110 protein-coding genes, 7 tRNA genes, 1 pseudogene and 1 riboswitch (2 of these 119 running past the window's edge) are annotated in these 110,332 nt (G+C 67.5%); of the genes and pseudogenes, 54 read left to right on the top strand and 64 right to left on the bottom strand.

The annotated features are described in order from the left end of the window. The 4 genes from FHT36_RS01380 to FHT36_RS01365 form a co-directional block, all read right to left on the bottom strand. Positions 1-832, bottom strand: the 5' portion of a protein-coding gene (locus FHT36_RS01380) for a hydantoinase/oxoprolinase N-terminal domain-containing protein (protein WP_169120451.1). The gene continues 719 nt to the left of window position 1, outside the view; 832 of the gene's 1,551 nt are visible here — the first part of the coding sequence; its start codon is at positions 830-832; the stop codon falls past the left edge of the window. Further along, positions 829-1,917 carry a DUF917 domain-containing protein gene (locus tag FHT36_RS01375; RefSeq protein ID WP_169120449.1) on the bottom strand — a complete coding sequence of 363 codons (1,089 nt, stop codon included), beginning with the start codon at positions 1,915-1,917 and terminating at the stop codon, positions 829-831. Before FHT36_RS01375 ends, FHT36_RS01380 begins: the two co-directional genes overlap by 4 nt. Before the next feature lie 84 nt (positions 1,918-2,001). Next, the gene (locus FHT36_RS01370) at positions 2,002-2,484 is read right to left on the bottom strand and encodes a cupin domain-containing protein (RefSeq protein ID WP_169120447.1); all 483 of its coding nucleotides are present in this window, start codon (positions 2,482-2,484) and stop codon (positions 2,002-2,004) included. Between the two features lie 46 nt (positions 2,485-2,530). Further along, positions 2,531-2,713 carry a hypothetical protein gene (locus FHT36_RS01365; protein WP_169120445.1) on the bottom strand — a complete coding sequence of 61 codons (183 nt, stop codon included), beginning with the start codon at positions 2,711-2,713 and terminating at the stop codon, positions 2,531-2,533. A 303-nt stretch (positions 2,714-3,016) separates the two neighbouring features. Between FHT36_RS01365 and FHT36_RS24640 the strand changes: the two genes are divergently transcribed. The 4 genes from FHT36_RS24640 (at position 3,017) to FHT36_RS01350 (ending at position 5,314) form a co-directional block, all read left to right on the top strand. After that, the gene (locus FHT36_RS24640; protein ID WP_281408730.1) at positions 3,017-3,151 is read left to right on the top strand and encodes a hypothetical protein; all 135 of its coding nucleotides are present in this window, start codon (positions 3,017-3,019) and stop codon (positions 3,149-3,151) included. Positions 3,152-3,166: 15 nt separating this feature from the next. Further along, positions 3,167-3,616 (top strand): hypothetical protein, encoded by a 450-nt coding sequence (locus FHT36_RS01360; RefSeq protein ID WP_169120443.1) that lies wholly within the window; start codon positions 3,167-3,169, stop codon positions 3,614-3,616. A gap of 152 nt (positions 3,617-3,768) precedes the next feature. Beyond that, on the top strand, positions 3,769-4,260 hold the full coding sequence (locus tag FHT36_RS01355) for a copper chaperone PCu(A)C (RefSeq protein WP_169120441.1): 492 nt from the start codon (positions 3,769-3,771) through the stop codon (positions 4,258-4,260). Between the two features lie 91 nt (positions 4,261-4,351). Next, positions 4,352-4,594, top strand: a riboswitch (cobalamin riboswitch). Between the two features lie 36 nt (positions 4,595-4,630). Then, entirely contained in the window at positions 4,631-5,314 is a 684-nt protein-coding gene (locus tag FHT36_RS01350; protein WP_169120439.1) for an energy-coupling factor ABC transporter permease, read from the top strand. Between the two features lie 60 nt (positions 5,315-5,374). On the opposite strand, the gene FHT36_RS01345 is transcribed toward FHT36_RS01350, so the two are convergent. Together FHT36_RS01345 and FHT36_RS01340 are read right to left on the bottom strand one after the other, a co-directional pair. After that, on the bottom strand, positions 5,375-5,944 hold the full coding sequence (locus tag FHT36_RS01345; RefSeq protein WP_169120437.1) for a DUF983 domain-containing protein: 570 nt from the start codon (positions 5,942-5,944) through the stop codon (positions 5,375-5,377). Positions 5,945-6,021: 77 nt separating this feature from the next. Continuing rightward, positions 6,022-6,399 (bottom strand): hypothetical protein, encoded by a 378-nt coding sequence (locus FHT36_RS01340; protein WP_169120435.1) that lies wholly within the window; start codon positions 6,397-6,399, stop codon positions 6,022-6,024. 147 nt (positions 6,400-6,546) lie between these two features. Between FHT36_RS01340 and FHT36_RS01335 the strand changes: the two genes are divergently transcribed. Further along, positions 6,547-7,383, top strand: coding sequence for an aldo/keto reductase (locus tag FHT36_RS01335; protein ID WP_169120433.1), 837 nt, complete (start codon positions 6,547-6,549; stop codon positions 7,381-7,383). On the opposite strand, the gene FHT36_RS01330 is transcribed toward FHT36_RS01335, so the two are convergent. From FHT36_RS01330 to FHT36_RS01310, 5 genes are all read right to left on the bottom strand, one after another. Further along, on the bottom strand, positions 7,380-8,291 hold the full coding sequence (locus tag FHT36_RS01330) for a cation diffusion facilitator family transporter (protein ID WP_169120431.1): 912 nt from the start codon (positions 8,289-8,291) through the stop codon (positions 7,380-7,382). The genes FHT36_RS01335 and FHT36_RS01330 overlap by 4 nt on opposite strands. A 70-nt stretch (positions 8,292-8,361) precedes the next feature. Next, entirely contained in the window at positions 8,362-9,078 is a 717-nt protein-coding gene (locus FHT36_RS01325; protein WP_169120429.1) for a TIGR02281 family clan AA aspartic protease, read from the bottom strand. A gap of 6 nt (positions 9,079-9,084) precedes the next feature. After that, the gene (locus FHT36_RS01320) at positions 9,085-9,321 is read right to left on the bottom strand and encodes a DUF1289 domain-containing protein (RefSeq protein ID WP_210257526.1); all 237 of its coding nucleotides are present in this window, start codon (positions 9,319-9,321) and stop codon (positions 9,085-9,087) included. A 58-nt stretch (positions 9,322-9,379) separates the two neighbouring features. Beyond that, positions 9,380-10,168 carry an adenosylcobinamide-GDP ribazoletransferase gene (gene cobS, locus FHT36_RS01315; RefSeq protein WP_169120427.1) on the bottom strand — a complete coding sequence of 263 codons (789 nt, stop codon included), beginning with the start codon at positions 10,166-10,168 and terminating at the stop codon, positions 9,380-9,382. 136 nt (positions 10,169-10,304) lie between these two features. Next, positions 10,305-10,724, bottom strand: a complete 420-nt coding sequence (locus FHT36_RS01310) for an outer membrane protein assembly factor BamE (protein WP_210257525.1) — start codon at positions 10,722-10,724, stop codon at positions 10,305-10,307. Between the two features lie 236 nt (positions 10,725-10,960). Between FHT36_RS01310 and FHT36_RS01305 the strand changes: the two genes are divergently transcribed. From FHT36_RS01305 to FHT36_RS24275, 6 genes and pseudogenes are all read left to right on the top strand, one after another. Beyond that, positions 10,961-11,524, top strand: a complete 564-nt coding sequence (locus FHT36_RS01305) for a ubiquinol-cytochrome C chaperone family protein (RefSeq protein ID WP_169120423.1) — start codon at positions 10,961-10,963, stop codon at positions 11,522-11,524. After that, positions 11,521-12,027 carry a DUF177 domain-containing protein gene (locus FHT36_RS01300; protein WP_169120421.1) on the top strand — a complete coding sequence of 169 codons (507 nt, stop codon included), beginning with the start codon at positions 11,521-11,523 and terminating at the stop codon, positions 12,025-12,027. The genes FHT36_RS01305 and FHT36_RS01300 overlap by 4 nt, the downstream gene beginning before the upstream one ends. 174 nt (positions 12,028-12,201) lie before the next feature. After that, positions 12,202-13,272, top strand: a complete 1,071-nt coding sequence (gene plsX, locus FHT36_RS01295; RefSeq protein WP_169120419.1) for a phosphate acyltransferase PlsX — start codon at positions 12,202-12,204, stop codon at positions 13,270-13,272. Then, entirely contained in the window at positions 13,269-14,243 is a 975-nt protein-coding gene (locus FHT36_RS01290) for a beta-ketoacyl-ACP synthase III (RefSeq protein ID WP_169120417.1), read from the top strand. The genes plsX and FHT36_RS01290 overlap by 4 nt, the downstream gene beginning before the upstream one ends. A 208-nt stretch (positions 14,244-14,451) precedes the next feature. Further along, the gene (locus FHT36_RS01285; protein ID WP_168457829.1) at positions 14,452-14,769 is read left to right on the top strand and encodes an integration host factor subunit alpha; all 318 of its coding nucleotides are present in this window, start codon (positions 14,452-14,454) and stop codon (positions 14,767-14,769) included. A gap of 160 nt (positions 14,770-14,929) precedes the next feature. Next, positions 14,930-15,208: pseudogene (locus tag FHT36_RS24275) on the top strand (MerR family transcriptional regulator); the annotation flags it as partial. Positions 15,209-17,581: 2,373 nt separating this feature from the next. On the opposite strand, the gene FHT36_RS01275 reads toward FHT36_RS24275, so the two are convergent. Continuing rightward, positions 17,582-17,941: a septal ring lytic transglycosylase RlpA family protein gene (locus FHT36_RS01275; protein WP_169120415.1), complete on the bottom strand. Its 360-nt coding sequence runs from the start codon at positions 17,939-17,941 to the stop codon at positions 17,582-17,584. A 262-nt stretch (positions 17,942-18,203) separates the two neighbouring features. Between FHT36_RS01275 and FHT36_RS01270 the strand changes: the two genes are divergently transcribed. Beyond that, positions 18,204-18,281: transfer RNA gene (locus FHT36_RS01270), tRNA-Pro, on the top strand. A 421-nt stretch (positions 18,282-18,702) separates the two neighbouring features. After that, the gene (locus tag FHT36_RS01265; protein WP_169120413.1) at positions 18,703-19,566 is read left to right on the top strand and encodes an MBL fold metallo-hydrolase; all 864 of its coding nucleotides are present in this window, start codon (positions 18,703-18,705) and stop codon (positions 19,564-19,566) included. A 185-nt stretch (positions 19,567-19,751) separates the two neighbouring features. Here the strand turns inward: FHT36_RS01265 and FHT36_RS01260 are convergent, their stop codons facing one another. Continuing rightward, a complete protein-coding gene (locus FHT36_RS01260; RefSeq protein WP_169120411.1) occupies positions 19,752-20,216 on the bottom strand; it encodes an SAM-dependent methyltransferase in 465 nt (154 codons plus the stop codon). 128 nt (positions 20,217-20,344) lie between these two features. Between FHT36_RS01260 and mazG the strand changes: the two genes are divergently transcribed. Further along, positions 20,345-21,193: a nucleoside triphosphate pyrophosphohydrolase gene (mazG, locus tag FHT36_RS01255; protein ID WP_169120409.1), complete on the top strand. Its 849-nt coding sequence runs from the start codon at positions 20,345-20,347 to the stop codon at positions 21,191-21,193. Positions 21,194-21,208: 15 nt separating this feature from the next. Here the strand turns inward: mazG and hflX are convergent, their stop codons facing one another. The 11 genes from hflX to dusB form a co-directional block, all read right to left on the bottom strand. Beyond that, entirely contained in the window at positions 21,209-22,561 is a 1,353-nt protein-coding gene (hflX, locus tag FHT36_RS01250; RefSeq protein WP_210257572.1) for a GTPase HflX, read from the bottom strand. Positions 22,562-22,743: 182 nt separating this feature from the next. Beyond that, on the bottom strand, positions 22,744-22,998 hold the full coding sequence (gene hfq / locus FHT36_RS01245) for an RNA chaperone Hfq (RefSeq protein WP_024279016.1): 255 nt from the start codon (positions 22,996-22,998) through the stop codon (positions 22,744-22,746). Positions 22,999-23,147: 149 nt separating this feature from the next. Beyond that, positions 23,148-24,005, bottom strand: a complete 858-nt coding sequence (locus tag FHT36_RS01240; RefSeq protein WP_169120407.1) for a D-amino-acid transaminase — start codon at positions 24,003-24,005, stop codon at positions 23,148-23,150. 14 nt (positions 24,006-24,019) lie between these two features. Beyond that, the gene (locus FHT36_RS01235) at positions 24,020-25,432 is read right to left on the bottom strand and encodes a hypothetical protein (RefSeq protein WP_169120405.1); all 1,413 of its coding nucleotides are present in this window, start codon (positions 25,430-25,432) and stop codon (positions 24,020-24,022) included. Positions 25,433-25,455: 23 nt separating this feature from the next. Then, complete coding sequence (gene trkA, locus FHT36_RS01230) at positions 25,456-26,832, bottom strand: Trk system potassium transporter TrkA (protein WP_169120403.1); 1,377 nt, start codon at positions 26,830-26,832, stop codon at positions 25,456-25,458. A 108-nt stretch (positions 26,833-26,940) separates the two neighbouring features. Continuing rightward, a complete protein-coding gene (locus FHT36_RS01225; protein ID WP_169120401.1) occupies positions 26,941-28,308 on the bottom strand; it encodes a sigma-54 dependent transcriptional regulator in 1,368 nt (455 codons plus the stop codon). Between the two features lie 3 nt (positions 28,309-28,311). Next, complete coding sequence (locus FHT36_RS01220) at positions 28,312-30,543, bottom strand: PAS domain-containing sensor histidine kinase (protein ID WP_169120399.1); 2,232 nt, start codon at positions 30,541-30,543, stop codon at positions 28,312-28,314. A 241-nt stretch (positions 30,544-30,784) separates the two neighbouring features. Beyond that, positions 30,785-31,600, bottom strand: a complete 816-nt coding sequence (locus FHT36_RS01215; protein WP_169120397.1) for a substrate-binding domain-containing protein — start codon at positions 31,598-31,600, stop codon at positions 30,785-30,787. 119 nt (positions 31,601-31,719) lie between these two features. Continuing rightward, a complete protein-coding gene (ntrC, locus tag FHT36_RS01210) occupies positions 31,720-33,162 on the bottom strand; it encodes a nitrogen regulation protein NR(I) (protein ID WP_169120395.1) in 1,443 nt (480 codons plus the stop codon). A gap of 7 nt (positions 33,163-33,169) precedes the next feature. Beyond that, positions 33,170-34,255: a nitrogen regulation protein NR(II) gene (locus tag FHT36_RS01205; RefSeq protein ID WP_169121451.1), complete on the bottom strand. Its 1,086-nt coding sequence runs from the start codon at positions 34,253-34,255 to the stop codon at positions 33,170-33,172. A gap of 167 nt (positions 34,256-34,422) precedes the next feature. After that, positions 34,423-35,442 (bottom strand): tRNA dihydrouridine synthase DusB, encoded by a 1,020-nt coding sequence (gene dusB, locus FHT36_RS01200; protein WP_281408729.1) that lies wholly within the window; start codon positions 35,440-35,442, stop codon positions 34,423-34,425. A 169-nt stretch (positions 35,443-35,611) separates the two neighbouring features. On the opposite strand from dusB, the gene FHT36_RS01195 reads away from it, so the two are divergent. Together FHT36_RS01195 and FHT36_RS01190 are read left to right on the top strand one after the other, a co-directional pair. Then, positions 35,612-36,811, top strand: coding sequence for a bifunctional 2-C-methyl-D-erythritol 4-phosphate cytidylyltransferase/2-C-methyl-D-erythritol 2,4-cyclodiphosphate synthase (locus FHT36_RS01195; RefSeq protein WP_348644362.1), 1,200 nt, complete (start codon positions 35,612-35,614; stop codon positions 36,809-36,811). Positions 36,812-36,813: 2 nt separating this feature from the next. Then, entirely contained in the window at positions 36,814-37,302 is a 489-nt protein-coding gene (locus tag FHT36_RS01190; RefSeq protein ID WP_169120393.1) for a CinA family protein, read from the top strand. Positions 37,303-37,357: 55 nt separating this feature from the next. Here the strand turns inward: FHT36_RS01190 and FHT36_RS01185 are convergent, their stop codons facing one another. From FHT36_RS01185 to FHT36_RS01175, 3 genes are all read right to left on the bottom strand, one after another. Further along, a complete protein-coding gene (locus FHT36_RS01185; RefSeq protein WP_169120384.1) occupies positions 37,358-39,088 on the bottom strand; it encodes an SPOR domain-containing protein in 1,731 nt (576 codons plus the stop codon). 258 nt (positions 39,089-39,346) lie between these two features. Then, the gene (argS, locus tag FHT36_RS01180; protein ID WP_169120376.1) at positions 39,347-41,107 is read right to left on the bottom strand and encodes an arginine--tRNA ligase; all 1,761 of its coding nucleotides are present in this window, start codon (positions 41,105-41,107) and stop codon (positions 39,347-39,349) included. 36 nt (positions 41,108-41,143) lie between these two features. After that, positions 41,144-42,349 carry a deoxyguanosinetriphosphate triphosphohydrolase gene (locus FHT36_RS01175; RefSeq protein ID WP_169120374.1) on the bottom strand — a complete coding sequence of 402 codons (1,206 nt, stop codon included), beginning with the start codon at positions 42,347-42,349 and terminating at the stop codon, positions 41,144-41,146. A 145-nt stretch (positions 42,350-42,494) separates the two neighbouring features. Here FHT36_RS01175 and erpA point away from each other — a divergent pair, with 145 nt between their 5' ends. Then, positions 42,495-42,872: an iron-sulfur cluster insertion protein ErpA gene (erpA, locus tag FHT36_RS01170; RefSeq protein WP_081837719.1), complete on the top strand. Its 378-nt coding sequence runs from the start codon at positions 42,495-42,497 to the stop codon at positions 42,870-42,872. An 80-nt stretch (positions 42,873-42,952) separates the two neighbouring features. Here erpA and FHT36_RS01165 read toward each other — a convergent pair whose 3' ends face one another. Continuing rightward, positions 42,953-44,119 carry an alginate O-acetyltransferase AlgX-related protein gene (locus FHT36_RS01165; RefSeq protein WP_169120372.1) on the bottom strand — a complete coding sequence of 389 codons (1,167 nt, stop codon included), beginning with the start codon at positions 44,117-44,119 and terminating at the stop codon, positions 42,953-42,955. Between the two features lie 10 nt (positions 44,120-44,129). Beyond that, positions 44,130-45,536, bottom strand: coding sequence for an MBOAT family protein (locus FHT36_RS01160; RefSeq protein ID WP_169120370.1), 1,407 nt, complete (start codon positions 45,534-45,536; stop codon positions 44,130-44,132). 164 nt (positions 45,537-45,700) lie between these two features. Here FHT36_RS01160 and xth point away from each other — a divergent pair, with 164 nt between their 5' ends. Next, complete coding sequence (xth, locus tag FHT36_RS01155) at positions 45,701-46,489, top strand: exodeoxyribonuclease III (protein ID WP_169120368.1); 789 nt, start codon at positions 45,701-45,703, stop codon at positions 46,487-46,489. A 5-nt stretch (positions 46,490-46,494) separates the two neighbouring features. Continuing rightward, a complete protein-coding gene (locus tag FHT36_RS01150) occupies positions 46,495-46,911 on the top strand; it encodes a GFA family protein (RefSeq protein ID WP_169120366.1) in 417 nt (138 codons plus the stop codon). A gap of 3 nt (positions 46,912-46,914) precedes the next feature. On the opposite strand, the gene FHT36_RS01145 is transcribed toward FHT36_RS01150, so the two are convergent. The 5 genes from FHT36_RS01145 to FHT36_RS01125 all read right to left on the bottom strand — a co-directional run bounded on the left by FHT36_RS01145 (position 46,915) and on the right by FHT36_RS01125 (position 54,490). After that, positions 46,915-47,796 carry a tetratricopeptide repeat protein gene (locus FHT36_RS01145; protein WP_169120364.1) on the bottom strand — a complete coding sequence of 294 codons (882 nt, stop codon included), beginning with the start codon at positions 47,794-47,796 and terminating at the stop codon, positions 46,915-46,917. Positions 47,797-48,311: 515 nt separating this feature from the next. After that, positions 48,312-51,101: a valine--tRNA ligase gene (locus tag FHT36_RS01140; protein WP_169120362.1), complete on the bottom strand. Its 2,790-nt coding sequence runs from the start codon at positions 51,099-51,101 to the stop codon at positions 48,312-48,314. Positions 51,102-51,271: 170 nt separating this feature from the next. Then, positions 51,272-51,616 (bottom strand): PopZ family protein, encoded by a 345-nt coding sequence (locus tag FHT36_RS24270; RefSeq protein WP_246701970.1) that lies wholly within the window; start codon positions 51,614-51,616, stop codon positions 51,272-51,274. A gap of 656 nt (positions 51,617-52,272) precedes the next feature. Further along, positions 52,273-53,670: a TolC family outer membrane protein gene (locus FHT36_RS01130; protein ID WP_169120351.1), complete on the bottom strand. Its 1,398-nt coding sequence runs from the start codon at positions 53,668-53,670 to the stop codon at positions 52,273-52,275. 157 nt (positions 53,671-53,827) lie between these two features. Beyond that, positions 53,828-54,490 carry a protein-L-isoaspartate O-methyltransferase gene (locus FHT36_RS01125; RefSeq protein ID WP_169120349.1) on the bottom strand — a complete coding sequence of 221 codons (663 nt, stop codon included), beginning with the start codon at positions 54,488-54,490 and terminating at the stop codon, positions 53,828-53,830. A 242-nt stretch (positions 54,491-54,732) separates the two neighbouring features. On the opposite strand from FHT36_RS01125, the gene FHT36_RS01120 reads away from it, so the two are divergent. Further along, entirely contained in the window at positions 54,733-55,176 is a 444-nt protein-coding gene (locus FHT36_RS01120) for a group III truncated hemoglobin (protein ID WP_169120347.1), read from the top strand. Between the two features lie 62 nt (positions 55,177-55,238). On the opposite strand, the gene FHT36_RS01115 is transcribed toward FHT36_RS01120, so the two are convergent. Beyond that, the gene (locus tag FHT36_RS01115; protein ID WP_169120345.1) at positions 55,239-56,924 is read right to left on the bottom strand and encodes a fibronectin type III domain-containing protein; all 1,686 of its coding nucleotides are present in this window, start codon (positions 56,922-56,924) and stop codon (positions 55,239-55,241) included. Between the two features lie 416 nt (positions 56,925-57,340). Between FHT36_RS01115 and FHT36_RS01110 the strand changes: the two genes are divergently transcribed. The 5 genes from FHT36_RS01110 (at position 57,341) to FHT36_RS01090 (ending at position 60,971) form a co-directional block, all read left to right on the top strand. After that, complete coding sequence (locus FHT36_RS01110; RefSeq protein WP_169120343.1) at positions 57,341-58,321, top strand: glycosyltransferase family A protein; 981 nt, start codon at positions 57,341-57,343, stop codon at positions 58,319-58,321. An 84-nt stretch (positions 58,322-58,405) separates the two neighbouring features. Continuing rightward, a tRNA-Cys gene (locus tag FHT36_RS01105) sits at positions 58,406-58,479 on the top strand. Between the two features lie 155 nt (positions 58,480-58,634). Then, positions 58,635-60,485: an ABC transporter ATP-binding protein gene (locus tag FHT36_RS01100; protein WP_169120341.1), complete on the top strand. Its 1,851-nt coding sequence runs from the start codon at positions 58,635-58,637 to the stop codon at positions 60,483-60,485. A 123-nt stretch (positions 60,486-60,608) separates the two neighbouring features. Then, a tRNA-Asn gene (locus FHT36_RS01095) sits at positions 60,609-60,684 on the top strand. A gap of 210 nt (positions 60,685-60,894) precedes the next feature. Further along, positions 60,895-60,971 (top strand) — tRNA-Pro (locus FHT36_RS01090). A gap of 29 nt (positions 60,972-61,000) precedes the next feature. Here the strand turns inward: FHT36_RS01090 and FHT36_RS01085 are convergent. After that, on the bottom strand, positions 61,001-61,147 hold the full coding sequence (locus FHT36_RS01085; RefSeq protein WP_169120339.1) for a hypothetical protein: 147 nt from the start codon (positions 61,145-61,147) through the stop codon (positions 61,001-61,003). Between the two features lie 212 nt (positions 61,148-61,359). On the opposite strand from FHT36_RS01085, the gene FHT36_RS01080 reads away from it, so the two are divergent. Then, positions 61,360-61,644: a hypothetical protein gene (locus FHT36_RS01080; protein WP_169120337.1), complete on the top strand. Its 285-nt coding sequence runs from the start codon at positions 61,360-61,362 to the stop codon at positions 61,642-61,644. Positions 61,645-61,833: 189 nt separating this feature from the next. Here the strand turns inward: FHT36_RS01080 and FHT36_RS01075 are convergent, their stop codons facing one another. Next, on the bottom strand, positions 61,834-62,688 hold the full coding sequence (locus FHT36_RS01075; RefSeq protein ID WP_169120335.1) for a transporter: 855 nt from the start codon (positions 62,686-62,688) through the stop codon (positions 61,834-61,836). Between the two features lie 557 nt (positions 62,689-63,245). Here FHT36_RS01075 and FHT36_RS01070 point away from each other — a divergent pair. The 3 genes from FHT36_RS01070 to FHT36_RS01060 are packed head-to-tail and all read left to right on the top strand — an operon-like array spanning position 63,246 to position 65,299. Beyond that, positions 63,246-64,082: a hypothetical protein gene (locus FHT36_RS01070; protein ID WP_169120333.1), complete on the top strand. Its 837-nt coding sequence runs from the start codon at positions 63,246-63,248 to the stop codon at positions 64,080-64,082. Positions 64,083-64,136: 54 nt separating this feature from the next. Next, entirely contained in the window at positions 64,137-64,754 is a 618-nt protein-coding gene (locus FHT36_RS01065) for a chromate transporter (protein ID WP_169120331.1), read from the top strand. Further along, positions 64,751-65,299: a chromate transporter gene (locus tag FHT36_RS01060; RefSeq protein WP_169120329.1), complete on the top strand. Its 549-nt coding sequence runs from the start codon at positions 64,751-64,753 to the stop codon at positions 65,297-65,299. Before FHT36_RS01065 ends, FHT36_RS01060 begins: the two co-directional genes overlap by 4 nt. A gap of 10 nt (positions 65,300-65,309) precedes the next feature. On the opposite strand, the gene FHT36_RS01055 is transcribed toward FHT36_RS01060, so the two are convergent. From FHT36_RS01055 to FHT36_RS01045, 3 genes are all read right to left on the bottom strand, one after another. Then, positions 65,310-65,825 carry a DUF192 domain-containing protein gene (locus tag FHT36_RS01055; protein ID WP_169120327.1) on the bottom strand — a complete coding sequence of 172 codons (516 nt, stop codon included), beginning with the start codon at positions 65,823-65,825 and terminating at the stop codon, positions 65,310-65,312. After that, positions 65,825-66,397, bottom strand: coding sequence for a cold-shock protein (locus tag FHT36_RS01050; protein ID WP_246701969.1), 573 nt, complete (start codon positions 66,395-66,397; stop codon positions 65,825-65,827). Before FHT36_RS01050 ends, FHT36_RS01055 begins: the two co-directional genes overlap by 1 nt. A 99-nt stretch (positions 66,398-66,496) precedes the next feature. After that, a complete protein-coding gene (locus tag FHT36_RS01045; RefSeq protein WP_169120325.1) occupies positions 66,497-67,267 on the bottom strand; it encodes a Sir2 family NAD-dependent protein deacetylase in 771 nt (256 codons plus the stop codon). A 66-nt stretch (positions 67,268-67,333) separates the two neighbouring features. On the opposite strand from FHT36_RS01045, the gene FHT36_RS01040 reads away from it, so the two are divergent. The 4 genes from FHT36_RS01040 (at position 67,334) to FHT36_RS01025 (ending at position 69,775) form a co-directional block, all read left to right on the top strand. After that, complete coding sequence (locus FHT36_RS01040) at positions 67,334-67,756, top strand: VOC family protein (RefSeq protein WP_024278979.1); 423 nt, start codon at positions 67,334-67,336, stop codon at positions 67,754-67,756. A gap of 185 nt (positions 67,757-67,941) precedes the next feature. Then, positions 67,942-68,016, top strand: a tRNA-Glu gene (locus FHT36_RS01035). A gap of 377 nt (positions 68,017-68,393) precedes the next feature. Then, complete coding sequence (locus FHT36_RS01030; protein ID WP_169120323.1) at positions 68,394-69,425, top strand: trypsin-like serine protease; 1,032 nt, start codon at positions 68,394-68,396, stop codon at positions 69,423-69,425. A gap of 23 nt (positions 69,426-69,448) precedes the next feature. Further along, positions 69,449-69,775, top strand: coding sequence for a hypothetical protein (locus FHT36_RS01025; protein WP_169120321.1), 327 nt, complete (start codon positions 69,449-69,451; stop codon positions 69,773-69,775). A 48-nt stretch (positions 69,776-69,823) separates the two neighbouring features. Here the strand turns inward: FHT36_RS01025 and FHT36_RS01020 are convergent, their stop codons facing one another. The 3 genes from FHT36_RS01020 to FHT36_RS01010 form a co-directional block, all read right to left on the bottom strand. Further along, entirely contained in the window at positions 69,824-70,597 is a 774-nt protein-coding gene (locus FHT36_RS01020) for a queuosine precursor transporter (RefSeq protein WP_169120319.1), read from the bottom strand. 86 nt (positions 70,598-70,683) lie between these two features. Then, the gene (locus FHT36_RS01015) at positions 70,684-71,904 is read right to left on the bottom strand and encodes an RNA methyltransferase (RefSeq protein WP_348644361.1); all 1,221 of its coding nucleotides are present in this window, start codon (positions 71,902-71,904) and stop codon (positions 70,684-70,686) included. Further along, complete coding sequence (locus tag FHT36_RS01010; protein ID WP_246701967.1) at positions 71,901-72,620, bottom strand: TlyA family RNA methyltransferase; 720 nt, start codon at positions 72,618-72,620, stop codon at positions 71,901-71,903. The genes FHT36_RS01015 and FHT36_RS01010 overlap by 4 nt, the downstream gene beginning before the upstream one ends. Positions 72,621-72,846: 226 nt before the next feature. Here FHT36_RS01010 and FHT36_RS01005 point away from each other — a divergent pair, with 226 nt between their 5' ends. Continuing rightward, complete coding sequence (locus FHT36_RS01005; RefSeq protein ID WP_169120315.1) at positions 72,847-73,416, top strand: hypothetical protein; 570 nt, start codon at positions 72,847-72,849, stop codon at positions 73,414-73,416. 73 nt (positions 73,417-73,489) lie between these two features. Then, positions 73,490-73,981, top strand: coding sequence for a hypothetical protein (locus FHT36_RS01000; protein ID WP_169120313.1), 492 nt, complete (start codon positions 73,490-73,492; stop codon positions 73,979-73,981). 37 nt (positions 73,982-74,018) lie between these two features. On the opposite strand, the gene ureG is transcribed toward FHT36_RS01000, so the two are convergent. The 12 genes from ureG to urtA form a co-directional block, all read right to left on the bottom strand. After that, complete coding sequence (gene ureG / locus FHT36_RS00995; protein WP_169120311.1) at positions 74,019-74,642, bottom strand: urease accessory protein UreG; 624 nt, start codon at positions 74,640-74,642, stop codon at positions 74,019-74,021. Beyond that, positions 74,639-75,361 (bottom strand): urease accessory protein UreF, encoded by a 723-nt coding sequence (locus tag FHT36_RS00990; protein WP_246701966.1) that lies wholly within the window; start codon positions 75,359-75,361, stop codon positions 74,639-74,641. The genes ureG and FHT36_RS00990 overlap by 4 nt, the downstream gene beginning before the upstream one ends. Next, a complete protein-coding gene (locus FHT36_RS00985; protein ID WP_169120307.1) occupies positions 75,354-76,067 on the bottom strand; it encodes an urease accessory protein UreE in 714 nt (237 codons plus the stop codon). Before FHT36_RS00985 ends, FHT36_RS00990 begins: the two co-directional genes overlap by 8 nt. Before the next feature lie 63 nt (positions 76,068-76,130). Beyond that, on the bottom strand, positions 76,131-76,670 hold the full coding sequence (locus tag FHT36_RS00980) for a Dps family protein (protein ID WP_210257524.1): 540 nt from the start codon (positions 76,668-76,670) through the stop codon (positions 76,131-76,133). Between the two features lie 88 nt (positions 76,671-76,758). After that, positions 76,759-78,471, bottom strand: coding sequence for an urease subunit alpha (ureC, locus tag FHT36_RS00975; RefSeq protein ID WP_169120305.1), 1,713 nt, complete (start codon positions 78,469-78,471; stop codon positions 76,759-76,761). Positions 78,472-78,532: 61 nt separating this feature from the next. Beyond that, positions 78,533-79,153 (bottom strand): urease subunit gamma, encoded by a 621-nt coding sequence (locus FHT36_RS00970; RefSeq protein WP_169120303.1) that lies wholly within the window; start codon positions 79,151-79,153, stop codon positions 78,533-78,535. A 22-nt stretch (positions 79,154-79,175) separates the two neighbouring features. Further along, entirely contained in the window at positions 79,176-80,033 is an 858-nt protein-coding gene (locus tag FHT36_RS00965) for an urease accessory protein UreD (protein WP_348644360.1), read from the bottom strand. Then, positions 79,999-80,694: an urea ABC transporter ATP-binding subunit UrtE gene (urtE, locus tag FHT36_RS00960; RefSeq protein ID WP_168457876.1), complete on the bottom strand. Its 696-nt coding sequence runs from the start codon at positions 80,692-80,694 to the stop codon at positions 79,999-80,001. Before urtE ends, FHT36_RS00965 begins: the two co-directional genes overlap by 35 nt. A gap of 4 nt (positions 80,695-80,698) precedes the next feature. Beyond that, positions 80,699-81,445 carry an urea ABC transporter ATP-binding protein UrtD gene (gene urtD / locus FHT36_RS00955; protein WP_169121444.1) on the bottom strand — a complete coding sequence of 249 codons (747 nt, stop codon included), beginning with the start codon at positions 81,443-81,445 and terminating at the stop codon, positions 80,699-80,701. A gap of 116 nt (positions 81,446-81,561) precedes the next feature. After that, entirely contained in the window at positions 81,562-82,695 is a 1,134-nt protein-coding gene (gene urtC, locus FHT36_RS00950; RefSeq protein WP_169120301.1) for an urea ABC transporter permease subunit UrtC, read from the bottom strand. Beyond that, positions 82,692-84,350, bottom strand: a complete 1,659-nt coding sequence (gene urtB, locus FHT36_RS00945; RefSeq protein ID WP_169120299.1) for an urea ABC transporter permease subunit UrtB — start codon at positions 84,348-84,350, stop codon at positions 82,692-82,694. The genes urtC and urtB overlap by 4 nt, the downstream gene beginning before the upstream one ends. A 201-nt stretch (positions 84,351-84,551) precedes the next feature. Further along, the gene (gene urtA / locus FHT36_RS00940; RefSeq protein ID WP_407077055.1) at positions 84,552-85,787 is read right to left on the bottom strand and encodes an urea ABC transporter substrate-binding protein; all 1,236 of its coding nucleotides are present in this window, start codon (positions 85,785-85,787) and stop codon (positions 84,552-84,554) included. A gap of 694 nt (positions 85,788-86,481) precedes the next feature. Between urtA and FHT36_RS00935 the strand changes: the two genes are divergently transcribed. Both FHT36_RS00935 and mgtE read left to right on the top strand, forming a co-directional pair. Next, positions 86,482-87,093, top strand: coding sequence for a carbonic anhydrase (locus FHT36_RS00935; RefSeq protein WP_169120295.1), 612 nt, complete (start codon positions 86,482-86,484; stop codon positions 87,091-87,093). 190 nt (positions 87,094-87,283) lie between these two features. Next, complete coding sequence (mgtE, locus tag FHT36_RS00930) at positions 87,284-88,624, top strand: magnesium transporter (RefSeq protein ID WP_169120293.1); 1,341 nt, start codon at positions 87,284-87,286, stop codon at positions 88,622-88,624. Positions 88,625-88,628: 4 nt separating this feature from the next. Here mgtE and FHT36_RS00925 read toward each other — a convergent pair whose 3' ends face one another. Further along, the gene (locus FHT36_RS00925) at positions 88,629-88,889 is read right to left on the bottom strand and encodes a hypothetical protein (protein WP_169120291.1); all 261 of its coding nucleotides are present in this window, start codon (positions 88,887-88,889) and stop codon (positions 88,629-88,631) included. Positions 88,890-89,044: 155 nt separating this feature from the next. Here FHT36_RS00925 and FHT36_RS00920 point away from each other — a divergent pair, with 155 nt between their 5' ends. Beyond that, entirely contained in the window at positions 89,045-90,424 is a 1,380-nt protein-coding gene (locus FHT36_RS00920; RefSeq protein WP_210257522.1) for an HdeD family acid-resistance protein, read from the top strand. Continuing rightward, complete coding sequence (locus FHT36_RS00915; protein WP_348644359.1) at positions 90,421-91,593, top strand: MFS transporter; 1,173 nt, start codon at positions 90,421-90,423, stop codon at positions 91,591-91,593. The genes FHT36_RS00920 and FHT36_RS00915 overlap by 4 nt, the downstream gene beginning before the upstream one ends. 13 nt (positions 91,594-91,606) lie before the next feature. Here the strand turns inward: FHT36_RS00915 and FHT36_RS00910 are convergent, their stop codons facing one another. Both FHT36_RS00910 and FHT36_RS00905 read right to left on the bottom strand, forming a co-directional pair. Beyond that, the gene (locus FHT36_RS00910) at positions 91,607-92,257 is read right to left on the bottom strand and encodes a DUF1796 family putative cysteine peptidase (protein ID WP_169120289.1); all 651 of its coding nucleotides are present in this window, start codon (positions 92,255-92,257) and stop codon (positions 91,607-91,609) included. Between the two features lie 210 nt (positions 92,258-92,467). Beyond that, positions 92,468-92,544: transfer RNA gene (locus FHT36_RS00905), tRNA-Pro, on the bottom strand. A 166-nt stretch (positions 92,545-92,710) separates the two neighbouring features. Here FHT36_RS00905 and fabI point away from each other — a divergent pair. The 4 genes from fabI (at position 92,711) to FHT36_RS00885 (ending at position 95,598) form a co-directional block, all read left to right on the top strand. Next, the gene (gene fabI / locus FHT36_RS00900) at positions 92,711-93,538 is read left to right on the top strand and encodes an enoyl-ACP reductase FabI (RefSeq protein ID WP_169120287.1); all 828 of its coding nucleotides are present in this window, start codon (positions 92,711-92,713) and stop codon (positions 93,536-93,538) included. A 31-nt stretch (positions 93,539-93,569) separates the two neighbouring features. Further along, positions 93,570-94,082, top strand: coding sequence for a hypothetical protein (locus FHT36_RS00895; RefSeq protein WP_169120285.1), 513 nt, complete (start codon positions 93,570-93,572; stop codon positions 94,080-94,082). Positions 94,083-94,117: 35 nt separating this feature from the next. Next, positions 94,118-94,705, top strand: coding sequence for a histidine phosphatase family protein (locus FHT36_RS00890; RefSeq protein ID WP_169120283.1), 588 nt, complete (start codon positions 94,118-94,120; stop codon positions 94,703-94,705). Positions 94,706-94,845: 140 nt separating this feature from the next. Further along, a complete protein-coding gene (locus tag FHT36_RS00885; protein WP_169120281.1) occupies positions 94,846-95,598 on the top strand; it encodes a hypothetical protein in 753 nt (250 codons plus the stop codon). Positions 95,599-95,634: 36 nt separating this feature from the next. Here the strand turns inward: FHT36_RS00885 and FHT36_RS00880 are convergent, their stop codons facing one another. Further along, a complete protein-coding gene (locus FHT36_RS00880) occupies positions 95,635-96,963 on the bottom strand; it encodes a hemolysin family protein (protein ID WP_169120279.1) in 1,329 nt (442 codons plus the stop codon). A gap of 153 nt (positions 96,964-97,116) precedes the next feature. On the opposite strand from FHT36_RS00880, the gene aroC reads away from it, so the two are divergent. The 3 genes from aroC (at position 97,117) to FHT36_RS00865 (ending at position 99,776) form a co-directional block, all read left to right on the top strand. Beyond that, the gene (gene aroC, locus FHT36_RS00875) at positions 97,117-98,232 is read left to right on the top strand and encodes a chorismate synthase (protein ID WP_169120277.1); all 1,116 of its coding nucleotides are present in this window, start codon (positions 97,117-97,119) and stop codon (positions 98,230-98,232) included. Between the two features lie 47 nt (positions 98,233-98,279). Continuing rightward, positions 98,280-99,020: a polysaccharide deacetylase family protein gene (locus FHT36_RS00870; protein ID WP_169120268.1), complete on the top strand. Its 741-nt coding sequence runs from the start codon at positions 98,280-98,282 to the stop codon at positions 99,018-99,020. A gap of 99 nt (positions 99,021-99,119) precedes the next feature. Next, positions 99,120-99,776 (top strand): LysE family transporter, encoded by a 657-nt coding sequence (locus FHT36_RS00865; RefSeq protein ID WP_169120266.1) that lies wholly within the window; start codon positions 99,120-99,122, stop codon positions 99,774-99,776. A gap of 75 nt (positions 99,777-99,851) precedes the next feature. Here FHT36_RS00865 and FHT36_RS00860 read toward each other — a convergent pair. After that, positions 99,852-99,936 (bottom strand) — tRNA-Leu (locus FHT36_RS00860). Positions 99,937-100,137: 201 nt separating this feature from the next. On the opposite strand from FHT36_RS00860, the gene lipB reads away from it, so the two are divergent. Next, positions 100,138-100,866 carry a lipoyl(octanoyl) transferase LipB gene (gene lipB / locus FHT36_RS00855; RefSeq protein ID WP_169120264.1) on the top strand — a complete coding sequence of 243 codons (729 nt, stop codon included), beginning with the start codon at positions 100,138-100,140 and terminating at the stop codon, positions 100,864-100,866. A 204-nt stretch (positions 100,867-101,070) separates the two neighbouring features. Here the strand turns inward: lipB and gatB are convergent, their stop codons facing one another. After that, the gene (gene gatB / locus FHT36_RS00850; RefSeq protein ID WP_169120262.1) at positions 101,071-102,561 is read right to left on the bottom strand and encodes an Asp-tRNA(Asn)/Glu-tRNA(Gln) amidotransferase subunit GatB; all 1,491 of its coding nucleotides are present in this window, start codon (positions 102,559-102,561) and stop codon (positions 101,071-101,073) included. Positions 102,562-102,821: 260 nt separating this feature from the next. Between gatB and FHT36_RS00845 the strand changes: the two genes are divergently transcribed. Continuing rightward, positions 102,822-103,883 (top strand): glycosyltransferase family 2 protein, encoded by a 1,062-nt coding sequence (locus FHT36_RS00845; protein ID WP_169120260.1) that lies wholly within the window; start codon positions 102,822-102,824, stop codon positions 103,881-103,883. A gap of 79 nt (positions 103,884-103,962) precedes the next feature. On the opposite strand, the gene gatA is transcribed toward FHT36_RS00845, so the two are convergent. Together gatA and gatC are read right to left on the bottom strand one after the other, a co-directional pair. Beyond that, positions 103,963-105,447, bottom strand: a complete 1,485-nt coding sequence (gatA, locus tag FHT36_RS00840) for an Asp-tRNA(Asn)/Glu-tRNA(Gln) amidotransferase subunit GatA (protein WP_169120258.1) — start codon at positions 105,445-105,447, stop codon at positions 103,963-103,965. Further along, positions 105,444-105,731, bottom strand: a complete 288-nt coding sequence (gene gatC, locus FHT36_RS00835) for an Asp-tRNA(Asn)/Glu-tRNA(Gln) amidotransferase subunit GatC (RefSeq protein WP_024278942.1) — start codon at positions 105,729-105,731, stop codon at positions 105,444-105,446. Before gatC ends, gatA begins: the two co-directional genes overlap by 4 nt. A 168-nt stretch (positions 105,732-105,899) precedes the next feature. Between gatC and FHT36_RS00830 the strand changes: the two genes are divergently transcribed. The 4 genes from FHT36_RS00830 (at position 105,900) to FHT36_RS00815 (ending at position 108,128) form a co-directional block, all read left to right on the top strand. Next, a complete protein-coding gene (locus FHT36_RS00830) occupies positions 105,900-106,094 on the top strand; it encodes a type II toxin-antitoxin system VapB family antitoxin (RefSeq protein ID WP_169120256.1) in 195 nt (64 codons plus the stop codon). Next, entirely contained in the window at positions 106,091-106,456 is a 366-nt protein-coding gene (locus tag FHT36_RS00825) for a type II toxin-antitoxin system VapC family toxin (RefSeq protein WP_169120254.1), read from the top strand. The genes FHT36_RS00830 and FHT36_RS00825 overlap by 4 nt, the downstream gene beginning before the upstream one ends. A gap of 40 nt (positions 106,457-106,496) precedes the next feature. Next, complete coding sequence (ruvX, locus tag FHT36_RS00820; protein WP_169120241.1) at positions 106,497-107,015, top strand: Holliday junction resolvase RuvX; 519 nt, start codon at positions 106,497-106,499, stop codon at positions 107,013-107,015. Between the two features lie 177 nt (positions 107,016-107,192). Then, on the top strand, positions 107,193-108,128 hold the full coding sequence (locus FHT36_RS00815; RefSeq protein WP_169120239.1) for an AEC family transporter: 936 nt from the start codon (positions 107,193-107,195) through the stop codon (positions 108,126-108,128). A 60-nt stretch (positions 108,129-108,188) separates the two neighbouring features. Here the strand turns inward: FHT36_RS00815 and FHT36_RS00810 are convergent, their stop codons facing one another. Next, positions 108,189-108,611, bottom strand: coding sequence for a hypothetical protein (locus tag FHT36_RS00810; RefSeq protein WP_169120237.1), 423 nt, complete (start codon positions 108,609-108,611; stop codon positions 108,189-108,191). Between the two features lie 244 nt (positions 108,612-108,855). On the opposite strand from FHT36_RS00810, the gene FHT36_RS00805 reads away from it, so the two are divergent. Then, the gene (locus tag FHT36_RS00805) at positions 108,856-109,803 is read left to right on the top strand and encodes an aspartate carbamoyltransferase catalytic subunit (protein WP_169120235.1); all 948 of its coding nucleotides are present in this window, start codon (positions 108,856-108,858) and stop codon (positions 109,801-109,803) included. Next, positions 109,796-110,332 carry the 5' end (the start) of a dihydroorotase gene (locus FHT36_RS00800; protein ID WP_169120233.1) on the top strand. Its footprint extends 795 nt past the window's final position, so the window shows 537 of its 1,332 coding nt (coding positions 1-537); it begins with the start codon at positions 109,796-109,798; its stop codon lies beyond the right edge, outside the window. The genes FHT36_RS00805 and FHT36_RS00800 overlap by 8 nt, the downstream gene beginning before the upstream one ends.

Below are 110,332 nucleotides of genomic sequence, written 5' to 3'. Positions count from 1 at the left end.
CGCCCACATCCACCACCAGTGCGTCGGTCAGGCCGGAAAGGAACGCCGCGCCGCGCATGCTGTTGGTGGGGCCGGAGGCGAAACAATAGACGGGATGGCGCTCCGCCACCGCCCCCTGCACGATGGTGCCGTCATTCTGCGTGAGATAGAGCGGTGCCGCGATGCCGCTGTCGCGCAGCGCCCGCACGAAAGCCGCCGTGGTGCGCTGCGCGAGGCCCTGCAGCGCGGCATTCAGCAGCGCCGCATTCTCCCGTTCGAGCAGGCCGATGCGGCCGATTTCGTGGGAGAGCGTGATGCGCGCCGCGGGCATCACCTCCCGCAAGATCTCCGCGGCCTCGCGCTCGCATTCATCCGTGAGCGGCGAGAACACGCTGGTTATGGCGACAGAACTGATGCCACTGTCGGCGATGCGCTGCGCCTCGCGCCGCACGGCCGCACGATCCAGCGGCACCAGGACCCGCCCGTCATATTCGTGACCGCCGCCCACCATGTGGATGCTTCCCCGCATGGCGGCCGCGAGGTCCTTGGGCCAGCCGATGAAGGGCGGCAGGCCGGCATTGGCGGGCAGGCCGATGCGCAGCGCCGCGACGCGGTCCAGATGGCGGCGTTCCACCACGGCATTGGTGAAATGCGTTGTGCCGATCATCACCGCTTCAATCCGCCCCAGCGCCGGATGGCCGGCGGCCGCGGCGACCAGATCAACCAGCGCCTGGCGGACGCCGTCCGCGACATCGACGGTGGTGGGCCGCTTCAGCGCGGCGAGCACTTTGCCGCCCTCCAGCAGAACGGCATCGGTATTGGTGCCGCCGACATCAATTCCAATGCGGCTCATGCCGGCTCCTCCCCGAAGACGCTGTGGAACTCCACGTCATGGCCGAAGGCGCGCGGGCCGACATGGCGCAGCCCCTCCGCGCTCCGATGGATCGGCTGCGACGGTAGGGCGATCACCGTGACCCTCTGGCCGTAACGCAGGCTCTCCGTGCCGATGGCCTCGCCCGAGATGCTGTCGAGCACGCAGATCAAGTCGGGCGTGGTGACAATCACCGCGCCGTCGCGCCGGCCGATGGTGAACTCGTTCTGAAAGGCGATGTCGAAAGACGCGCCGGCATCCGCGCCAAGGCCCGCCAGGTTGAGGGATCCGCGCAGGAAGCCCTCGGTCGTGCGCCGCTGGACATCCACCACCTTGCCCGTGAACAGCCGCTTGCCACCGCCGGCGGCCACGGTCGCCTCGACGGGGTCCTCATGGGCCATCTTCGCGCGGCGCACCTCGCGCCCCAGCGCGATGGCCTGCGAGAGGCTGCGCAGAACGGCGTGATGCTTCACCTCGTCCCCCGTGCGCGGCGCCTGGCAGGTGGTCGCGACCGATCCATATTCCGTGCAGACCTTGCGCCGCACGCGCTCCATCTCATGCCAGCCGGAAGCGGTGGGGATGATCACGTCATTGTCGCGGATGTCGGAGACGACATGTGGAACCATCTGCAGCCCGGCGATGGAAAAGGTCTGCATCTGGGCCTCCGGATAGGCCCGGCCCATGGCGTCCGCATCCACCACCGGGAGCCCCGATGCGGCGGCGACCAGCAGGGGCTGAAAGGCGTTGCAGCCGCCGATCTCCACCGTCATCACCGCCCGGAACGGCCGGCCCCTGAAGACCTCCATGATCCGCACTGGCTTGAGGGCGAAGGCGGCGTCGGTTATGCGCTCCTGGAACACCAGCGGCGCACCCATGGTCGAGACCACGGCGACGACATCGTCGTCGGCGAGCTCGTCCGGGTCGAGAAGGGCGATCCGGCCGCCCTCCTCATAGAATTGGCGGACGACGAGGTGGGCGGCATAGGGCGATCCGCCGCCTCCGGTCCCGAGAATCCAGGCGCCGATCGCCAGCAGATCAAGCTCTTCCGCATCCAGGAAGCGAGGCATCGCAGGTCCTTCAGCTTTGAAGCGGGTGGGGGGGCGCCCGCCATTGGCCGCACCCGCGCCCCCGCCGGGCGGGCTGTCCCCGCTTCAGTCCGTGGGCTGGTCATTCTTGTTCACCGGCGGCCCGAGGAACTCCACGTGCCACTTAAGCCCGAAGGCATTGAGCGCAGCCTGGTCAGGAATGCCGTCGTGCATCACGCCGGCCAGTTCCGTGAAGAAGGCCGCCGCATCGAGCGCCGGAGCCATCAGGATGTACTGGCGTGCGGGCTTGTCGGTGACGTTGCAGAAGCCGTGTTCGACCCCGCCGGGAATGCTGACCACGTCGCCGGCCTCGGCATAGAAGCGCCGGCCGTCCGCCTCATAGAGATATCGGCCCTCGATGACGCGGAAGATCTCCGCTTCGCGGTGACGATGGCGGGGTGGACCGGCGCCCGGAGCATTGATGGTCTCGATAAAGCAGAATTCGCCGGAACTCGCCGCCGGCGGCATGCGCACGAACAGGTCGAGCCCGATGGCCGGGATCTTGATGGGCGCTTCGGTTCCCTTGGAATGCAGGAAGGATATGGACATGGGAGCCTCCTTGAGACCCGAGTTGGTGAGATATATTGAATTGGCGTCAGTTTTCTTCCTCGAACCGCCAGATCTCGGCGGTGGGCTGGGGCAGGCCGAGGAAGGCGGGAATGCGCCGCTGCTGCTCCGGCGTGAGGGACGCGACGAGAGGCTTCAACGCGGCCGTCACCGTCTTCAGGTCCTGCGCACGCAGCGCCTCGGCATTGGCGATGCGGTCCAGGAGGTCCACGAAACCGGCAACGCTGCCAGCGTGCCAAGCCACAGGCCTGAAAGCAGTCGGAAGATGTTTCGCATGGGATCACTCGCAGAGAGACATCCCGGGCCTTGAGACCGCAGCCCGCACCAAGGACCCCTTTGCGGACCCGAGTGCCGAGGAGTTATCTCCACCGCCTTGGAGGCGCATCGACAGAACTGGTGATGCGCCAAGCTGTCTATCGGCTCTCCCACATCGAAACGGTGGTCAGCTTAATGAACAGGGGATCACTGGCGCCGCCATCGCTCCGGCCGACAACTTGCCACGCCGCTGCCGGACGTGCTGGGCAATCTTGACCTCGGGTTGCAGGCGGTCACCCGCGACAATCTGGAGATCAAGGTGGAGTACGGCCTTAACGTCGGTCAGGATTTCCTGTCCCAGCGCGGCATGGCGCGCTTCGCCGTCCACTTCTGAGGGCGGCGGCGCCGGATGACTTTCTCCGCCGGGCGGTTAACATGCCGGCCGGTGATCGAGGTCCGGGAGCAGCGGGTGACGAGGTGGCGTGAGGCAGGATGGGGGCGCGGCGCGTTTTGCGTCTGGCTTGCCTATGCCTTCGTGCTGCAATTGTTCGTCGCGGGCATGGCATTCGAGCGCTCCGGCGGCGTGGCCATGGCCAATGCGGCCGATGGGCGTGTCCTGTGCGCCGGCAATACCGGCACTCCGGACGACAGGCCAATGTCGCCGCAACCGGATCACTCCGTCTGCTGCGCCCTCTGCGCCTTCCATTCTCTGGCGCCGATCCTCCCTGTTGCCGCCGATGCCGGGCGTCCCGTCGCAACGCCCGCGATTTCCGAGCGGGCGGCCGTTGCCGCCGCAGAGGGAACCGGCCGCGTGCGCCGCGAGCCGCGATCCTCACAGGGGCCTCCCCTCCGCGCCTGACCCCTGACGCCTTTTGAAGGCCGAATCCGCCCCGCCCGCGCGGCCGCGCCATCGCGTGTCCGGCTCGGGTGGCGAGCATGTCATCCAATCCAACCAAGCAGGTTCATTCCGCCAGGGGGCAGGAGCCCCATTGGCGCAACCAAGGAGCACCCATGTCCATTTTCCATCTCACCCGCCGTGCGGTGATGGCCGCAGCCGTCGCAACCGTCGCTTTGACCGGCGCCGCCATGGCGCACGACTACAAGGCCGGGACGCTGCAGATCGACCATCCCTGGTCGCGGGCCACGCCGGGCGGCGCCAGCGTCGCCGCTGGCTATCTGGTGGTGAAGAACACCGGCGCCGCGCCCGATCGCCTGATCTCCGCCACTGTGCCGTTCGCCGGCCGGGTCGAGATCCACGAGATGTCCATGAAGGACGGCGTCATGGTGATGCGGCCCATCCCGGACGGTCTCACCATCCCGGCGGGCGGAAGCGTCGAGCTGAAGCCCGGCGGCTACCACATCATGTTCCTGGACCTGAAGTCCCCGCTCAAGGAGGGCACCTCCGTGGACGGCACGCTGACCTTCGAGAAGGCCGGCAGTGTGCCCGTGAAGTTCACGGTGGAGGGCCTCGGCGCCTCCGGCAGCGCCCATCCCGGCCACTGAGGCCAGAAACGCACACGCAGGATGCGCCGGTCCGGAAGGGGCCGGCGCGTTTCGCCTCCGGGATTGCTTGACAGCACGGAGGTGTTCGGTGCCTGCTGCGCATGCGAACGGTGCTCCGGTTGCCACGGCATCCGGAGTGAAACGGGAATGGGGTAGGGCCTGAACCTGCGCGGAAATCCGCCGGGGTGGCGCAAAGCCCCAACCGCCCCCGCGACTGTGAGCGGCGAGCGATCTTCCAGCATGCCACTGGCCAAAGCCCCTCGGGCCGGCCGGGAAGGCGGGGGTGAGCGTAGACCCGCGAGTCAGGAGACCGGCCGGTCGCATGATGACAACCCTCGGGCCGTCGGGTGAGACGGCAACGGAGACCTGCATGCATATCGAACCCGGACTCGTGGACGGGGCCAAGATCGGCCTCAGCTATGTCACGGCGGCCGCCGCCGGCGGCTATGCCCTGAAGCTTGCCTATGAGGCGGCGCGCGAGCGCGGCGTCCTCTCGCTGGCGGGCCGCACCCTCGCCACCACCGCTCTCGTGTTCAGCTTCTTCGAGGTGCTGCCGCACTATCCGGTGGGCGTCTCGGAAGTGCACCTCATCCTCGGCTCGACCCTGTTCCTGATGTTCGGCGCGGCCCCGGCCGCCCTCGGCCTCGCCTTCGGCCTGCTCATCCAGGGCCTGTTCTTCGCACCATTCGACCTGCCCCAGTACGGGATGAACGTGACCACGCTGCTGGTGCCGCTGTTCGGCGTCGCCGCCGTCGCGCGCCGCATCGTGGCGCCGGGCACGCCCTATGTGGAGCTGAAGTACGGTCAGGCGCTCGCCCTCTCCACCACCTATCAGGCCGGCATCGTCGGCTGGGTGGCGTTCTGGGCGGTCTATGGCCAGGGCTTTGCCTCCGAGAACATCGCCTCGGTGGCGACCTTCGGCGGCGCCTACATGCTCGTCATCATCGTCGAGCCGCTGGTGGACCTCGCGGTGCTCGCTGCCGCGAAGGCGCTGCATGGCGCGTTCAAGGGCGGCAACCCGCTGCTGGAGCGCCGGCTCTACGACGCGGCCTGATCGCGCGCCCACCCCTCAAATAAGCGAACGCCGGCGGTGCTCCCGCCGGCGTTCTGCGTTTCAGGGGGCCTCGACGGGCGGGGGCAGGGCGGCCGGGGTCTCCGGGTCCGGCACCAGATGGAGGAGCGGATCGAAGCCGCCCACATGGTTCGCCCAGGCGAGGCCGATGGCGAGGCCCTTGGCGCGGGGAAGCACATGGAAGGCGGCGGCCACGGCCACCAGCTCACTGGCCGCAAGCTCAAGCGCCAGCGGGAGGTCGCTGAGCAGCTCCAGGACACCGCCCACCAACGATCCGGCGAGCAGCGCGAGGGGGATTGCGAGGACCGGTACGGCATTGGTGACGCGGGCATGGCCCAGCGCCTCGCCGCAATGGGCGCAGGCTTCCGAAACCTGCATCCAGCGCCCGAACAGGGCGCCCTCGCCGCAGGCCGGGCAACGTCCGGACCAGCCGCGCCGCGCCGCATCCTCGATGGGGCGCGGCGGGTTGAAGCCGTTGGTGTGATAGAGCCGCCGCGGCGCGCGGCGCACCGGATCGAACGCGGTGCGGGTGGCGGTGCCGAATTCCGCCGACATGGCGGCGCGGGCGCGCGCGAGCGCCTCCGAAGGCGCGTGAGATTGCGTGTCTGACATGGACGAAAACCCGAAAGGCCGCAGGGGCGGCAGGGACCGGAGGCGTCGGGAGGCTCCCGCGCCGGTTCAGCTTTGGGTCACGTCACAGGAGGGCCACGGGCTTGGGCGCCGCGGGCTTCCTCCGCCGGCCGGCGTTCGCTGCGCGCGGCGAGGTGCGCGATGCGACGGCCATCGGGCGCCGCCAGCGCGGGTTGCGGCCCGACGGCAAGGCCGGGCGCAGAGGTCAGCACGCAGGCGTCGCAGGGATAGGTCTTGAGAACCGTCCCCGGATCTCCGCCATTGAGGCAGAGGTCCGGCAACGTGCCGTCCGGCAGCGCATAGGCCGCAAGATCGACCGGCGCTTCGGAGGAGGGCAGGGCGACAGGCTGGTGGGCAAACCCCAGCGTCAGCTGCGCCAGCACGAAAAGTGCAGCAGCGGCCGCCCGCAAGCCCTTGTATCCCAACCCGATGCCCATGCTCCGCTTGTGTGCAACGCGGCAGAAGGGGTCAAGCACGTGAATCTACGCAGCGTCCCCCTGCCGCAGGCCGGCTCTGGACCTCCCCGAAGCAGGCGTTATGGTCGCCCGCAACCAGCCAGCGGAACGAAGCCCGAGGGAGCGCCCATGACCAAGACCGTGACCCTTCCCAATGGCGAGACGGTGCCCGCCCTCGGCCAGGGCACCTGGTACATGGGTGAGCGCTCCACCACCCGCGCCACCGAGGCGAAGGCCTTGCAGCGCGGCATCGACCTCGGCCTCACCCTCATCGATACGGCGGAGATGTATGCCGACGGCGGCGCCGAGGAGGTGGTGGGCGAGGCCATTACCGGGCGTCGGGACGAGGTGTTCCTTGTCAGCAAGGTGTATCCCCACAATGCCAGCCGGGCCGGCGTCGCGGCTGCCTGCGAGCGCAGCCTGAAGCGGATGAAGACCGACGTGATCGACCTCTATCTCCTTCACTGGCGCGGCAACCATCCCCTCTCGGAGACCGTCGCGGGATTCGAGGCGCTGCAGAAGGCGGGCAAGATCCGCCTCTGGGGCGTGAGCAACCTCGACACGGACGACATGGAGGAACTGCTCGCGACCAAGGGCGGCGCCGCCTGCGCGGCCAACCAGGTGCTCTACAACCCGAGCCGCCGCGGGCCGGAGTTCGACCTGTTCCCGGAGCTGCGCTCTGCCCACATCCCGGTCATGGCCTACAGCCCCATCGAGCAGGCCCGCCTGCCGCGCGGCGGGGCGCTGGGCGCCGTGGCGAAGAAGCACGGCGTCGACCCGTTCCAGGTGGCGCTCGCGTGGGTGATGCGCAGCGGCGACGTCATCGCCATCCCCAAGGCGAGCCGCATCGAGCATGTGGAGATGAACGCCGCCGCGCGCGATCTGGTGTTGGACGCCGAAGACCTCGCCGCCATCGACAAGGCCTTCCCCCCGCCGCGCCGCAAGGTCGGGCTGGAAATGCTCTAGGCGGACCGCGTTTCGGGATCATAGGGCGCGGCGATCACCACGACGTCGGCATCGGGGATGGCGGCGGTCAGCGTCTGGCGCAGGGCGTCCGTGACCGAGCTGACGTCGGCAATGGTGCGGCCGGGGGCGAACCCCACCGTGATCTCCACATGGGCGATGGTGCCGGACTTGCGGGTCCGCACGCTGATGAGCTGCTCGTAGCGATCAAAATAGGCGGCGAGCGCAGCGTTCACCTTCATCTGCAGCGGCTCCGCCAGGGCGCGATCCAGCAGGTCCGGCAGGGCTTCCGAGATCATGGCGCCGCCGATCACCAGCATGAAGGCGGCGCCGATAAGTCCGCCGATATCGTCGGCGGCCAGCCCCACCTCGGTGTGCGGAAACAGCACGTCGAGGGCGACGCACACCACCACCGTCACCGAGGCCACCGCCTTGGCGATGCGGGCGCGGAACTGGCTGAGCACGATGATGGAGGTGCCCGCGCGCGTCGCCCGCCACAGCGGAACCAGCGGCGCCAGATTCGTGAACAGGTTGTAGATGACGAGCCCAAGGGCCGCCGCCACCCAGAACGGCGGCAGGGGCTCGGATTCCGACGAATCCATCACCTTGATGAGGATGAACACCGCCGCGAGCAGCAGCAGCACGCCGATGGCGGCCGCAAACATGCGCTCGAGCTTGCCGATGCCGAAATCGTAGAAATGCATGCGGCCACGATGGGCGGCGCGCAGCGTCAGCAGGGCGAGGCCTTCCACCAGCAGCAGCAGGCCGCCGCGCAGCAGCTCCGCCAGCATGGCGAGCGAGCCGATGCGCCACACCGTGACGAGGTAGGGCACGAAGACGCTGAAATCGAGAAGGATCGCGAACAGGATCGCCCGTTCCTTCTGGAGATCGGTCAATGTGGGGACGCGCATCGCGCTTCGCTGCTCAGGCCTGAGGATTGCCAGCGACCCTAACCGGGACGGGCAGGGGGCGGAAATACAATCATTTCCCGCCGCGCATGACGAGCTTGTCGCCGCGGAATTCGAAGGCGTCGAGCCGCGACAGGAAGCTCATGCCGAGCAGGCTGGTGCGCAGCGCGCCGGCGGGCGAGACGAGGGCGGGCACGTGCCGTTCGACGATGCTGCCGATGGTTATGGTGTCCAGCACCACGGCTGCCGCCCGGGTGCGGCCGGCGGCGGTGTCCACGGGCACATCGTATTTCAGGAAATCCACCGGCAGGCCCACCGCCTTCGCCGCCTCGTGGGTCAGCACCACGGACGAGGCGCCGGTGTCCACCAGCATGCTCACGCCCGAGCCGTTGATCCCGGCGCGCACCGCGAAATCGCCGCCGGACCCGCGCGTGACCTCCACCATGCTGGTGCCCGTCTGCGCGAGGTTCACCGCATAGCCGGGCGCCACCTCGGCCAGCACCTTGCGGCCGACCTGGGTGAGGGGATCGCGATAGGTGTAGCCGAGGGCCAGCAGCGCCGCGAGCACCAGCCAGAAGGCAGCGGCCATGAGCGATTCGGCGATTCGGCCACGAAAGATGGACCAGGCGGCCGCACCGACGAAGACGGCGATGGAGAGCTGCCCCACCAGCGCCCCGAACTTGTTGATGTCGATGCCCGCCACTTCGCCCTGCTCGTGGTTCACCGCGAGGATGACGCCGCCGGCGAACAGGCCGATGAGGAGAAGCCAGAGGAGACGGTCGCTGCGCATGGCGGCCTATTCCATGAAGGCGTCCGGCGCCGTCTGCTTGAGACGCGCCAGCCGGTCGGGAAGGACGGCCATGATCCGGTCGCGGGCATCCGGGGAGAAGGAGGCCCATCCGCCGATCTCGCGCAGCGTCCGCCCGCAGCCGATGCACAGCCCGCTCAAAGGCTCCACCACGCACACCTTGATGCAGGGCGTGACGATGGCGTTCGCCGCGGGAATGGTCCGGGGTGCTGACGGGTCGGTCATGGCTGCGCGGGCGCGCGCTCGGCTCCTTCGGGCTGGTGGGGCGGGAATCGCCGCTCGCCTACCGTCCCCCGAAGATAAGCACGCCGAGGAGGAACACAATCACCGCCACCTGCTGGGTGGCGCCGGCCACGTCGCCGGTCTGCCCGCCGATAAGCCGGCTCGACAGGCGCATCATCACCAGCAGCACCAGCACCGGGCCGATCAGGCCGGCAAAGGCCGCACCGATGCCGAAGGCCGCCACCATGAGCACGCAGACGATGAGGGCGGCGACCAGCGCACAGGACATCGCCGCCGCTTCCGAGGGCCGGCCGACGGACGCGCCGGCGCCGTCGGTGCGGGCCGGGGGCAGGGCGGCGATGAGCAGCACCCCGGCGGCGCGCGAGGCCGCTTCGCCGGCAATGAGGGCAAGGCCGGCGCGCAGCGGGCCGACCGATAAAGCGAGCGCCTCTAGCGCGCCGATCCGCAGCAGCAGCCCCAGCAGGAGCGCGGTCCCGCCATAGGTGCCGATGCGGCTGTCGCGCATGATGGTGAGCTTGTGCGCACGGTCGCGGCCGCCGCCCAGCCCATCAGCGGTGTCGGCCAGCCCGTCCTCGTGGAAGCATCCCGTGGCCAGCGCCAGCACCGCCACCGTCAGCACGGCCGCAAGGAAGGCCGGCAGCTTCACGGCCATGGCGAGGATGAGGGCCAGCGCCCCGATCAGGCCGAGCACCGCGCCGGCGACGGGGATCGCATAGGCGATGCGGTTGATGTCGGGCGGCGCGAAGGCGGTGTCATCCCGGGCCGGCAGCGGCAGGCGGGAATAGAAGCGCAGCGCGGCGGCGAGGTCCTGTCCGAGTGTTCTGGCCATCGGTTCGGGCTCGTCGCTCCGGGCGTTGCGCAGGGGTGGGGCCGTTCGGGCGCCACACCGCCCTTGGGAGCGCCATTCATGGCGCAGGTCAAGGCCCGGCGCGCGGTCCACGCGGCCGGCCTGCCCTGGTCTACGGTCAGAAGGTGATGAGGCCGATCATCTGGCGGATGAGACTCAGCTCCTCGCCGCTGGTCGGCGTGGTCTGCGACACGAAGTCGAACACCTTGCCGTCCTTGAGGCCGTACTGGGCCACGCGGGTCACCCGCTTGTTCTTGTCGAAATAGATCGCGAGCACCTTCTGCTCGGTGATTTCCGGCTTGAGGAAGGCGACGCGCTGCTGGGTCTGAGAGATGTAGAAGAAGGCGTCGCCGTTCAGGGTCGCGACGGTGGACGGCGTGCCCAGCACGAGCAGCACCTGTTCCTGGCTCGAGCCGACGGGCACCTGATCCAGCGCGCCTTCCGCCAGCACGTAACCGCGCTGATAGGTGCGAACCACGCCGGTCAGCTGGCCGCCCGTGCCGTTCACGACCACCTGGTCGCAACCCGTGAGCGCCATCCCGGCGAGCAGGAGGGCGGCGGTCCCCGCAAGGCCAAGCCTCCGGTTGGTGGTATTCCGCCCGTTCCCCGTGCGCTCCTGCCTCTTGTCTAGTGACGCCACACGCATCCCCATCATTGTGCTGTGAACGGCGCCCCGGCGCGCCGCCTCGGCTACCGCCCCTTGCCATGCGGGCGAGGGCGCGTTACGCCGCTTGCCCGTTCAACTCCTCGCCGGACCTTGGCCCGGAATACGAAATGCTCAACCTGTTCCGCTCGTCAAAGCGTGCCAAGTCCCGCGAGACCATCGAGCGCCTGTATGGCGTGATCGTGGCACAGTCGCGGCGGGCGGAGTTCTACACCGACTTCGGCGTTCCCGATACGCTGGAGGGACGCTTCGAGATGGTGGTGCTCCACACCGTGCTCGTCTGCCACCGCCTGAAGGGCGGCGACGATACGGCGCGCGCCATGTCGCAGGAGATTTTCGACGCCTTCGCCGCCGACATGGACGCCACCATGCGCGAACTCGGCGTCGGCGACCTCACCGTGCCGAAGAAGATGAAGAAGATCGGCGAAGCCTTCTACGGCCGCGCTGCGGCATATGATACCGCGTTGGCTGACGCGGGCAATGCGCTGCTGGCGCAGGCCATCGCCCGCAATATTCTCGGCACGGAGGAGCCGGTGCCCACCGCCGCCCCGTTCGCGGCCTATGTCCGCGCCGCCGCGGACAGCCTTGCGGCAACGCCCTTTGAAACCTTCGCCCGCGGCGCGCTCGTGCTGCCGGCGCCCCAACTCAGGCCTGCTCCGGAGGCGGGACAATGAGCGACCTTCGTTATTCCCACATGATCTCGATCGCGGACCTCCCGCCGCTCGGCCTTCACCTGAAGCTCGCGCCCGATGAAGCCGCCACGGTAGCGCTTGCGCGATATGCGGGCGTTCTCCACGCCGAGGGGATCCTGGCGACGCTTCACCTTGTTCCGGAAGGCAGGGAGGGCGTGCACGTGTCGGGCCGACTCACGGCCACCGTGCGCCAGACGTGCGGGGTGACGCTGGAGGCGTTCGACGCGCCGCTCGAGGAGGAAATCGACGTCCACTTCGCCCCCGCCGGCACCTATAAGCCCTCCGAAGAGGACGAGGAGAACGGGATCGACCCGCCCGACGAGATCGTGGACGGGCGTATCGACGTGGGCGCGCTGGTGTGCGAGTTCCTGGCCCTCGGCGTCGATCCCTATCCCCGCAAGCCCGACGCGGTGTTCGAGCCGCCGGCGGAGGATCCCGCCATTTCGCCCTTCTCCGCGCTCGCCCGCCTGAAGGACAAGGAGTAAGCGCGCCTCGCAGCCCCGGAGCAGTTGCGATGGCGCCGCGACACGCTATTGTCCGCCCGCCGCAACGGCGACGGTAACGACGGGACATGATGGCCGGGATTTTCTGATCCCTCACTTTTTCCCGCCAGGGCAGAGCCCGCCGCCATTCGATCGAAGCAGGGATTTACGCCGGAGATGACCGTACCCGTCCGCATCGCCGTCGACGCCATGGGCGGCGACCATGGACCCGAGACGGTCCTTGCCGGAGCGGAAATCTCCCTCGGTCGCCACCCGGACACCGCCTTCGTGCTCTATGGTGACGAGGCGCGCGTCCGCGAGGTCCTGAAGAGCCATCCAAAGCTCGCCGCGGCCTCCCGCATCGTCCACACCGACGTGGTGGTGGGCATGGACGACAAGCCGAGCCAGGCGCTGCGCCGTGGCCGCTACAAATCGTCCATGTGGAAGGCCATCGACGCGGTGAAGGTCCATGAGGCCGACGTCGCCATCTCCGCCGGCAATACCGGCGCCCTGATGGCCATGGCCAATTTCAACCTGCGCACCATGCCCGGCATCAGCCGCCCCGCCATCGCTGCCATCTGGCCGACGCTGCGCGGCGAGACGGTGGTGCTGGACGTGGGCGCCTCCATCGGCGCCACCGCCAAGAGCCTCGTCGAGATGGCGCTCATGGGCTCGGCCATGGCGCGGGTGCTGTTCGACATCGAGAAGCCCACCGTCGGCCTGCTCAATGTGGGTGTCGAGGAGATCAAGGGCGTCGAGGAAGTGAAGGAAGCCGCGCGCATCCTCCGGGAGGAGACGGTGGCGGTGAACTATCACGGCTTCGTCGAGGGCAACGATATCGGCGCCGGCACGGTGGACGTGGTCGTCACCGAGGGCTTTTCCGGCAATATTGCCCTCAAGACCGCCGAGGGCACGGCCAAGCAGCTCGCCTCCTACCTGCGCTCGGCCATGAGCCGCACCCTGAGGGCGAGGATCGGCTATCTCTTCGCGCGCGATGCGTTTCGCGTGCTGAAGGAGAAGATGGATCCGCGCCGGGCCAATGGCGGCGTGTTCCTCGGCCTCAACGGCATCGTCATCAAGAGCCACGGCGGCACCGACGCGGAGGGCTTCGCCGCCGCCGTCGACCTCGCCTATGACATGGTGCGCCACGAGTTGCTGGCGCGCATCGAACAAAGCCTAACCAGCCGCAGGCCTCAGGAGATTTCCGAGCGCCGGCCGGAGGCAGCAGGGGCGGAAGGACAATCGTGAGCGGTATCAGGTCCGTCGCCCGGGGCACCGGGTCCTATCTCCCCGAGCGGGTGCTCAGCAACGCCGACCTCGCGGCACGCATGGACACGTCCGACGAGTGGATCGTCCAGCGCACCGGCATCCGCCAGCGGCACATCGCTGCGGAAGGTGAATTCACCTCCCACCTCGCCATCAAGGCGGCCCAGCGCGCCCTCGATGCGTCCGGCCTCACCGCCGCCGACATCGACCTGATCGTTCTGGGCACGGCGACTCCGGACCAGACCTTCCCCGCCACCTCCGTGACGGTGCAGGCCGAGCTGGGCATCACCCGCGGCGCCGCCTTCGACGTGCAGGCGGTGTGCTCGGGCTTCGTGTTCGCGCTCGCCACGGCCGACGCCTATCTGAAGACCGGCGCCTTCAAGCGGGCGCTGGTGATCGGCGCCGAGACCTTCTCGCGCATCCTCGATTGGGAGGACCGCGGCACCTGCGTGCTGTTCGGCGACGGCGCCGGGGCGCTCGTGCTCGAAGGCGTGGACGCCGCAACGGCCGGCAATTCCGGTCTGCTGACCTCCCACCTGCGCTCGGACGGCCGCCATCGCGCCAAGCTCTATGTGGACGGCGGGCCGTCCACCACGGGCACCGCCGGCCATCTGCGCATGGAAGGCAAGGAAGTGTTCAAGCACGCGGTGGGCATGATCACCGACGTGATCGAGGACGCCTTCGCCGCCACCGGCGAGAGCGCGGACAGCATCGACTGGTTCGTGCCCCATCAGGCGAACCGCCGCATCATCGACGCCAGCGCGCTGAAGCTGGGCATCGCGCCGGAAAAGGTGGTGACGACCGTGGATCTCCACGGCAACACCTCCGCCGCGTCCATCCCCCTGGCACTCGATGTCGCAGTGCGGGATGGCCGGATTACCAAAGGTGATCTGGTGTTGCTTGAGGCAATGGGGGGCGGATTCACCTGGGGGTCGGCACTGATCCGCTGGTAGACCACATAATGCGTTGACCTTGCTCGGCTGGCGCGGCTAGTTTGCCGGACGCCGTTGCCCACAGGCGCTGGGGCTCGTGGGCGGTGCGTCGTCGTATCCGTCACATTCGTGCAGCCTCAACTGTTAAGAATTGCTGCGTTTGCATGGCTGGGCGGTCGCAGGGCGTTGGCGGCCGGTTCGAGCGCGCTTTCAGGGGTCGGGGAGACATATGGCTGGTCGGACCGTAACGCGGGCGGATCTGTGTGAGGCCGTCTATCAGCAGGTGGGACTTTCTCGCACCGAGTCTGCCCAACTCGTCGAGATGGTTCTGAAGGAGATTGCGGACTGCCTCGCCCGTGGCGAGACGGTCAAGCTGTCGTCGTTCGGCTCCTTCGTCGTGCGCGACAAGGGCGAGCGTATCGGGCGCAACCCCAAGACCGGCCAGGAAGTGCCCATCGAGCCCCGCCGGGTCATGGTGTTCAAGCCGTCCAGCATCCTGAAGCACCGCATCAACGGCACCGAGCCGGACGGGACGGACGAGGACTGAACCTCGACATCCGCCCCGCGGACAGGATTTCGTAACCGATCGCGCGAACACCCGGGGACAAGCCCTTGCCGTGGCTTGCCCGCCTTTCCGCATGCGCCAATCGCACCTATGATTCCGGCACGGGCTCTGGGCGATTCGGTCGAACGAGGCGGGAGAGAAGGTGGGCGACGCGCGCGAGACGGAGAAAGCTCCGGACGCCTTCCGGACCATCAGCGAGGTCGCGGACGAGCTTGAGCTCCCGCAGCACGTCCTGCGCTTCTGGGAAAGCCGCTTCACCCAGATCAAGCCGGTGAAGCGCGCCGGCGGCCGGCGATTCTACCGGCCGGAGGACGTGGACCTCCTGCGCGGCATCCGCCACCTGCTCTACACCGACGGCTTCACCATCAAGGGCGCCCAGCGCGTGCTGAAGGACCAGGGCGTGCGCTACGTCCAGGATCTCGGTATCGAGCGCGAGGTGGCGTCCATGCGCTCCGCGCGTCCGGCCCGCGCCGCCGGCGGGGAGGGCGTCACATTCGGCGGCCTGCTCGGCCTGCTGCCGCGCCGGCGCGGCAAGGGGCGGGGAGGGGAGGAGGATGTCCTTCCCGAGCTGCCCGAAAGCGCCGAGCTGCCACTGCCCTTCCCCGATGCCGAGGCCGACCGGGATCTGGCCTCCGAACCGACCGCCCCCCCGAGGCCGCTGCGTGAAGGCAGCGGCCGTGGCGGCCGGGCGGAGCGACTCGATCCCGCCTTCGATGCCCCGCAGCGGGAAATGCCCCTTCGCCATCAGCCGCTTCGCGACGAACCCGGCATCGCCGCCTCAAGCCGCCCCGTTGACCGCGGCGAAGCGGAGACGGAGCGCCGTCGCCCCGACGAGACCGACCGCCGTGGACCGGGCGCCGGCCGTCGCGAGCCGTCCTTCGGGACCGCCCGGGACGACATGGACGAGCTTCCGCCCCGGCGCCCGGCACAGCGACCCGAGGCGGATCTCGATCACGACACCGCGCCGCTGCGCCGCCGCGATCCGGGACTGGAGCCGAGGCTGGACCCGCGCGCTGCCGATCTGACGGCGCGCGCCGACGCTTCCCATGCGGACCTGGATGTGGATGAGGGCAGGGGCCGCCGGGCGGAGCTGGCTCCGCCGCGACGGGCCGCGCCGGAGGGTCGCCCTGGCGAGCGGCTGGAACCTCAGCTGCGCCCCCTGCAGCGACCGAGCCGCGGGCCGGCGTCGCGCCTTGCCATGCCGGCCGACGATCAGGCGCCCCACTCGCCCGAGCTCGACGACCCGCTGCTGCCCTTCCTGGACGATTTCCCCCCGTCGCCGCAGGTGTCCGAGCCCATTGAGGACCGCATCCGCCGCCTGAAGGCGCAGGACCGGCGTCCGCCCCGGCCGCACGAGCTGCCCGAGCACGAAGCCCGGCATGCTGTCCCGCACGCGCCGGAGCCGGGCAGGGCCGAACGCGCCGCCCCCGCGCGCCACGAGCCGGAGGATGAGGCGGGTCCGCCCGAGGACTTCATTCCGCGCCGCGCCCGCCGCGCCCCTGCCGAAAGCCGGGACTGGCTGGAAGCCGAGCCGCAACACCCGCGCGAGCGGGACGCGCGCGACGGCCGGCTGCTGCGTGATGGCGACTGGCGCCAGACCGATTGGGTGGAAAGCACCACCGGCGAGTCGGAAGCCGAGGAAGCGGGCTGGGACGAGCGCGAGCGCGGCGGGCGCGTCGACGCCCGGCGGGATGCCGGCTGGCAGGATGAGGACTGGCGGGACGAAGGACGCTGGGCAGACGACGCCCCGCCCGAACCGCCGCATGAACCCTATGCCCCCTCGGGCCGCCCGGCGGATGAGCCATGGCCTCAGGCCGCGCCGCTGCCGGCGGACATGCCTGCCCCTTACCGACCGGCCCCGAGGGCCGCCGAGCCGGAGTATTCCATGAACGATCAGGATCGGCCCCAAGATCGGTCCGAAGATCGGCCCTACGATCGTTTCGGCGATCGGCCATCGGACCGGCGCGCCTTCGAGCGCCCCGCAGATCGTCCGCGCCGGCCGGACCCCCGCGCAGGCGAGGCGCGGCGCGAGCCGCCCATGGGGGTCGCCCCGTCCCATGCGCTGCGCGGAGAGGCGGAACGCCCCGCGCAGCGTGAGCCCTACCCGGCGGAAACCTATGGTCCCGGCGAAGTCTCGGCCCGCCTGCCCCGGTCACCGGGAAGCTGGCAGGGCGAGGCCATGCGCCGCGCGATCGATGAGGAATGGGGCGAGGGCGCCCCGCAGGCCCTTCCCCGCGCCACGCGCGTCGGACCGCTCATTGGCCCGATCAGCGAGGAAGGCGAGAGCGGTTTTCCGATGCCGGAGGCTGAGCAGCGGCTTCTGGCCGAGCGCATGGCCAGCCGTGGCCTGGCGCCCCAGCCGGCCGCAGCCGCGCCGGCCCATGCGGCCCCCGTTCAGCCGGCGCGACCGGCAGCTGAGCGGACCTGGGCAGGGCCGAGCGTGCCGGCGGAGGAAGCTGCCGCCCGCCCGCAGGCGGAGCCGAGCCAGCGGCTGCCGCGTGAGCCTTTGCGTCCCGGCCCGCCGGAGCAATATCTGCCGCCGCATCTGCGGTCGGAGCCGCGTGTGGTGGGCCAGCCGCCCATGGCGGCCCCGGTGCTCTCACGCGACGACGTGCACCGCATGCAGTCCGCACTCTATGAGCTGGGCGAATGCCGTCGACTGATGGAAGGCCTGACCGGCCGGCGTGGCGAAGCCAGGACCGCCGACTGAGCAGCGCATCGCTGCCTGATTAGGGAGCGCCGGGCGCAAGCCGATCCCGGCGCACGCCCAGCCTCTTTTATCGCGCTCGCCCGATCAGTCGATGACGGCGAGGGAGACGCGGGTTACGCCCGAGCCGGTAAAGCCGAGCTCCGACGCTGCGGCCTTGGACACGTCGATCACCCGGCCACGGACGAACGGTCCGCGATCATTGATGCGGACGACGACGGTCTTTCCATTACGGAGATTGGTGACACGCACCTTGGTGCCGAAGGGCAGGGAACGATGGGCGGCCGTGTAGGCCGTCGGGTTGAAACGTTCACCACTCGCGGTGCTGCGGCCTTGCCAATAGTAGGAGGCGATGCCGGTGGAGGTGTCCGCGTTCGCCAGGCTCGGAGCGGCCATGGCGGCCGACAGGGACAGGGCGGCGCAGGACAGGACCACGCGTATCTTCATCCGTTCAATCTTCCGTGTTGTTGAGGAAGATCGCCGAATGACCGCGCAATCCGGCCACATTGACACCATTCGCCGGCGAAAGAGTGACGATTCGTTCTCCTTTGCCACAATCTTGCCGCGATACGACGCCGAAAAGCGCAGCCTAAGGTGGTATCTTTGTCCCGCTCGAATGATCCCTGGGGAGAGCGGCGTGCGCTTTGCACATTCGGTTCCGGAGGGGCTTGTCGGGGCCCCGGTGATGGTCTAAGCCTCCCCTCCACGTCGGAGCGTAGCGCAGCCCGGTTAGCGCACTAGTCTGGGGGACTAGGGGTCGGAGGTTCAAATCCTCTCGCTCCGACCATTCCATCCCGGCATCCGCAACAGCCCTTCCTTTGCTCGATCGGTGCGGTGCTTGGCCTATGCCGCCTTCAGGCGCGGCTTCATTCTTCCCATCGTCAATCCTACGCTTTGCCGGAGGCGGACCGTCGCTGTGTGCGGCGGATGCTTGCGGCTGCCCTCTGGCCGTACGCCCCGACGCTCATCTGATGCATCACGCGAATCGCGATTCGCATCCCCCTGCGCTTGCAGAATTTTTTAGCCGCGTCTCGCCTGATGCATGAGGGCCGTTGAGTGGCCCGACCGGAAGGCGTGGCGCTTCAAGCCCCTTTCAGTCGCGATGAATGGGTTGTCGATGACGGCCCGCCGGTGTGACTCCAGGCGCGAATTGGAGCACCCTGCGGCGGATTCTGCGGCGGGGCGTCCCGACCGCACGGAGAGCGACGATGCCCCCCTCCACCGAGTCCGCCACACTCACCTTCACCATTCTCGGCTGCGGCTCGTCGGGCGGCGTTCCGCGGGTGGGGCAGGGGTGGGGCGCCTGCGATCCCGCCAATCCGCGCAATCGCCGCCGCCGGTGCTCCATGCTGGTGGAGCGAGTCGGGCCGAACGGGAAAACCAGCGTCCTCGTCGATGCTTCGCCGGACCTGCGGGAGCAGTTGCTCGGCGTGAACGTCACCCATCTCGACGCTGTCCTGTTCACCCACGAGCACGCCGACCACACCCACGGCATCGATGATCTGCGGCCGCTCGCCATCCACAACCGCAAGCGCGTCGAGATCTATGCGGATGAAGATACCGCCTGCATCCTGCATCAACGCTTCGGCTATTGCTTCGCCACGCCGCCGGGCAGCGCTTATCCACCCATCCTGAACGACCACCGGTTCAGGGAGGGCCGTGAGATCGTCATCGATGGCGCCGGCGGCCCGATCACGGCGCTGCCGTTCCGCCAGCGGCATGGCGATATCGACGCCTTCGGCTTCCGGTTCGACGGCGTCGCCTACTCAAGCGACGTGAACGGGTTTCCCGAGAACAGCCTTGGGCATCTGCACAATCTCGACATCTGGATCATCGACGCCCTGCGCGAGGCGCCTCATCCCTCGCATTTCACGGTTCAGGAAGCGCTGGACCATGTGGCACTGCTCAAGCCCAATCTCGCGATCCTGACCAACCTGCACACGGACCTCGATTATTCCGCCTTGGCGGCGCGCCTGCCGGAGGGGGTGATTCCTGCCTATGACGGCATGCAGTTCACGTCAGACATCCGGAGCGGCGCAGCCCTCCATGAGCAGACCGGAGCGGCGGGCTAGCTCTCGGGGCGATTCGGGTTTCGCTTTTGAAGTCTCACCTAAGCTGCTGTCGTAGATAGATAAATTTGTGAATTTTGGCGCTACCGAATCCTGGTGCGCGGCGGAGCGAGTGTTGCCCCTCCTTCTCTTAATTCCATAATATCTCTTCTGCGATTCACTCGTGCAGGGCTCCATCAGCACCCGCCTCACGCGTGCTGCACCTTCAGATCGACCAGCGGCGTGCCGTCGAGGCAGTCGAGGCCGCGCACCATCACCTTGAGCCCCTCCACGCCCACGAGCGTCACCACCGAGGATGCGATGGGGTTCGGCCGCACGGGAGAGCGCAGCGCAAAGGTGCCGCGGGTGGCGCCCTCGCGTGGGCTCTGGAGCACGAGGTCGCGGCGCGCCCGGTCCATCCAGTAGAGCACCTGAAGGCGCGGACACTCGGCGACGCCCGTCAGGGCATCCGCCCAGCGCGCATCGATCTCCAGGGTGCAGACCGGCCCCTCCTCCGGGTCACCCCGGCGCGGACAGGTGCCGCGCACCGTCCAGGGCGTGCGGATGCGGCCGATGAAATAGAGGCCCGCGTCGAAACGCTCCGGCAGCGCGACGCTAGTCTCGCCGGGCCGGATGTCGTCGTCGATGGGGCCGGCGGGGGCGATCTCGATCATGGGCGGGAATCCGTTTGGACGCCGATAACATAGGCGTCGCGGTCCCGTGCTCAAAGGCGGCATCGGGCGCAGTCGCGCGCGGCGTGCCCGCGCATTAGGATGGCCGCCCATCCCTCCGGAGCCCCCCCATGCAGCCCTCCCGCGACATTGCGCGCCTCATCGAGATCATGGCGGCCCTGCGCACGCCGGGCACCGGTTGCCCGTGGGATCTGGAGCAGACCTTCGCGACCATTGCGCCCTATACGCTGGAAGAGGCCTATGAGGTGGCCGATGCCATCGCCCGCGCCGATTTGCCGGACCTGAAGGAGGAACTGGGCGACCTGCTGCTGCAGGTTGTCTTCCACGCCCGTCTGGCGGAGGAGGAAGGCGCCTTCGCATTCCCCGATGTGGTGGAGGCCATCACCACCAAGCTGGTTCGGCGGCACCCCCATGTGTTCGGCGATGCCCGCGATCTGTCGCCGGAGGCGGTGAAGGGGATGTGGGCCGAGATCAAGGCGCAGGAAAAGGCCGAGCGCGCCGCCGCCCGCGCGGTTGCCGGGCTGGCGCCGGAGGAGGGAGGAAAGGGCACCCTCTCGGGCGTCGCCCTGCCCCTCCCTGCCCTCACCCGCGCGTTGAAGCTTCAGGAGAAAGCAAGCCGCGTGGGCTTCGACTGGAATGATGCGCGGCAGGTGCTGGCCAAGATCCGCGAGGAGACGGAGGAAGTCTCGCAGGCCCTCGACGTCGGCGGTACCGAGGCCATACGCGACGAGATCGGCGACCTGCTGTTCGCCGTGGTGAACCTCGCCCGCCATGCGGACGTCGATCCCGAGACAGCGCTGCGCGGCACCAATGAAAAGTTCACCCGGCGCTTCGGCCATGTGGAGATGCAACTCGCGGCGGACGGCCGCCGGCCGAACGATGCCAGCCTCGACGAGATGGAAGCCCTCTGGCAGGACGCCAAGCGCCTCGAAAAGCGGAGCGAGCGCGCGGCCGAATAGGCGCCGCGCGCCGCCCTACATCGTGTGAACCCGCCGGACGCCGAAGCGGCGGGTGACAAGGCCGGCGCGCTCCGGCGGGATGCGCAGGGCGACCTGCAGCACGCCGTCCTCGCCTGTGGTGCGCTCCAGCACTTCGCCGTGGCGGTAGAGCCAGCCGAGCCCTTCGCCATCCTCCGCCGCGAGCGTGACGGAGAGAGTCACGCGCCCGGAGGTGATGCGGCGCTCGATGACGCCCAGCAGGTCGTCCGTCCCCTCCCCGGTCAGGGCCGAAACGGCTACGGGCGCCCCGGCACCGGCGCGGAGCGTCTGGTTCTGCACCTGCTCGCGCGCCTCGGGCGAAAGCCGGTCGATCTTGTTCCACACCTCGATGACCCGGCCGCCATCCTTGACCTCGACGCCGAGGTCTTCGAGCACATCGGCCACATCCGCTGCCTGCGCTTCGGTGTCGGGGTGGGAGATGTCGCGCACGTGCAGGATCAGGTCCGCCTCCAGCACCTCTTCCAGCGTGGCGCGGAAGGCGGCGACCAGTTGGGTCGGCAGTTCGGAGATGAAGCCCACCGTGTCGGAGAGGATGATGCGGGTGCCATGCGGCAGGTCCACCGCCCGAAGGGTCGGATCCAGCGTGGCGAACAGCAGGTCCTTGGCCATCACCTCGGCGCGGGTGAGCCGGTTGAACAGCGTTGACTTGCCGGCGTTGGTGTAGCCCACCAGCGCAACGATGGGATAGGGCACCCTCTTGCGGCTCGCCCGGTGCAGGCCGCGGGTGCGCTTCACCTGCTCCAGCTCCTTCTCGATACGCACGATGCGCTCGCCGATGAGCCGGCGATCCGCCTCGATCTGCGTCTCGCCGGGGCCGCCAAGGAAGCCGAAGCCGCCGCGCTGGCGTTCGAGATGGGTCCAGGAGCGCACCAGCCGGGAGCGCTGGTAGTTGAGGTGGGCAAGCTCCACCTGCAGCGCGCCTTCCTTGGTGCGGGCGCGCATACCGAAGATTTCGAGGATCAGCGCAGTGCGGTCGACCACCTTGGTGGACCAGGCCTTCTCCAGATTGCGCTGCTGCACGGGGGACAAAGCGGCATCGAAGAAGACCAGATCCACATGCTCGGCCTTCACCACGTCCGCCAGCTCTTCCACCTTGCCGGTGCCGAGATAGGTCGCGGGGCGAATTTCCGAGAGGGAGACAAGGCCGGAGAAGACGACGTCCAACTCGATGGCGGCGGCAAGGCCCACGGCCTCGTCCAGCCGCGCCTCGGGACTGCGCCGTTCCGGCGCGCCTCCCCTGCCCCGCCGGCTGACCACCGGAGTGACGACAGCACAACGCACGGCCGGCGCGCGGCGGTCGATGCCGCCGCGCGTAGGCTGTTGCGTCATGTCGGATGTGGGGCTGTCGGGATCCATGCCCGATTCGGGCAGCAGCGCCTCGTCCTCACCGGGGATCACAATGTCCTCCCCGGAGTCGATGGCGCCTTCAACCTTGCGGCCTGCGAGCTTCGACGCCGCAGTCTTCGACTTTGCGCGTCCGCCCGCTTTCTTCCCGCTTTGATGCTCCACGCTTACGCCTTTTCTCCCCCATCGTCCGTGGGATCGAACAACTGGACCGGGTGACCCGGCATGATGGTGGAAATGGCGTGCTTGTAAACCAGCTGGGAATGCCCGTCCCGGCGCAGGAGCACGCAGAAATTATCGAACCAGGTAACGACGCCCTGCAATTTCACCCCGTTCACCAGGAAAATCGTGAGGGGAGTCTTGTTCTTGCGGACGTGATTGAGAAAAGTGTCTTGGAGATTTTGTGTCCGTTCCGCCGCCATTTTCGTATCCATTGTTTCGGCGTTGAGGCCCACGGGCAAGCGCACGTATGGAGTGTACACCCCCGTGAGAGTTGGGCTGCTAGAATGGCACAGCCCCATGGCGGCGCAATATTATTTTGCTCCGCAACATGATCCGCTCTGGGGCAAACTCACGCGACTTCCGAAAAGTCGTGGAATTTCAATCGCAAAGCCGTGGCAACGGGGCCGGGGACACCGGTTCCCACAGGTGTGCCGTCGATTATCACGACCGGCATGATGACCGTGGTCGCGGCCGAGATGAAGGCCTCGTCGGCCGCGTGGGCCTCCGCCACCGTGAACGGTCGCTCCTCGATCTTATAGCCAAGGTCCGCCGCCACCTCGAACGCCACGGTGCGGGTGATTCCCCTGAGGATGCCGCTGTCTGCCGGGCGCGTGACGATGGTGCGGTCGGCGGTCACGATCCAGGCGTTGGTGGAGGCGCCCTCGGTTACATAACCGTCGGCATCGACGAACCATGCCTCGCGCGCGCCGGCCTCCTTCGCCATCTGCTTGGCGAGCACGTTCGGCAGCAGGGAAACGCTCTTGATGTCGACGCGCGGCCAGCGATTCTCCGGCACGGTGATGACGGCAACCCCCTTGCGCGCCAGCGCCTCCTGCGCCTCCCGGTCCGTGCGGCGGGCGGTGACGACCACGGAAGGGACGGTGTCCAGCGCCGGAAAGGCGTGGTCCCGCCGCGCGACGCCGCGCGTCACCTGCAGATAGACCATGCCGTTGCGCACGCCGTTGCGCCGCACCACCTCGCGGAGCACGGCGGATAGCGCCGCCCGTGACATGGGCGCTGCAATGAACAGCTCCCGCAGGGAGCGATCCAGCCGGTCGAGATGGCGGCGTTCATCCACCAGCCGGCCGCCGAGCACTTCGCAGACCTCATAGACGCCATCGGCGAATTGATAGCCGCGATCCTCCACATGCACGCTGGCGTCGCGGTGGGGGAGATAGCGTCCGTTGACGTAGGCGATGCGCGACATGACTGCGTCGGCCCTCAGGTGCGCCAGATGGCGAGATGGATGAAGACGAAAAGCCCGATAATCTCCAGCCGCCCCGCGACCATGCCGATGCCGGCGACCAGCACCGAGCCCCACGGCAGGGAGGAGATCGCGGGCCAGCCGCCGCCGGCGGCGTCGTAGACCGGGCCGGTATTGGTGACGACAGCGGCGGCCGCCGCCAGCGCGGCATCGAGCGAGGGCAAACCGGGGCTCAGCGCGATCACGCACAGGCCATACAGGAAAGCGAGGCTCGCCGCCCCCGCCCAGACGCCCCGCATGGCCGAGCCGACACCGCCCTCCAGAGCCGAGGGCAGGACGATGTGCGGATAGACGAGGCGCAGGAGATCGCCCCGCGTCCGCAGCAGGATGGCGCGCAGCCGCAGCATCTTCAGCCCGCCCGCCACCGACAGCGCCCCGCCGCCCAGCAGCACCACAAGGATGACGAGGCCGAGCGGCAGGTTGGCATAGGTGCCTTCGTGCGGGCCGATGCCGCTGGTGGAGATCAACGAGGCGGCGGTGAACAGGCCGTCGCGCACCGCGTCCACCGACGACATCTCGTCGGTCCGGAACAGCAGGGCTCCGAGGATGATGCCGAGTACCACCCACCAGCCAATGATGACGAGGCTTTCCACCTGCTCCGGCGCGGCATTGATGCGGCGGGTGATCAGCGCCCGGTGCCAGCGCACGCTGGTGGCGCTGAAGATGAGGAAGGGCAGCAGCAGCCACTTGGGCGTCTCGTCCAGCGCCAGCGCCAGCTGGGCCTCCGGCGGCAGGTGCGCGCCGGCCGAGACCACGGCGGTCGCAAGCGTGAAGGCCACATAGATGGTTTCGCCCGAGGCCAGCAGCACGAGCATGGCCAGCGCGGTCGCCCCGAGATAGGTGGGGGCGATCTCGCGCAGCACCCGCACCAGGTCCACCACATCGAGCGCGGAGCCGCCCCGCGGGGTACGGTCGGGCAGGCCGCCAAGGCCCGCCGGCGCCAGCACGGCGACCGCGGTGACTACGGTCAAGAGACCGCCGGCCCATTGCAGCAGGCCGAGGAAGACGTAGAGGCTCGCCGGCCCCTGATGGAGCGCGGTGAGGCCGGTGGCGGTGAAGGCGGAGAGCGCCTCGAACCAGGCCTGAAGCGGCGACAGGCCGGAGACGACGGCCACCGCCGGCGTCGCCATCAGCGGCAGCACCAGCCACATGCAGGCCACCAAAGCCACGGCGCCTGACCGCGTCAGGCGCATCTCCAGCCCGTGGGTGGTGAAGCGGAGCAGGCCGGCGAGGAACAGGCAGAAGCCGGACGTGGCGAGCCAAACGGCCACCGGCCCCGTGCCGGTGCGCGCGGCAACCGCCATCGGCAGGAGCGCGAACGCCCCGATGGCGGCGATGCCGGCGGCAAGCGGGCGGGCGGCGTTGGCCATGGGTCGGGAACCTTGAGGTCGGTTCAGAAGAATTCGAGGGCCACGCGGAACAGCTGCTCCACGCGCTTGATGCGATCGGCGAGGGCGAACAGCACCACCCGGTCGTGGGCGCGGACGACGAAATCGCCGCGCGGCAGCAGCACCTGCCCGTTGCGCACCACGGCACCGATGCGCAGCCCGTCCAGCAGGCCGAGATCGCGCAGAGGCTTACCCACCAGCGGCGAGGTTTCCAGCGCCTCCGCCTCGATCATCTCGCCCGAACCGTCGAGCAGCGCATGGACGCCGCGGATGCGCCCGCGCCGCACGTGCTGGAGCACCTTGGAGACGGTGATCTGGCGCGGATTCACATGGGCGTCGATGCCGAGGCCGCGGGCGAAGGTGGCGTAGCCCTGCTCGTTGAGCAGCGCCAAAATGCGCTTCGCCCCCACCTGCTTGGAGAGCAGGCACGAGAGGATGTTGATCCGATCGTCATTGGTGAGGGCGATCATGGTGTCCGCCTCCCCCACGCCCGCCTCGTCGAGGATGGCCCGTTCCAGCGCGTCGCCATTCAGCACGACGGTGCGGCGCAGTTCCTCGGCGATGGCCTGAGAGCGCTCGCGCGAGGACTCGATCAGCTTCACGCGGGCGGCCGCGTTGCGCTTCTCCAGCTCGTTCGCGACGTAGTAGCCGATGTTGCCGCCGCCGGCGATGACGATGCGCTGGGCCGGCACCTCGTCGTGGCCGAACAGGGAGAGCGTGCGCTGCACGTGGTCGGCCTGGGCGACGAAATAGACGAGGTCACCGGTGAGAAGCTGGTCGTTGGAGCGCGGCACGAAGCTGCGCCCGCCCCGGCTCACCGCGACGATGGTCGCCTGGATGTCCGGGAAAAGCTCGGTCAGCTGCTTCAGCGGCGTGTCCACCACCGGGCAATCCTCGGTGCAGGAGACGCCGACGATCACCACCGCCCCGTCCGAGAAGCTCACCGTATCGGAAGCACCGGGCAAGGAGAGGCGGCGCAGCACCATCTCGCCCACCTCCACCTCGGGGGAGATGATGACGTCGATGGGCAGTTGGTCACGGGAGAACAGGTCGCGCCATTCGGGGGCGAGATAGGTCTGGGCGCGGATGCGGGCGAGCTTGGTCGGCACGTTGAACAGCGCGTGGCCCACCTGGCAGGCCACCATGTTCACCTCGTCGTGGAGGGTCACGGCGATGAGCATGTCCGCCTGCTCGATGCCCGCGCGGGCGAGCACGTCCGGATGGGACCCCTGCCCCACCACGCCGCGCACGTCGAGCTGTTCCGTCACCATCTGGATGCGGCGCGGGGACGTGTCGATGATGGACACGTCGTTCTGCTCACCGGCGAGGCGCTCGGCAATGCCGAACCCCACCTGGCCCGCGCCGCAGATCACGACCTTCATGAACCCTCCCCCCGGCGCCCGGCCACCTCGGATCAGCGGACCGAACGCACCGATGCAGCCCCCTTTTCGGGCACCCCGTCAACCCGCCCCGGTCACGTCCGGGGACCTTCACCCTACGCCGAGAGCCTTAAGCTTTCGATGAAGGGCCGAGCGCTCCATGCCGACGAATTCGGCAGTCCGCGAGATGTTGCCGCCGAAACGGTTGATCTGGGCGGCGAGATATTCACGCTCGAACACCTCGCGCGCCTCGCGCAGCGGCAGGCCCATGAGATGCTCGCCGCCATTGCCGTTGGGAAGCGTGGGCACCAGCGCGCCCACGTCCGGCGGCAGCATGGCGGCGGTGATGGTCGCCTCCGGGTCGCCACCGGCGAGAATGAGCAGCCGCTCCACGTTGTTGCGCAGCTGGCGCACGTTGCCCGGCCAGTCGTGGGATTGCAGCACCGCCATGGCGTCCTCGCCGATGGGCCGGCGCGGCAGGCCGGTGGTCTGGGAGATGCTGTCGAGGAAGAAGTCCACGAGGTCGGGAATGTCCTCGCGCCGCTCGGCCAGCGGAGGCACGCGGATCGGCACCACCGACAGGCGGTGGTAGAGGTCCTCGCGGAAGCGCCCCTTGGCGATCTCCTCCTCCAGGTTGCGCCCGGTGGAGGAGATGATGCGCACGTCCACGGTCACCTTGTCGTTGGAGCCGACGCGGGTGAAGGTCTGCTCCACGAGCACGCGCAACACGCGGTTCTGCGTCTCGCGCGGCATGTCGGCGATCTCGTCGAGGAACAGCGTGCCGCCGTGCGCCTCTTCGAGCGCTCCGCGCTTCTGCTCCCGCCCCTCCCCTTCCGCGACGCCGAACAGCTCGAACTCCAGCCGCTCCGGCGTCATGGCGGCGGAATTGAGCACCACGAACGGGCCCTGCGCGCGACCGGACACGCTGTGGATGAGGCGGGCGGTGAGTTCCTTGCCCGAGCCGGAGGGGCCGACGATGAGAATGCGGCTGTTGGTGGGCCCGACGCGCTCGATGGTCCCCTTCAGCTGCTGGATCGCGCTGGAGCGGCCGATGAGGATGCGTCCATGCGGCGTAAGCTGCTTCAGCTCCTTCAGCTCGCGCTTGAGGCGCAGGGTCTCCAGCGCCCGCTCGGTGACCATCACCAGGCGGTCGGCGTTGAACGGCTTCTCGATGAAGTCGTAGGCGCCGCGCTTGATGGCGGCGACTGCGGTCTCGATGTTGCCGTGGCCGGAGATCATCACCACCGGCAGGTCCGGATGCTGCGACTTGATCTCGTTGAGCAGTTCCAGGCCATCAAGGCGGCTGCCCTGCAGCCAGATGTCGAGGAACACAAGATTCGGCCTGCGCGTGGCGATGGCGCCGAGCGCGCCGTCGGCATCCCGGGCGGTTCGGGCGGAATAGCCCTCGTCTTCCAGAATGCCGGCGACCAGCTCGCCGATATCGGCTTCATCGTCGACAATGAGGATGTCCATGGCCATGGATCAGGCCCTCCCTGCTTGAGGGACCGGTTGCGCCCCGCCCGCGCCGGCCGGTGGTAGACCATCCGCCCGCATGCGGAGCCTGATCCAGGCGCCGCGACCCTCGGGCGAATCGTTGAGTTCAATGCCGCCGCCGTGCTCTTCCATGATCTTGCCGACGATGGCGAGGCCGAGCCCCGTCCCCTTCTCGCGCGTGGTCACATAGGGCTCCAGCAGGCGGCTGCGTTTCTCGCGCGGCAGGCCCGCGCCGTTGTCGATGACGTCGATCAGGAGATCCTCCCCCGCCGCGGTGACGCGGACGCGGATGCGGCCCTTGCCGCGCTCGGCATCCGGGACGGCCTCGATGGCTTCCGCGGCGTTCTTGAGAATGTTGGTGAGTGCCTGGCTGATGAGCCGGCGGTCGAAGCGGGCCGGCTGCGCGGCGGGCAGCTCGGCCTCGAAGGTGACGTCGGGGTGTCCGACCCGCATGAGGAACACCGCCTGCCGGACGGTCTCGGCAAGATCCTGGGCATCCACCACGGGCTTGGGCATCCGGGCGAAGGAGGAAAATTCGTCGACCATGCGGCCGATGTCGCCCACCTGCCGGATGATGGTGTCCGTGCACTGGTCGAACACATCGCGATCCTGGGTGATGTGGCGGCCATACTTGCGCTTCAGCCGCTCGGCCGAGAGCTGGATGGGGGTGAGCGGGTTCTTGATCTCGTGGGCGATGCGCCGCGCCACGTCCGCCCATGCGGAGGTGCGCTGCGCGGTGATGAGGGCGGTGATGTCGTCGAGGGTCACCACCCAGCCATGGGCCTCGGCCCCCGACTGCTCGGTGGTGACGCGCATGGCGAAGACTCGCTCGCGGCCGTCGCGCTGGACGGTGATGTTGCCCTGCACCGCCCGCTGTCCGGCGCCGCGGGCCTCTTCAAGCAAGGCCGCGGTCTCGGGCACCACCTCGGCGAGCGGCCGGCCGAGCCCCTCGGCCTCGGTCACGCCGAGAAGACGCTCGGCCGAGAGGTTGAGGATGGTGACGCGCGCATCGGCATCGATGCCGATCACGCCCGCGCCGACGCCGGAGAGCACCGCCTCGGTGAAGCGGCGGCGGCTGTCCATCTGGTCGCGGGCGCTGACGAGGGCGTTGCGCTGGGTCTTCAACTCGCCGGTCATCTTGTTGAAGGTCTCGCCGAGGGTGGCGAGATCGCCCTCGGCGCGGTTCACCGGCACCTGGATGTCGAGATTGCCCTTGGCCACGCGATCCGCCGCCCACATCAGCCGGCGGATGGGCGCCACCAGCCATTTGGAGAAGGTGACGCCGAGCCACACCGCCGACAGCAGGACGATCAGCGTGACGATAGAATACATGGCGGCGAAGGCCAGCTGCACGCTGAAGCGCCGCTGCTCCAGCGCGCGATAGTCGGCCAGCGTGTCGCTCGTCACCTTCAGGTAGCCCAGCACGCGCGGATCGATGGGGCGGGCCACATAGAGGAAGAGATCGTCGAAGCCGGTGAGCGGGACCACGGCGCCCACATAGTCGGCATCCACATAGATGATGGGCTGCTCGGCGGTGGCCTCGTTGATGGCGATGTTGGCGGGGACGAGGAATTCCCGCCCCGTGCGCAGGTTCGCCCGCTCCACCACGGAGAGGTCGCGGTGGATGATCTGGGCGCCCGGCACGTTGCGCAGGGCCGCCTGGGCGGTCAGCACCTGGCGGAACTTGTCGATGTCCGTGTCATAGAGGTTTTTCTGCTGCGACAAATCGTTGGCCATGGCCAACGCGTCGCCGCGGATCGACAGCGCGTGCTCCCGCACATAGGTCTGCGCCACCGAGGAGGCCGAGCCGACGATTTCCTGCGTGCGCTCGGAGAAATAGCGGTCGAGGGTCCGGTCGAGGGTGAAGCTCGCCACCAGCGCCACCACCACGGCCGGCACCACGGCGACGATGGCAAACAGGCCGATGATGCGCACATGGAGGCGCGAGGCTGCACGTCCGCGCGCCCGCGCCTGCCAGATGCGCCAGACCTCACGCCCGATAATGCCGAGCAGCGCGACCGCGGCAACCGCCGATGACGCGAGGGCCGCAATCGTCACCGTCGGCGTCGGAACGATGGAGGTGAGCCCCATGATGACGGCGAAGGTGGCAATCGCCAAAACCAGCGAGAGCACCACCACGACGGGCGCGAACAGGCGGGCGAACAGACTGCGCCGCGGCCTCACGTCTCTTGCGGCGTACCCGACCGGCTCATCGTTCATGTGTGCCTGACCGTCCCAGCGCTACCGGCCGCGCGACGACTCGCGCAGTCCAGAGTGATGCAGTGGAACGACACTGGTGCAAAAATGTGACAGACGCATCCCCCATCCACGGTATTTGTGGCGAGGGCGCAAAAGGCCGGTAGCCGGGTCAGCGAATTCGCCGACCCGTCCGCTCTGTTTGTGGGCCAAGGCGCCGAAGGCGCCCTTCCCTTAAGTGGGCCGGCGAAACGTCACGATCGAATCAGCGCGCGGCGGGCAGCGTGACCGGAATGAAGCCAAAATCCGACAGGGTCTTCTGGCCGGCCGGCGAGAGGATGTACATGGCGAAGTCGGCGGCCGGCAGGGATGCCGTATTGGCGAGCGTCAGCCCGTATTCCGGCCCGACCGCGAGATCACGCGGCAGCGCCACCACCTTGTACCGGCCGGGCTCTGCCTTGCTCATCTCCTGGGTGCCCGAGCAGTAGTAGATCGCCACGTCCGCGCTCTTGTCACCGAGAGCCACGGCCAGCCGGTGGCGGCCGTTGAGCGGCCCGGTGGTCGCCGCGCCGCCGAACACCTGCTGGGCCTTTCCGCTCAAGGTCGCGAAGGCGCCGGGGCGCCGCTTGTCGATCAGCGCGAACAGCTCCCACGTATAGTCGCCGCCCGGATCGGCCTTGGGCGTCGACGTGGCCAAGCGGATGTCCGGCTTCAGCAGGGTCTCGACCAGGGTGCCGGAGGCGAGCGCCGGGCCATCGGCCAGGGCGATAGCGCACAAAGCGTTGCGTGCGAACAGGACACTGTCGCTGGCAAGGCCCTTGTCCGTCAGCGCCTGCGCGTGGGGCAGCGCGGCGGAGGCGAAGATGTCGAAGGCGCCGCCGTTTTCCAGCTCGGTCCTGAGCACCCCGGACGGTCCCCATTTGGGGGAGACGTGATCCTTGGGGTGGCTCCGCCCATAGTCCGCGATCATCGCGTTGAAGGCGCCCGTGAGGCTGCCCGCCGCGACAAGGCGGATATCCTCCGCACGGGAGGTGGCGGCGGAAAGGCAAAGAAAAACAACGGCGCAAATGCGGGCGCGCATGGCAGGGCTCCGAAATGAACAGGCGTATAAGCTATATTCATTCGGATATACCGTGGCCGTCAATAAACCCCGCGGATGGGACACCCGCGGGGCGTGTGCGTCGCCTCAAGACGTGGGGATCACCGCGAGGTGCGGATCACCTGGATATCGAGGTCGCGAATCTTCTTGCGCAACGTGTTGCGGTTCAGCCCGAGCAGTTCCGCCGCCTTGATCTGGTTGCCGCGGGTGGCGGCGAGCGCAGCCGACAGGAGCGGATATTCCACGTCCTTCAAGATGCGGTGATAGAGGCCGGGCGGGGGCAGGTTCTCGCCGAAGCCGGAGAAGTAGGTGTTGAGGTGCCGCTCCACCGAGGCGGCGAGCGTCGCATCCACCGGGCCTTCTTCCGACAGCATGTTCGGCATGGGCTCGGAGAGCTCGGCCTCGATGATGGCAGGGGTGATGACCTCCTGCGGATAGAGCGCGGCGAGGCGGCGGACGAGGTTTTCCAGCTCGCGCACGTTGCCCGGCCAGCGATAGCGCTTGAGCCGGTCTAGGGCGGCGGAATCGATCTGCTTGGCCGGCAGACCTTCACGCTCGGCCTGCAGGAAGAAGTGCCGCACGAGGTCCGGCACGTCCTCGGAGCGCTCGCGCAGGGGCGGCAGGCGCAGGGGCACCACATTCAGGCGGAAGAACAGGTCTTCTCGGAACAGGCCCTGCTGGATGAGCGTGCGCAGATCCTTGTTGGTGGCGGCGATGATGCGCACGTCGGTCTTGATGGGCGTGCGCCCGCCAACCGTCGTGTATTCGCCCTGCTGGAGCACGCGCAGCAGGCGGGTCTGCGCCTCCATCGGCATGTCGCCGATCTCGTCGAGGAACAGCGTGCCGCCCTCGGCCTGCTCGAAGCGGCCGGGGTTGCGGGTGGTGGCGCCGGTGAACGAGCCCTTCTCGTGGCCGAACAGCTCGCTCTCGATGAGGTCGCGCGGGATGGCGGCCATATTGATGGCGACGAACGGCCCGGTGCGGCGCTTGCCGTAATCGTGCAGCGCGCGGGCCACCAGTTCCTTGCCGGTGCCGCTCTCGCCCGCGATCATCACGGTGAGGTCGGTCTGCATCAGGCGGGCGAGGAGGCGATAGATCTCCTGCATGGCGGGCGAGCGGCCCACCAGCGGGATGTTATCCTGCTCCTCGGGGGCGTGGTGGTGGCCGTCGCCCTTCTTCGGCTCGGCCAGCGCCCGGCCCACGATGGAGATCAGCTCCTTCAGGTCGAAGGGCTTCGGCAGATATTCATAGGCCCCGCGCTCGGAGGCGCGGATGGCGGTCATGAAGGTGTTCTGCGCGCTCATGACGATGACCGGCAGATCCGGCCGCGCCTTCTTGATGCGCGGCAGGAGGTCGAAGGCGTTCTCGTCGGGCATCACCACGTCGGTGATGACGAGATCGCCATCGCCCTGGCTCACCCAGCGCCACAGCGTGGCGGCGTTGCCGCAGGAACGCACCTCATATCCCGCGCGCGAGAGCGCCTGGTTGAGCACGGTGCGGATCGCGGCATCGTCGTCGGCGACCAGGATGCTTCCGGATGGCATCGACACCTCAATTGTCCTCTCGAACAGGGCTCTTGCCGCGATACATGGGCAGGAGCACGCGGAACGTGGTGCGGCGGGGCTGGCTATCGCATTCGACGATGCCGCCGTGGTCACCGATGATCTTCGCCACCAAAGCAAGACCGAGGCCAGAGCCGGTGGGCTTGGTGGTCACGAACGGGTCGAACAGGTGGGGCACGAGGTCTTCCGGCACGCCCTTGCCGTTGTCCCTCACGCAGAACTCAAGCGGCAGGCTGACGCGCGTGGAGGCGCCCGGAACCATCAGGCGCACGCCGGGGCGGAAGGCGGTGGTGAGCTGGATCTCGCCGTCCTGATCGCTGTCGATGGCTTCCGCCGCATTCTTCACCAGGTTCAGGAACACCTGGATGAGCTGGTCGCGATTGGCGAGCACTGGCGGCAAGGAGGGATCGTATTCCTCCACGAAGCGGATGTGGCGGGCAAAGCCCGAGGACGCCAGCGTGCGCACATGCTCCAGCACCGCATGGATGTTGACCGGCTCGCGCTCCACGGGACGCTCGTCGGAGAACACCTCCATCCGGTCCACCAGCTTCACGATGCGGTCGGCCTCGTCGCAGATCAGGCGGGTGAGCGCCCGGTCCTCGTCGTCGGCGGACTGTTCCAGAAGCTGCGCCGCGCCACGGATGCCGGAGAGCGGATTCTTGATCTCGTGGGCCAGCATGGAGGCAAGCGCGCTCACCGAGCGGGCGGCGCCGCGGTGGGTGAGCTGGCGGTCCATCTTGTCGGCGATGGTGCGCTCCTGGAGCATCACCACCACATTGTCCGGCTGCTCGTTCACCGGCGCCACGTGAATGTCCACGATGCGCTCGCCGCCGTTGCGCGGCGTGCCGAGGTCCACGCGATATTCGTTCACCGGCGCGCCGCGCTGGCGCACCTGATCGATGAGGCCGAGGAGCGGCGTGCCGAAGGGCACGAACTCGGTCAGGGGACGCCGGCGCAGCAGCGGCGCGCTGACCTCGAAGAAGGCTTCGGCCGCGACATTGGCCTCCACCACATGGCCGTTGCCTGCGATGGTGAACAGCGGGTGCGGCACGGCATCGAGAATGGCGCGCGTCATGCCGGGCTCGGCGCCGCCGGCCTTAGCGACGTCGGCCTTGGCGACGTCCGGCGTCACCTCCTTGCCCGCAGCCTTGGGCGCATCCTTCGGCGCGTCCTTCCGCGGGTTCGAACTGCCCTTGCGCTTTTGATCCATCTTCCGTGTGTCTTGCTTTCTGGCTTCGGCCGTCATGCCGCCGCCCTCCACATGAGTTCGTCGTAGGCCGCCATGATCCCGGTCTTCACGCGGCCCGGCTCGTCGAGCACCAGCAACCCCTTGCGCCAGCGCTCCACGAAGGCGGCGCGTGCGTTCCCCTGCCCTTTTGCCGCCGCATCCAGCGCCCAGCCGATATGCTTGCGCGCCTGGCGGACACCGAGGGCCGTGCCATAGAGCGACAGCCAACCCTCATAGAGCTCCAGCAGGATGTCCCGCTGCAGATCGAGCGGCGGATCCTCCTCGACCACGCGGCCGGCGAGCGCCTGCGCCACCCGGCCGGGAAACCATGGCCTTCCCTGCGCGCCCCGGCCGATCATCACCCCATCGGCTCCGGATGCCGCGAGAATGGCGGGGCCATCCGCGAGACTCACCACGTCGCCATTGGCTATCACCGGGATCGATACGGCATTCTTCACCGCCCGGATGGCGCTCCAGTCGGCGCGGCCGGTGTAAAACTGGCAGCGGGTGCGGCCGTGGATGGTCACCATGGACAGTCCGCACGCCTCAGCCATCTCGGCGAGGGCCACGGCAGTGGGCGAGCCATCATCCCAGCCGAGGCGGGTCTTCACGGTCACCGGAACGCTGACCGCCCCACGCACAGCCTCGAAGATCGCCCGCGCCAGAGGCAGATCCCGCAGCAGCGCCGCGCCGGCGGCGCCGGTGGTCACGCGCTTGGCGGGGCAGCCCATATTGATGTCGATGAGCCCGGCGCCGGCGGCTTCCGCCACGCGCGCAGCCTCGCCCATGAGTCGCGGGTCGTTGCCGGCGATCTGAACGGCGTGAAACGATACCCCTTCCCCTTCAGCGCGCAGCAGCATCTCTGGATGACCCTCGAGAAGCGCCTCGCTCGCCAGCATTTCTGATATGACGAGCCCCGCGCCATGGCGGACAGCCATCCGCCGCACCGGCGCATCGGTGATTCCCGCCATGGGGGCGAGGATGACCGGATTGGGCAGGGTCGCGGCGCCGATGCGCAACGCCGGAATGGACAATGGGACAGTCTCTTGCACAGATTTTAGGCCAGCTGCGTTCTGCCTACATCTTAGACAAATGTGCGCAGCACGCAAGGGCAGTGTGCGCGCCGCTGCACCGCAGCATGTGCGACCCCACCTTCCGCTACCAGCCTGACCTGCCGCCTTCGGTGAAAAAGGAGGATCGGCCGTGACCGGAACGTCGGCCGCGAACTGCGTGGCGATCGTCGTGGCTGCCGGGCGCGGAAGCCGCGCGGGCGGACCTTTGCCGAAGCAGTACCAGCAACTGGGCGGCGAGCCGGTGCTGCGCCGCACGCTGCGCCTTTTTTGCGAGCATCCGGCCGTCACGGCCGTGCTTGCGGTCATCCATAGCGATGATTCAGGCCTCTTTGCGGACGCCGCAGAAGGCCTGCCCAAGATTCTGGCACCGGTTTCCGGTGGCGCGACGCGGCAGGACTCGGTGCGCGCCGGCCTTGAGGCACTGGCGGGTTCCGGCGCGCCGACGGTCGTGCTGGTGCACGATGCCGCCCGCCCCTACGCCACACCCGATCTCATCGCCCGCGCCATCGCCGCGGCCGGTGAAGCCGATGCCGCCATCCCGGTGCTGGCGGTGACCGACACGGTGAAGCGCGTTGACGCCGCCGGGCTGGTTCAGGAGACGGTGGATCGCGCGGCTCTGCGCGCCGTGCAGACGCCGCAGGCGTTCCGCTATGCCCCGCTCGTGGCCGCCCATCGAGCGGCGGCCGAGAGCGGTGTCACGACACTGACCGACGATGCCTCGGTGATGGAATGGGCCGGCCACAGGGTCGCGACCTTCGCCGGCGAGACAGGGAACATCAAATTGACCACAGCCGAAGACATGACCCGCGCCGCCGCTTCCACGCTCGCCGACCTGCCGGATGTGCGCACCGGCACCGGCTTCGACGTCCATGCCTTCGGTCCCGGCGACCATGTGATGCTCGGCGGCGTGGCGGTGCCCCACGGCTTCGGGCTGGTCGGCCATTCGGATGCGGATGTGGGCCTGCACGCCCTCACCGACGCCCTGCTGGGCGCGCTCTGCGACGGCGATATCGGCGCCCATTTCCCGCCCTCGGACCCGCAGTGGAAGGGCGCGTCCTCCGACCGCTTCCTCGCCCATGCGGTGGACAAGGTGAAGGCACGCGGCGGGCGCATCGCGCATCTCGATCTCACCCTCATCTGCGAGGCTCCGAATGTCGGGCCCCATCGCGACGCCATCCGCGCCGAGATCGCGCGCATCACCGGCGTTCCGGCCGCCCGCATCTCGGTGAAGGCCACCACCACGGAGAAGCTTGGCTTCACCGGCCGGCGCGAAGGCATCGCCGCCATGGCCAGCGCCACCATCCGCCTGCCGGCGGGCGAGGAGATCTGACGATGGACGAGGACACCTATGCCCGCGCCGTCGCCGTCCTCGACGCCTTCCGCGGCCGCGGCTGGACGCTGGCAACGGCGGAATCCTGCACCGGCGGGCTCGTGGCCGGCGCACTCACCGAGGTGCCGGGATCGTCTGATGTGGTGGACCGCGGCTTCGTCACCTATTCCAATGCCGCCAAGATGGCGATGATCGGCGTGCCCGAAGCGACTCTTGCCGCCCATGGCGCCGTGAGCGAGGCAACCGCACGCGCCATGGCCGAGGGCGCCCTGAAAGCGGCCGGCGTGGATGTGGCGGTGGCCATCACGGGCGTCGCCGGGCCCGGCGGAGGTTCGGAGACGAAACCCGTTGGTCTCGTCCAATTCGCCTGTGCCCGCCGCGACGGCACGACCGTCCATCAGGAGAGGCGATTCGGCGAAATCGGCCGCGCCGAGGTGCGCCGGCTCTCGGTTCTCCAGGCACTCGATCTGCTGCGCAGCGCGGCATCCTGAAAACGAAAAAGCCGCCCGAGGGCGGCTTTTCAGCTTTGGGGCAGCGAACCGCCCGTCAGAGCTTGGTCACGACGCAGTCGCCGCCCTGGGCGCGCAGAGACTGGCAGAGGTCGTTGGCTTGGTCGCGGCTGGCGAAGGGGCCGACCTGGGCGCGGTAATAGATGCCCTTGTCGCCGAGATCCGCCTTCTTGACCGTCGCCTTGTAGCTGCCAAGCAGGTTCGGATACTTGGCCTGCAGCGCCTTCCACGAGCCGAGTGCATCGCTTTCCGACCGCTGGGACGCCACCTGCACCACATAGGTGCCGGCCGCCGTGGGCGCGGGGGACGTGCTGGCGGTGGCGTCCGCCGGGGCGGAGGCGGGAACGGTGGTGACGGGGTTGGGCTGCGGCAGCCCCACCGGGATCGGGTTCTGGCTCGGCGCATAGGCCGAGACGGCGCTGGACGGCACGCCGGGCGTCACGCTGCCGTCGGCGCGCACGGTCATGGTGCGCACGCGCTTGGGCTCGGTGAGGTTCTGCGTCGCCTGCATGGGCTGCTGGGTCGGTGCCGGGGCGCTGTCCGCGGGCGGACGGGCGGCGGAGGTCACATCCACCGGCTGCTCCTCGCGCGGCACCATCTTCTCGTTTCCGGCCGTCACGGGACCGCCCATGCGGTCATAGATGGATTTCTGCGCGTCGGCCGTTGTCGCCGGCGTCGTGGTCTTGGCCGGGGCGGAATCGGCTTTGATGACCGGAGGCCCGCCGGACGTAGACATCAGTCCCGAGCGGCCCACGGCCATGTTGTAGGCGAACACGCCGGCAACGCCCGCAACCACGAGACCCACCAGCGAAACGCCGAGCAGGAGCGCCGTGCGACCGCGACGGCGGCGCGGTTCCGGCTCGTACATCTCGTCGCCGTGGGGCGGCATGTAGCCGTCATCGGCATATTCCGGATCGTAGCGGTCGTCGTAGTCGTCGTAATCGTAGTCCTCGTCACGACGCGCGGCGGAATAGGCGTAGCCCGCTTCGTCCGTCTCATCGTCGTAACGCGCCGCCTGCTGGCCGGAGGCTGGGCGGCGGTCGTCCTGATAGCGCGTGTCCTGATACCGGGCGTCTTGAGAGCGCGGATCTTGAGAGCGCGCGTCCTGACGATACCCCTGGGCATCCGCCCGGCCGTAAGCCTGCTGCGACTGCGGGGCCTGACCCTGGCCGTAGCCGGCGGCCCGCGCGCGGGGATCGGCGCTGCGGGGATCGGGCTGCCGCGGATCGTCTACGCCGTCATCATAGTCGTCGTCGTAATCGTCATAGTCCTGCGCCGGCTGTTGCTGCGGCGGCACGGCGCGGGCAGCGGCGGCGTCGCGGGCGAGGGAGCCGTAACCCAGGCGAACGTCGGCCGTGCGCGTATCCACCGGGCGGGGTGTGGGAGCGTAGGACGGAGCAGGCTGGGCATAGCCGGACTGGCCATAGCCCTGCGGAGCGCGGGACTGAGGCTCCGGCGCGTAAGAGGGCGCGGTGCGCGCCGGGACGGCCGGCTGACGCGCGGGGGCGGTGTTCCACGCCTCGGCGTCGTCGTCCTCGTCATATTCGGGTTCGACAACAGCCGCGCGGGACGGTGGCTGGAGCGCGGCGCGAGGCGGCTGAGGGGGCGCCAGACGCTGAGCAGGCGCGGGAGCTGCCGGCGGCGCAAAGCGCTGCGCAGGCGCCCGGCGGGCATCCAATTGCTGGGCTGCGCTCTGCTGGGGCGCGGCCGAACGGGACTGCTGGTCGGGCGGGAGCCCGTCAAAATCGTCGAAAGGATCGTGATCCATGAGCCGAGCAAGCTCGGCGAGGGGATCACGACCACCCGCGCGATCGCCACTGGCGGCCTGCGCCGGCCGGGAGCCGGGGCCGCTTCCCGTGGCAGCATCGTCACGCCGGTAGCGGTACCTGCTTTCGTCGCCCATGTCGCCTCGATGTGTTGCGCCGCCCACCCGGCCGGATCCTCGCGAAACGGATCTTCGCGAACCGGCCAACAAGCCCCGCCCGCACCTCGGCCAGCATATGCCAGGCCGCAACCGGACGAGCGATTATTTCATCTCGTCAACGGCCTCCACCCCGAGCACCTTGAGACCGGAAGCGAGTACCGTGGCCACGCCATGCACCAAAGCCAAGCGAGCCGAGGTCAAATCTCGATCATTCTCGATAATGAAGCGTAAATGTGGCAAGTCTTTTCCCCGGTTCCACTGGGCGTGGAACTCGCTTGCCAGATCATGCAGGAAGAAGGAGACGCGGTGCGGCTCGCGCGCTGCCGCCGCCTGCTCCACGAGGCGCGGCCATGAGGCGATGCGGCGCAGCAGCGTGAGCTCGCCCTCATCATCGAGTCGGGCGAGGACCGCCCCGGCGAAGCCGGCGGGCTCGGCCGGCAGGTCCGCGAACTGCTCGTTGGCATTGCGCAGGATCGACTTGGCCCGGGCGTGGGCATACTGCACGTAGAAGACCGGGTTCTCGCGCGACTGCTCGATCACCTTGCCGAGATCGAAGTCGAGCGGCGCGTCGTTCTTGCGGAAGAGCATCATGAAGCGCACCGCATCGCGGCCCACCTCGTCCACCACCTCGCGCAGCGTGACGAACGAGCCTGCGCGCTTCGACATACGTACCGGCTCGCCATTGCGGAACAGGCGCACGAGCTGGATCAGCTCCACGTCGAGGCTGGCCTTGCCGCCCGACACCGCCTTCACCGCCGCCTGCATGCGCTTGACGTAGCCGCCATGATCGGCGCCCCAGACGTCGATCATCTTGAGGAAGCCGCGCTCCACCTTGTCCTTGTGGTAGGCGATGTCGCCGGCGAAATAGGTGTAGCTGCCGTCCGACTTCTTCAGCGGCCGGTCCACGTCGTCGCCGAAATCGGTGGAGCGGAACAGGGTCTGCTCGCGATCCTCCCAATCCTCGATGGGTGCGCCCTTGGGCGGCGGCAGGCGGCCCTCATAGACCTCGCCCGACGCGCGCAGCGCCTCGATGGTCGCGCCCACCTTGTCCACCGCGCCGAAGGCCAGCGAGCGCTCGGAGAAGAACACGTCGAACTCGATGCCGAGGGCGGTGAGGTCGTCGCGGATCATCTCCATCATGCAGCCGATGGCGAAGGAGCGGAAAACGGGCAGCCATTCGCTCTCCGGCGCGGCCATGTATTCGCCGCCGTGCATCTCGGCGAGCTGCTGGCCGACGGCGACGAGATAGTCGCCGGGATAAAGGCCGTCCGGAATGTCCGCTTTCTCGCCCGTCACCGCCTCACGGTAGCGCAGGAAGGCGGAGCGGCCGAGCACATCCACCTGGGCGCCGGCGTCGTTGATGTAATACTCCTTGGTCACGGCAAAGCCGGCGAATGCCAGCAGGCGCGCCATGGCATCGCCGAACACCGCGCCCCGGCAATGGCCCACATGCATGGGGCCGGTGGGGTTGGCGGAGACGTACTCCACATTCACCTTCTCGCCCGCGCCGAATGCCGAGCGGCCGAAGTCGAGGCCCTGGGTGAGCGCGGCGGCGAGCACCTTGGGCCAGAAGGCGGCGTCGAGGGCGATGTTGATGAAGCCGGGACCGGCCACGTCCACCCGCGCCACGCCCGGCACCGCCTGCAGCTTGCCCGCGATCTTCTCGGCGAGGTCGCGCGGCTTCAGGCCGGCGTCCTTGGACAGCACCATGGCCGCGTTGGTGGCGAGGTCGCCGTGGCTCGCATCGCGCGGCGGCTCCACCACCACGCGGGCGAGGTCGAGGCCGGCTTTGATGACGCCCTCGGCGGAAAGGGCGGCGACGGCTTCGCGGACGTGATCGGCGAAGATCGCGTAGACGTTCATGGAATGGGGTCCAATCGGGTTCGGTTGCCGGCGCGCCTAACGCAAGTCCGGTGTCGAGTCAAAGAAACGGGCGTGCTGGTCGAGGGCGTAGCGGTCGGTCATGCCCGCGATGTAGTCGCAGACGCGGCGGGCGAGGCGCTCGCCTTCCAGCGTCTCGATACCGTCCTGCCAGGAGGGCGGCAGGTCCTTCGGGCGGTTGATGAAATAGGCGAACAGGTCGCGGATGACCCCCTGCGCCTCGGCCATGATGCGGTTGACCCGCTCGTGCCGGTACATGCGCGGAAAGAGGAAGCCCTTCAGCGCCTTCTCCTTCTGCCGCATGGCATCCGAGAAGGCGACGATGGGCGCGCCGAGGGCCCGGACATCCTCCGCCGAGGCCACGCCGGCAGCCTGCGCGCGGCGGGTGCTTTCGGCCACCACATCCTCGATGAGCAGGGTGATGACCAGCCTGAGCACCTCGTTCACCGTGCGCGGCACGTCGAGGCCGGGATAGCGCCCGCGCACGCTGGCCAGCGCCTCGCCCACCAGCGGCAGGCCGGCGATGTCGTCCAGGGTGAACATGCGGGCGCGCAAGCCGTCGTCCAGATCGTGCACATCATAGGCGATGTCGTCGGAAATGGCGGCGACCTGCGCCTCCGCCGAGGCGTGACTCCACAATTCGAGATCCTGCTGGGCGGAATGCACGCGGATGGCGTGGGGCAGGCCGTCGCGATAGCGGCCGATGCCGTTGCCTTCGCGGTCGGTCAGCGGGCCGTTGTGCTTGGCGATGCCCTCCAGCGTCTCCCACGTCAGGTTGAGACCATCGAAGGCGGCATAGCGGCCTTCGATGCGGGTGACCACGCGCAACGACTGGGCGTTGTGGTCGAAGCCCCCCTGCCCCGCCATGCAGGCGTCCAGCGCCCGCTCGCCGGCATGGGCGAAGGGCGGGTGGCCGAGATCATGCGCCAGCGCCAGCGCCTCGGCGAGATCCTCGTCCAGCCCCAGCGCGCGGGCGATGGAGCGGGCCACCTGCACCACCTCCAGCGTGTGGGTGAGGCGGGTGCGGTAGTGGTCGCCCTCGTTGAAGACGAAGACCTGCGTTTTCTGCTTCAGACGGCGGAAGGCAGTGGAATGGATGATGCGGTCGCAATCGCGCCGGAACGGGCTGCGCGGCGGCATCTCGGGTTCCGGGACAAGCCGGCCGCGGGAGCGCTCGGCTTCGCAGGCCCAGGCCACGCGGGGCGTCGCGCCGCTCACCGCCATGACCGCCCCTCCCCCATTCCAGCCGGCGCGGTACAAGCCCCTGCGGCGACGCACAAAACCCTTTTGCACCGCCCTCCCTTTAAATCGGGGGCGGATGGACTTACCTTAGAAGCCATTGCCAGCTTCAATTCGTAAAGTCGATACCATGGAAACCTCCCTCGCCCCGACGACCGCTCCCGCCGATGCTCCGGTGACGGAAGTGGACTTCACCGTGACCGACGCGGCCGCGCGCCGCATCTGCCAGATTCTTTCCCCCGAGCCTGCCGGCACGTTCCTGCGCATCAGCGTGGAAGGCGGCGGCTGCTCCGGCTTTTCCTACAAGTATGATGTGACGCAGGAACAGTCGGACGACGACCTCGTCATCGAGAAGGAAGGCGCCAAGATCGTGGTCGATCGCATGTCGCTCGACTATTTCAAGGGCTCCCAGCTCGACTACAAGGCCGACCTGATGGGCTCCGCCTTCAAGATCTCGAACCCCATGGCCACCGCCAAATGCGGCTGCGGCTCCAGCTTCGCCGTCTGAGCCTTCCTCGGGCGCAGCCGCGCGCGAGCTGACCGATCCGGCACCTGCGAGTGCGGCTGCACCGTGCGCGCGCAAGCCCGCTACGGCGCCACGTTGCGCGGCACGGCGCTGCGCCACGGGCGCGGCAGACCCTTGGGCCAGTCGTCGCCGTAGCAGGGGAAGAAGCGCTCCGTGCGGGCATAGATGATGAGGTCCGGCGCGTAGCGCTTCACGTCGTCGAAGCTGAAGTCGCAATTGCCGGTCACCCGCGCGGAGGCATGCATCCAGGCCACTTCCTTCACCGGCGCGTTGGCGAACAGGCGCGGCCAGGACATGGCGGTGAAGGAATCGCCCATGATCAGGACCTTGAGCCCCTCCGGCGCATAGTCCCGCACCACCGACCTGAAGGCGATGTGCTCGTTGAGGCTGCGCAGCACAGGGTCCAAGCGCGGCTTTGACGCCTTGGCGGGCAGGTTGAGGCGATAGTCCTCCTCCTTCACCTCGGGCGGCATGCGCATGGCGCGCAGCAGATCGCCGCGCGGCGCCGGCTCCAGCTGGCCGACCACCTGCGCCGGGTCCACCTGCCAGTCGGGATGGCCGGCGGCGACCATCACGGCATTGAAGGCAAGAATGCTCGAGCGGGCGTTCCAGTGGGTGTCGGTGAGGAGATAGCGCGGCGCGGGGCTGGCCTTCAGCACCGGGCGCAAATCCACCGTGGTGACGCCCCGGGCCTTCAGGCCGGCCAAAGCGAGATCATATTCCGTCGTGGGGTAGGTGAGCGCATCGTTCCACAGCGGCAGCGCCTCCACCTCCACAGATTGGGCGTTGGGCGGCAGGGCGACCACGATCTTGGTACCGAGCGGCGCGAGGATGCGCTGCATCTCCCCGAGCATGTCGACGAAGCGCTCCACGTTCGCCGTCCGCACCAGCGCACCGGCGGATTGCGCCGGCGTCTGCTCGCGGCCCCAGAACAGCTGGCCGTCGCGGCCGGCGTAGAAGGGCTTGCTGTCGGGCGAGTTCAGCTCTGCCCGAAGTTCCCGGCGCAGCACCGGCAGGGTGGCGCGGAAGCCGAAATTGTCCTGGATGAAGATGCCGATGTTGCGGAACCACAGGTCCAGCTTGCGGCTGAACTCCCATTCAGGCGCCACCTTCACGCGCCACTGCATGCTCGCGAGCGGATCGGGAATGAGGTTGGACAGCAGCAGGAAGCCGAACAGGCCGGCGACCATGGCGCCCAGGTAGCGGCGATGCCGGGAGAGCAGTGTCATCGGGCGCTCCTCAGAACCGGTAATAGAGGAAGGGCGTGCCATTGGTGCCGCCCACCCAGGCGACGCTCGCCAGCATCAGCACCGCGACCAGCGCGAAATCCGCTACCCGTGCCATGGCCCCCTCCCCCGACAGGAGCCGCCAGCGCGGCCAGCGGAAGAAGCCGATCAGCCCGCCCACGACGAGGGCGATGATGGCGAGCGGCGTCAGCCCGAAGCCCAGCGCCATGGAGGCACGGCTGAAGCCGTTGAGTCCCGCGAGCCCGTGGAACATGTCGATGGCGCCGGGCAGGCTGTCAGCGCGGAACCACACCCAGCCGATCATCACCACCAGTACCGTGTAGAGGTGGCTCACCGGACCGGGCATCCGCTTCAGCCAGCGGCCGAGGAAGGCCCGCTCGATGATGAGGAAGGCGCCGTGGTGCGCGCCCCAGATCACGAAGGTCCAGCTCGCCCCGTGCCAGAGGCCGCAGAGCAGGAAGACGACGGAGAGATTGATGTAGGTGCGCATCTCCCCGTGCCGGTTTCCGCCCAGCGGGATGTAGAGGTAATCGCGCAGGAAGGCGGACAGGCTCATGTGCCAGCGCCGCCAGAAGTCGGTGATGGAGTGGGCGGTGTAGGGCAGCCGGAAGTTCCGCGGCAGCACGAACCCCACCATCACGCCGAGGCCCACGGCCATGGTGGAATAGCCGGCGAAGTCGAAATAGATCTGCACCGTATAGGCGTAGAGGCCGAGCCAGGCCTCCACGAAGGTCGGGTGGGTGGTGGTGTCGAACACCCCGTCCACGAGCCGCGCCACCTCATCCGCGATCAGCACCTTCCAGGCGAGGCCGATGACGAACAGCCGCGCGCCTGCCGAGAAGCGCCCCAGCGTGACCCGCCGCTGCGACAGCTGCCGCGCCACAGTGGCATAGCGCACGATGGGGCCCGCCACGAGCTGCGGGAACATGCACATGTAGAGGGCGAACTGCGCCGGATCGCGGTTGGCGTGGACCTTCTTCTTGTAGATGTCGGCGAGGTAGGAAATGGCGTGGAACGAATAGAAGGAGATGCCCAGCGGCAGCGAAATCTGCGGCACCGGCAGCGCCACGCCCATGGGCTCGATGACGGCGTTCAGGTTCTCCGCCAGGAAGCCCGTATACTTGAACAGCCCAAGCAGCAGGAGGTTCAGCGTCACGCCCAGCGCCAGCACGCGCTTGCGCTCTGCGCCTTCGCGCACCTCGATGGCCTTGGCGAGAAAGAAGTTCGCCGCAACGGACGCGAGCAGGATGAGGATGTGCGGCGTATAGCCCGCCGAATAGAAGACGAGTGAGAAGGCAAGAAAGATGTAATTCCGCGTGGTGATGGTCTTCGCGGAGAAATAGGCGACCAGAAAGAGCGGGAAAAAATAGAACAGGAATTCGATGGACGCGAAGGTCATGCCGCCCGGCCGCCAGAGATTGTCATCCGGCGTTCCTGCCACTCTTTTCCCGATGCCGCAACCCTTTGGCGGATGTCGACAGGCGTGGCGATAGGTAAGGCGCTCCGCCCCATTGCCTCCCCGGCGGGCCGGCGTATCCTCCGCCGCGAAGGAGCCGCCACCCCATGCGCATCGCCACCTGGAACGTGAATTCCATCCGCCAGCGTCTCGACCACGCGGTCCGCTGGCTCGGCGAGAGCCGGCCGGACGTGGTCTGCATCCAGGAGATCAAGTGCCAGACGGAGGCCTTCCCGAAGGAGCCGTTCGAGGCGCTGGGCTATAATGTCAGCGTCCACGGCCAGAAGGGCTTCAACGGCGTCGCCCTCCTCTCCCGCCTGCCGCTGGAGGACGTGACCCACGGCCTCGCGGGGGACGACGGGGACGAGCAGGCGCGCTTCATCGAGGCGGTGGTGTCGGTGAAGGGCGGCGTGGTGCGTGTCGCCTGCATCTACCTACCCAACGGCAACCCGCCTGATACCGAGAAATACCCCTACAAGCTCGGCTTCATGGAGCGCCTCTCCGCTTTTGCCGCCGACCGGCTGAAGCTGGAGGAGCCCCTGGTGCTCGCCGGCGACTTCAACGTGATTCCCGAGTCCCGCGACGCCGCTGACCCCGCCGCCTGGACGAGCGACGCCCTGTTCCTGCCGCGCACCCGGCAGGCGTTCCGCTCCCTCCTCAATCTCGGCTTCACGGACGCCCTGCGCGCCACCTCCGACGCTGGCCGGCTGTTCACCTTCTGGGATTACCAGGCCGGTGCCTGGCAGCGGGACAACGGCATCCGCATCGACCATCTCCTGCTATCGCCGCAGGCGGCCGACCGGCTGATTGCCACGGGTGTCGACAAGCATGTCCGCGCCTGGGAGAAGCCCTCAGACCATGTGCCGGTCTGGGCCGACTTCTCCATCGCGGCGTGACGCAGATGGCGGGAAATGCGACGCGCTTTGAGGGCGGCTGCCTGTGCGGCCGCCTGCGCTATCGGCTCGAGCGGGTGAAAAGCGCCTATTGGTGCCACTGCACCATGTGCCGCCGGGCCTCCGGCTCCGCCGCCCTGCCCTGGGTCTCCGTGGCGCGGGAGGATGTCACCTTCGTCTCCGGCACGCCGGCCGTGTTCGAATCGAGCCCCGGCGTCGCCAGGCGCTTCTGCGGCAATTGCGGCAGCCCGATCGTGTTCGACATGGCGCGGGAGAGCGATGTGGACGTGACTGTCGGCACGCTGGACGATCCCGACCGCGTACGGCCCACCCATCACATCTGGGTCAGCTCGGTGCTTCACATGGCCCGTGATCTCGGAGCAGGATTGCCGCACTACGACGGCGAACGACCCTCGGACTTGTAGACCTCAGCGCTTCGCCGTCTTCAGCCACACTTCCAGATAGCCGAGCGCCTTCTCGCGCTCGTCCGGCGTCGCCTCGGCGAAAGCCTGCTCGTGGGCGTTCACCACCCACTTGTCCTCGGGACGGACGGCGGAATCGCGGGCCAGAGTCAACCACATGAGGCCGCGGGCCCGCTGGCGGGGCACGCCCTCGTCACCGCGGAAGAGGAGCACGCCAAGGGTGGCCTGCGCCTCATACTGGCCCTTCTGCGAGGCAAGCGTCAGCCAGCGGCCGGCATTGCGCGCGTCGCGGGGGCCGCCGACGCCTTCGAGATAGAGCTTGCCGAGCTGGTACTGCCCGTCCGCGTCGCCGAAATAGGAGGCGGCGTAGGAGAACATGTCCCGCGCCCGGGAGGGATCCCGCTTCACCCCGGCGGAGGGGATGCCGATGAGGTAATAGGAGCCGAGCGCCACGAAGGCATTGGCCACGAACCGCGACTGCGCCGTCCCGGGATAGTCCTCGGCGTGGCTGCTGGCGATCTTCTGGAAATACTCGAACGCCTTGGCGTCGTCGCGCTTCACGCCGTCGCCGTCCATATAGATGCGGCCGAGCTTCCACTGGGCCATGGCGTGGCCCTGTGCGGCGGCATACCCGAGGGCGTCGATGCCCTTGGCGGTCTGGCCGGCGCGAAGCGCCTGCGCCCCGGTGCGGAAGGCCTCATCCACGGGGCGGACCTGCGGCGCCAGCGGCACGTTGGCCGGCGGCGTCAGCGGCTGCATCTCGTAGGGTTGAAGGGTCTGCGCGGTGCCGTCGAAGGCATGGGCGCGTCCGGCCGCAAGACCAGCCACGGCGAGGAAGAAAATGCTCGCGACGGCGGCCTGGGTGCGCACGCGGCGGGGGCGGCGCATCGCGCTCCCGGCCGGCACGCTCACCTTGCCCCCCAATGTCCCGTGTGTCGCAACCGCAATCATGATGGAGGGAAGATGACCGGACGCAACGGCAATATCGGGGCCGAGGAAAGGCCGAGCAGCGGCACCTCTGGGGCGACCTTTCGAGCGAAGCCCGGCGCCGCCCGCCGGGGCATCCTCTCGCCATGTGCAACGACCGTCCATCAGGACCCATCCCAGGCGCGGCGTCCGGAAACACTTTCCGGGCTACGCTCACCGCCGCGCGTTGAGGTTCGATTTCATGTCGTTTTGTGGCGAGTTCGCGGCGTAAGGCCCTTACGGGAACCCAGCACGTTCAAAGGATCGGGAGTGTGTCTTCTCTGTCACAATAAAAGGTGCCAAGACCCTGCAAGAAGGCGGCCGGAAAGTTCAAGTCTTAACCATGATCAAGACGGTCGGCAAAAACTGAGGCGCGGTGGCAACACTTGCCCCCGCGCCTCAGCCACTAGCCGGTGACGTTTCGGAAAACGGCGCCCTCAGGCACCAGCGGAGAGCTGGCCGATGGCGGCGCGGACCTTCTCCTTGCGCAGGATGTACTCCTCACGCTTCTCGCGCTCGGCTTCCACCACTTCCTCGGGCGCGCGGGCGACGAAACTCTCGTTGGAGAGCTTGGCGTCGATGCGGGCGACCTCTTGGTCGAGCTTGCCCTCTTCCTTGCGCAGGCGGGCAAGCTCGGCGCCGAGGTCCACCACGCCGGCGAGCGGCAGGGCCACCACTTCGCCGCGGACCACCATCTGGACCGAGCTGGCGGGCACCTGATCGGACACCGAGACGTCGGACAGGCGGGCGAGGCGACGGACGGCGTCGTCCCAGGCGGCCACGCGGGCGGTCGTCTCCGCGCCGGGCTGCACGAGCACGAGGGGCACCTGCGCGCCGGCCGGCACGTTCATCTCCGCGCGCACGGAGCGGATCTCGGTCACGAGGTCCACCACCCAGCCCACCTCGGCCTCGGCATCGGGCGCCTCGAGGCCGGTCAGGTCCGGCCACGGCGCCAGCGCGAGCAGGCTGGTGCGCGCCGGCCCTTCCTTGCCCGTCTCCGCCCACAATTCCTCGGTGAGGAAGGGCATGAACGGATGCAGAAGGCCCATGGCCACGTCCAGCACATAGGCGGTGGCGGCGCGGGTCTCGTCCTTGGCCGCGCCGTCGGGGCCGGAGAGCACCGGCTTCGCCAGCTCCAGGTGCCAGTCGCACACCACGTTCCAGATGAAGCGGTAGACCGCGCCCGCCGCCTCATTGAAGCGATAGGCGAGGATCGCCTCGCAGACCTCCGAGGACGCACGCGCCGCCTCGCCGATGATCCAGCGGTTGAGGGTGCCCTCCACCTTCGCCGGATCGAAGCCCTCGGTGCGCACGCAGCCGTTCATCTGGGCGAAGCGCACGGCGTTCCAGAGCTTGGTCGCGAAGTTGCGGTAGCCCTCGACGCGAGAGGTGGCGAGCTTGATGTCGCGCCCCTGCGCCGCCATGGCGGCGAGGGTGAAGCGCAGGGCATCCGCCCCGTACTTCTCCACGAGGTCGAGGGGATCGATGACATTGCCCTTGGACTTCGACATCTTCGCCCCCTTCTCGTCGCGGACGAGGGCGTGGATGTAGACGTCCTTGAACGGCACTTCGCCATCCATGAAGTGCAGGCCCATCATCATCATCCGGGCGACCCAGAAGAATATGATGTCGAAGCCCGTCACCAGCACGCTGGTCGGGTAGAACTTCTTCAGCTCGGCCGTCTCGTCCGGCCAACCCATCGTGGAGAAGGGCCAGAGGGCGGACGAGAACCACGTGTCCAGCACATCCTCGTCGCGGGTGAGGAACTGGGCGCGCTTGCTTGCATCGTCGATCAGCGCTTGTGCGACTTCGGGCGAGAGGCTCTCATTGCCCACATTGTGGACAATGGCCTGCTCAAATGCTTCGTCCTCGTCTTCCGCGACGAAGACGTTGCCGAAGGGATCGTACCACGCCGGGATCTGATGGCCCCACCACAGCTGGCGCGAGATGCACCAGGGTTGGATGTTGTCCAGCCACTCGAAATAGGTCTTCTCCCAGTTCTTCGGCACGAAGGTGGTGCGCCCCTCGCGCACCGCCGCCAGCGCCGGCTGGGCGAGGGTCTTGGCGTCCACATACCACTGGTCGGTCAGCCACGGTTCGATGACCACGTTGGAGCGGTCGCCGTGCGGCACCATATGTGTGTGCGGCTCGATCTTCTCTATAAGCTCAAGGGCAGTCAGCACCTGAACGATCTGCTTGCGAGCAATAAAGCGGTCAAGCCCGTTGAACTGAACGATATCGCTCTTGGGCGTTAGAGGTTCAACGTAAGCGTTCGGCCTATCTGAGCAGTCATCAATGATCCCAAAGAGATCGATCCGCGCCTCGGCGTCGAGCACGTTGATCATCGGCAGGTCGTGCCGGCGACCCACGTCGAAGTCGTTGAAGTCGTGCGCCGGGGTGATCTTCACCGCGCCGGAGCCCTTTTCCGGGTCGGAATATTCGTCGGCAACGATGGGAATGCGCCGGCCCACCAACGGCAGGATGACGTGCTTGCCGATGAGGTCGCGGTAGCGCTCGTCGTCCGGGTGCACCGCAACCGCGGTGTCGCCGAGCATGGTCTCGGGCCGGGTGGTGGCGACGACGATGAAGCGGTCCTTCTCGCCCTCGATGGGATAGCGCAAATGCCAGAGATTGCCCTTCACCTCCACCTGCAGCACCTCGAGATCCGAGATGGCGGTGATGAGCTTGGGGTCCCAGTTGACGAGGCGCTTGTCCTTGTAGATCAGCCCCTCGCGATAAAGCTGCACGAACACCTTGAGGACGGCGCGGGACAGCCCCTCGTCCATGGTGAAGCGCTCGCGCGACCAGTCGCAGGAGGCGCCGAGCTTCTTCAACTGGTTGACGATGGTGCCGCCCGATTCGGCCTTCCACGCCCACACCTTCTCGATGAAGGCCTCGCGGCCGAGGTCCCGGCGGCCGGGCAGCTTCTGGGCGGCGAGCTGGCGCTCCACCACCATCTGGGTGGCGATGCCGGCATGGTCGGTGCCCGGCTGCCAAAGCACGTCCTTGCCGCGCATGCGCTCGAACCGAGCCAGCACGTCCTGCAGCGTGTTGTTGAGCGCGTGGCCCATGTGAAGGGAGCCGGTGACGTTCGGCGGCGGGATGACGATGGAGAAGCCTTCCGCGTCCTTGCGCTCGGGGCGGCCGCAGCGAAATGCGCCGGCATTTTCCCAGCGATCGGCGATGCGCTCTTCAACGGCGGCGGGATCGAAGACTTTTTCCAGCATGAACGGGACTCCGCGGCGCCGCTCGGCCGTCACCGGCGCACCGCGCCGGGCCGGCTCCGCGTCCGCTGTGGTCGGAACGGGTCAGCCGGCGTTTAAGCCGGACGCACGGTCCGGCGTCAACACGCCGGCCGCACGGGAATGGAAAGAGAGGTGGGTGGAGAGGCCCGCGCCTAGCGCTGGCGGCGGGCGACGCGCTCGATCTCGGCCCGCACAAGATCCTCGACGATGGTCGGCAAGTTGGCGTCCAGCCAGTCCTTGAGCATGGGGCGGAGAATCTCCTTCACGAGATCTTCCACCGTGCGCTCCTTCTGCGGCAGCAGCACATCGCCGAGATTGCGGAAGGCGGCCATCACGGCAGCATCCGCATTGGCGGAGAGTAGATCGCGGCGGCGCACCGTCTCCGCAGGATGGCCATCGCCGGCGGGCTGCGCCGGATGATCCTCGAACGCGGACGAGGCCGGCTGCGGGCGCATGGGGCGCGGCTGGGGGGCGGCGGCCTCGTGGCGGTCTTCCATCTCCTCGCCCCCGTGGTCGGGATAGGTCGGCTGCGGAACCGGGCGCAGCGGACGCGGCTCTGCGCGCTGCGGCTCGGGATGGGGTTCATGGCGCGCTTGGCGAAGCGCAGCGGCGGCCTCGGCGAAGGCCGCCTCATCCTGGTCTTCGAGCCAGGGACGCTGCGGCCTTGCAGCTGGTTCTGCCGCGGGACGCTCGCCGACGGGACGCGGCGGCGGGGCCGGACGGAGGGCGGGCCTCTGCGGCGGCGCATAGGCGGCGGAGGGCGCTGCCTCCCGCTGGGGGGCCGGACGGCGCGGAACGGGCGGCGGCTCAGTGGGCGCCTGCCGCTGCGCGACCACGCGGGCTTCCGGCGGACGGCGCGGGCGACCATCGCTGGACGGCGGAGCTTCGGGGCGACGCGCAGCCTCCGCATGCGGGGCCGGCTGCTCGTCATCCGCCATGATGCGGCGAATGGAAGCCAGAATTTCCTCCATCGACGGTTCCTGCACCTTGGGGCTCGCAGCCATGTCCCGACCTCGGCCGAAGACGAGCCGTCGGACATCCGTAAGCGGCAATTATGCGCGCCTACAGGCCGACGGCGAGAATCGCCAGTTGTAGAGGGAGTATGGCACCGCCTCAGTTGGCAGCAACAACTGTCGCAGGGGCGGTCTGGGGATTATTTTCCGTCAGGTGTGCGAACACCGGCCCAGCTGTCGCGCACCTGATTGTAGTGCACGCGCGGGTCGTAATAATTCACCTTCAGGCCCAGCGAGAGCGCATCCAGCCGACCGATGGTGGAGACCAGCGCGTAGGCCGCGACCACCCGGTCGCGCTGGGCGACGACGAGGGACGACTGGGAGTTCGTCAGGTCGCGCTGGGCGTTCAGCACGTCGGTGGTGGTGCGCTGGCCGACCCGCCATTCCTCGCGGACACCCTCGAGGGCCAGCGTGTTGGCGGCGACGGAGGCCTGCGCCGCCTGGATCTGCGCCTTCGCGGCCTCGAGCGCACCCCAATACTGCACGGCCTGGGCACGGATGGTGTCGCGGTTGACGTCCACCTCGATGCGCGCCTGCGTCAGCAATTCCTTGGCCTGGCGGATGTTCGCGTACTCGACGCCGCCCTGGTAGATCGGCACCGAGAGATTGAGCGTCATCGCCGCGCCGGATTGGGAGTCGACCGAGAAGTTCTGGTCGTAGGACTGCGAGAGCTGGCCCTGCAGCGAGAGGTTCGGCATCAGGCCACCCTCGGCGACCTTCACCTGGAACATCGCCGCGTCCACGGCGAATTCGGACGCCTTGACGGCCGGGTGGCTGCTGAGGCCAGTGGAAATCACCTTGTCCACCGACACCGGCAGCGTGCCCTCGATGGAGCGCGGGGTGGTGAGCTTGCCCGGCTCGACGCCGATCACCTGCCGATAGTTCGCCTTCGCCGTGGAGAGGTTCGCGACGGCCTGGCTCACCTGATACTGCGCGTCCGCGACCCGGGCTTCAGCCTGGGCCACGTCCGTACGGGTCACCTCACCCACGTTGAAGCGGTCGCGCGTGGCGCGCAGTTCCTGCTGGAACGCTGCGAGGCTCTTGTTCTGCAATTCCAGGAGGGCGATCGCCTGGATGACGTTCATGTACGCCGTGACACCGTTCAGAAGCACCGACTGCTCGGTGTTGCGGAGCGTCTCGCGCGATCCGCGCACCTGCGATTCGGCGTTGCGGGTCTGGTTGGCGGTGACGAAGCCGTTGAACAGCGTGTAGGCGGCATTGAGCGCGAACGCGCGCGGCCAGAGCCACCCGTTGGTCTTGACGCCGGACGCCTGCTGCTTGGCGAATTCCGGCCCGGCCTGCGCGGTGGCGTTCAGGGTCGGGCGATAGCCGGACAGCGCCTGCGGCACGGTCTCATCCGTGGCGCGGGTTCCGGCGCGCTGGGCGTTCAGCGTGGGGTTGTTCGTGTAGGCCATTGCCAGCGCCTGATCCAGCGACTGGGCAGACGCGACACCCGATGCACCCAGGACCAAAGCAAAGACACTGACGCCCGCCAAACATGCAACACCGCTTCGGCGAATGCGCTTTGCAACCGACATCCCAATCTCCCGATCCGACACGGCCATGCAGACTCGCCGCACCGACTCTGCCGCGCGGTAACTTTTCGGTAAGATATCGGTCCCGCTCCCGATCCGAAACCGATCGGTTCGATGGAAGCGGCGTTTTCGGCCTACCGCGGCAAACGCGCCACAGTGGTCAGAAAGTGAAGCGGGGCGCGGCTTTGAAGCCGGGAAGCGCGGGAACGGCCGCGTTGAAGGCGACCCGTTCGCTCACGGAACCTGCCACCTTGGTAAACACGCAGGCCTTGCCTGCCCCGCCGTGACCGACAACGGCGACGAGGCGCCCGCCTTCCTTGACCTGATCGAACAGGGCGGCCGGCACCTCGTCCACCGAGCCGTTGAGGAGGACGAGGTCGTAAGGCGCTTCCGCCTTCCAACCCGCGTTCAGCGGCCCCTGCATCACCGCGACGTTGGCGACGCCGATCTCGGCGAGCGTGGCGGTGGCGGTGGCCGCGAGGCCGGCATCTTCTTCCACGGCCACGACCTGCTGGGCGAGGCGGGAGAGAACGGCGGCCGAATAGCCGGTGCCGCCGCCGATATCGAGCACGTGGTCATGCTGCTGGACGTCCGCCTCCTGAATGAGGCGCGCGAGGATCATGGGCTCGATGAGGTAGCGGGTCGGGCTGCCGGAGGTCAGAGCGAGGTCGTCGTCGATATAAGCGAGCGACTTGAGCTGGGCCGGAACGAAAAGCTCGCGGGGGATTTCGAGCATCGCACCGACGATGCCCGGGTCGGTGACGTTGTTGGTGCGCACCTGGCTATCCACCATGCCGCGGCGCAGCTCGACGTAATCGATCATTTTCCCGTCTCCGGCCATCCCCTTGGCCCGGGGCGCTCAGCGGAGGCGTGTCCCGTGCCGTCGGGCTCAAGAGCCATATTGCCGCCCCTTTTGCAAGGCGCCCCTCGGGAACGGCGACAGCGCGGACGGGCTCATGTGGCCGCAAGTCGCATGGTTCCGGGCCGGCAGCGGCGAGAGTGTCCTACACCCTGAAAAGGCGCGGGTCGATCCCCGCGCCGGCCGCTGCCGAGGAGGCGCGACGCATGACGGCAACCGACATCCCCTCCCCTCCCGCATCGCAGGATCCGCGACCCGAGGGCCTCGACGAAGCCGCGGTCCATCGTCTGGTCCACACCTTCTACGCGCGCGTGCAGAAGGACGCCCTGCTCGGCCCCATCTTCGGCGGTCGCATCGCCGACGAGGCCTGGCCGGTCCATCTCGCCAAGATGTGCGACTTCTGGTCCTCGGTGCTGCTGAAGTCCGGCCGCTATGAGGGCCGCCCCCTGCCGCCGCACCTCGCGCTCGGCAGCGATGCGGGCGAACCGCAGTTCGCCCGCTGGCTCGCATTGTTCCGCCCGACCGCCCTCGAGGTGCTGCCGCCCGACGCGGCCCAGCAGGCCATCGCCCATGCCGAGCGGATGGCCTATTCCTTCCGGCTCGCCATCGGCTTCCACAAGGGCGAGGACACCACGCGGATTCTCCCCTAAGGCAACGGCTGAGCGGAAGGCGGAGCGGCGGGCGAACCCGCTTCCCGCCTTCCGGGCGCGCATCAGAGCTGCTTGTCGGTGGTGCTGATGAACTTCATGCCGCTCGTGGCTTCGAGGTTGGAAAGCGCCGCGTCGATGACCGAGAAGATGGTCGCCCGGGCCGACGCCTTGCTCAGGTCAAGCTTGGCCGAGCTTGCAACCTTGAGCTTGGTCATTGCCGACGAGAACGCAGCGCTGGCCTGCGCTGCGGTGTAGAACTGCGCAGGGTTCGTGCCGTTGGAATAGGACAGGGTCTGGGCAACCCGCGAGAAAACGTTGGCCAGCGCGCTCATGTTGAAGACGACGCTGTTGGTCGGCGTCATCTTCAGGGACGGGCTCGTGGTGGGGATCGGGTTGTTGTAGAGCTGGTCCAGATAATAATGCACCTGATACGGGTACTGAACGTAGGTATCCGAGCTTCCCCAGGCCGAAGTGTAGCTGTTCACCGATGTCACGGTGGCAGCCGTCGCCGTGGCGCCGAGAGTGCTGTAGCGGGACACAAGCGGCCCGTAGAAGCCCTGATTGTAGGCGACGTTCAGGATCACATCGAGGAAGCTGTTCGGCAGCGTCGTGAAGTTCTTCAGCGCCGTATCGAAGGCCGGCTCCCACGGGGTGGTCCAGCCCCCCTCGCCCTTTCCGGTGACGTTCAGCGCGACAAGGTCGTTGTAGTGGAAGTACGCGACCAGGGCCGGGCCGTAATATTTGTTATTGAAGGAGGCCGGCGTCGCCTTGGTGTATTGTGTGGCCGCATTGGCCATGGTGAAGCCGATGTTCTTCTGGATCGCCACATAATTTATGAGCGAATGGCCTTTGGGCTGGTAGCTGCCAGAAACCATGTCGGCGGCATAGTTGTTGATCTGGTAGGGACCACCCTGGCCGACGCCCATGACCGCCTGCTGGTTTGCATTCGGATCAATGAGGTCGCTGCTCGACTTGTAGTATTGAGTCGCGATATTTTCCTGCAGCAGCTGCGCGAAGATGGATCCGTAGAGATAATCCTTGTTGTACTGGATGCCAGGAAAGCCCTCATCGATGAGGTGGCCCAGCAGGACGCCGGCGACGATATTCGACATGATCAGGTCGTCGTAATTCCCACCCGTGAGGGTGAGCGAGTCCTGGGCGGTACCGACACCCAGCAGCAGATGGAAATTGATCGTCCCGGTGCTGGCCGTGCTGGGCGGCGGGCCACTGAGGGTGGTGACGGTGACCGGCGCCGATTTGGCCGAAGCGCCGACCGAATCCACGGCTGCAACGGCAAAGCTGTAGGAGGTAAGCGGCGTCAGGCCCGACACCGTCACGCTGGCGCCGGCCGAGGTCGTCGTCAGGCCGCCATTCATGTAAATCTGGTAGCCGGATATGGTGCAGTTCGACACCGTCACCGGGGTCCATGTCAGCGTCGTCGCGTTGCCGGTGGTGCCGGATGCGGCGAGGCCCTTGGGGACCGGCGGCACGGCGGTGCAATTAGAGCAGGATCCGGACTGCGTCCACGGCTGCCCGGTGCCTGGTCCACCGTTGTTGGTGGCGGGGTCCTGATTCTGGGTCCACCAATTGGCGCGATAGATGATGCCGTTTTCGCTGGCCTGCGCGCCGGCCGTGTAGACCGATGACGAGTTCCAGGCTGCGGGGCAGGACTGGGCCCATGCCGATCCTGCAAGCCATGGGGTGAAGGCGGACACCAGTGCGATGGACGTGGCGTGAAGAATCCTCATGGCAGCCCCCAATTTGACAGCCCTTTGGGCGGTACCGGTATAGGGCACTCCACGCTTGTGTCGATAGCTGAAAATGATGCGGCTTAGTAACGCCCGGCGCGACGAAGAGATCTCGCCTTGGATTTATGGCCCATGGCCGCCATTTGCCATTTCGATACCTTCGGACGCTGCAATCTATATGTGCAGCGAGGATCTGGTTGCATTCATGGCCTCGCCGCAACCGTCTTGAGGGTGATTCCACTTTACAATGGCACGCACCTCTGCCGGGGAGCGCTGGAGTTCGTTTTAAACCAGATGAATCCGGCCGATGAGGTACTCAGAACCACCCGCCCCCTCGACGCACATTCTTCCCTTGGGTAAAAGGGGACTAGGGGCAAAAGGCTCACCGTTGTGAGCGCTGACGAGGAAGCCGCCGATTGTCGATTACGATTGCTGCGGTCATTCCACTCTATAATGGAGAGCCGTTCATCGGAGCGGCGCTCCACAGCGTACTGGCCCAGACCCGACCGGCTGATGAAGTGATCGTCGTCAACGACGGCTCCACCGACGAGGGCCCCGCCATCGTCGAGGAGATCGCGCGTCATCATCCCGTGCGCCTGATGCACAAGCCGAACGGCGGGCAGTCATCCGCGCGCAATCTGGCAATCCGCTCGACCACGTGTTCCCACATCGCGCTGCTGGATCAGGACGACGTCTGGTACGAGGATCATCTGGCGGCGCTTCACCAGCCGTTCGTCGACGCCGAGATTCGTCGGCTCGGGCTGGTCTACGGCAACCTCGACCAGATCGACCGCAACGGCCGGCTCATTACCGAGCATTGTCTGGATCAGGTCCCCACGCCGCATCCCAAGCGGTCCCTGATGCAGTGCCTGCAACACGACATGTTCATCCTGCCCGGCGCGTCGCTGGTGGACCGGCAGGCCATGCTCGACGCTGGCCTGTTCGATGAGCGCCTGTCCGGCTACGAGGACGACGACCTGTTCGTCCGCCTCTACTCCATGGGCGTGAAGAGCTGCTATCTCGACAAGTCTGTCACCATGTGGCGCATCTATCCGGAATCCACCTCCTTCAGCGCCCGCATGGCCCGCTCGCGGATGATCTATTTCCATAAGCTCATCGAGGCGCATCCGGATGAACCCCGACTCGGGCTGTTCTGGCGCCGGGACGTGATTGCCCCCCGCTTCACCAGCATCCTGCGCAGCGAGTTCCTGCAGGCCTCCAAGGCCGCCGACTTCGACCGCGCCCTCCGCGCCTGGGACGACCTGAAAACGGTAGCGCCCTACATGAAGAAGAGGGTGCAGATGCGGATCAGGCTTGTGGGTCCCCTGATCGAGGCCACGCTGGCCGGGCCGTTGACCAGCGTCGCCCGCCGGCTGCTGCGGCACGCCCTGCGCTGATCCGCTGCGTTCGCGAAGACGGGGGACAATCCGAAGCGACGCTTGCGTGGTTCAGGCGAACGCCTTAAGAACACGCGCTCGTGAGGCCACGTGGCGGAGTGGTTACGCAGCGGACTGCAAATCCGTGCACCCCGGTTCGATTCCGGGCGTGGCCTCCAGTTTCCCTGAAAGCCAAGTCAGATAGCCAGCTTCCGCCCGGTTCGCGGCGGTGCGCTGCAGCATGCTTTCGGGCCGGAAAGTTGACTTAGCCTCTTGCTGGCAGTTCATGGGGACACCGAAGCGGTCCCGCATCCGGACGCCGCCGGAGATGTACATGAACGCGAAAGCCGCCCAGCGCCACGGGCCTCCTCCCACTTCGGACGAGACCAATGCCGTCCTGCGGCGCCTCCTCCTGTCCGACGGCCGCAAGCACTGGAAGGGCTATGTGCTGGCCTTCGTCTTCATGGGCACCATGGCCGCCTGCACGGCGGGCCTCGCCTATCTGATGAACGATGCCGTCAACGCCATCTTCGTGCACCCCACCCCTGCGGCGGTGTGGGCGGTGTCGGGCATCGTGATGGTGCTTTCCATCATCAAGGGCGCCTCGGCCTACGGGCAGAGCATCACCATGGCCCGCATCGGCAACCGGGTGGTGGCCGACAACCAGAAGCGCGCCTTCGACCGGCTGATGCTTCAGGACGCCGCCTATTTCGGCCATCGCCATACGGCAGAAATCACGACCCGCTTCACCGCAGGCGCCGCGGGCGCGCGTGGCGCGCTGGACCTGATCGTCACCAGCATCGGCCGCGATGCTCTGTCCTTGGTGATGCTGGCCGGCGTCGCCTTCGTGCAGGATCCCTTCCTGGCCGTCATCGCCCTGGTCGTCATGCCGGCGGCGGTGCTGGGCACGCGCAAGCTCATCAAGAAGGCCAAGACCATCTTCACCACCGGCTTCACCTCGGGCGTGAAGCTGTCCTCCATCGTCATGGAGGTGTTCCAGGGCATCCGCACGGTGAAGGCCTACACGCTTGAGCCGGTGATGCGGGAGCGCACCCACAAGTTCATCGATGACGTGGAGATCAACGCCAACCGCCTGGTGCGCACCCAGGCCAAGTCCAGCCCCCTCATGGAGACGCTGGGCGGCCTCGCCATCGGCGGCGTGATTCTCTACGCGGGATATAATGTGATCGAGCTCGGCCGCTCGCCGGGCCAGTTCTTCTCTGTGCTCACCGCCCTGCTGCTGGCCTATGAGCCGGCCAAGCGGCTCTCGCGTCTGCATGTGGAGCTGGTCAGCCACGTCATGGGCGCGCGCATGCTGTTCGACCTGCTCGACGCGCCCGCCCCCGACGCCGACTCCCCCGGCGTCGGTGCCCTGCCCCGCCCCCGCGGACGGGTGGAGTTCAAGGACGTGGTGTTCGCCTATCGCCCCGGCGAGAACGTGTTGCGCAGCCTCGACCTGGTTGCGGAGCCCGGCCGGACGACAGCGCTGGTCGGCCAGTCCGGCGGCGGCAAGACCACCATCATCAACCTGATCGAGCGCTTCTACGATCCCCAGTCCGGCGCCGTGCTGATCGACGACGTGGACACCCGCACCGTCTCGCGCACGTCCGTACGGGCCTCGGTGGCACTGGTGAGCCAGGACGTCTACCTGTTCTCGGGCACCATCCGTGAGAATATCGGCTTCGGCCGGCCGGGCGCCTCGGAAGAGGAGATCGTCGCGGCGGCCAAGGCGGCCCACGCCCATCCCTTCATCATGGGCTTCGAGACCGGCTACGACACGTTCGTGGGCGAGCACGGGGCGCAGCTGTCCGGCGGGCAGCGCCAGCGCATCGCCATCGCCCGCGCCTTCCTGAAGAACGCACCCATCCTGCTCCTCGACGAGGCCACCGCTGCGCTCGACTCCGAATCGGAGGCCGAGGTGCAGAAGGCGCTGGCGGAACTGGCGCACGAGCGCACCACCATCGTCATCGCCCACCGGCTCCAGACCGTGGTGCGCGCCGACCGCATCTGCGTGATCGAGGGCGGCCGCGTGGTGGAGAGCGGCACCCACGACGAGCTGATCGCCCGTCGCGGCCGCTATTATGGATTCTATTTCGCCCAGTTTGCCCACGAGAGCGGAAATGCCGACTTAAGCGTGGACAGCGCGGTGGAGTCCGGCCCGGACGGCGATTTGTTGAGGGCTTGAGAATCCAGCACCGGCGGCACTTTGCGCGCCGGTGCGGCAACTTCCCCCGGAAAAGCGCGTCTTACGGCTTCACAAGCGGCGATGTGGTTGCTATATCGCCGGCCTCGGTCGCGAGACCCACGGTCCCTGATAGCTCAGTTGGTAGAGCGTTCGACTGTTAATCGAATGGTCGCAGGTTCGAGTCCTGCTCAGGGAGCCACTTTTACCTCCACCTCGCCGCCCCTTTCCTGCCAGCCCTTGGCGACTCACGCGCCAGAAGCGCACGAACCGTCGCGCTCTGGCGACCGCGCTCGAAGGCTGTCTTGTGTGGATCGACGGCAGAGGCGTTTCATTCACCCTCTCGGGTGGCCGGCGGGCCCTTGCGCCCCCCGTCCCGAAAATGTAGCAACGAAGCCGTTCGGCGGAATGTCGGAGCATAGCGCAGCCTGGTAGCGCATCTGCTTTGGGAGCAGAGGGTCGCAGGTTCAAATCCTGCTGCTCCGACCACCCTCCGCCGCGGCCTGAGCATCGGCGCTTCACCGCCCGGGCGGATCCACCTTCACGCCGTTGGGGCCGATCTCGATCTGCATGGTGTTCCGGTCGCGCTCATAGGCCTGATAGGCGAACACCCCGCCGACCACGACGAGAATCACGATCACGCCGTAGAGGACATTGCGCGGCATCTTTCTGCTCCTGTTGCTGCTTCGCTGACTGGAGCGGCAACGCCCCCGCTTTCCCGATTGTTCCGCTCGAGCCGGGTCGAGGCTAATCTTCCCGGCCGGTGAGACGACGCCGGTTGAAGGCGACTCACCCGGTTTCCGGGATCGTCTCGGGTATCAGGCTCAGGCGGCAGGGATTGCGCCGCCGGGCGGGATTTTGGGAAAGGATGATTGCGATGGCTTCGGATACGGAGCTCGCCGAGTGGCTCGGCTCGATGCTCAAGGCGGTGGGCACCACGCAGGCCCACACCATGGTGCAGCATTACATCCTGCGGGACATCGTCACCCAGCTCGCCGGGCATCAGGATCGCCCGGACGGCTTCATTGCCGACATGTTCGAGCGCGTGAGCGGGCTCGTCGACCAGTGCGAACTGGCGGGCAAGCCGGACATCGAAGCCGAGATGCGCTGGTACGCGGAGACGTTCTTCACCTCCATCGGCAAGACGCTCGAACCCAAATAGGCACCGGGACCCAGTGAAGCACAAGCGCGGCCCCGCCTCCGCGCGCGAGGGCTCGCCGACCATTCTGCGACGAAGGGGGTCGGCGTTTCGCGTCACGGAGGCGGATCGGCCGCGCCGGCCATGGATGGAGGCCCGGCCTCGCGCAGGGCCAGACCTCCCTTGTGAGGAAGTCTGGCCGCTTCACGCGCTTTATTTGTGCAGCAGCGCGGTCTGCTGGGTCGCTGCAGGCGGGTTCCAGAGCGGAACGATGATGCGGCCCCACAGGCGGGTGTCGTTGCCGCCGTAGTTCTGCTCATAGACGTCGGTGGTCAGATAAGCCTGCAAGATCACAGGGCCAAAGTCATAACCGACGAGGCCGCCGATCGCGAACTGGCTCTGCTTCTGGTAGAAGGGGGTCGGATTGTTCAGGTCGGTGGAGTAATAAGCCACCGGGCCGATTTCGAACTTGCCGAACTTCTTGGTGGCGGTCAGATCGACGTTCAGGAAGTTTGGGTTGATCGTATTGCTCACGCCATTCGCCTGGATGCCCCAGATGGCGTTCGCCGTCAGATTCCAGCCATCCGCCGTATAGCTCAGGGCAAAGCGCTGGTTGAACGAGGTTGAATCGAAGGCCACCCCGGTATTCACGCCCAGATAGAAGCCAGCCATGTAGCTGAAGCCGAAGCCGTTTCCGAGATCCCAGGCGACCTGAGCGGCGAAGAACGGATTGTAGAATCCCGAGGTATAGTCTCCGTTCTGCACACCGACACCGACCACCGGAACAGCAGTCAGAAGCTGAAGCCGTCCGCCGAACAGGAATACGGGCGTCGCCCAGGCCAGAACCGGAATATCCACGCCGACACACGTGCTGTCGGGCGAAGTATTGCGGCAGCCATAATCTGCCGTGTTCACGGCATATACGCCTTCCGGCAACGGTGCGCCGGCCGCCAGACCCACCGTTTCACCTGGCTGGGTCACGGAACCGGCGTGCGCGGGCAGGGATTCGGGCAGCAGAGCCACCGCAGACAAAGCGGCTACGGCCGCCATTCTTGCGAATGTCGTCATTTTTTCCTCCGAAAGGCGGAGCCCATCACCGCCGTCCCAACGGCTGGGCTCTTCGCTGGCGCTTCCTCAGGCGCTAATGCGCCGCTCTCTTTTCGGTCCAAGGCGTCGAGGCCCTGGACGACATCACGGCCCGGCCCGCGAACGGGATCGAGCGTTGTGGACACTTCGGGCAAATGCTCGGAGTGCAGAGGCATCAACTGGGGAATGCTAACGGCAGCGTGTCACGACCTTAGCGGCGCGGGGATGACGCCCAGGCGCCGCTCGGGACCTTCGAGGATGACCGGTATCCCTTGTCCGGGTCCTTGAAGCCGAAGCGGTATCAACGTTAGCCCAATTTAAGGGCATGCAATACTGTTCCGGCGATCCATCCGCCCAAATCAAGCGCAAACGCGTGCGATGTGACGTTCGCGCAACAGTTTTGAACGTTCGCCGGTGCCCGGTTGCGGGCAGGACCTGGCGAGGCAGTAGACATCCGGTCGCAGGCGACGGAAGGTGTGCGCCTCATCGGATTCTGGGGTCCGAACGAATCCGGCATTACGCAAGGTGAGCACGACGCCATGCTCGACATCCACTACCGTGAATACAAGATTCTGCTCCGCCCGCAGCAATTCTACTCGCCCAAGCGTTTTGAGGATTACTGGAACGAAGTGAAGGCGGTTGCCAAGAAGCACGGGGTGGGGGTCGTCACCAACAAGGACGCTTTTCACCGCCAAGTCCGCGAAGTGCTGTTCTATGATACCCCTGATTTCGACCTCTATCGCAATTCCTTCATTCTGAGGAAGCGGACGTTCTACGACGACGGCTGGCCGCGTCCGGAGCATGAACTAGCCCTGAAATACCGCAGCCCGGACCGCCAGAAGGCAACGGCGGTGGAGATGGCCCCGCGCATCACCGGCGCCGTCCAGGTGAAGTTCAAGGAAGAAATTCTTCCCCTCAAGGAAGAACTCGGCGGCATCCGCTCGCTCTATTCGCACAATTGCATCATTACCTCGCTCGGTGCCGTCCTCAGCCCGGCATTGAAGAACATCATGTCCATCTTCCCCTCCATGTCGGCGGTGGATGCGGACGGGGATTCCCAGATCGACCTCGTGAACAGCATGGCGGTGGAAGAAATCCAGGTGGACCCCGGCCACTTCGACTTCGGCCACGGCTATGAGGCGAAGGCGACCATCGCCATCTGGCGCAACCGCGCGTCCGAGCAGTCTTTGGTGGGCGAATTCGCCTTCCAGGCCAAGTTCGACCACTACAGCGAGGTCAACGACAAGGCGAAGCGCCTCTCCGAGGACTTCTTCCGCGACGTGCAGAACATGGCGCCCGAATGGGTGCAGCTCGGCACCACCAAGACCGCGATGGTCTACGGCATCGGCGCCAAGGAAGTCGCCCACTCCGAATAGGGATCACGGCGGGCCCCACCGGCCCGCTCATCTTCACCCTCCCGGCGAAAATCCATGAGCGTCACCAAGCCGCCGATCCCTGCACCATCTCCCGCGCCCGGCGCCCCGCAGGGCGCGCCCGCAACGCAGGTTTCCCTTCTGGAAATCTTCATCACCTTCCTCATCATCGGCGGCATCAGCTTCGGCGGCGGCGTGGTCGCCTATCTGCGCAACGCGCTGGTGGTGGAGAAGGGCTGGCTGGACGAGGAGGAATTCCTCACCGCGCTGGAAATCTCGCAGGCCCTCCCCGGCCTCAACGCCACCAATATGAGCGTCATCGTCGGCGACCGACTGCGTGGCCCGGTGGGCGCGATCGTCGGCTTCCTCGGCATGACGCTGCCGGGCGGCCTGCTCGTGTTCGCGCTCGGCATCTTCTACGTGTCGAACCACGGCAATCCCGCCATGCACGCGATCCTCGCCGGCATCGGCGCTGCCGCCGTGGGGCTGCTGGCGGCGGTGACGGTGCAGATCGGCCACAAGCAGCTGGAGCACCTGCGCGAGATCCTGCTCATCCTCATCACCGTGGTGCTGGTGAGCTTCCTCCACGTCTCGCTGGTTCTGGTGCTGCTGACCGTGCTGCCCCTGGCCCTCTTCATCTACCGTCCGGGCCGTGGAGAGGTGGACGAGCCATGAACAATCCGCACACCGACCTCAGCGTCCTCGGCGTCTTCTCGCTCCTGTCGCTCCTCGCCATCGGCGGCGGCACGGCGGTGCTGCCGGAGATGAAGGCGCTGACCATCGATGCCCACCACTGGCTCACCGATAGCCAGTTCCGCGACATCTACAGCCTCGGGCAGGTGGCGCCGGGCCCCAACATGCTGATGGTGATCGTCATCGGCTATCACGTCGCCGGCACGCCGGGGGCGCTCCTCGCCTTCACCGGCTTCTTCCTGCCGGCGTCGGTGCTGGCGCTCGGCTCGTCCCGCCTGTGGAATCATTTCGACGGCTCGCCCTGGCGGCTCGCCTTGCAGATGGCTCTGGCGCCCATCGTCGTCGGACTGATGGCCGCCGGCACCGTCGCCGTGGCACGAACGGCCATTACCGGAACCGAGACGACGCTGATCGCCGTCGCCGTGTTCGTCCTCGTCTATTTCGGCCCGAAGATCATCGGGGCGAAGGTCAACCCGGCCTTCTACATCTTCGCCGGCGGGCTGCTAGGCTACCTGACGCTGACCTAGGGGCGCAGCCCTATTTCGCCGGGAACATGGGGTGGGCGATCCGGTCGCCCGCCTTGATGCCGAGCCGCCGGGCCTCGCCGCCGCCGATCTCCAGCACCGCCCGCACCGGCTCGCCGGAGGAAATGGTCTCGGTGGAGAGCGGGGTGGTCATGGCGGCGATGCGGGCGATGCTGCCATCGGCGCGGATGAACACCATGTCCAGCGGGATGAGCGTGTTCTTCATCCACATATAGACCGGCTGGTCCACCTTGAAATCGAACAGCATCCCGCCCTGCTCGGGCAGCGACTTGCGGCACATGAGGCCCTGGGTGCGCTGATCGTTGGTGCGCGCGACCTCCACCTGGAAGGCCAGCACGCCCTTGGCGGTGACGATCTCCAGCGGGTCGAGCACCGGCTTGGGATCGATCTTGATCTGCGCGCACTCGGCCTCAGCCGCATGGGCGACACCCGGAAGCCCGACCAGAGGAAGCGCGAGCGCGAGCGCAAACTTGGCCGCCAGGGCGGCCCGCGACGGAATGTGACGCATCAGTTGTTCCCGCTGGGGCCGTCGGCCTTCACTTCCGCGGCCATCAGGCCCTTGGAGCCGTCGCCATACCGCACCAGCACACTCTGGCCAGGGCGCAATTCGGTGAGGCCGTGACGGCGGAGGGTTTCCATATGAACGAAGATGTCGGGCGTGCCGTCGCCCTGGGTGAGGAAGCCGAAGCCTCGCAGCCGATTGAACCATTTCACCGTCGCCCGCTCGAAACCGCTGGTCGGCTCCACCACGGTGCGAGTGCGGGGCTCGGGCGGCGTGGTGTGGACGGCGGTGGACAGATCGAGGGAGAGCACGCGGAAGGCCTGCCGCCCCTTGGCGCGCTGGATGGCCTCGCACACCACGCGGGCGCCTTCCATGGCGGTCTGGAAGCCGTCGCGGCGCAGGCATGTCACATGAACGAGGACGTCGGGGCCTCCGTCGTCCGGCACGATGAATCCGTAGCCTTTCGACGCATCGAACCATTTGATGGAGCCGGTGACTTCGACGAGCCCGGCGGGCTCCTCGGTCCCCTCCTCCGAGCCGGCGGTCCGTGGCCCCAGCCCCAGTGCGTCAGACCCCATGACCACCCCGAAACTAACGCGCGGCGGCGCACCCGTTGCCGCGGAGATGGTAGGATAGCAACTGAATGGCGCAACGCCCACCCTCTTCGCGCGCCTTCGTCACCCGTCACCGGCAAAGGGCGCGAGGACGTCCCCGATCTCGGCGCGGACCACCAGATCGGCCACCTCGTCGAATTCCGTGGGCTCCCGGTTGAGGATGATGAGCCGAGCCCCCTTCTGCCGCGCCTTGAGCGGAAATCCCGCCGCCGGAAACACCACCAGCGATGAGCCGATGACGATGAACAGGTCGCTCACCTTGGTCAGCGCATCGGCCCGCGCCATCTCCCGCTCGGGCATAGCCTGGCCGAAGGAGATGGTCGCCGCCTTCACCGGCCCGTCGCAGGCCGGGCAATCGGGCGCGATGCCCCCGGCGGCATCGAAGCGATCCTTCACCCAGGCGAGCTCGTAGCGCGCGCCGCAATCGAGGCAGGTGGCATAGGTGCCGTTGCCGTGCAGTTCCACCAGCGCGTCATCAGGCACCCCGGAGGCCTGGTGCAGGCCGTCGATGTTCTGGGTGATGACGCCGGCGAGCCTTCCGTGCCCCAGAAGCCGGGCGAGCGCCCTGTGGCCGCGGCCGGGCTGCGCGCCGGCGAACGCCTCCTCCATGGCGAACTTGCGCCGCCACGCCTCGTTACGCGCAGCCTTGTGGGCCACGAACACGTCGAAGGGGATGGGCTTGTTCTGCGTCCACAATCCGCCAGGCGAACGGAAATCCGGGATGCCGCATTCGGTGGAGATGCCCGCTCCGGTAAAGGCGACCGCGCGCGCCGACCCGTCCAGAAGTTCGCGGAGGCGCTGCTGCGCCCCCTTGAGATCGCCTTCATAGATCATACGTCACCTGCTACTTCACTCCGGCCGGCCCGCCGGCTTGCGCCCCACATACGGACGAGATCCCCGATGCGCTTTCTGCACACCATGGTCCGCGTGACCGACATCGACCAGTCGCTGGACTTCTACTGCAACAAGCTGGGGCTCAAGGAGGTGCGCCGCAAGGAGGTGCCGCAGGGCCGCTACACCCTCGTCTTCCTCGCCCCTCCCGGCCAGGAGAACGTGGCCGAGATCGAGCTGACCTACAATTGGGACAAGGAGCCCTATGGCGAGGGCCGCAATTTTGGCCACCTCGCCTTCGAGGTCGAGGATATCTACGGCCTGTGCGAGCGCCTGATGGCCTCCGGCGTCACCATCAATCGCCCGCCCCGCGACGGCTACATGGCGTTCGTGCGCTCCCCCGACAATGTCTCCGTGGAGCTGCTGCAGAAGGGCGGCCCCAAGCCCCCGGCCGAGCCGTGGGCCTCCATGCCCAACACCGGCAAATGGTGAGCGCCTGACGCACCCCGGGTGAGCCGCCGCAACCTCCCGCCGGCGGCCACCTGCCCCCAGGCCGCGCCTTTCGCCCATGGGGCGGGAGCGCGCGGCTTTGGATAATTCCGTCACAGGCTTGCAGCCACGCCGCCCGCCCCCTATAAGGGCGCCCACTCCGGTGGCCAACACCCCGGAGCGGCCGCGCGCCCTTCGTCTATCGGTTAGGACGCCACCCTTTCACGGTGGAGAGAGGGGTTCGACTCCCCTAGGGCGCGCCAGCTTCGTACTCCCGGCGAACGCTATCCCTCAGTCCTGATCCCCACGACTCAGCTTTGATCCTCAGCATCCCTTGCCGGTCGCTGCTTCGCGCCTTGCGTTTCGGACATGACGCAAGGTGTCCCCCATTTGCGGTATGCGGATGATCCCGCGCGGGGTGACAGTCAAGACAGATCAGAGAGCGCCCGTTCGTTCAAAAGGGTCTTTTGGACAAGAGCGGTTTGCCTGTCTGCTTCCTCTTGCAAGCAGTGCTCCGGATTCGCGCCCGAAATGGCAGCGAGGGATGTGATCCATGTTATCCAAATCGATCCAGATCACGGCGACAGCAACCTCGATACTTCTGGTCCTCCTCATTGGGTGTCCCAGGGCGGATGCTCAGGTGGGCGAAAACTGTCGGAATACCTCCGAAGGTCGCGTCTGCGAGATCACCCAGCCCCTCGTGAACGGCGACCCGCTCGATGAGGCGACCCGCAAGGCGCGGGGGCTCGTGATCGTCAACGGCGGATGCAGCGGCATTCTGCTGAACCGCTACTGGGTTCTCACCGCTCGCCACTGCATTACAAACGAGCCAGCCGGTGCGACCGCTGGCGTCGATATCGGCTCGCCGGCCTTTCCAGCCAATCAGGTCACGATTACGGCCGCCTGGGATCCAACGCTGAGCGCGCAGGCGTCCGACTATTACGAGTTCGCCGCCAACCGGAACCTGGCCACCGGCGCCCTGCCCGCCCGCGACATCGTGATGGTCTATCTCGGCCTCGGCGATCTCGGCCCGGTGGCAGGAATACTGCCCTATATCGCTGAGCCGGACGGCACGGCGCCGGATCGCTGGACAGGCGTCCGACTTCAGACAACGGACCACATCATCCAGAACGGACAGGGCTTCGGCACATTTGCGAGCGGCGCCTTTCTCTCCAATGGGCAAGCGGACCCGCGCAATCCGCCGCAGCAGGCAACCGGCCTTGGAACGTACCGCAGCGGCCAGTTCACCCCCTCCGACATCAGCGCGAACGGATACACGCTGACCCTGAACTCGGCCGCTCAGGTCGGACAGGGCGGCGACAGCGGCGGCCCCACCCTGGTCGGGCGGCGCGACGGTCGCGGGCTTGCGGTGGCCGGCGTGCAGTCCACCTGCAGCGCGACGGGCTACGTGCCGAACGCACCACTCCCGGCCGGCGCGTCCAATCCGGGCTGGGCCTGGGCGACGGGCATCTCCGGCTGCCAATACGTCTCGGTGGAGCCGCTGGTGCGCGAAATTGGCGAGGCCATGATGCGCGCGCCCGTCTGCAAGACTGACGCGGAATGCGCGTCCACGACCCTGCCGCTCATCCTCGACTACGTCCTCGCCGATGCCGCGCCGGCGGCCACCGCGAGCCTGACCTCCATCACCCGCTATCTCACCAGCGACGAGTAATCCTGAACCAGGGAGAAACCGAAATGACGACCCATGCAAACGTCTGGGGCTGCGCGATTGTGCTCGCCTGCAGCTTCGGCCTCGGCCAGTCCGCGGGCGCTCAACAACTGACCGTGACGGCAGGAACTGTTCTCAATGTCTTCGCGGACCCGTCCGATTTCGTCGTGGAAATGGACAAAGCCGGCCGTTGCGGCTCGAAGTATTTCCATATCCAACGCGCCAAGGCCAATTTCAAGGAAGTCACCGCGGTGATGCTGACGGCCTTCACCGCGGGCAAGACCTTCACGGGTTTCATCGAAGGCTGCGCCGGTGACCGAAACATCCTAAGCCACGGCGAGGTCTCGCGCTGACCACGGATCGCGAGACGCTTCAGGCCGGAGCGTGGCTCCGGCCTTCCCTCACACCTTCACCCGAAACGGCGTGAAGTCCGTGCCCACGTCATAGACGTCCACCCCCTCGCGCCGCTTCATGAAGCCGACGATCTTGTAGGTGACGGGAGTGAGCACGGCTTCCCAGCCCACCTTGAGCAGGTAGTTCGAGACCATCACCGTCAGCACGAGGTGGGTGTCCCACACGCCGAGGAAGGCGAGCGGGTAGAATATGAGGCTGTCCACTGCCTGCCCGACGATGGTGGAGCCGATGGTGCGGGTCCACAGCATCCGGCCGCGGGTGAGCACCTTCATCCAGGCCAGCACGAAGGCGTTGGCGAACTCGCCGCACCAGAAGGCGAGGATGGAGGCGAAGAAGATGCGGGGAGTCTGGCCGAACACGCTGGTGATGGCGTCCTGCCCCGTCCAGCCCGGCGCGGGCGGGATGGCGACGACGATGGCCGTCATCAGCGCCGCATAGACGGACGCGGCGAAGCCCACCCACACGATGCGCCGCGCGCGGGCATAGCCGTAGACCTCCGTCAGCACGTCGCCGAGCACGTAGGACAGGGGAAAGAACAGCACCGCCGAGCCGAACACGAACGGCCCGATGAAAGGCAGTTCCACCACCGACACCTTGGCGGCGCCGACGAGGTTCGAGCAGATCAGGATGACCGCGAAGGCAACCATGCAATAATCGTAATAGCGCAGGCGCTTGCCTTCGAGGGCGCGCGCCTCCACCGGCGTGATGCCGGCGCGGGTCTCGACGCCATCGACGCCGAAGGGGGTGTTGTCGGAAAGCATGTGGGGCAGCCTCGATGCTGCACCGCATTAAACCGCAAAGCGCCGCGCAAGCCCAGCTCCCGCTTGGGAAGGCCCACCGCGACGGCTCAGCGCGAGAAGGTCGCCACCAGCTCCGCATGGGCGGAATAGCGGAACTGGTCCACCGGCACCACGCTTTCCAGCCTCATGCCACCCGCGACGAGGAGCGCCGCATCCCGGGCGAAGGTGGCGGCGTTGCAGGAGACATAGACAAGGCGCGGGAGCCGCGAGACCGCAAGCTCGCGCGCCTGTGCCTCCGCGCCCTGCCGCGGCGGATCGATCACCACGGCATCGAAGGCGGCAAGCTCGGCCGCCATCAGCGGGCGGCGGAAGAGGTCGCGTGCCTCGCCATCTACTCCCTTCAGGCCCGGCGTGTGGCCGGCCTTGAGCAAGGCGGCGAGCGCACCCGCATGGTTTTCGGCGGCGAACACGCGGGCGGTCTCAGCGAGGCGCAGCGCGAAGGTACCGACCCCGGCGAACAGATCCGCCACCTTGCGGGCACCGACCATGCCCGCCGCGACATGATCCGCCAGCACGCGCTCGCCCTCGGCCGTCGCCTGGAGGAAGGCAGCCGGTGGCAGGTCCACCCGGGCCCGGCCCATGGCGAGGCGCGGCGGCTCGCGCTGGATGACGAGTTCGCCATGGCGCGTCAGCCGGGCGAGGCGGAAGCGGTCGGCGATCACCGCAAGGTCGGTGAGGAGCGCGGGCGGCAGGGGGCCGGAGCCGCGCACGTCCATATCCAGCCCGGTGTCGGTGGCGATGAGCTGGAGATCGAGCGGCTTCTTCAGCGGCGCCAGCGCCTCGGCCACCGCACGGGCGGCCGGGAGCGCCTGGTCGAGGCCCGGCGCCAGCACGGGGCAGGCGTCGATGGCCACCATGGCGTGGGACTTGCGCTCGGCAAAGCCGACCACGGTTCGCGCCCCATACTGACGGGCGTGGAAGATCACCCGCCGCCGGCCCGCTCCATGGGCATCGATGGTCGGGGCCACGTCCGCCTCGATCCCCTCGCGGGCAAGCGCATCCACCACCATCTGCCGCTTCCAGGCGAGATAGGGCGCGCTCTCCCAATGCTGGAGCAGGCAGCCGCCGCACCGGCCGAAATGGGGGCATTCGGGCTCCACCCGCTCAGGGCTCGGCTCGATGATGGCATCGAGGCGGATGCGCTCGCCATCGACCTCCCCGCGCACCAGCTCCCCGGCGAGGGTGAGGGGCGCGAACAGGGGGCCGGAGGGGCCGCGGACGATGCCATCGCCCTGCGCGCCCATGCGCTCGATGCGGAACTCGGTCACGGTCGGATCGCCCCCACGAGATATTCCTGATTGCCGTCGCCACCGGCGATGGGCGACGGGATGCGGCCGATGAGGCGCCAGCCCAGCGCCGCAATCTCCTGCTCCACCTTGGCGCAGACCTCCTCCCGCACCGCCGCGTCGCGCACCACGCCCTTGCGGACGAAGGCGCGCCCCGCCTCGAACTGCGGCTTCACCAGCGCGACGAGCCGCGCGCCGGGCGCCGCGAGCGCGAGCGCGGCCGGCAGCACCAGCGCGAGCGGGATGAAGCTGACGTCGATGACGATGAGATCGAAACCGCCCGGCACCACGGCGTGATCGAAGGTGCGGATGTCCGTTTCCTCGAACAGTCGGACGCGCGGATCGTCCCTGAGCCGGGCGTGGAACTGGTCGCGCCCCACATCCACCGCATGCACCCGGCGCGCGCCCCGGCGCAGCAGCACCTCGGTGAAGCCGCCGGTGGAGGAGCCGACGTCCAGCGCCTCGGCTCCGGCCGGATCAATGGCGAAGGCGTCGAGGCCCGCCGCGAGCTTGAGCGCGCCGCGCGACACATAGTCGTGGACATCCTCCGCCTCGATGCGCGCGGCGACGTCGATCTCCGCGGAGGCCTTGGCCACCACGACCCCATCCACCTTCACCAGTCCGGCGGCAAGCGCGGCCTGGGCGCGGGCGCGGCTGTCGAACAGGCCGCGCTCGACCAGCAGGCGGTCGAGCCGCATGCGCCGGCCGGCGTCCTGTTGGCCGTCAGGGGCCGGATGGGAATGGGATTTCAACATTTTTTGCCGCAGGGCTCCCTGCCCGATGTCGCGGGCGGCCGGGGGCCGTGATATGCGATGGCTGCGGGGGACGCAAACACCAGTCGACAGTTGCGATTCGGAAACCGGAGGCGCTTTGCCGGGTTTCCGATCCTGTCGAGCATGCGGCGAGGGGCGAGGCCCGGTGGCGATGGGTGGATGGTTCTACGGCCGGTGCGCGATCCTGGCGATCGTTGCGGCATGTGTGCTCGCACCAACTGCGGGCGAGGCTGCGCCCAAATCGTCCGGCAAGTCCGGCGGGAAATCCGATTCCAAGACCGACGCCAAGTCGGACCCCCGGGTCTGGATGGTTGTCAAGGTCGACGAAACTTACGTGCTGCGCTTCGGCCTGCCCCGCACTGCAGATCCGGTGTTCGCCGTCTCCTGCCAGCCTGGCGCGCAGTTGATCCAGTTCACCGCGGAAGTGGCTTCGGGCAAGGTGAAGGCCGGCGACGGCGTCGCCCTTTCCCTCGCGGCGGGCAAGCGGCGACTGGAGCTGGCGGCGTCGGCCTTCCGGGGCTCAGCCGAGGGCAAGGTGGTGGTGGAAGCGGCTGTTGCGCTGGACGGCCGCGTTCTCGACCTCTTCTCGGACGCGGACACTCTCGTCGTGCGTCTGCCCGGAGCCACTGAGACCTATCCGCTCGCCGGAGCCAAGGCCAAGCTGCCGGACTTCCGCCGGGTCTGTCTCACCGCCATGCCCGTGCCGTCCGACCGCAGGTAACTTTACGGCAGGCTGGCATCTTTCCCTTTTGGATCGAGCCGGTATGATCCGCCGCCGCAAAAGGGACCCTGACATGCTCCGTTCCGTTCTCGCCGCCACCGCCGCCCTGGTTGTCGTCTCGGCCCCCGCCATCGCCGCGCCCGCGCAGGAGAAGCCGGCGGAGAAGATGGTCTGGCACATCCAGGACAGCGAAGACACCGCCGCTTTGGTGTACGGCGTGCCCGACAGCGACAAGGCCGCGATCTTCTTCCTCTGCCAGAAGGACGGGTCCGCCATCACCGTCCAGTCCATGATCGGCTCGAAGGATCTGGCGCGCGGCGCCCAGACCGCCATCGTGCTGAGCGCCGGCAGCATGAAGAAGAGCTACCCCGGCAAGGCGGTGGCCATGGAGGAAGGCGACGCGGTGAATGTGGAGGCGCCGGCCCAGATGACCGACGTCAAGGCGCTCACCAAGGCCTCCGGCACCCTCACCATCGAAGTGAAGGGCGCCAAGCAGGCCATCTCCCTCTCCGGCATCGGCCCGGCCATCACCAAGTTCGAGACCGCCTGCAAGCCCAAGAGCTGAGAGGCCCTCGGGAAGCCGGCGGCCTGAAGCTGCCGCCTCAGGCGGCCCCGGCGAGGCCCCCGGCCTTCTCGATGAAGGCGGCCACCACCTCCACGCCCACGCCATTGCGGATGGAGGAGAAGACGTAGGGCCGACCCGCCCGCATGCGGATGGTGTCCGCTTCCATCACCGCCAGATCGGCGCCGACCATGGGCGCGAGATCGGTCTTGTTGACCACCAGCAGGTCCGACCGCGTGATGCCCGGCCCGCCCTTGCGCGGGATCTTCTCTCCCCCCGCCACGTCGATCACGTAGATGGTGATGTCGGCCAGCTCGGGCGAGAAGGTCGCGGCGAGGTTGTCGCCGCCGGATTCGATCAGCACCAGATCGAGATTGGGGAAGCGGGCGTTCATGTCCGCGACCGCGCGCAGATTGATGGAGGCGTCCTCCCGGATCGCCGTGTGCGGGCAGCCGCCGGTCTCGACGCCGAGGATGCGCTCCGGCGGCAGCGCGCCGGCCACGGTCAGGAGCCGCGCATCTTCCTTGGTGTAGATGTCATTGGTGATGGCGCAGAGGTCGTAGCGCTCGCGGAAGGCCTTGCACAGCGCTTCCATCAGCGCCGTCTTGCCCGAGCCCACAGGGCCGCCGACACCGACGCGCAGGGGATTCTTGCCGGAACTCATGAGCGGAACAGCCTCGTATATTGGGTTTCGTGGCGAAAGCTGCCGAGATCGGCGCGGAAGGTGGCAGTGCCGAGATCGTCCAGCGTGAGAGCGGGAATGTCCGCCGCGAGCGCCCGCACGGCCGGTGCAAGGCCGGCGACGACACGGGTGCCCGCCGTCTGGCCCACGGGGGCGAGCCGGATGCCCGACGACACCAGCGCCTGCACCAGCGCCAGCAGGAAGCCTTCAAGCGTCGGGCCGAGCGGAATGCGGTGCGCCCCTGCAGCAAGCCCCACCGCGACGGGATAGGCGACCTCGCCGGAGAGTGCCCCCGCCGCCGTCTCGAGCGCAGGGGAAGGCCAGGCCGCGCGGACGGCATCAAGGAAGGACCGGCCCTGCTGGCAAGTCTCCAGCCTGAGTTCGGCGGACGGCGCGAGGCAGACGGCGAGCGCGTTCACCTCGCCGAGCGCCGCACGGCCTTCCGCCATCGTCGCCCGCCAAGCATGGGCCAGGAGGATACCGTCCGAACGGCCGAACCCGAGCCGCATCAGGTCCGACACCTGCGCCGCGAGGCTCGCCTCGTCCTTCACGTCGCCCGCCTCCACCGCCCATTCGAGAGCGTGGGAGTAGGCATAGGCCCCCACCGGAAAAGACGGCGAAAGCCAAGCGAAGAGCGGAAGCAGATCGGGCAGAGCAGGCGTGGTGCCCTCTCCCTGAGTACTGCAGGGCTGGTCAGCCATGCTTGTGGTCGTGGCCGCAGCCCGGGCCGTGGACATGACCTTCGGCGGCATGGTCGTGGCCGTGCTCGTGCTTATGGCCGTCCTCATGGTCGTGCTCATGGTCGTGATGGGCGTGGCCATGATGGGAATGATCATGCGCATGGTCGTGGCCGCATCCGCAGGCGTCACCGTGGGCATGGTCATGGTCGTGATGTTCGTGACCATGGTGCTCGTGCTCATGAGGCTCGTGCCCATGAGACTCGTGCGCGTGGCCGTGTCCACCATGGGCTTCCGCCGCCTCGTAGGCACCCTTCTCCGGGCGGAACGGGCGCGTCACCCTGGCGACGCCGGCGCCGAGGCCGCGCACCATCTCCGTGAGCACGTGGTCGTCCACGAAATAGACGGCGGTCTCGGTGATCTCCGCCGGCACATGCCGGTTCCCGAGGTGCCAGGCCACCTTCATCAGCCGGAGCGGATTGGCGGTGGTGACCTCCACCAGCTCCTCGGCGGCCGCCTTGATGCGGACGAGGCGCCCGTCCTCCAGCTTCACCGCGTCGCCGTCGTCCAGAACCGTCGCCTTGTCGAGGTCGAGCAGAAACGAAAGGCCGCCGTCCGCCCTGAAGGCGAAGCGGCGGCGGTGGCGCGCATGGTGATCGAGGGTGATCTCGTCCGCCACTTTTTCCGGGCGGACGGCGGGACGGCGGACGACGGTGGTGGCGCGGATCATCGGGTTACTCCGTACAGCCACCCGAGCACCCTGCCCCACCGCCTTCGCGGGTTCCGGCTGCGCTCAGGTGGCGCTGTCCTGCCGATTCTGGTTGGTCTCGAACAGGAACCACAGGCGCTTCTCGGCCTCGTCCACATATTCTTCCAGCAGGCTGGCGGTGGCAATGTCCTCCGCCTCGTCGCAGATCTCATGGGCCTCGCGCATGGTCTTGATGGCCGCCTTGTTGTCGGCGATCAGCTCCGCGAACATGGCCTCGGGCGAAACGTAGGGCTCGTCATTCTCCTTGAGCCCGGTGAGCTTCAGGATCTCGCCGAAGGAATGCACCGTCCGGCAACCGATCTTGCGCACGCGCTCGGCGAGCGGGTCGATGGTGGCCTGGATGGTATCAGCCTGCTCGTCCAGCAGCAGGTGGTAGTCGCGGAAATGCTTGCCGCTGACGTGCCAGTGGAAGTTCTTGGTCTTGAGGTACAGCACGAAGCTGTCGGCCAGCACGCGATTGATGGCGTCCGCCACCTTCTGTGCCTTGGCGCTGTCGAGATCGGTGGGCGTGGCGAGGGCGGGGGTCTTCGCCGGCTTCTTGGACAATGAACGAACGACGGCCATGGGTGTGGCTCCTCAAACGAAGCGGGTTGCAACACCCGCTGCAACGAGGAGCCACGGCGAAGGTTCCGCCGTGCGCGCCGATATTCGTTCAGAACAGGAAGTAACGCTGCGCCATGGGCAGAACGTCCGCCGGCTCGCACACCAGCAGTTCGCCGTCCGCGCGCACGTCATAGGTCTCGGGATCGACCTCGATGTGGGGCGTGGCGTCGTTGTTGATCATGCTCTTCTTGGAGATGCCGGATCGGGTGTTCTCCACCGCCACCAGCTCCTTGGCGATGCCGAGCCGGCCGGCGAGCCCGTCCTCAATGGCCACCTTCGAGACGAAGGTGAGCGAAGTGTGCGTGCGCGCCCGGCCGAAGGCGCCAAACATGGGGCGGTAGTGCACCGGCTGGGGCGTCGGGATGGAGGCGTTGGGATCGCCCATCTGCGCCATGGCGATGGCGCCGCCCTTGATGACCAGATCCGGCTTCACGCCGAAGAAGGCCGGCGTCCACAGCACGAGATCGGCCAGCTTGCCCGCTTCCACAGATCCGATGTGCCGGGACATGCCGTGGGCGATGGCCGGGTTGATCGTGTATTTCGCGATGTAGCGGCGGGCGCGGATGTTGTCGCTGTCGGTCTCGCCCGGCAGCGACCCGCGCTGGCGCTTCATCTTGTCCGCCGTCTGCCAGGTGCGGATGATGACCTCTCCCACCCGGCCCATGGCCTGCGAATCCGAGCTCATCATGGAGAGCGCGCCGATGTCGTGGAGGATGTCCTCGGCGGCGATCGTCTCCTTGCGGATGCGGCTTTCCGCGAAGGCGAGATCCTCGGCGATGTCGGGATCGAGGTGGTGGCACACCATCAGCATGTCGAGATGCTCGTCGATGGTGTTGCGGGTGAACGGCCGCGTCGGGTTGGTGGAGGAGGGCAGCACGTTCGGCAGGCCCGCCACCTTGATGATATCCGGCGCGTGTCCCCCGCCCGCGCCTTCCGTGTGGAAGGCATGGATGGTGCGGCCCTTGAAGGCGGCGATGGTGTCTTCCACGAAGCCCGACTCGTTCAGCGTGTCGGTGTGGATCATCACCTGAACGTCGAGCGCATCCGCGACCGACAGGCAGCAATCGATGGCGGAGGGCGTCGTGCCCCAGTCCTCGTGCAGCTTGAGGGCGCAAGCGCCGGCCAGCACCATCTCCTCCAGCGCTCCGGGCAGGGAGGCGTTGCCCTTGCCGGCGAAGGCGAGGTTCATGGGGAAGGCATCCGCCGCCTCGATCATCCGGGCGATGTGCCACGGGCCGGGCGTGCAGGTGGTGGCGAAGGTGCCGGTTGCCGGCCCCGTGCCGCCGCCCAGCATGGTGGTGACGCCGGAGGCCAGCGCCTCCTCGATCTGCTGCGGGCAGATGAAATGGATGTGGCTGTCGAACCCGCCTGCGGTGAGGATCTTCCCCTCCCCGGCGATGATCTCCGTGCCGGGACCGATGATGATGTCCACGCCCGCCTGCACGTCCGGGTTGCCGGCCTTGCCGATCCGGGCGATGCGCCCGTTCTTCAGGCCCACGTCGGCCTTCACCACCCCCCAGTGGTCGAGGATGACGGCATTGGTGATGACGGTATCCATCGCCCCGTCGGCATTGGTCACCTGCGACTGGCCCATGCCGTCGCGGATCACCTTGCCGCCGCCGAACTTCACCTCTTCGCCATAGACGGTGAAATCCTTCTCGATCTCGATCACCAGCGAGGTGTCGGCGAGCCGCACCCGGTCGCCCGTGGTGGGGCCGAACATGTGGGCATAGGCGGCGCGGGGCATGCGGGACGAGGACATGAGGCGAGCCTTCCGGCAGAAACGTTCAAGCTGAAACAAAAAATGGGGCGGGACGCTACGCTTACAGCTTCCCCGCCACCGCCGCGCGGAAGCCGTAGACCTCGCGCTTGCCGCCGAACGGCACCAGCGTCACGTCCCGCGTCGCGCCCGGCTCGAAGCGCACGGCCGTGCCGGGAGCGATGTCGAGACGCATGCCGCGCGCCTTGTCCCGGTCGAAGTCGAGCGCCGGGTTGGTCTCGAAGAAGTGGTAGTGGCTGCCCACCTGGATCGGCCGGTCGCCCGTATTGGCGACGGTGAGGTGAACCCGCTCGGCCCCCTCGTTGAAATGGATGTCACCTTCCTGCGGCAGCAATTCGCCGGGCACCGTCTCGGAGGGCGTGCCGCGGATGGGGTGGTGGACGGTGACGAGCTTGGTTCCGTCCGGAAAGGTCGCCTCCACCTGGATGTCGTGGATCATCTCGGCGATGCCCTCCATCACCTGATCCGAGGTGAGCACCTTGGCGCCGGCCTCCATCAGCTCGGCAACGGTGCGCCCATCGCGGGCGCCCTCCACCACGAAGTCGGTGATGAGCGCGACCGCCTCAGGGTGATTCAGCTTCACACCGCGGGCGAGGCGCTTGCGCGCCACCTCGGCGGCCATGGCGACCAGGAGCTTGTCCTTCTCGCGCGGCGTCAGCAGCACGGCATCTCTCCTCGAACGAGCATCAGGTGGCCCACACGCGCGGTAGCGGGGCCTTTCGGAAAGCCATCAGAAACGAGGTTGCGGCGCGGCGCAACGTCCCTATGTCCGGGGCGAGCCAGCGCACGGCGAGAATGCCGTTCCAGGCGCTGGCCCCGGCCTCGCAGGGCACGCTCTCCATGAGGGCGCGCGCCTCCTCCAGCCGCGCTTCGGCATCGGGAGCGATGTAGAGGAGCGTCGCCAGCGCACGGGCACCGGCCGCGACCGCCGGACGCTCCAGCAGCGCGCCGATGGGGCCTTCGAGCCGGAAGGCATCGGCATAGACCAGCGCGCCGCCGCGCCGGATGCGCCAGTGGTCCTCAAGATGCCCCTCCCCCATCGCGTCGCCATGCGCGAGGCGGCCGAGCATGAGGCCCTCGAACGAGAGAAAGGTGGCATCGGGCGCGATGTCCACCTCGTAGCGGCGCTTCAGCCGGGCGCGGTCGAACAGAATGGTTTCCTGTGGCAACCATTCCAGCCGCGCGCCCTCCTGCGCCGCGAGCGACACGGAGATCTCCGCCAAGGGCCCATCGGAGCGATAGACCTTCTCGGCGGCCGGCGTCGCGACCGTGAGGTGCGCGCCCGGACCGGCCGTCGCCTCGATCGTGAAGCGGTCGCCGCAGCAGACCCCGCCGGCGGTATTGACGATGACGGCTTCCAGCCCCGGGCCGCCGCGCGGCATCCGCACGCGCATGGCGCCGCCTTCCGCGAGGTCGGCGACGCGGGTCACCGCGCCGAACTGCGCAGCGGCAATGCGCACGCGGCCTTCGCTACGCTGGCGCTGGGGCGGGAGGGGGGCCGACGTTTCGTCAGATCGCCATGAGGCGGCGAACATCGTCGCCATCCAGCCCACTCCTGTCACCGCTTGCCACCACCTCACCCCGGTCCATCAGGATGAAGCTGTCGGCGAGATCGCGGGCGAACTCGAAATACTGCTCCACCAGCACGATGGCCATGTCGCCCTTGTCGCGCAGGTAGGAAATCGCGCGGCCGATATCCTTGATGATGGAGGGCTGGATACCCTCCGTCGGCTCGTCCAGCACCAAAAGGCGCGGGCGCGTGACGAGGGCGCGGCCGATGGCAAGCTGCTGCTGCTGCCCGCCGGAGAGATCGCCGCCACGGCGCCGGAGCATGGATTTCAGCACCGGGAAGAGGTCGAACACCTCCTGCGGCACATACTTCTCCTTGCCGGACAGGCGGGCGTAGCCCGTCTCCAGATTCTCCTTCACCGAGAGCAGCGGAAACACCTCCCGCCCCTGCGGCACGAAGCCGATGCCCATCGCCGCGCGGTCGGGCGTCGAGAGCTTGGAAATCTCCTTGCCGTCCAGCGTGATGGACCCGCCGGCGATGGGCCGCTGGCCAACGATGGCGCGCAGGAGCGAGGTCTTGCCCACGCCGTTGCGGCCGAGCACGCACGTGACCTTGCCCGCCTCGGCGGAGACCGACACCTTCTTCAGGGTGTGGGCGGCGCCGTAATAGAGGTCGAGGTTCTCCACCTTCAGCATGGCCTCACCTCCCCAGATACACTTCGATGACGCGATCGTCGGCACTCACCTGATCGAGCGGGCCTTCGGCCAGCACCGAGCCCTCGTGCAGCACCGTGACCTTCACGTCGAGGTCGCGCACGAACTGCATGTCGTGCTCCACCACCACCACCGAGCGGGTCTTGGCGATTTCCCTGAGCAGCACGGCGGTGTCCGCTGTCTCCTGGTCGGTCATGCCGGCGGCGGGCTCGTCCACCAGTAGCAGGCGCGGTTCCTGCGCCAGCAGCATGCCGATCTCCAGCCATTGCTTCTGCCCGTGGGAGAGGTCGCCGGCCCGGCGATGGCGGCTGTCCTTGAGGCGTACGCGCTCCAGAAGCTCCTCCACCCGCTCGCGCTCGTGGCGGCTCGGATTCCACTCGATGTTGGCGAAGGGGCGACGGTCGGCCTTCACCGCGAGGAGGATGTTGTCTTCCACCGAATGCATGTCGAACACGGTCGGCGTCTGGAACTTGCGGCCGATGCCGAGCTGGGCAATGGCGGCCTCGTCCATGCTCGTGAGGTCGTTGGTGCCGGCGAACAGGGCCACGCCCTGGTTGGGGCGGGTCTTGCCGGTGATGACATCCATCATCGTCGTCTTGCCCGCGCCGTTGGGGCCGATGATGGCCCGCATCTCCGCCTCGCCGATGACGAGGGAGAGCGCGTTCAGCGCCCGGAAGCCGTCGAAGGAGACGGTGATGTTGTCGAGATAGAGCAGCGCCGGGGTCAGGGCCATCGGGTCCGGGCCGGGCTGCTCCGCCTTCAGGAAGCCGAGCTCGGCTTCCAGCGAGAGCGCGCCATGCGACTTGACGGCATAGGGATCGGCAGAGGGAGAAAGCATGCTCATGGGGCTCACTCCGCCGGGGTAGCGCTGGGGGTGGGTGCCGAGGACGGCCGGCGGGCCTTCCACTTCTCGGAGAGGCTGGCCGCGAGGCCGAGCACGCCCTTGGGCAGGAACAGCGTGACCAGCACGAACAGTGCGCCGAGGGCGAACAGCCAGGCCTCCGGCAGCACGCCGGTGAACCAGGTCTTGCCAGCATTGACGATGAGCGCGCCCAGCGCCGCGCCGACCAGCGTGCCGCGACCGCCCACCGCCACCCAGATCACCATCTCGATGGACTGGGCGGGAGCGAATTCGGACGGGTTGATGATGCCCACCTGCGGCACGTAGAGCGCCCCGGCGACACCCGCCAGCATGGCCGAGAGCACCCAGGCGACCAGCTTGTAGTTCTCCACCCGGTAGCCGAGGAACCGGGTGCGGCTCTCCGCGTCGCGCACCGCCACCAGCACCTTGCCGTATTTGGAGGTGACGAGCGCCCGGCACAGCACATAGCCCGCCGCCAGCGCCGCCGCCGAGAGCACGAACAGCACGAGGCGGGTCGAAGGCGCGGAGATGGGGAAGCCGAGGATGTCCTTGAAATCCGTGAGGCCGTTATTGCCGCCGAAGCCCATGTCGTTCCGGAAGAAGGCGAGCATGAGCGCGAAGGTCATCGCCTGGGTGATGATGGAGAGATAGACGCCGGTGACGCGCGAGCGGAAGGCGAACCAGCCGAACACGAAGGCGAGCGCCCCGGGCACCAGCACCACCATGAGCATGGCGAAGGGGAAGATGTTGAAGCCCTCCCAGAACCAGGGCAGCTCCTTGTAGTTCAGGAACACCATGAAATCGGGCAGCACCGGATTGCCGTAGACACCGCGCGCGCCGATCTGGCGCATGAGGTACATGCCCATGGCGTAGCCGCCGAGGGCGAAGAAGGCGCCGTGTCCAAGGGACAGCACCCCGCAATAGCCCCACACCAGATCCACAGCCACGGCGAGCAGCGCGTAGCACAGATACTTGCCGAGCAGCGGGATCATGTAATCCGGCACGTGGAGCGGATTGCCGGCGGGCAGCAGCAGGTTGGAGGCCGGGATGAGCACCCCCGCCGCCAGCACCGCGATGAGGAAGATGCCGCCGGTGCGGTCGATGATGCGGGTGCGGTTCATGATTCCACCGCCCGGCCCTTGAGCGCGAACAGACCGCGCGGGCGCTTCTGGATGAACAGGATGATGAAGACGAGCAGCAGGATCTTGCCCAGCACCGCGCCGGCAAAGGGCTCCAGCAGCTTGTTGGCCACGCCCAGCGTGAAGGCGCCCACCAGCGTGCCCCAGAGGTTCCCCACGCCGCCGAACACCACCACCATGAAGCTGTCGATGATGTAGCCCTGGCCGAGATTGGGGCTCACATTGTCGATCTGCGAGAGCGCCACGCCGGCGATGCCGGCGATGCCCGAGCCGAGGCCGAAGGTCAGCGCATCGATGCGCCCGGTGCGGATGCCCATGGCCGCCGCCATGCGCCGGTTTTGCGTCACCGCCCGCACATAAAGGCCGAGCGGCGTTCGCCGGAGCACCAGCAGCAGGGTGAAGAACACGATCAGCGCGAAGCAGATGATCCAGAGCCGGTTGTAGGTGATGGACAATTGCCCGATCTGGAACGCGCCGGACATCCAGGAGGGCGCGCCGACCTCCTGGTTGGTGGGGCCGAACACGCTGCGCACCGCCTGCTGGAGGATCAGCGAAACACCCCACGTGGCGAGCAGCGTTTCGAGCGGCCGGCCATAGAGGAAGCGGATCACCGTGCGTTCGATGAGGATGCCCACGAGCGCTGTGAACAGGAAGGCCAGCGGCAAGGCGATGGTCAGCGACCAGTCGAACAGATAGGGCGCCTTCTGGCGGATCAGCTCCTGCACCACGAAGGTGGTGTAGGCGCCCAGCATCACCATCTCGCCATGGGCCATGTTGATGACGCCCATGACGCCGAAGGTGATGGCGAGGCCGATGGCCGCCAGCAGCAGAACGGAGCCGAGCGAGAGGCCGTACCAGACATTCTGCACCACGGCCCAGAACTTGAGGCTCTCCTCGGCCTTCATGATGCCGGCCTCGGCCGCGGCCTTGAGGGCCGGCGGCGAATTCGCCGGCAGGCTGCGCAGCAGGCTGATGGACTCCTGATCGCCGCGCGCGGCGATCAGCTGGATGGCGGCGCGGCGATCCGGCTCCGGCGCGTCCGCCTTGCCGATGAGGATGGCGGCGCGGGCCTGCGCCAGCGCGGCCTTCACGGCCGGCACGGTTTCCTTGGCGATGGCCGCCTCGACCGTGGGCAGCGCCGCAGCATCGCGAGACTTGAACACGGCGGCGGCGGCATCAAGCCGCTTCGCCGGATCCGCATTGAGTAGCGTGAGTGCCCCGGCCGCGGCATCGAGCGCGCGGCGGACGCGGTTGTTGGCCCGCACCGGCGAGAGATTGGCCGGCGCGCTGCCGACGATGGCGCCCGTGGCCGGATCGACCATGCCGCTGGGGGTGCGGATGAAGACGGCCTTGGTGGCCGGATCATAAAGCAGGTTGCCGGCGGCCAGCGCCTCGACCACGGCGGCGGCCTGCGGGCTGCCCGAAGTGGCGAGCGCCGCGACCGCATCGGTCGTGTCGGAATAGCTGTCGTTGCCGAACTTGGCGATGATGCCGGAAATGTCCGGCTGGCTCTGCGCGCGGGCGGGGACCGAAGCCACGAGCCCGGCCATCAGCACGGCAAGAAAGGAAAGAAAGAGGGTCCGCAGCGTGCTGGGCGAGACGTTCGCCTGCGGTACGGAAAGGGGCAGCCGCATCATTCAGGTCATCCGCTCCGGCGCGGCCGGGCAAGCCGGCGGCCCTTATCGGGAGTGCAGCAGGGCTCCCCCTCCCCTTGCGGGGAGAGGGAGGGGCGCCCCGAAGGACGGTACGAGAGGTCGAGATAAAACCTTGAAGAGCCTTCGGCAGGCCGCGAGGACCGATGATCCCCGCGCTATAGCAGCCGCTTAGTTTGCAGGCGCCTACTTGGCGGACGCACCCAGGCATTTGTTGGTCGTGGTGTCGTAGTTGCCGCAATTGTACTTGACCCAGTCGGCGACGAGGTTCTTCGAACCTTCGAGGTACTTGGACCAGGCTTCGCCGGGGATCAGGTCCTTGGTCTTCCACACCACGTCGAACTGGCCGTTGTCCTTGATCTCACCGATGAAGACCGGCTTGGTGATGTGGTGGTTCGGCAGCATCTGGGAGACGCCGCCCGTGAGGTTGGCCTGCTGGATGCCCGGCAGGGTGGCGATCACCTTGTCCGGATCGGTCGTGCCGGCCTTCTCCACCGCCTTCACCCACATGTTGAAGCCGATGTAATGGGCTTCCATCGGGTCGTTGGTGACGCGCTTCGGGTTCTTCGTGAAGGCGTGCCACTTGTCGATGAACGCCGTGTTCTCGGGCGTGTCGATGGACATGAAGTAGTTCCAGGCCGCGAGGTGGCCGAGGAGCGGCTTGGTATCGATGCCGGCGAGCTCTTCCTCGCCCACCGAGAAGGCCACGACCGGGATGTCCGTCGCCTTGATGCCCTGGTTGGCCAGCTCCTTGTAGAAGGGCACGTTGGCGTCACCATTGATCGTGGAGACCACGGCGGTCTTCTTGCCCGCGGAGCCGAACTTCTTGATGTCGGACACGATCGTCTGCCAGTCGGAATGGCCGAACGGCGTGTAGTTGATCATGATGTCCTCGGCCTTCACGCCGCGGGACTTCAGATAGGCTTCGAGGATCTTGTTGGTGGTGCGGGGATAGACATAGTCGGTGCCCGCGAGCACCCAGCGCTCCACCTTCTCCTCGTTGGCGAGGTAGTCCACCGCCGGGATGGCCTGCTGGTTCGGCGCGGCGCCGGTGTAGAACACGTTGCGCTCGCTCTCCTCACCCTCGTACTGCACGGGGTAGAAGAGGATGTTGTTCAGCTCCTTGAACACCGGGAGCACGGACTTGCGGGACACCGAGGTCCAGCAGCCGAACACGGCCGCGACCTTGTCCTTGGTGATCAGTTCACGGGCCTTCTCGGCGAAAAGCGGCCAGTTGGAGGCCGGGTCCACCACCACGGCCTCAAGCTTCTTGCCGAGCAGGCCGCCCTTCTTGTTCTGCTCTTCGATGAGCATGAGCATCACGTCCTTCAGCGTGGTCTCGCTGATGGCCATGGTGCCCGACAGTGAATGCAGGATGCCGACCTTGATGGTGTCCTCGGCCCGCGCCGCGCCCACTCCCATCGTGCCCGCGACGACGGCGGCAGCGGCGAGCGCCCCGAATCCCCTCCTGGTCGTCCGTCCCAGCAAACCGAGCATGCGCTCTCTCCCCTATTCCGACGGCCCAAGCGGGGCCGACCGATGGAGAGTGAGCAAGGCGCGTGCCAAGGCCGGGTGCACCGCACAGTCGGGCGCCACGCAATACCTCGCTCCAGTCCCGCTTGAAGCTATGGAAGGGCGGCAGGGGCGAATGCCTATTGATTGGGCAGGGCGGCGAATTGCAAATGGCTAAAGTTGCATCATCGGCGCCGGTCAATGCATGCAGCGGCCGAGAAGGGTAATTTTATACAGCCTCAAACGCGACTGCGCCCTGCTGAAACAAGACTCTCTTCGGAAGGCGACTGCGCAGCGATTAATCATCAGCCCCGGCGCAGCACGCCGCCTCGCTCCCCTCGCGCAGCGTAACGAGAGGCCGTGCGCAACGATCGCCGCGCACGGCTCCGGCCTCAGAGGAAGTTGAAGAGGTAAAGGAGGACGATAACCGAGATCGGAACGCCCATGATCCAAAGCAGAATTCCGCGCATGTCCTTGGCTCCACACGTTTTCAAGCTTTCGCGATGAGAACGTGGCAAGGCGAAGTCCGGTTCCGCGCGGCCTGCTCTTGACTTGTCCGCGAAGCTCAGACTTCCGTGGCGGCGTAACTGAAGGGAGCGATCGCGTGGACGAACTGATCTCCGGCTACCAACGGTTTCGCGAAACGGCATGGCCCGAGCGCAAGCTGCTGTTTGAGCGTCTGGCGGCGCGCGGCCAGAAGCCGGAAACGCTTGTGATCGCCTGCTCGGACAGCCGCGTCGATCCGCAGATGATCTTCGATGCCGGCCCGGGCGAGATGTTCGTGGTGCGCAACGTCGCCAATCTTGTCCCGCCGTTCATGCCCGACGCCAACTATCACGGTACTTCGGCGGCCATCGAGTTCGCGGTGCGGGTGCTGAAGGTGAAGCAGGTCGTGGTGCTCGGCCACGCCCAGTGCGGCGGCATCCATGCGCTGCTCGACGGCGCACCTCCCGGCGCGGAGGACTTCGTCGCCGGCTGGATGAAGATCGCCGAGCCCGCACGTCTGATGGCGGAGGATGCCAACCTGCCGGCCGACGAGCGCCAGCGCTTCTGCGAGCAGTGCTGCGTCAAGCTCTCCCTCGCCAACCTCGCGGGCTTCCCCTGGGTCGCCGAGCGGGTTGCGGACGGCGACCTCAAGCTGCACGGCGCCTATTTCGGCGTGGCCACCGGCCGCCTGGAGATGCTGGCAGACGACGGCACCTTCAAGCCCGCCTGAACCGGTCCGGCGCACGGGTGGTGAGTTGACCTAAAGGCGTGCCGAAAGGGCAGCGCGGCCGGTTGTTCCGGCCGCGTTTCATCCCCTTGTATTAAATGGTGATTATCCGATATGGGTCGGCTCGACCGGCACCTTGCATTGGACAGGGCCGTTCTTGCTTGAACATCCCCTCGAACCGGGACACACCCATATGACCGACGCGGCTATCGCATCGCGGCTCGGGCACGAGCACGTCGCTGACATCGTCGAATTCCTGAATGGCAAGACCGCCGAGGAAGCGACCGGCGTGGTTGCGCATATGCCGCTGAAATGGGCGGTCGAGGTGCTGGACCAGCCGCAGTTTCACGATGCCTGCGAGGTGATCGAGGCGCTGCCGCAGGAGCGGGCGGTCGGCATCCTCGAAGGCATGTCCGCCGACCGCGCCGCCGACGTGCTGCGCTGGATCGAGGAACCGGCCAAGGGGCGGCTTCGGGATGCGCTCAGCCCCGAGGCGCAGGCGGCGATCGACCACCTGCTCACCTATCCCGAGGGCACGGCCGGCGCGCTGATGACCACCGAGTTCGTCTCGGTGCCCTCCAACTGGACCGTGCAGCAGACCCTCGACCACATCCGCGAGGTGGAGCGCAGCCGAGAGACCGTCTACGCCATCTACGTGCTCTCCCCGGGCACAAGGCGGCTGGTGAACACGGTGTCGCTGCGCCGGCTGATCTCGGGCAATCCCGGCGATTCGATCCTGTCGGTGGCGAACCCCTACACGCCGATCACCGTCCCGCCGAACCTGCCGCAGGAGGAGGTGGCGCGGACCATCTCCAAGTACGATTTCCTCGCCGTGCCCGTGGTGGACACGACCGGCCACGTCCTCGGCATCGTCACCGTCGACGACGTCATCGACGCCATGATCGAGGAGCAGACCGAAGACGTCCAGCGCATGGGCGGCATGGAGGCCATCGACGAGCCCTATCTGGAAATCTCCTTCAAGGAGATGATCCGCAAGCGCGCGGGCTGGCTGTGCATCCTGTTCATCTCCGAGATGTTCACGGCGAGCGCGATGCAGTTCTTCTCCGACGAACTGGAGAAGGCGATCGTGCTGGCCCTGTTCATCCCGCTGGTGATGAGCTCGGGTGGCAATTCGGGCTCGCAGGCAACCTCCCTCATCATCCGCGCCCTGGCGCTGCATCAGGTGCGGCTGCGCGACTGGTGGCGTGTCGCCCTGCGCGAACTGCCCACGGGAATCACGCTCGGCACCATCCTCGGCGTGATCGGCATCATCCGCATCATCGTCTGGCAGCAGGTCGGGCTGTTCGACTACGGCGAGTACTGGAAGCTTCTGGCCGTCACCATCGGCGCCGCGCTGATCGGCATCGTCACCTTCGGCTCGCTGGCGGGATCGCTGATGCCGTTTCTGCTGAAGCGACTCGGCTTCGACCCCGCCTCCGCTTCAGCGCCCTTCATCGCGACGCTGGTCGATGTGACCGGCATCGTGATCTACTTCTCGGTGGCTTGGCTGTTCCTTCACGGAACCATCCTGTGAGGGCTCAGGACTGCCGGACGAAGCGCATTAGCGCGCCGTAGCCGTCTTCCTCGGCATCCTCGGATTCCTCCGCTTCCGCCGGCGCCTCGGTGTCGCTGGCGGCGGCGGCAAGGTCCGATGCCGTCACCTCGAACCCACGGGAGGCGAGGAAGCGCACCGCATCCTCGGTGGAGGAAAACCCCTCCACCGCCTCGGCGAGGACGGCGCTGAGACCGGTGTTGCCCGATGCATCGGTCTTCAGTCGATCCATGTCGGCGTTTGTCATTGAAATACCTCTCGTTGGTTTTGCGTCCTTAAGCCGAACACGAGACCCATCGCGAAGTTCCGAAAGCCCGCGCACGGCCGGCGCGCACGACTTGCGTTCTTGATCCCTTTACCGTCATCCTGCGGCAGTTTCCGCTGAGTGATCCCCGCCCCGCCATGGTTAAGCTTGCCTTCCTCCTTGTCGGAGCCCGTGCATTGCGCGACCGCTGGTGGGTGCTCACCTTGCTCGCGGCCGCGCTCTTCCTCGTCGCCTCCCTGATCCTGATCGACGCCATGGACGGCACCATGTCGGTGGCGACTCAGGTGTTCGGCGGCGTCTTCGTGTTCGAGGGCTTGCTGGGCCTCCTCACCGCCTTCGCCTTCTCAGGCGCGCGCAGCCGGGTTCTGGCGCTCGGCCGTGCGGCCGCCCTCATCTTCCTGGGTACCTTCATTCTCGATTACCCCTCGCGGAACGGGATGGCGCTGTCCCTTCTCTTCGGCGCCGCCTTTCTCGTGGACGGCACGGCCCGCATCGTCACGGCGGCGGTCGTGCGCTTCCGCCTCTGGCGCGCCACCGTGGCGGTGGGGGTGGTCGAGTTGTTCCTGGCCCTGTTCATCGGCAGCCGGTGGCCGCTGGCGCACGAGCTCAAGGTGCCGCTGGCGGTGGCCGTGCTGCTGCTGATGTCCGGCTGGATCATGCTCCGGGCGAGCCTGATGCTGCGCGCGCTGCTCGCCGAGGTCGCGATCCTGAGCCTACCGATCTATGGCGGCCGGGACTGGTACGACAACGCGCCGGTGATCGCGGACGACACCGCGCCGCTGCCGCCCTGGGAGGGGCCGATGATCGTCCACGTCTGGACGCCCACAGGGTCGGCAGACGTGAGGAACCACCATCCGGTGATCGATCGCTACATCGCGGCGGTCGATCGCAGCGGTGCCATATCGACCGGTCACGCCTCCCTCGAGCTCAAGCCGGATCTCTACATCAGCCACTATCCGGCGGAAGAGATCGAACACCCGCCGGCGGAGTTTGCCCGCCTTCTGCGCGCCACCTCCGAGAATGACGTGAAGGGCCGCTTCCAGCCGTCCTACGCCTACGAGTGCGCCAATTGGTGCGAGGCCGACCAGAAGGTGGAGTTCACCCGCTTCGATGCGCGGCGCCTCATGGCCTTCTGGGCCGGCTACCGGCAGGTGGACACCTACAACCTCACCGACCGCAATTGTTCGGTGGTGGTGGCCGCGGCGCTCGATTCGGCGCTGGAGGGCAGCCTCGCGACACGGATGCCCTGGGTGCGGGTGGCGACCCTCATGTTCAATCCCGACGTCTGGGCCGCCGCCTACATCCGCTCGCGGGCGGAGGCCATGAGCTGGACGCCCGGCCTGGTGCTCGACTACGCCCTCACCATGAAGCGCATCGTCGAGCCTGCGCCGCCGCCCTTCGCCGACCGGTTGAAGGACTTCCTGCGTCGCGTCACTGGCGGGCGCACCGGTGCCGCCCCTCCCGCTCGCCAAAGCACCAAGGACGCCTCCAAGCCGGCGGAGCCCGTGCATCCGTGAGCCACGACAGCATCGAGCCGGCGACCGCCACCCTCCCCGAGGCATCGACCCTCGTGGCCCGCGGCGCGGTGATCGCGACGGCCATGGTCTTCGGCCTCACCTATTCCCTGACCGCGCCGCTCATCGCCTTCGATCTGGCCGCACGCGGGCTCGGTGAAACCGTGATCGGCGCCAATGCCGCCATGCATGCCGTCGGTGTGCTGGTGACGGCGCTGATCCTGCCACGGATGGTCGCCCTGCTCGGCCCCCGCCGGCTGATTCTCCTGTCCATTGCGATCTCGGCCGTGGCGCTCGCCGCCTTCCCGATCATGCCGGCCATCTGGCTGTGGTTCGTGCTGCGCCTCTTCCTTGGCATGGCGGCCGAGGCCCTGTTCGTCACCTCGGAGACGTGGATCAACGCGCTTTCCACCGAGAACACCCGCGCCCGCTCCATGGCGGCCTATACCGCGGCCATGTCTGTCGGCCTTGCCCTCGGCCCGCTGATTCTCTCGCTGGTCGGCACGGAGGGCGCCCTGCCCTATCTGCTGGGGGCGGGCGTCGCACTGGTCGCGGCCTTGTTCGTGGCGTCACCCCGGGTGATCGCCCCGCACTTCGACGAGCCGACCATCAGCAATCCCGTCCGCTTCGTCCGACTCGCGCCGCTGGCCCTCTCGGCGACCATGCTGAATGCCGCCATCGAGACCGCAGGCCTCTCCTTCCTCGCGCTCTACGCGGTAGGGCTCGGCTGGGCGGAGGAGCACGCGACGCGGCTGATGTCGGTAATGATGGTCGGCGCCATCCTGCTGCAACTGCCCATCGGCTGGCTCGGCGACACCATGGACCGCCGCAGGCTGGTGATCCTGCTCGCGGTCATCTCGGCGGTCGGCGCGGCGATCTGGCCGCTGGCACTGGGCAATGCGGTCGCGACCTATGCCCTGCTGTTCATCTGGGGCGGCGCCTTCGTCGGCATCTACACCATCATGATCACGCTGGTGGGCAGCCGCTTCAAGGGCGGCGACCTCGTGGGCATTTATGCGGTCTCCGGCCTGTTCTGGGGGCTCGGGGCGCTCGTCGGCCCTCTGGGCGCGGGATTTGCCATGCAGGTCCACCCGCACGGCCTCGCCCTGTTCGCGACCCTCGCCTGCTCCCTCTTCGCCCTCGCAGCCTGGCGGCTGCGTGGGAGCGCGTGAAGAGGCGCGCGAATCACTGGCGCGCTTCGAACGTCTCGATCAGATCGTCGAATCGGAACTTTTTGCCCGATCGACAGGCAATCCCCAGCGCCCGGAAGGTTCGATTCCATCCGCGCTCGGAGCCGAGATCATTGTGGTCGCGCAAGCGGGGCACGGAGGCCGTCATCAGCCACGGGCGTGGCCGAACCGGCGCATAGTCCAGAAGCAGCAGTCGCGGGTCTGCGGCAAACGTGGCGAGCGCGGCATGGAGGTGGTCGATGGTCTCCTCCAGCCTGTCGTCCCTTGGATCGTGCTCTGGCAGGCACTTCCGCACGAAGAGGGTCGTGCCTTCGGCGCAGTCGTCCACCAGCCTGGCCTGCAGGGCCTCGTATTTGGGAATCAGACGCCGCGCTAACTCCGCCTCGTCGAGGGCGAGATAGTCCTCGCCCGCCGGAAACTCATGGCGGTGAACGGTGCCGGACAGGCGCGAATAGAGCGCGCGGTCCCCTCCATAATCGGGAACCTTCATGAGCTGCGCCGCCTCGAACACCGAGGGCGCACCGGCTTCCAACACCTTGAGAACGCTGTCGAGCGGCGTCACCCACCAGTCGAAGGGATAGGCCCGCTCGGACCGGGAGAGGCGGCGCACCTGATAGGCCACCTCGCACACCGAACCAAGACTCACGATTCGGTCCGGAACGAGCGTGGGATTGCGGCGGAGAAGGCGGGACAACATGGCACCCATTTACCATGAGATGGTAAAGGATGCGCCGCACAACCTGACGCAGCGGAAAATAATCCGCGGGGCGAGGCACGCGCTTCGGCGCGCCCGAGGGCGGCGAAAATCATCGAGATGAGGGGGGGACGGGGTTTCCGGCGAGGCCGGATTAACAGCTGGTCGGAGTGGCAGGATTTGAACCTGCGACCCCCACGTCCCGAACGTGGTGCGCTACCAGACTGCGCTACACTCCGATCCAGAGGCGCCGCATCTAGCATCCGCTCCGGGGGGATGCAAGGGGGTCTGTGCGCCAGCTTCGCTTGAACGGTGGATGGCCCCATGCCATAGGAAGCGCGCTCATGGTGCGTCCACCGGTCGGCATCATGGGTTTCAATGGCTTGAGCATGTGGAGTTGGGTCTATGGCGACGGACGGTTTCGCGAGCGGTCTTCTGAAGGGCAAGCGCGGGCTGATTCTCGGTGTCGCCAACAATCGATCCATCGCCTATGGAATCGCCAAGTCGGCCCGGGCCCACGGCGCCGAGCTCGCCCTCACCTATCAGGGCGAGGCGCTGAAGAAGCGGGTCGAGCCGCTGGCGGCTGAACTGGGCGGCCACCTCGTCGGCCATTGCGACGTGACCGAGCCGGAGACGCTGGACGCCGTCTTCGCCGAGACCGAGCGCCTGTTCGGCACGCTGGATTTCGTCGTCCACTGCATCGCCTTCTCCAACAAGGACGAGCTGGACGGCCGCTACGTGGAAACCACGGCGGACAATTTCACCAAGACCATGTTCATTTCCTGCTACTCGTTCACCGCTGTCGCGCAGCGGGCCGAGAAGCTGATGACCAATGGCGGCTCCCTCATCACGCTGACCTATTACGGCGCGGAAAAGTGGATGCCCCACTACAACGTCATGGGCGTTGCCAAGGCGGCGCTTGAGGCGAGCGTGCGCTATCTGGCCGCCGACCTCGGCCCGAAGGCGATCCGCGTGAACGCCATCTCCGCCGGCCCCATCAAGACGCTGGCCGCCTCCGGCATCGGCGATTTCCGCTACATCCTGAAGTGGAACGAGCTGAACTCGCCGCTGCGCCGGACCGTCACCACCGACGAGGTGGGCGACACGGGCGTCTACCTCGTCTCCGATTTGTCGCGTGGTGTGACCGGCGAGGTGCATCATGTGGATGCCGGGTACCATATTGTGGGCATGAAGCATCCCGACGCGCCGGACCTCGCCCTCGTCCGCGATTGAGCCCGGCGCCCGCCCACAGAGGAGACTCACCATGACGGCGCTTGATTCCCGGGCCGCCCGTTTCGCCCTCGCCGTTGCCGTCTCCGCGGGAATGCTCGTGACTGCCGGCGCGGCGCTGGCGCAGAGCCCGCCGACCTTCGATCAGTATCCGCTCCGCGACCGCGTGTTCGGCCCCGGCGGCGCGGTGTTCCCGGATTATGTGACGCCGTCCGAATATGGCGTCAGCTTCATGATCGGGGGCGGCGGCAGCCGCAGCGCGCTCTTCGCCGCCGGCACCTCCGACTACAACTGCCAGCAGACGCAGATTCCGGCCATCCAGGTCCTCTCCGCCCCGCCCGGCGGCAAGGTCGGCATCCAGTTCGGCCGCTTCGTCGCCACCGGTATCGATGGCGGGCACACCACCAAGTGCATCGGCCAGCCGGCCAAGGGGCTCATCGTAAGCTACAAGGGCAAGGCCGCGCCGGGCTCGACCATCACGCTGCGCGTGACCTACCCGCCGCGCGGCGCCTGGTATGACCACGTAATCACGCTTCCGCCGCGGTGAGTGACGCCGCGCCCGACGGGGCGGGCCGGAGAGAGATGACGACGCGACGCTTCTTCCTCGTCCGCCATGGCGAGACCGACTGGAATGTGGTGGGCCGGCTCCAGGGGCGCCGCGACGTGCCGCTGAACACGCTCGGCCGCATCCAGGCGGGACAGGTGGGGCGCGTGCTGGCCCAACTGGCGGGGGACACCCGCGCGCTGTCCTATGTCTCCAGCCCCCTGTCGCGGGCGGTGGAGACCATGCGCATCCTGCGCACCGGCCTCGATCTGCCGGTTGCTGACTTCAAGACCGACATCCGCTTCGCCGAAATCTCCTTCGGCCTGTGGGAGGGACAGACCTGGCCCGAACTGCGCCGCCGCGACTATGAAGCCGTGCGCCGGCGCGATCTCGACCCCTGGAACTTCGCGCCCCCCGGCGGCGAGAGCTACCGCACCCTGTGCGAGCGCGTCGGCGCGGCCTGCGCCGAGATCGAGGACGATGCGGTGATCGTCACCCACGGCGGCGTCATCCGCGCGCTGCTGCACGTGAAGGCCGGCATGCCCGAGGGCGAGGCCTCTATCCTGCCGGTGCGTCAGGGCGCGGTCTATGTGGTCGCGCGCGGCGGGTTCGAGGTCGCGGACTGAGCTTCCGCCCCGCCCTCCACCCTCTTCCCCTTGGCATTTTTCTTGCTGCGTCAAACCGGTAGGCCCGGCACCCGTGTCGTGAAAGCGACGGGCCGGGTCGTTTGTTGACGCCTTTCACCCGAGCCCCGGGGGGACTTTTCATGACCGACATGGCCGAACTGCAGAAGCGGAAGATGCCGCTCAACCTCGCCATCGTCCATGTGGATCCGGACGCCTTCATCGCCCACTACATGGGCTGGCTGGAAATCACCAAGTTCATCACCGCCCTGCGCGCCGGCGATGTGACGGTTCCCGCGGATGGCGTGACCCCCACCCTCAGCCCGGCCGACCTCGCCAATGGCGGGGTGCACAATGTCGCCAACGACGCCATGTTCGCCTTCTGCATGACGGCCGCGCTGAAAGGCGACAAGGCGGCGGTGGACAAGGTGGAGGCCGCCTTCATCGAGGCCTGGGGCAAGGAGTATCCGGGCAACTTCGCCCTCTGGCACTTTCGCACCAATATCGAAACGCCCATCACGCTCGAGGATTTCGTGGGACAGGCCGGCAAGAAGATGCTGCTCGGCGACATCCCGCCCCCGCCGCTGCGCTCCAAGGAGAACTGGAGCGCGGGCCTGCGCTTCTTCGAGAAGGCCCGCAAGTCCAACTTCGTCCACGAGATCATGTACCCGCTGGCCCTGTGGCACCGCGCCAAATGGACCGAGACGCTGGAGAAGGGCATCGCCTTTCTCAAGCACATCGAGGACACGGTCCCGGTGTTGCGCGAGACTCTTGAAGAGAAGCGCAACGACCAGCCCTTCATCGCCAACATCCTGCTGAAGAATGCCTTCGGCGTGGATATGGAGCTGACCGAGGAATATGAGGGCTTCCTGCGTTCCCTCGCCCGCCGGGACTGAGGTCCCCAAGCCTGCGAAGGAAAGAGGGGCCGGGCCTCAGCCCTGCCCCGCCACCTCCTGCCGGTGCAGCACGTGGGGCCGCGACACCAGCAGCTTGTCGATGCGGCGGCCGTCCATGTCGACGATTTCAAACCGCCAGCCCAGCGCCGTGAAAACCTCGCCCTCCTCGGGCAGTTCCTTGAGGTGCGAGAGGGCAAAGCCCGCCACCGTGTGGAAGCCCTCGTCGGTCGGCAGGGCCACGTCCAGCAGGTCGCGCAGTTCGTCCACGGGCGTATCGCCAGCCACCAGATAGCTGCCGTCGTGGCGCTCGACCACGTTGCGCTCGACATGCGCATCACCCGGCTGATGGCCGGCTTCCACCGATCCGGTGATGGCGAGGAGCAAATCGTAGCCCGTCACCACGCCGGCCATGTCGCCGTATTCGTCCACGACGATGGCCATGGGCACCTCGGCCCCGCGCAGCACGCGCATGGCCTCCAGTGCCCCCACATTTTCCACGATGAAGGGCACCGTCTGCACATATTGGCGCGGATCGGGACGCTCGCCCTTGAGATAGGCGTCGAGCACGCGCTTGGCCTGGATGACGCCGATGGTCTCCTCGGGAGAGCCGTCGCAGGCCGGCAGGCGCGAATGGGGCGTGGTGAGGAGAACGTGGCGCACCTCCTCGGCATCCTTGGAGATGTCCACCCACTCCACGTCCGGCCGCGGCGTCATGATGGCCGTCACCGGCCGGTCGGCAAGGCGCATCACGCCCGAGATCATGCGCCGCTCGGCGGGATCGATGACACCTGCCGTCTCGGCTTCGGTGATGATGGCGCGGATTTCTTCGTCGGTGACCGAGCTGGCGCGGCTCCCGCCCCGGCCGAGCAGGGTCAGCACCGCGCGGGTCGAGGCATCGAGCAGCCACACCATGGGCGCCGAGACCTTGGAGAGCCCGATCATGAGGGGCGCGACCATGCAGGCCAGCGGCTCGGCATTCTGCAGAGCGAGCCGCTTGGGGATGAGCTCGCCGATGACCAGCGACACATAGGTGATGGCCACCACCACCATCGTGTAGCCCAGCGGGTGGGCGACACCGGTGGGCAGCCCGGCCTCCCGCAGCGTCTCACCCAGCAGATCGCCGAGGCTGGCGCCGGAGAAGGCACCGGCCAGAATGCCGATGAGGGTGATGCCGATCTGGACGGTGGAGAGGAAGCGGCCGGGGTCTTCCGCCAGCCGGATGGCCGCCTTTGCCCCTTTGTTCCCGCGATCGGCCAGCGTCTTCAGCCTGGCGGGGCGAGACGAGACGATCGACAATTCCGCTGCTGCGAGAACGGCGTTGATGAGAACGAGGACAAGGACGATCAGGATTTCGAGTAGAGGCATGGCGGGGGTGTGGTGCTCCGTCGGCGCACGTCATAGCACAGGATGCCCCTCCTGTGTGACGCCAGAGCCACAAATGAGCGGTGGGCGGCTGGACGTTCCCTTGCCGACCATCCTCGTTTATTGAGCCCGGAGCAGTTCGAGGACAAAGGCGCCATGTCGTTCAACACCTTCGGCCACATGTTCCGCGTGACCACCTTCGGCGAAAGCCACGGGGTCGCCATTGGCTGCGTGGTGGATGGCTGCCCGCCCAATGTGCGCTTCACCATCGAGGAGGTGCAGGCGGCGCTAGACCGGCGGCGGCCGGGCCAGTCGCGCTTCACCACCCAGCGCCGGGAGCCGGACGAGGTGAAGGTGCTGTCCGGCACCCTGCCCCATCCCGAAGGCGGCCTCGTCACCACCGGCACGCCCATCGCGCTGCTGATCGAGAATGTGGACCAGCGGTCCAAGGACTATGCCGACATTGCCGGCGCCTACCGCCCCGGCCACGCGGATTTTACCTACGACATCAAGTACGGCATCCGCGACCATCGCGGCGGCGGCCGCTCCTCGGCGCGAGAGACGGCGACGCGGGTCGCCGCCGGCGCCATCGCGGCGAAGGTGCTGCCCGGCGTCACCGTGCGCGGTGCCGTGGTGCGCATCGGCGAGATCGAGATCGACCGCACCCGCTGGGACTGGGACGAAGTGGGCAACAACCCCTTCTTCTGCCCGGACCCCGGCACCGTGCCGCTGTTCGAGGACTATCTCGACGGCATCCGCAAGGCCGGGTCCTCGGTGGGCGCGGTGGTGGAACTGGTGGCCGAAGGCGTTCCCCCGGGCCTCGGCGCGCCGCTGTATGCCAAGCTCGACGGCGACCTCGCCGCCGCACTCATGGGCATCAACGCCACGAAGGGCGTGGAGATCGGCGAGGGCTTCAACGCCGCGCGCCTCACCGGCGAGCAGAATGCGGACGAGATGCGCCTCGGCAATGAGGGGCGGCCGCACTTCCTCGCCAACCATGCGGGCGGCATCCTTGGCGGCATCTCCACCGGCGCGCCCATCGTCGCGCGATTCGCGGTGAAGCCCACCTCCTCCATCCTGACGCCGCGCCAGACCGTGGACCGGACCGGCCAGGAGACGGATATCTTCACCAAGGGCCGCCACGACCCGTGCGTCGGCATTCGCGCCGTTCCGGTGGGCGAGGCCATGGTGTGGTGCGTGCTGGCCGATCACCTGATCCGCCATCGCGGGCAAGTGGGCCAGACCCCGGCCTGGCCGTTCACGCAAGGCTGACGCGGGAGGCGGGAATGAAGCAGCCAGCCCGCGCAAGGCGCCTTTTTATGGCGGCCGCCGCCCTTCTCCTGTGTGCGCCCGGCCCTGCCCTCGCCTGCGGGCCGGAAGCGCTGGGAACGGCGCGGGTGCTGGAGGTCGATCCCAAGGGCCTGCGCGTCGGCAAGAAGTCCTTCCCCGACACCCTGCCGCTGGCGCCGAAGGAAGTGGTGCTCACCTTCGACGACGGCCCGTGGCCGACCACCACCGCCGCCGTGCTCGATGCGCTGAAGGCGGAATGCGTGCGCGCCACCTTCTTCCTCATCGGCGAAAATGCCCGCGCCCGGCCCCAGCTGGTGCGGCGGGAGCTGGCGGAGGGCCACACCGTCGCACACCACACCATGACCCATCCCGCCGCGACGCTGGCGAAGATCCCCTTCGACGCGGCGGTGAAGGAGATCGAACGCGGCATGGCCGCCGACGACACGGCGGCCTATGGCGCGGCCGGGACGGCGCCCCGCGTGCCCTTCTTCCGATTCCCGGGATTCGCCTCGACGCCGCAGCTTCTGGAATATCTGGACGGCAAGGGCATCGCCGTGTTCGGCGCGGACCTGTGGGCCAGCGACTGGAACGTGATGACGCCGGAGGCCGAGCTGGATCTGGTGATGAAGCGGCTCGATGCGGCGGGCGGCGGCATCGTACTGTTCCACGACACCAAGCCTTATACGGCAGCGATGATTCCCGCCTTCCTCAAGGCCTTGAAGCAGAACGGCTACACCATCGTCCACATGGTGCCGAAGGCACACGGCTAAGGCGCGGTCCGCCTATCCCAGCGGCATCCAGCGTTTGAGGGAAGCGCTTGTGGCACCGGGGTGTGCATATGCCTCCGCACGAACTGCGGAGACGACGGCATGTCCGACGAAATTCCCTCTGCCCTGCTGGTCTTCGCAGGCACCTACGCGGCCATGGTTCTGGTCCCGGGTGCGAACTTCCTGGTGGTCAGCCGTGCCAGCCTCGCCGGCCGGCCCATCGGACTCGCCGCCGCGCTCGGTGTCTCCGCCGGTGCAACGGTCAACGTCACCACCGTCGTCATCTGTCTCGGCCTGTTGAGCGGGATTGACCCTTCGGGCGATCTCGGACGGTTGCAGCTGGTATTCTGCCTGCTCTACGCCGTCCTTCTGCTGCGCGCCGGAATCAGCTGCCTGCTGGAGGTGTGGACGCTGCGCGGCCGTTCGGGCCCGACACCCCAGGCCACCGTCCACCGGACCGGACGCGAGGCGTTTCGCCTCGGCTTCCTCACCGCGGTCACCAACCCCGTATCTTTGTCGTTCTTCCTGGCGTCGGGCGGGCTGCTCGCCGCCGCGGCCGGCCGGGGAGCGATGTTTGCCAGTCCGGTGCTGGTGTTTTCGGTGGCGGCGGGATGGTTCGGCCTGCTCGCCGTCCTCTTTTCCGCCCCGCCCGCCCGCCGGCTTTATCTGAAGATGCGATCCGCTGCCGACACGTGTATCGGCGCGCTCCTTATCGTCGCGAGCGGCCTCGTGCTGCTGCGGGTGGTCTCCCGGCTCTGACCGATGACAGGACCGAAAACGAAAAAGGCCCTCGCCGAAGTCCGGCAAGGGCCTTTTTCAAAAGCCAGATCAACCTGGTGCGGACGAGAGGACTCGAACCTCCACGGGTCTCCCCACTAGCACCTCAAGCTAGCGCGTCTACCAATTCCGCCACGACCGCAGTCAGGGATGGCACCGACCTCAGGTTCCTCGGGAGAGGACCGCTTCCGGCCGGGGGCCATCGTCTAACAGATCGAATGTGTCGCCACAAGTGCCCTGCAAAGGTAAGGCGCGCCGCAGTGCCCGGCCTGTGGATGACGGTTCCGCGAACCCTGCAACGGCAGGGCTGGACCGGGCGCGCGGATGGATTAAAGCAGTTCTCATGACAGCCTTCGTCACCCCCGCCGCGATCACCCGCGGCAGCCTGGAAGCCGCCTTTCGCCCGCTCGATTCCTCCGCGCCGCCGGTGGAATGGGTGGTGAGCGACGGCCTCGTCGCCTATCCGGAGGCCCTCGCCGCCATGGAGGCGCGCGCGGCCGCCATCGCCGAGGGCACGGCGCCGGAATGCGTCTGGCTGCTGGAGCATCCCCCGCTCTATACCGCCGGCACCAGCGCCAAACCGGAAGATCTCGTGGACGCCCGATTCCCGGTCTACGAGACCGGCCGCGGCGGCCAGTTCACCTATCACGGGCCCGGCCAGCGCGTGGCCTATGCCATGCTCGACCTCAAGCGCCGCTCGCCCGACGTGCGCCGCTATGTGAGCGCGCTGGAAGCCTGGATCATCGGCACCCTCTCCGCCTTCAACGTCACCGGCGAGCGGCGTGAGGACCGGGTGGGCGTGTGGGTGCGCCGCAAGGGCGGCGGAGAAGACAAGATCGCCGCCATTGGCATCCGCGTGCGCCGCTGGGTGACCTTCCACGGCATCTCGCTGAACGTGGAGCCGGACCTTTCCCACTTCGGCGGCATCGTTCCCTGCGGCGTGCGCGAGCACGGCGTCACCAGCCTCGCCGACCTCGGCCTGCCGGTGAGCATGGCGGAAGTGGACGCGGTGATGCGGGTGGCGTTCGAGGAAGTGTTCGGGAAGACCGTGCCGGGCGATCCGCTCGCCTGAGGGGCGGGCAGGCTAGCGGTCCTTACTCCCCTCTCCCCTTGCGGGAGAGGGCTGGGGGTGAGGGGTAAGATTCTCTTCGCGCAAGCAACGCCGGCTCGTGGGGCACAATACCCCTCACCCCTACCCTCTCCCGCAAGGGGAGAGGGAGTTAGGGTCGCGCGGCGACAGCGCGCCTCTCCCCCTCTCAGAGAGAAGGGAAACCCCTCAGATCCCGAGCTTCGCCTTCAGGATATCGTTCAGCGCCTGGGGATTCGCCTTGCCGCCGGAGGCCTTCATGGCCTGGCCGACGAACCAGCCGAGCATGGTGGGCTTGGCCTGCACCTGGGCCACCTTGTCCGGATTGGCGGCGATGATCTCGTCCACCACCTTCTCGATGGCGCCGGTATCCGTCACCTGCTTCATGCCGCGGGCCTCGACCACCACGCGCGGGTCGCCGCCCTCGGTGAAGACGATCTCGAACAGGTCCTTGGCGATCTTGGAGGAGATGGTCCCCTCGCCGATGAGGTCCAGGATGGTGCCGATCTGCTGGGGCGAAACGGGCGAGGAGGTGATGTCCTTGCCCTCCTTGTTCAGCCGGCCGAATAGCTCGTTGATGACGAAGTTCGCCGCCGCCTTGCCGTCGCGCTTGGCGCCGCCGCCTTCCACCACCTGCTCGAAATAGTCGGCCGTATCGCGCTCGGCCACCAGCACGCCGGCGTCGTAGGGCGAGAGGCCGTATTCGGCGATGAAGCGCGCCTTCTTCTCGTCCGGCAGCTCGGGCAGGTTCGCCTTCAGCGCCTCCACCCACTCGGCCTTGATGTCGAGAGGCAGCAGGTCCGGATCGGGGAAGTAGCGATAATCATGCGCTTCTTCCTTGGAGCGCATGGACCGCGTCTCGCCCTTGGTCGGGTCGAACAGGCGCGTCTCCTGGGCGATGGTGCCGCCATCCTCCAGAATCTCGATCTGCCGGCGAGCCTCCGCCTCCACCGCCTGACCGATGAAGCGGATGGAGTTGACGTTCTTGATCTCGCAGCGCGTGCCCAGCTCATCGCCCGGCCGGCGCACGGAGACGTTCACGTCGGCGCGCAGGTTGCCCTTCTCCATGTCGCCGTCGCAGGTGCCGAGATAGCGCAGGATGGTGCGCAGCTTGGTCACGTACGCCTTCGCCTCCTCTGCCGAACGCAGATCGGGGCGGGAGACGATCTCCATCAGCGCCACGCCGGAGCGGTTGAGGTCCACGAAGGAGAGGGTGGGCGACAGGTCATGGATGGACTTGCCGGCGTCCTGCTCCAGATGCAGGCGCTCGATGCCCACCGTGAAGCTCTCGCCGTCCGGCAGGTCGACGATGACCTCGCCCTCGCCCACCACCGGCTGCTTGTACTGGCTGATCTGGTAACCCTGCGGCAGGTCCGGATAGAAATAGTTCTTCCGGTCGAACACCGAATGCAGGTTGATCTCGGCCTTCAGCCCAAGGCCGGTGCGCACCGCCTGCGCGACGCACTCCTTGTTAATGACGGGCAGCATGCCGGGCATGGCCGCATCCACCAGCGACACGTGATCGTTGGGCTCGCCGCCGAAGGCGGTGGAGGCGCCGGAGAACAGCTTGGCATTGGAAGCGACCTGGGCGTGCACCTCCATGCCGATCACCACCTCCCAATCACCGGTGGCGCCGGAAATCAGCTTTTTGGCCTCCGCAGGCCGGGTGTGAAGGGTCATGGTCGTCCTATCGTCGTGCGCGGATGGCCCGCGCTGTCAGGTCCATTGCGGCAACGCCGCATTCTGGTCGGTGTCGTACCCCTAGGCGACATTGCAGGCAACGGCCATAAGCTGCCGATACGTCAGGACATACTTTGTTACACCAAGTTATCTGCGCCTCATTTCGCCCGCAAAACGGCCACGCCCTCGCTACCACCCTACCCAAATTCCGCTCGCCCTGCCCGTAGATTGAGCAGCGGGGCTTTGTAGGAGTTGAGCAGATGAGACTGGCGGGGGTCTCCATTGTTCGCGATGAGGCGGATATAATCGAAGCGTGGGTTCGCCATAACCTGCACTTCTTAGATCATCTTTACATTGTGGATGACGGCAGCACAGATCAAACAACGCGCATCCTTGAGATGCTATTTAAAGAAGGTCTTCCGATTTCGCTGACGCTGGAGAAATCACCGGCAGCCTATCATCAAGGGCAGCGCACCACGGCGTTGGTCGAACAGGCGATGGAAACAGCGCCTTGGGACTTTGTCTTCCCGTTGGATGGTGACGAATTCATTGTTGCCGAGGATCGGGCGGCGCTGGAGGCAGATCTCGAAGCCATCGGCGGCTATCGCCTCGGCGGGCTGAACCCGCGCCATTACCTCATGACCGACGAGGACGACCTCAACGAGCCCTGTCCCCTCACCCGGCTTCGCCATGTCGCAGTGCATGATCCCTATATCTTCAAGGTCGTCGTGCCGGGCCGACTGGCCTGCGAGCGCGGCTTTGCCGTCGTCGACGGCAACCATCGCGCCACCAAGTGGGATGTCCCACTGCCGATCACCCTTCTGCCAAACGTGCAGCTCGCCCATTTCCCGGCGCGTTCCGAGGCCCAATTGGTGAGCAAGGGCCTCGCCGGCTATCTGCGCTGGACCGCGCGAACCGACTTTTCCAACGGCGCGCCGGATCGGCTCCTCGAAGGCGTGGGCATCCTCAAGGAAGAGCACGATATCAAGGTGCATGCCCTCGGCCGGCTGGCCGAGGCGCTGGGCCCGGACCGGGGCGGCCGCACAGCGAGGCTCCAGCCCTTCGTCGAGCGCAGGGGCGAGGTGCGCCATCCCGAACTGGCCCGCATCTTCCCCTATCGCCGCGTGCTCTCGGCGACTGACGATCTCGTGCACGCCTTCAAGGCGGCGCTCGTCGAGAACAAGGAGCTGAGGGAAGGCGGCGCCACCTTCCAGTCACGCCTCCTCGCAGCGTTTTCCCGGAACCTGAAGTCGCTGCGTAGGCGTCTCACCGCCCTCCGTCATGCCCAAGACTTACCGAAGGAGCCGCTCGGGTACTCGTGACCAGACCGGCTCAGCCTCGGGCGAGGACTCGTCCGCAAGGAAAGTCGGGGCTGAGTCCGACCTTCCTTGCGGGCTCAATTCAAGCCTTCCACCACAGGTCCTCGACCGGGAAGCGGCCGGCCGCTTCCTCGATCACCTCGGCGAGGGAGAACAGCGTCTCTTCCTCGAACGGTCGGCCGATGAGCTGGAGGCCCAGCGGCAGGCCGTCGGCCGAGAGGCCGGCAGGGACGGAGATGCCCGGCAGGCCGGCCATGTTCACCGTCACCGTGAAGACGTCGTTGAGATACATCTCCACCGGATCGGCTTTCAGCTTCTCGCCGATGCCGAAGGCGGGCGACGGGGTCGCCGGGGTGAGCACGGCATCGACGCCGAGGGCGAACGCCTGGTCGAAATCCCGCTTGATGAGGCTGCGCACCTTCTGCGCGCGCAGGTAATAGGCGTCGTAATAACCCGCGGAGAGCACGTAGGTGCCGATCATGATGCGCCGGCGCACTTCCGGGCCGAAGCCGGCGGCGCGGGTGTTCTCATACATCTCCACCACGTCCTTGCCCGGCACACGGGCGCCGTAGCGCACGCCGTCATAGCGGGCGAGGTTGGACGAGGCTTCCGCCGGGGCGACGATGTAATAGGCCGGCAGGGCGTACTGGGTGTGGGGCAGCGAGATGTCGACGATCTCCGCGCCGGCCTCTTCCAGCCACTTGGCGCCCTCGCGCCAGAGGGTGTCGATCTCGTCGGCCATGCCGTCCATGCGGTATTCGCGCGGAATGCCGATCTTCTTGCCCTTGATGGAGGCGCCGACCGCCTCCTCATAGTCCGGCACCGGACGATTGACGCAGGTGGAGTCCTTCGGATCGTAGCCGGCCATGGAGCGCAGCAGGACCGCGGCGTCGTTCACCGTGCGGGCGAAGGGGCCGGCCTGGTCGAGGGAAGAGGCGAAGGCGACGATGCCCCAGCGCGAGCAGCGGCCATAAGTGGGCTTGATGCCGACCGTACCGGTGAAGGCCGCCGGCTGGCGGATGGAGCCGCCGGTATCGGTGCCCGTGGCGCCGGCGCACAGGAAGGCCGCCACCGCCGCCGCCGAGCCGCCGGAAGAGCCGCCGGGCACGATGGGGGTGTCATCGCCATCGCGGTGCCAGGGCGAGACCACAGGTCCGAACGCGGAGGTTTCGTTGGACGAGCCCATGGCGAACTCGTCATTGTTCAGCTTGCCAAGCATCACCGCGCCGTCCCGCCACAGATGGGAGGTGACGGTGGATTCGTACTGCGGCACGAAGTTCTCGAGGATCTTCGAGCAGGCCGTGGTGCGCACGCCCTCGGTCGCGAACATGTCCTTGATGCCGAGGGGGATGCCCTCCAGCGGCCCGGTATCGCCGGAGGCGATGCGCTTGTCGCTCTCCCGCGCCATCTCCAGCGCGATGTCGGGGGTCTCAAGCACGTAGGCGTTGAGCGGGCGCGCCTCCTCCATGGCCTTCAGATAGGCCTCGGTGAGCTCGACCGACGTGAACTCGCCCTGGGCAAGCCCCTCGCGCGCCTGGGTGAGGGTGAGCTTGGTGAGCTTGTTCATTCCACCACCTTCGGCACGGTAAAGAAGCCGCCCTCGGCATCGGGGGCGTTGGCGAGCACCTTCTCGGGGCAGTTTCCGTCGGTAACGGCGTCTTCCCGCATGGGCAGCTCCACGGGGACAACGCTGGTCAGCGGCTCGACCCCGGAGACATCGAGATCCGCCAGTTGCTCGACGAAATCGAGGATGGCGTTGAGCTCGTTCTGAAGATGGCCGAGTTCCTCCTCCCGCACAGCGATGCGTGCGAGATGGGCCACCCGGCGGACTGTCGCCTGATCGACGGACATGAGTAGGCTCCCAAAAGCTGCCTGCCGCTATAGCAAGGGGTATGCCGCGGTGGAAGGGTTTGGGCGCCGATGGGTGGGGTGGGAGCCCACGCCGCAGAGTGCGGGTTCGCGGCATCAATTGATGCTATTATCCGTGCCCAGGCCCAAGGCGCCGAAGGAATGCGTCCGATGCGAACCACCCTCGCCATAGACGACGAGCTTCTCGCAAGAGCACAGGCATTGACCGGCATGACAGAAAAGTCGGCTCTCGTGCGCGAGGCCCTGAAAGCGCTGATCGCCCGGGAGAGCGCATTGCGTCTCGCACGTCTCGGCGGGAGCGAACCCCAGCTTGAACCGATCCGTAGACGCCGGCCGGACGAATGATTCTGGTCGATACGTCCATCTGGATCGATCATTTTCGCCAATGCGATCCGAGGCTGAAGCAGGTGCTGGCGGACGGCTCCGTGATGTCGCATCCCTTCGTGATCGGCGAACTCGCACTGGGGAACCTGCGTCAGCGGGAGGTCATCCTGGATGCCATCGCCGCCTTGCCGCAGGCGATCATTGCCGAACCGGCCGAAGTGCTCGGCCTCATAACGACCGAGTCGCTCCATGGCCGAGGGATTGGATATGTCGACGCGCACTTGATTGCGTCGGTTCGATTGACGCCGGTAGCGGTTTTGTGGACGCGCGACAGGCGGTTGGGGGCTGTTGCGGAAAAACTCGGAATTGCGCTTGAGGCGTGATCCCCCTTGCCCCAGCCCGCAATTGCTCTAACCCTCGCTCATGGCAGACACGCCCCTCCCCGCCCCCGTTGGTCCACTCGTGGACATTGCCGCCCTCCTGCCGCCGCGCGGGGCGCTGATCGGGCTTGATCTCGGCACCAAGACCATCGGCGTCGCGGGCTCGGACCCTGACCGCCGCATCGCGACGGTGATCGAGACGGTGAAGCGCACCAAATTTACCGCCGAGGCCCAGCGCCTCGTGGCGCTGGCGGACGAGCGGCGGGCGGTGGCCTTCGTGCTGGGGCTGCCCCTGAACATGGACGGCTCCGAAGGCCCGCGCGCGCAGGCGAGCCGCGCTTTCGCCCGCAATTTCGCCCGGCTGGCGGGACGGCCCATCGCTTTGTGGGACGAACGCCTCTCCACCGCCGCGGTCGAGCGGGCGCTGATCTCGGCCGACATGAGCCGCGCGCGCCGGGCCGAGGTGGTGGACCAGCATGCGGCGGCCTTCATCCTCGAAGGCGCCCTCGGCTTCCTCGACCGCCTCGTGGAGAACCAAGAGGAAACCGACGGGGAGGACTGATTCGGTCCGCTCTCGTTCCCGGCGAGTTCTCGCCCCAGCGTCGCTCCGTCCCGTTTCGGGACAATGGCGCTTTTCTTATCCCGGCTCCGGGCCTAAAGCGGGCGCGCGGAAAATTCACACCGCCGCAGAGGAATAATTGCCTGCCGCCGCACGGCCGGCACGGTAAGCGTCTGCCCCATGAGCCTCATCATCACGGCCCTCGTGCCGGTCTTCCTTATTATCGCCCTCGGCGCCGTCCTGCGGCGCATCCTCCTGAAGGATGCGGCCCATTGGGCGGCGCTGGAGAAGCTGACCTATTTCGTGCTGTTCCCGGCCCTGCTGGTGGTGTCCGCGGTGAAGGCGGACCTGAGCACGGTGAATGTCGTGGCGGTCGCCGGCGCGCTCATCGGCACGGTCATCATTCTCTCGGGCCTCATCCTGCTCATGCACAAGCCGCTGATCGCGGCGCTGGCCGCGGACGGGCCCGGCTTCACCTCCCTGTTCCAGGGGGCGGTGCGCTGGAACACCTATATCGTGCTGGCCGTGGCGGGCGGCCTCTACGGCGCAGCGGGAATCACTATCGCCGCGCTTGCGCTGGTGGCGATGATCCCGGTGGTGAACATCATCGCGGTACTGGTGCTGGCCTCCTTCTCCGGCCGCCACCCGCCGACATTCGCCTATGTGGCCGAGCAGCTGGCGCGTAATCCCTACATCTGGGCGTGCTCGGCGGGTGCCCTGCTCAATGTGACCGGATTTCCCGTGCCGAAGGTGCTGGTGGAGTTCGGCGATATCCTCGGCAAGGCCTCGCTGGCGCTGGGACTGCTGGTGGTCGGCGGCGGATTGATCCTCGACCGGCTGAAGCGGCCGCGCGCCATCGTGTTCGCCAGCCTCGCGCTGAAGCTTCTGCTGAAGCCGGCCATCGCCCTCGCTCTCGCGCTGGCCTTCGGGCTGCGTGGCACGGAGCTGGTGGTGGTGGCGATCACCGCCGCGGTTCCTTCGGCCCCCAACGGCTACGTGTTGGCGCGTCAGATGGGCGGGGACGCACCGCTCCTCGCCGAAATCCTGACCATCCAGATCATCGGCGCCGCCATCACGCTGCCGCTGGTGGTGACCATCGCCAAGATGCTGGCCTGACGATGCTGGCCTGATCCAAACGAAAGGGCGGCCGAAGCCGCCCTCACGTCATCCCGCGACTCAGCAGGGCGAGAAATAGCCCTGCCCGCCCGGGCCGGTGGCGACCCAGCAGCTGCGCGGGCGCGGCGGGGGAACCGGCTCCAGATAGACGCGCGGCGCGGGCTGGTAATAAACGACCGGCGGCTGCTCGTAATAGACGACCGGCGGCGGAGGGGCGGCCGCAGCGCCGGCAATGGCCGCCGCACCCAGCACGCCGATGGCGACACCCGCACCCAGGGCGGCGCCGTTGCCGCAATTCCAGCAGCCGCCGCGATAATAGCGGCCGCGATACCAGTAGCCGACATCGGTGACGCTCGCGGCCTTCGCCGGCGCCATGGCCAGCGCGCCGGTGCCGATGGCGGCCGCGTTGCCCGTGCCGGCACCGCCGGTGAGCACCACGGCGACGCCGAGCGCCATGAGGTTCGTCCGCATCAGAATGGACATAACGAGTAACTCCCAACCTCCGGGGCGACGGTCTGGCGGCTCGCCTCAGCCCGTCCGGTCCGGCTGCGCAAAGGCTCGGTGAGAGTTCGTTCCAAAGTGTGGCGACCCTGGGGAATCACCGGGACCAGCCTTCACGGTTGGTGAACGAGCCGTAAATCACGGTGCCCCCGCCTTGCCCCGCCCTGCTCCATTCACAGGCATCCCTTGCCGGGGCCGCGCTTGGGGGCTATGCCTCCCGCCTGCCATGCAAGATGCTTCCGCCTTCACGCTCTCCGGCCGAGACCTCATCGGCATCGAAGGGCTTTCCGCCGGCGAGATCACGGGTCTGCTCGACCTCGCCGAGGAGTTCGTCGAACTCAACCGGCAGATCGAGAAGAAGCGCACGACACTGCGCGGACGCACCCAGATCAACCTGTTCTTCGAGGCCTCCACCCGCACGCAGTCCTCCTTTGAGATTGCGGGCAAGCGGCTCGGTGCCGACGTGATGAACATGTCGGTCGCCTCCTCCTCGGTGAAGAAGGGCGAGACGCTGATCGACACCGCGATCACGCTGAACGCCATGCACCCGGACATCCTCGTCGTCCGGCATCACGCCTCCGGCGCGGTGGCGCTGCTGGCGCGCAAGGTGGACTGCTGCGTGGTGAATGCGGGCGACGGCGCCCACGAGCACCCCACCCAGGCGCTGCTCGATGCCCTCACCATCCGCCGCAACAAGGGCCGCATCCAGGGACTCACGGTCGCCATCTGCGGGGATGTGCTCCATTCGCGCGTGGCGCGCTCCAACATCGCCCTGCTCAACACCATGGGTGCCAAGGTGCGCGTGGTGGCGCCGTCCACCCTCCTGCCCTCGGGCGTCGAGACCCTCGGCGTCGAGGTGTTCCGCACCATGGAGGCGGGGCTGGAAGGGGCGGACATCGTGATGATGCTGCGCCTGCAACGCGAGCGGATGGCCGGCTCCTTCATCCCCTCGGTGAAGGAGTATTTCCACTATTTCGGCCTCGACGAGGCCAAGCTGCGCTACGCCGCGCCCGACGCGCTGGTGATGCATCCCGGCCCCATGAACCGCGGCGTGGAGATCGACTCCGCCATCGCGGACGGGGCGCAGTCCCTCATTCGAGAGCAGGTGGAGATGGGCGTCGCCGTGCGAATGGCGGTGCTCGATTCCCTCGCGCGGAAGCTTCCCAATGCGTAATGGCCGCACGACTGCCCACGTTTCCCGCGCCCACGATCCCAGGCCGCTGCTGCTCGCCAATGCGCGGGTCATCGACCCCTCGCGCGGCGCGGACTTCCACGGCGACGTCTTCCTCGCCGACGGCGTGGTGAAGGACGCCGGCTTTGGCATCGCCGCCGCCGGCATTCCGGACGGCGCCGAGGTGGTGGAGTGCGCCGGGGCGGTGGTCGCGCCCGGCCTCGTGGACATGCGCGCCTTCGTGGGCGAGCCCGGCGCTGAGCATCGCGAGACGCTGGCCTCGGCCAGCCACGCGGCGGCGGCCGGCGGCGTCACCACCATCATCTGCCAGCCGGACACCGACCCGGCGGTGGACGACCCGGCCATCGTGGACTTCATCCTGCGCCGGGCGCGGGATACGGCGGTGGTGCGGGTGCATCCCATGGCCGCCATCACCAAGGGCCTCGAAGGCCACGAGATGACCGAGATCGGCCTGCTGCAGGCCGCCGGTGCCGTCGCCTTCACCGATGGCCACAAGTCCATCATGAACGCC

This window comes from Xanthobacter sp. SG618 (assembly GCF_012932745.1).
Lineage (GTDB): Bacteria > Pseudomonadota > Alphaproteobacteria > Rhizobiales > Xanthobacteraceae > Xanthobacter > Xanthobacter flavus.
Note: the sequence above shows the minus strand (reverse complement) of the source record. Positions and strands in the feature narration are given on the sequence as shown.

Excerpts from the sequence above, each read along its gene's own strand:
- FHT36_RS01160 (WP_169120370.1), bottom strand. The coding sequence starts at position 45,536 with ATGACCTTCGCGTCCATCGAATTCCTGTTCTATTTTTTCCCGCTCTTT.
- FHT36_RS01355 (WP_169120441.1), top strand. The coding sequence starts at position 3,769 with ATGTCCATTTTCCATCTCACCCGCCGTGCGGTGATGGCCGCAGCCGTC.
- FHT36_RS01175 (WP_169120374.1), bottom strand. The coding sequence starts at position 42,349 with ATGGCGGTGAGCGGCGCGACGCCCCGCGTGGCCTGGGCCTGCGAAGCC.
- urtC (WP_169120301.1), bottom strand. The coding sequence starts at position 82,695 with ATGAACCGCACCCGCATCATCGACCGCACCGGCGGCATCTTCCTCATC.
- FHT36_RS00880 (WP_169120279.1), bottom strand. The coding sequence starts at position 96,963 with ATGCCTCTACTCGAAATCCTGATCGTCCTTGTCCTCGTTCTCATCAAC.
- FHT36_RS01080 (WP_169120337.1), top strand. The coding sequence starts at position 61,360 with ATGGCTTCGGATACGGAGCTCGCCGAGTGGCTCGGCTCGATGCTCAAG.
- FHT36_RS00810 (WP_169120237.1), bottom strand. The coding sequence starts at position 108,611 with ATGTCCATTCTGATGCGGACGAACCTCATGGCGCTCGGCGTCGCCGTG.
- gatB (WP_169120262.1), bottom strand. The coding sequence starts at position 102,561 with ATGACCCTTCACACCCGGCCTGCGGAGGCCAAAAAGCTGATTTCCGGC.
- FHT36_RS01340 (WP_169120435.1), bottom strand. The coding sequence starts at position 6,399 with ATGGGCATCGGGTTGGGATACAAGGGCTTGCGGGCGGCCGCTGCTGCA.
- FHT36_RS01045 (WP_169120325.1), bottom strand. The coding sequence starts at position 67,267 with ATGATCTATGAAGGCGATCTCAAGGGGGCGCAGCAGCGCCTCCGCGAA.
- FHT36_RS01275 (WP_169120415.1), bottom strand. The coding sequence starts at position 17,941 with ATGAAGATACGCGTGGTCCTGTCCTGCGCCGCCCTGTCCCTGTCGGCC.
- FHT36_RS01140 (WP_169120362.1), bottom strand. The coding sequence starts at position 51,101 with ATGCTGGAAAAAGTCTTCGATCCCGCCGCCGTTGAAGAGCGCATCGCC.
- FHT36_RS00825 (WP_169120254.1), top strand. The coding sequence starts at position 106,091 with ATGATTCTGGTCGATACGTCCATCTGGATCGATCATTTTCGCCAATGC.
- FHT36_RS01000 (WP_169120313.1), top strand. The coding sequence starts at position 73,490 with ATGCTCCGTTCCGTTCTCGCCGCCACCGCCGCCCTGGTTGTCGTCTCG.
- plsX (WP_169120419.1), top strand. The coding sequence starts at position 12,202 with ATGACCGTACCCGTCCGCATCGCCGTCGACGCCATGGGCGGCGACCAT.
- FHT36_RS01040 (WP_024278979.1), top strand. The coding sequence starts at position 67,334 with ATGCGCTTTCTGCACACCATGGTCCGCGTGACCGACATCGACCAGTCG.
- FHT36_RS01065 (WP_169120331.1), top strand. The coding sequence starts at position 64,137 with ATGAGCGTCACCAAGCCGCCGATCCCTGCACCATCTCCCGCGCCCGGC.
- ureC (WP_169120305.1), bottom strand. The coding sequence starts at position 78,471 with ATGTCCTCGTCCCGCATGCCCCGCGCCGCCTATGCCCACATGTTCGGC.
- urtE (WP_168457876.1), bottom strand. The coding sequence starts at position 80,694 with ATGCTGAAGGTGGAGAACCTCGACCTCTATTACGGCGCCGCCCACACC.
- FHT36_RS01165 (WP_169120372.1), bottom strand. The coding sequence starts at position 44,119 with ATGACACTGCTCTCCCGGCATCGCCGCTACCTGGGCGCCATGGTCGCC.
- FHT36_RS00890 (WP_169120283.1), top strand. The coding sequence starts at position 94,118 with ATGACGACGCGACGCTTCTTCCTCGTCCGCCATGGCGAGACCGACTGG.
- FHT36_RS00830 (WP_169120256.1), top strand. The coding sequence starts at position 105,900 with ATGCGAACCACCCTCGCCATAGACGACGAGCTTCTCGCAAGAGCACAG.
- FHT36_RS01205 (WP_169121451.1), bottom strand. The coding sequence starts at position 34,255 with ATGACGCGCGCCATTCTCGATGCCGTGCCGCACCCGCTGTTCACCATC.
- FHT36_RS01150 (WP_169120366.1), top strand. The coding sequence starts at position 46,495 with ATGGCGGGAAATGCGACGCGCTTTGAGGGCGGCTGCCTGTGCGGCCGC.
- FHT36_RS00980 (WP_210257524.1), bottom strand. The coding sequence starts at position 76,670 with ATGGCCGTCGTTCGTTCATTGTCCAAGAAGCCGGCGAAGACCCCCGCC.
- FHT36_RS01260 (WP_169120411.1), bottom strand. The coding sequence starts at position 20,216 with ATGATCGAGATCGCCCCCGCCGGCCCCATCGACGACGACATCCGGCCC.
- FHT36_RS24270 (WP_246701970.1), bottom strand. The coding sequence starts at position 51,616 with ATGGAAGACCGCCACGAGGCCGCCGCCCCCCAGCCGCGCCCCATGCGC.
- FHT36_RS01185 (WP_169120384.1), bottom strand. The coding sequence starts at position 39,088 with ATGGATCACGATCCTTTCGACGATTTTGACGGGCTCCCGCCCGACCAG.
- fabI (WP_169120287.1), top strand. The coding sequence starts at position 92,711 with ATGGCGACGGACGGTTTCGCGAGCGGTCTTCTGAAGGGCAAGCGCGGG.
- FHT36_RS01300 (WP_169120421.1), top strand. The coding sequence starts at position 11,521 with ATGAGCGACCTTCGTTATTCCCACATGATCTCGATCGCGGACCTCCCG.
- FHT36_RS01320 (WP_210257526.1), bottom strand. The coding sequence starts at position 9,321 with ATGACCGACCCGTCAGCACCCCGGACCATTCCCGCGGCGAACGCCATC.
- FHT36_RS00895 (WP_169120285.1), top strand. The coding sequence starts at position 93,570 with ATGACGGCGCTTGATTCCCGGGCCGCCCGTTTCGCCCTCGCCGTTGCC.
- FHT36_RS00965 (WP_348644360.1), bottom strand. The coding sequence starts at position 80,033 with ATGGCGACGATGTTCGCCGCCTCATGGCGATCTGACGAAACGTCGGCC.
- FHT36_RS01060 (WP_169120329.1), top strand. The coding sequence starts at position 64,751 with ATGAACAATCCGCACACCGACCTCAGCGTCCTCGGCGTCTTCTCGCTC.
- FHT36_RS01010 (WP_246701967.1), bottom strand. The coding sequence starts at position 72,620 with ATGCGGCTCGACCGCCTGCTGGTCGAGCGCGGCCTGTTCGACAGCCGC.
- FHT36_RS01375 (WP_169120449.1), bottom strand. The coding sequence starts at position 1,917 with ATGCCTCGCTTCCTGGATGCGGAAGAGCTTGATCTGCTGGCGATCGGC.
- gatA (WP_169120258.1), bottom strand. The coding sequence starts at position 105,447 with ATGAACAAGCTCACCAAGCTCACCCTCACCCAGGCGCGCGAGGGGCTT.
- FHT36_RS01305 (WP_169120423.1), top strand. The coding sequence starts at position 10,961 with ATGCTCAACCTGTTCCGCTCGTCAAAGCGTGCCAAGTCCCGCGAGACC.
- hflX (WP_210257572.1), bottom strand. The coding sequence starts at position 22,561 with ATGACGCAACAGCCTACGCGCGGCGGCATCGACCGCCGCGCGCCGGCC.
- FHT36_RS01345 (WP_169120437.1), bottom strand. The coding sequence starts at position 5,944 with ATGTCAGACACGCAATCTCACGCGCCTTCGGAGGCGCTCGCGCGCGCC.
- FHT36_RS01310 (WP_210257525.1), bottom strand. The coding sequence starts at position 10,724 with ATGGCGCTCACGGGTTGCGACCAGGTGGTCGTGAACGGCACGGGCGGC.
- FHT36_RS01265 (WP_169120413.1), top strand. The coding sequence starts at position 18,703 with ATGCCCCCCTCCACCGAGTCCGCCACACTCACCTTCACCATTCTCGGC.
- mazG (WP_169120409.1), top strand. The coding sequence starts at position 20,345 with ATGCAGCCCTCCCGCGACATTGCGCGCCTCATCGAGATCATGGCGGCC.
- FHT36_RS01120 (WP_169120347.1), top strand. The coding sequence starts at position 54,733 with ATGACGGCAACCGACATCCCCTCCCCTCCCGCATCGCAGGATCCGCGA.
- FHT36_RS01075 (WP_169120335.1), bottom strand. The coding sequence starts at position 62,688 with ATGACGACATTCGCAAGAATGGCGGCCGTAGCCGCTTTGTCTGCGGTG.
- FHT36_RS00805 (WP_169120235.1), top strand. The coding sequence starts at position 108,856 with ATGCAAGATGCTTCCGCCTTCACGCTCTCCGGCCGAGACCTCATCGGC.
- hfq (WP_024279016.1), bottom strand. The coding sequence starts at position 22,998 with ATGGCGGCGGAACGGACACAAAATCTCCAAGACACTTTTCTCAATCAC.
- ruvX (WP_169120241.1), top strand. The coding sequence starts at position 106,497 with ATGGCAGACACGCCCCTCCCCGCCCCCGTTGGTCCACTCGTGGACATT.
- FHT36_RS01005 (WP_169120315.1), top strand. The coding sequence starts at position 72,847 with ATGGGTGGATGGTTCTACGGCCGGTGCGCGATCCTGGCGATCGTTGCG.
- FHT36_RS00845 (WP_169120260.1), top strand. The coding sequence starts at position 102,822 with ATGAGACTGGCGGGGGTCTCCATTGTTCGCGATGAGGCGGATATAATC.
- FHT36_RS01100 (WP_169120341.1), top strand. The coding sequence starts at position 58,635 with ATGAACGCGAAAGCCGCCCAGCGCCACGGGCCTCCTCCCACTTCGGAC.
- urtB (WP_169120299.1), bottom strand. The coding sequence starts at position 84,350 with ATGATGCGGCTGCCCCTTTCCGTACCGCAGGCGAACGTCTCGCCCAGC.
- FHT36_RS01130 (WP_169120351.1), bottom strand. The coding sequence starts at position 53,670 with ATGTCGGTTGCAAAGCGCATTCGCCGAAGCGGTGTTGCATGTTTGGCG.
- FHT36_RS00925 (WP_169120291.1), bottom strand. The coding sequence starts at position 88,889 with ATGACAAACGCCGACATGGATCGACTGAAGACCGATGCATCGGGCAAC.
- FHT36_RS01350 (WP_169120439.1), top strand. The coding sequence starts at position 4,631 with ATGCATATCGAACCCGGACTCGTGGACGGGGCCAAGATCGGCCTCAGC.
- trkA (WP_169120403.1), bottom strand. The coding sequence starts at position 26,832 with ATGAAGGTCGTGATCTGCGGCGCGGGCCAGGTGGGGTTCGGCATTGCC.
- FHT36_RS01145 (WP_169120364.1), bottom strand. The coding sequence starts at position 47,796 with ATGCGCCGCCCCCGCCGCGTGCGCACCCAGGCCGCCGTCGCGAGCATT.
- FHT36_RS01025 (WP_169120321.1), top strand. The coding sequence starts at position 69,449 with ATGACGACCCATGCAAACGTCTGGGGCTGCGCGATTGTGCTCGCCTGC.
- FHT36_RS01240 (WP_169120407.1), bottom strand. The coding sequence starts at position 24,005 with ATGTCGCGCATCGCCTACGTCAACGGACGCTATCTCCCCCACCGCGAC.
- FHT36_RS01125 (WP_169120349.1), bottom strand. The coding sequence starts at position 54,490 with ATGATCGATTACGTCGAGCTGCGCCGCGGCATGGTGGATAGCCAGGTG.
- FHT36_RS01190 (WP_169120393.1), top strand. The coding sequence starts at position 36,814 with ATGGACGAGGACACCTATGCCCGCGCCGTCGCCGTCCTCGACGCCTTC.
- urtD (WP_169121444.1), bottom strand. The coding sequence starts at position 81,445 with ATGGCCCTGACCCCGGCGCTGCTCTATCTCGACAACATCACCGTCTCC.
- FHT36_RS01020 (WP_169120319.1), bottom strand. The coding sequence starts at position 70,597 with ATGCTTTCCGACAACACCCCCTTCGGCGTCGATGGCGTCGAGACCCGC.
- FHT36_RS00865 (WP_169120266.1), top strand. The coding sequence starts at position 99,120 with ATGTCCGACGAAATTCCCTCTGCCCTGCTGGTCTTCGCAGGCACCTAC.
- lipB (WP_169120264.1), top strand. The coding sequence starts at position 100,138 with ATGACAGCCTTCGTCACCCCCGCCGCGATCACCCGCGGCAGCCTGGAA.
- FHT36_RS01215 (WP_169120397.1), bottom strand. The coding sequence starts at position 31,600 with ATGCGCGCCCGCATTTGCGCCGTTGTTTTTCTTTGCCTTTCCGCCGCC.
- FHT36_RS01285 (WP_168457829.1), top strand. The coding sequence starts at position 14,452 with ATGGCTGGTCGGACCGTAACGCGGGCGGATCTGTGTGAGGCCGTCTAT.
- FHT36_RS01235 (WP_169120405.1), bottom strand. The coding sequence starts at position 25,432 with ATGGCCAACGCCGCCCGCCCGCTTGCCGCCGGCATCGCCGCCATCGGG.
- mgtE (WP_169120293.1), top strand. The coding sequence starts at position 87,284 with ATGACCGACGCGGCTATCGCATCGCGGCTCGGGCACGAGCACGTCGCT.
- FHT36_RS01330 (WP_169120431.1), bottom strand. The coding sequence starts at position 8,291 with ATGCGCGTCCCCACATTGACCGATCTCCAGAAGGAACGGGCGATCCTG.
- FHT36_RS01085 (WP_169120339.1), bottom strand. The coding sequence starts at position 61,147 with ATGCCGCGCAATGTCCTCTACGGCGTGATCGTGATTCTCGTCGTGGTC.
- urtA (WP_407077055.1), bottom strand. The coding sequence starts at position 85,787 with ATGGGAGTGGGCGCGGCGCGGGCCGAGGACACCATCAAGGTCGGCATC.
- erpA (WP_081837719.1), top strand. The coding sequence starts at position 42,495 with ATGGAAACCTCCCTCGCCCCGACGACCGCTCCCGCCGATGCTCCGGTG.
- FHT36_RS01115 (WP_169120345.1), bottom strand. The coding sequence starts at position 56,924 with ATGAGGATTCTTCACGCCACGTCCATCGCACTGGTGTCCGCCTTCACC.
- argS (WP_169120376.1), bottom strand. The coding sequence starts at position 41,107 with ATGAACGTCTACGCGATCTTCGCCGATCACGTCCGCGAAGCCGTCGCC.
- FHT36_RS00990 (WP_246701966.1), bottom strand. The coding sequence starts at position 75,361 with ATGGCTGACCAGCCCTGCAGTACTCAGGGAGAGGGCACCACGCCTGCT.
- FHT36_RS01225 (WP_169120401.1), bottom strand. The coding sequence starts at position 28,308 with ATGGCCATGGACATCCTCATTGTCGACGATGAAGCCGATATCGGCGAG.
- FHT36_RS01055 (WP_169120327.1), bottom strand. The coding sequence starts at position 65,825 with ATGCGTCACATTCCGTCGCGGGCCGCCCTGGCGGCCAAGTTTGCGCTC.
- FHT36_RS01335 (WP_169120433.1), top strand. The coding sequence starts at position 6,547 with ATGACCAAGACCGTGACCCTTCCCAATGGCGAGACGGTGCCCGCCCTC.
- FHT36_RS00985 (WP_169120307.1), bottom strand. The coding sequence starts at position 76,067 with ATGATCCGCGCCACCACCGTCGTCCGCCGTCCCGCCGTCCGCCCGGAA.
- gatC (WP_024278942.1), bottom strand. The coding sequence starts at position 105,731 with ATGTCCGTCGATCAGGCGACAGTCCGCCGGGTGGCCCATCTCGCACGC.
- aroC (WP_169120277.1), top strand. The coding sequence starts at position 97,117 with ATGTCGTTCAACACCTTCGGCCACATGTTCCGCGTGACCACCTTCGGC.
- FHT36_RS01070 (WP_169120333.1), top strand. The coding sequence starts at position 63,246 with ATGCTCGACATCCACTACCGTGAATACAAGATTCTGCTCCGCCCGCAG.
- FHT36_RS01325 (WP_169120429.1), bottom strand. The coding sequence starts at position 9,078 with ATGCGCAGCGACCGTCTCCTCTGGCTTCTCCTCATCGGCCTGTTCGCC.
- ntrC (WP_169120395.1), bottom strand. The coding sequence starts at position 33,162 with ATGCCATCCGGAAGCATCCTGGTCGCCGACGACGATGCCGCGATCCGC.
- FHT36_RS00885 (WP_169120281.1), top strand. The coding sequence starts at position 94,846 with ATGACCGACATGGCCGAACTGCAGAAGCGGAAGATGCCGCTCAACCTC.
- FHT36_RS01050 (WP_246701969.1), bottom strand. The coding sequence starts at position 66,397 with ATGGGGTCTGACGCACTGGGGCTGGGGCCACGGACCGCCGGCTCGGAG.
- FHT36_RS00815 (WP_169120239.1), top strand. The coding sequence starts at position 107,193 with ATGAGCCTCATCATCACGGCCCTCGTGCCGGTCTTCCTTATTATCGCC.
- FHT36_RS00870 (WP_169120268.1), top strand. The coding sequence starts at position 98,280 with ATGGCGGCCGCCGCCCTTCTCCTGTGTGCGCCCGGCCCTGCCCTCGCC.
- cobS (WP_169120427.1), bottom strand. The coding sequence starts at position 10,168 with ATGGCCAGAACACTCGGACAGGACCTCGCCGCCGCGCTGCGCTTCTAT.
- FHT36_RS00920 (WP_210257522.1), top strand. The coding sequence starts at position 89,045 with ATGGTTAAGCTTGCCTTCCTCCTTGTCGGAGCCCGTGCATTGCGCGAC.
- xth (WP_169120368.1), top strand. The coding sequence starts at position 45,701 with ATGCGCATCGCCACCTGGAACGTGAATTCCATCCGCCAGCGTCTCGAC.
- FHT36_RS01220 (WP_169120399.1), bottom strand. The coding sequence starts at position 30,543 with ATGAACGATGAGCCGGTCGGGTACGCCGCAAGAGACGTGAGGCCGCGG.
- FHT36_RS01370 (WP_169120447.1), bottom strand. The coding sequence starts at position 2,484 with ATGTCCATATCCTTCCTGCATTCCAAGGGAACCGAAGCGCCCATCAAG.
- FHT36_RS01360 (WP_169120443.1), top strand. The coding sequence starts at position 3,167 with ATGACTTTCTCCGCCGGGCGGTTAACATGCCGGCCGGTGATCGAGGTC.
- ureG (WP_169120311.1), bottom strand. The coding sequence starts at position 74,642 with ATGAGTTCCGGCAAGAATCCCCTGCGCGTCGGTGTCGGCGGCCCTGTG.